This is a genomic window from Methylobacter sp. sgz302048, assembly GCF_052162025.1.
GTDB lineage: Bacteria > Pseudomonadota > Gammaproteobacteria > Methylococcales > Methylomonadaceae > Methylobacter.
Genome location: NZ_CP197401.1, coordinates 4459685 through 4572671, shown reverse-complemented (window position 1 = coordinate 4572671; position 112987 = coordinate 4459685). Strand labels below are relative to the sequence as shown.

113 protein-coding genes and 1 pseudogene (1 of these 114 only partly in view) are annotated in these 112987 nt (G+C 54.0%); 62 read left to right on the top strand and 52 right to left on the bottom strand.

The annotated features are described in order from the left end of the window. Positions 1–466, top strand: partial view of a BatD family protein gene (locus ACTNE6_RS20520; protein ID WP_442498136.1) — the 3' portion only. It extends 1244 nt beyond the left edge of the window; only the last 466 of its 1710 coding nucleotides appear in the window; the start codon falls outside the window, past its left edge; the stop codon is at positions 464–466. A 1-nt stretch (position 467) separates the two neighbouring features. Here ACTNE6_RS20520 and nudE read toward each other — a convergent pair whose 3' ends face one another. Further along, positions 468–1016, bottom strand: coding sequence for an ADP compounds hydrolase NudE (gene nudE / locus ACTNE6_RS20515; protein WP_194968962.1), 549 nt, complete (start codon positions 1014–1016; stop codon positions 468–470). Between the two features lie 45 nt (positions 1017–1061). Between nudE and yrfG the strand changes: the two genes are divergently transcribed. Continuing rightward, positions 1062–1718: a GMP/IMP nucleotidase gene (gene yrfG, locus ACTNE6_RS20510; protein WP_442498135.1), complete on the top strand. Its 657-nt coding sequence runs from the start codon at positions 1062–1064 to the stop codon at positions 1716–1718. Here the strand turns inward: yrfG and rhlB are convergent. Next, the gene (gene rhlB / locus ACTNE6_RS20505) at positions 1681–2964 is read right to left on the bottom strand and encodes an ATP-dependent RNA helicase RhlB (protein ID WP_194968964.1); all 1284 of its coding nucleotides are present in this window, start codon (positions 2962–2964) and stop codon (positions 1681–1683) included. The two genes, yrfG and rhlB, sit on opposite strands and share 38 nt — an antisense overlap. A 100-nt stretch (positions 2965–3064) precedes the next feature. Here rhlB and trxA point away from each other — a divergent pair, with 100 nt between their 5' ends. Continuing rightward, positions 3065–3391 (top strand): thioredoxin TrxA, encoded by a 327-nt coding sequence (trxA, locus tag ACTNE6_RS20500; protein WP_194968965.1) that lies wholly within the window; start codon positions 3065–3067, stop codon positions 3389–3391. 176 nt (positions 3392–3567) lie between these two features. After that, positions 3568–4824 carry a transcription termination factor Rho gene (rho, locus tag ACTNE6_RS20495; protein WP_442498134.1) on the top strand — a complete coding sequence of 419 codons (1257 nt, stop codon included), beginning with the start codon at positions 3568–3570 and terminating at the stop codon, positions 4822–4824. Positions 4825–4888: 64 nt separating this feature from the next. On the opposite strand, the gene ACTNE6_RS20490 is transcribed toward rho, so the two are convergent. Genes ACTNE6_RS20490 through ACTNE6_RS20480 form a run of 3 tightly spaced genes read right to left on the bottom strand, consistent with a single transcriptional unit; the run spans position 4889 to position 8319 of the window. Further along, positions 4889–5161 carry an oxidative damage protection protein gene (locus ACTNE6_RS20490; protein WP_442498133.1) on the bottom strand — a complete coding sequence of 91 codons (273 nt, stop codon included), beginning with the start codon at positions 5159–5161 and terminating at the stop codon, positions 4889–4891. Continuing rightward, positions 5154–6209: an A/G-specific adenine glycosylase gene (mutY, locus tag ACTNE6_RS20485; protein WP_442498132.1), complete on the bottom strand. Its 1056-nt coding sequence runs from the start codon at positions 6207–6209 to the stop codon at positions 5154–5156. Before mutY ends, ACTNE6_RS20490 begins: the two co-directional genes overlap by 8 nt. A 1-nt stretch (position 6210) precedes the next feature. Further along, on the bottom strand, positions 6211–8319 hold the full coding sequence (locus tag ACTNE6_RS20480) for an AsmA family protein (RefSeq protein ID WP_442498131.1): 2109 nt from the start codon (positions 8317–8319) through the stop codon (positions 6211–6213). Positions 8320–8457: 138 nt separating this feature from the next. Between ACTNE6_RS20480 and ACTNE6_RS20475 the strand changes: the two genes are divergently transcribed. Further along, complete coding sequence (locus ACTNE6_RS20475; protein ID WP_194968970.1) at positions 8458–8748, top strand: hypothetical protein; 291 nt, start codon at positions 8458–8460, stop codon at positions 8746–8748. 62 nt (positions 8749–8810) lie between these two features. Here ACTNE6_RS20475 and ACTNE6_RS20470 read toward each other — a convergent pair whose 3' ends face one another. Beyond that, positions 8811–9413, bottom strand: coding sequence for a peroxiredoxin (locus ACTNE6_RS20470; protein WP_442498130.1), 603 nt, complete (start codon positions 9411–9413; stop codon positions 8811–8813). A gap of 271 nt (positions 9414–9684) precedes the next feature. Here ACTNE6_RS20470 and ACTNE6_RS20465 point away from each other — a divergent pair, with 271 nt between their 5' ends. From ACTNE6_RS20465 to trmB, 4 genes are all read left to right on the top strand, one after another. After that, positions 9685–10197, top strand: a complete 513-nt coding sequence (locus tag ACTNE6_RS20465; protein WP_194968972.1) for a hypothetical protein — start codon at positions 9685–9687, stop codon at positions 10195–10197. Positions 10198–10640: 443 nt separating this feature from the next. Next, on the top strand, positions 10641–11711 hold the full coding sequence (aroG, locus tag ACTNE6_RS20460; RefSeq protein WP_442498129.1) for a 3-deoxy-7-phosphoheptulonate synthase AroG: 1071 nt from the start codon (positions 10641–10643) through the stop codon (positions 11709–11711). A 14-nt stretch (positions 11712–11725) separates the two neighbouring features. Beyond that, the gene (gene thiS, locus ACTNE6_RS20455; protein ID WP_194968974.1) at positions 11726–12703 is read left to right on the top strand and encodes a sulfur carrier protein ThiS; all 978 of its coding nucleotides are present in this window, start codon (positions 11726–11728) and stop codon (positions 12701–12703) included. Positions 12704–12755: 52 nt separating this feature from the next. Then, positions 12756–13448, top strand: coding sequence for a tRNA (guanosine(46)-N7)-methyltransferase TrmB (gene trmB / locus ACTNE6_RS20450; protein ID WP_442498128.1), 693 nt, complete (start codon positions 12756–12758; stop codon positions 13446–13448). 69 nt (positions 13449–13517) lie between these two features. Here the strand turns inward: trmB and ACTNE6_RS20445 are convergent, their stop codons facing one another. From ACTNE6_RS20445 to hemW, 3 genes are all read right to left on the bottom strand, one after another. After that, positions 13518–15461, bottom strand: a complete 1944-nt coding sequence (locus ACTNE6_RS20445) for a dynamin family protein (protein WP_442498127.1) — start codon at positions 15459–15461, stop codon at positions 13518–13520. Between the two features lie 135 nt (positions 15462–15596). Further along, entirely contained in the window at positions 15597–16235 is a 639-nt protein-coding gene (pyrE, locus tag ACTNE6_RS20440; RefSeq protein ID WP_442498126.1) for an orotate phosphoribosyltransferase, read from the bottom strand. Positions 16236–16489: 254 nt separating this feature from the next. Continuing rightward, positions 16490–17632, bottom strand: coding sequence for a radical SAM family heme chaperone HemW (gene hemW, locus ACTNE6_RS20435; RefSeq protein ID WP_442498125.1), 1143 nt, complete (start codon positions 17630–17632; stop codon positions 16490–16492). 355 nt (positions 17633–17987) lie between these two features. Between hemW and ACTNE6_RS20430 the strand changes: the two genes are divergently transcribed. Further along, on the top strand, positions 17988–18653 hold the full coding sequence (locus ACTNE6_RS20430) for a response regulator (protein ID WP_194968979.1): 666 nt from the start codon (positions 17988–17990) through the stop codon (positions 18651–18653). Further along, entirely contained in the window at positions 18653–20095 is a 1443-nt protein-coding gene (locus ACTNE6_RS20425; protein WP_194968980.1) for an ATP-binding protein, read from the top strand. Before ACTNE6_RS20430 ends, ACTNE6_RS20425 begins: the two co-directional genes overlap by 1 nt. 34 nt (positions 20096–20129) lie before the next feature. Here the strand turns inward: ACTNE6_RS20425 and ACTNE6_RS20420 are convergent, their stop codons facing one another. After that, the gene (locus ACTNE6_RS20420; protein ID WP_442498124.1) at positions 20130–21002 is read right to left on the bottom strand and encodes a fumarylacetoacetate hydrolase family protein; all 873 of its coding nucleotides are present in this window, start codon (positions 21000–21002) and stop codon (positions 20130–20132) included. Between the two features lie 148 nt (positions 21003–21150). Here ACTNE6_RS20420 and ACTNE6_RS20415 point away from each other — a divergent pair, with 148 nt between their 5' ends. From ACTNE6_RS20415 to ACTNE6_RS20340, 16 genes are all read left to right on the top strand, one after another. After that, positions 21151–21813 (top strand): phosphoglycolate phosphatase, encoded by a 663-nt coding sequence (locus ACTNE6_RS20415; protein ID WP_228778928.1) that lies wholly within the window; start codon positions 21151–21153, stop codon positions 21811–21813. 33 nt (positions 21814–21846) lie between these two features. Next, entirely contained in the window at positions 21847–23334 is a 1488-nt protein-coding gene (gene trpE, locus ACTNE6_RS20410; protein ID WP_442498123.1) for an anthranilate synthase component I, read from the top strand. Then, positions 23331–23921, top strand: coding sequence for an anthranilate synthase component II (locus ACTNE6_RS20405; protein ID WP_442498122.1), 591 nt, complete (start codon positions 23331–23333; stop codon positions 23919–23921). The genes trpE and ACTNE6_RS20405 overlap by 4 nt, the downstream gene beginning before the upstream one ends. 89 nt (positions 23922–24010) lie before the next feature. After that, positions 24011–24250, top strand: a complete 240-nt coding sequence (locus tag ACTNE6_RS20400) for a DUF4160 domain-containing protein (RefSeq protein WP_434483493.1) — start codon at positions 24011–24013, stop codon at positions 24248–24250. A gap of 31 nt (positions 24251–24281) precedes the next feature. Further along, positions 24282–24512, top strand: coding sequence for a DUF2442 domain-containing protein (locus ACTNE6_RS20395; protein ID WP_434483492.1), 231 nt, complete (start codon positions 24282–24284; stop codon positions 24510–24512). Then, positions 24475–25497 (top strand): anthranilate phosphoribosyltransferase, encoded by a 1023-nt coding sequence (gene trpD / locus ACTNE6_RS20390; protein WP_442498121.1) that lies wholly within the window; start codon positions 24475–24477, stop codon positions 25495–25497. Before ACTNE6_RS20395 ends, trpD begins: the two co-directional genes overlap by 38 nt. A gap of 5 nt (positions 25498–25502) precedes the next feature. Further along, a complete protein-coding gene (gene trpC, locus ACTNE6_RS20385; protein WP_442498120.1) occupies positions 25503–26303 on the top strand; it encodes an indole-3-glycerol phosphate synthase TrpC in 801 nt (266 codons plus the stop codon). A gap of 111 nt (positions 26304–26414) precedes the next feature. Next, positions 26415–27146: a beta-ketoacyl synthase chain length factor gene (locus tag ACTNE6_RS20380; RefSeq protein ID WP_442498119.1), complete on the top strand. Its 732-nt coding sequence runs from the start codon at positions 26415–26417 to the stop codon at positions 27144–27146. After that, a complete protein-coding gene (locus tag ACTNE6_RS20375; RefSeq protein WP_442498118.1) occupies positions 27143–27925 on the top strand; it encodes a lysophospholipid acyltransferase family protein in 783 nt (260 codons plus the stop codon). The genes ACTNE6_RS20380 and ACTNE6_RS20375 overlap by 4 nt, the downstream gene beginning before the upstream one ends. Further along, complete coding sequence (locus ACTNE6_RS20370) at positions 27915–28163, top strand: phosphopantetheine-binding protein (protein WP_228778930.1); 249 nt, start codon at positions 27915–27917, stop codon at positions 28161–28163. Before ACTNE6_RS20375 ends, ACTNE6_RS20370 begins: the two co-directional genes overlap by 11 nt. Positions 28164–28170: 7 nt before the next feature. Next, positions 28171–28419 carry an acyl carrier protein gene (locus tag ACTNE6_RS20365; protein ID WP_434483487.1) on the top strand — a complete coding sequence of 83 codons (249 nt, stop codon included), beginning with the start codon at positions 28171–28173 and terminating at the stop codon, positions 28417–28419. Then, on the top strand, positions 28419–28967 hold the full coding sequence (locus tag ACTNE6_RS20360) for a hypothetical protein (RefSeq protein WP_442498117.1): 549 nt from the start codon (positions 28419–28421) through the stop codon (positions 28965–28967). The genes ACTNE6_RS20365 and ACTNE6_RS20360 overlap by 1 nt, the downstream gene beginning before the upstream one ends. Then, positions 28957–30654, top strand: a complete 1698-nt coding sequence (locus tag ACTNE6_RS20355; RefSeq protein ID WP_442498116.1) for an AMP-binding protein — start codon at positions 28957–28959, stop codon at positions 30652–30654. The genes ACTNE6_RS20360 and ACTNE6_RS20355 overlap by 11 nt, the downstream gene beginning before the upstream one ends. Further along, positions 30651–31385: a glycosyltransferase family 2 protein gene (locus ACTNE6_RS20350; RefSeq protein WP_442498115.1), complete on the top strand. Its 735-nt coding sequence runs from the start codon at positions 30651–30653 to the stop codon at positions 31383–31385. Before ACTNE6_RS20355 ends, ACTNE6_RS20350 begins: the two co-directional genes overlap by 4 nt. Further along, positions 31382–32293 (top strand): LpxL/LpxP family acyltransferase, encoded by a 912-nt coding sequence (locus ACTNE6_RS20345; RefSeq protein WP_442498114.1) that lies wholly within the window; start codon positions 31382–31384, stop codon positions 32291–32293. Before ACTNE6_RS20350 ends, ACTNE6_RS20345 begins: the two co-directional genes overlap by 4 nt. A gap of 79 nt (positions 32294–32372) precedes the next feature. Continuing rightward, the gene (locus ACTNE6_RS20340) at positions 32373–33917 is read left to right on the top strand and encodes an HAL/PAL/TAL family ammonia-lyase (protein ID WP_442498113.1); all 1545 of its coding nucleotides are present in this window, start codon (positions 32373–32375) and stop codon (positions 33915–33917) included. Between the two features lie 96 nt (positions 33918–34013). On the opposite strand, the gene ilvE is transcribed toward ACTNE6_RS20340, so the two are convergent. Then, positions 34014–34883: a branched-chain-amino-acid transaminase gene (gene ilvE / locus ACTNE6_RS20335; protein WP_442498112.1), complete on the bottom strand. Its 870-nt coding sequence runs from the start codon at positions 34881–34883 to the stop codon at positions 34014–34016. Between the two features lie 201 nt (positions 34884–35084). On the opposite strand from ilvE, the gene ACTNE6_RS20330 reads away from it, so the two are divergent. Then, on the top strand, positions 35085–36491 hold the full coding sequence (locus ACTNE6_RS20330; RefSeq protein ID WP_442498111.1) for an aminotransferase-like domain-containing protein: 1407 nt from the start codon (positions 35085–35087) through the stop codon (positions 36489–36491). Positions 36492–36504: 13 nt separating this feature from the next. Here the strand turns inward: ACTNE6_RS20330 and ACTNE6_RS20325 are convergent, their stop codons facing one another. From ACTNE6_RS20325 to ACTNE6_RS20315, 3 genes are all read right to left on the bottom strand, one after another. Then, positions 36505–37041 (bottom strand): hypothetical protein, encoded by a 537-nt coding sequence (locus ACTNE6_RS20325; RefSeq protein ID WP_442498110.1) that lies wholly within the window; start codon positions 37039–37041, stop codon positions 36505–36507. Positions 37042–37232: 191 nt separating this feature from the next. Beyond that, a complete protein-coding gene (locus ACTNE6_RS20320) occupies positions 37233–37988 on the bottom strand; it encodes a hypothetical protein (protein ID WP_442498109.1) in 756 nt (251 codons plus the stop codon). Positions 37989–38302: 314 nt separating this feature from the next. Then, the gene (locus ACTNE6_RS20315; RefSeq protein ID WP_442498108.1) at positions 38303–40822 is read right to left on the bottom strand and encodes a PAS domain S-box protein; all 2520 of its coding nucleotides are present in this window, start codon (positions 40820–40822) and stop codon (positions 38303–38305) included. A gap of 560 nt (positions 40823–41382) precedes the next feature. Between ACTNE6_RS20315 and ACTNE6_RS20310 the strand changes: the two genes are divergently transcribed. The 5 genes from ACTNE6_RS20310 to haoB all read left to right on the top strand — a co-directional run bounded on the left by ACTNE6_RS20310 (position 41383) and on the right by haoB (position 47234). Continuing rightward, a complete protein-coding gene (locus ACTNE6_RS20310) occupies positions 41383–42939 on the top strand; it encodes an MBOAT family O-acyltransferase (RefSeq protein WP_442498107.1) in 1557 nt (518 codons plus the stop codon). A gap of 3 nt (positions 42940–42942) precedes the next feature. After that, on the top strand, positions 42943–43947 hold the full coding sequence (locus tag ACTNE6_RS20305) for a hypothetical protein (protein WP_442498106.1): 1005 nt from the start codon (positions 42943–42945) through the stop codon (positions 43945–43947). Between the two features lie 71 nt (positions 43948–44018). Next, positions 44019–44297 carry a hypothetical protein gene (locus tag ACTNE6_RS20300; RefSeq protein WP_194969004.1) on the top strand — a complete coding sequence of 93 codons (279 nt, stop codon included), beginning with the start codon at positions 44019–44021 and terminating at the stop codon, positions 44295–44297. 238 nt (positions 44298–44535) lie between these two features. Beyond that, entirely contained in the window at positions 44536–46230 is a 1695-nt protein-coding gene (locus ACTNE6_RS20295) for a multiheme c-type cytochrome (protein ID WP_442498105.1), read from the top strand. A gap of 29 nt (positions 46231–46259) precedes the next feature. After that, a complete protein-coding gene (gene haoB, locus ACTNE6_RS20290; protein ID WP_442498104.1) occupies positions 46260–47234 on the top strand; it encodes a hydroxylamine oxidation protein HaoB in 975 nt (324 codons plus the stop codon). Positions 47235–47590: 356 nt separating this feature from the next. Here the strand turns inward: haoB and ACTNE6_RS20285 are convergent, their stop codons facing one another. Continuing rightward, the gene (locus ACTNE6_RS20285; protein WP_442498103.1) at positions 47591–47878 is read right to left on the bottom strand and encodes a hypothetical protein; all 288 of its coding nucleotides are present in this window, start codon (positions 47876–47878) and stop codon (positions 47591–47593) included. Between the two features lie 534 nt (positions 47879–48412). Here ACTNE6_RS20285 and ACTNE6_RS20280 point away from each other — a divergent pair. From ACTNE6_RS20280 to ACTNE6_RS20260, 5 genes are all read left to right on the top strand, one after another. Then, positions 48413–50014, top strand: coding sequence for a hypothetical protein (locus ACTNE6_RS20280; protein ID WP_442498102.1), 1602 nt, complete (start codon positions 48413–48415; stop codon positions 50012–50014). A gap of 284 nt (positions 50015–50298) precedes the next feature. Beyond that, complete coding sequence (locus tag ACTNE6_RS20275; RefSeq protein WP_442498101.1) at positions 50299–50967, top strand: hypothetical protein; 669 nt, start codon at positions 50299–50301, stop codon at positions 50965–50967. A gap of 759 nt (positions 50968–51726) precedes the next feature. Beyond that, positions 51727–52305 (top strand): hypothetical protein, encoded by a 579-nt coding sequence (locus ACTNE6_RS20270; protein WP_442498100.1) that lies wholly within the window; start codon positions 51727–51729, stop codon positions 52303–52305. Next, positions 52298–53785 carry a M64 family metallopeptidase gene (locus ACTNE6_RS20265; RefSeq protein WP_442498099.1) on the top strand — a complete coding sequence of 496 codons (1488 nt, stop codon included), beginning with the start codon at positions 52298–52300 and terminating at the stop codon, positions 53783–53785. Before ACTNE6_RS20270 ends, ACTNE6_RS20265 begins: the two co-directional genes overlap by 8 nt. Positions 53786–54253: 468 nt before the next feature. Beyond that, entirely contained in the window at positions 54254–54811 is a 558-nt protein-coding gene (locus ACTNE6_RS20260) for a DUF1353 domain-containing protein (RefSeq protein ID WP_194969012.1), read from the top strand. A gap of 54 nt (positions 54812–54865) precedes the next feature. On the opposite strand, the gene ACTNE6_RS20255 is transcribed toward ACTNE6_RS20260, so the two are convergent. From ACTNE6_RS20255 to ACTNE6_RS20235, 5 genes are all read right to left on the bottom strand, one after another. After that, a protein-coding gene (locus tag ACTNE6_RS20255; protein ID WP_442498098.1) for an IS1 family transposase occupies positions 54866–55518 on the bottom strand; the annotation gives its coding sequence in 2 pieces (ribosomal slippage) (positions 54866–55194 and positions 55194–55518; 654 coding nt in all). A gap of 390 nt (positions 55519–55908) precedes the next feature. Further along, positions 55909–56214, bottom strand: coding sequence for a zinc ribbon domain-containing protein (locus ACTNE6_RS20250; protein WP_194972049.1), 306 nt, complete (start codon positions 56212–56214; stop codon positions 55909–55911). Positions 56215–56220: 6 nt separating this feature from the next. Then, positions 56221–57297: a hypothetical protein gene (locus tag ACTNE6_RS20245; protein WP_442498097.1), complete on the bottom strand. Its 1077-nt coding sequence runs from the start codon at positions 57295–57297 to the stop codon at positions 56221–56223. Between the two features lie 388 nt (positions 57298–57685). Then, entirely contained in the window at positions 57686–57985 is a 300-nt protein-coding gene (locus ACTNE6_RS20240) for a hypothetical protein (protein ID WP_442498096.1), read from the bottom strand. Positions 57986–58085: 100 nt separating this feature from the next. Next, a complete protein-coding gene (locus ACTNE6_RS20235) occupies positions 58086–58511 on the bottom strand; it encodes a zinc-ribbon domain-containing protein (protein WP_442498095.1) in 426 nt (141 codons plus the stop codon). On the opposite strand from ACTNE6_RS20235, the gene ACTNE6_RS20230 reads away from it, so the two are divergent. Beyond that, complete coding sequence (locus ACTNE6_RS20230; protein WP_442499729.1) at positions 58510–58833, top strand: hypothetical protein; 324 nt, start codon at positions 58510–58512, stop codon at positions 58831–58833. The genes ACTNE6_RS20235 and ACTNE6_RS20230 overlap by 2 nt on opposite strands. Positions 58834–59049: 216 nt before the next feature. Here ACTNE6_RS20230 and ACTNE6_RS20225 read toward each other — a convergent pair. The 8 genes and pseudogenes from ACTNE6_RS20225 to ACTNE6_RS20190 form a co-directional block, all read right to left on the bottom strand. Further along, positions 59050–59331, bottom strand: a pseudogene (locus ACTNE6_RS20225) (zinc-ribbon domain-containing protein); the annotation flags it as partial. A gap of 11 nt (positions 59332–59342) precedes the next feature. Next, on the bottom strand, positions 59343–60065 hold the full coding sequence (locus tag ACTNE6_RS20220) for a DUF4339 domain-containing protein (RefSeq protein WP_442498094.1): 723 nt from the start codon (positions 60063–60065) through the stop codon (positions 59343–59345). Positions 60066–60073: 8 nt separating this feature from the next. After that, entirely contained in the window at positions 60074–64678 is a 4605-nt protein-coding gene (locus ACTNE6_RS20215; RefSeq protein ID WP_442498093.1) for a hypothetical protein, read from the bottom strand. Between the two features lie 3 nt (positions 64679–64681). Beyond that, positions 64682–65761, bottom strand: coding sequence for a hypothetical protein (locus tag ACTNE6_RS20210; protein WP_442498092.1), 1080 nt, complete (start codon positions 65759–65761; stop codon positions 64682–64684). Then, complete coding sequence (locus tag ACTNE6_RS20205; protein ID WP_442498091.1) at positions 65758–65886, bottom strand: hypothetical protein; 129 nt, start codon at positions 65884–65886, stop codon at positions 65758–65760. Before ACTNE6_RS20205 ends, ACTNE6_RS20210 begins: the two co-directional genes overlap by 4 nt. Before the next feature lie 621 nt (positions 65887–66507). After that, on the bottom strand, positions 66508–67137 hold the full coding sequence (locus ACTNE6_RS20200) for a carotenoid biosynthesis protein (protein ID WP_442498090.1): 630 nt from the start codon (positions 67135–67137) through the stop codon (positions 66508–66510). A gap of 179 nt (positions 67138–67316) precedes the next feature. Next, entirely contained in the window at positions 67317–67457 is a 141-nt protein-coding gene (locus ACTNE6_RS20195) for a hypothetical protein (protein WP_442498089.1), read from the bottom strand. 177 nt (positions 67458–67634) lie between these two features. Then, positions 67635–68396, bottom strand: a complete 762-nt coding sequence (locus ACTNE6_RS20190) for a class I SAM-dependent methyltransferase (RefSeq protein WP_442498088.1) — start codon at positions 68394–68396, stop codon at positions 67635–67637. A gap of 557 nt (positions 68397–68953) precedes the next feature. Between ACTNE6_RS20190 and ACTNE6_RS20185 the strand changes: the two genes are divergently transcribed. After that, positions 68954–69760 carry a LamG domain-containing protein gene (locus ACTNE6_RS20185; protein WP_442498087.1) on the top strand — a complete coding sequence of 269 codons (807 nt, stop codon included), beginning with the start codon at positions 68954–68956 and terminating at the stop codon, positions 69758–69760. Between the two features lie 869 nt (positions 69761–70629). On the opposite strand, the gene ACTNE6_RS20180 is transcribed toward ACTNE6_RS20185, so the two are convergent. The 9 genes from ACTNE6_RS20180 to ACTNE6_RS20140 form a co-directional block, all read right to left on the bottom strand. Further along, a complete protein-coding gene (locus ACTNE6_RS20180; protein ID WP_442498086.1) occupies positions 70630–71448 on the bottom strand; it encodes a class I SAM-dependent methyltransferase in 819 nt (272 codons plus the stop codon). A gap of 100 nt (positions 71449–71548) precedes the next feature. Beyond that, the gene (locus ACTNE6_RS20175; protein ID WP_442498085.1) at positions 71549–72718 is read right to left on the bottom strand and encodes an acyl-CoA dehydrogenase family protein; all 1170 of its coding nucleotides are present in this window, start codon (positions 72716–72718) and stop codon (positions 71549–71551) included. 392 nt (positions 72719–73110) lie between these two features. Further along, positions 73111–73473 carry a hypothetical protein gene (locus tag ACTNE6_RS20170; protein WP_331815675.1) on the bottom strand — a complete coding sequence of 121 codons (363 nt, stop codon included), beginning with the start codon at positions 73471–73473 and terminating at the stop codon, positions 73111–73113. 14 nt (positions 73474–73487) lie between these two features. After that, entirely contained in the window at positions 73488–74711 is a 1224-nt protein-coding gene (locus tag ACTNE6_RS20165) for a beta-ketoacyl-ACP synthase (protein WP_442498084.1), read from the bottom strand. Next, the gene (gene fabG, locus ACTNE6_RS20160; RefSeq protein WP_194971038.1) at positions 74711–75436 is read right to left on the bottom strand and encodes a 3-oxoacyl-ACP reductase FabG; all 726 of its coding nucleotides are present in this window, start codon (positions 75434–75436) and stop codon (positions 74711–74713) included. Before fabG ends, ACTNE6_RS20165 begins: the two co-directional genes overlap by 1 nt. Then, the gene (locus ACTNE6_RS20155) at positions 75433–75864 is read right to left on the bottom strand and encodes an ApeP family dehydratase (RefSeq protein ID WP_194971039.1); all 432 of its coding nucleotides are present in this window, start codon (positions 75862–75864) and stop codon (positions 75433–75435) included. Before ACTNE6_RS20155 ends, fabG begins: the two co-directional genes overlap by 4 nt. A 157-nt stretch (positions 75865–76021) precedes the next feature. After that, a complete protein-coding gene (locus tag ACTNE6_RS20150) occupies positions 76022–77200 on the bottom strand; it encodes a beta-ketoacyl-[acyl-carrier-protein] synthase family protein (protein ID WP_442498083.1) in 1179 nt (392 codons plus the stop codon). After that, entirely contained in the window at positions 77181–77783 is a 603-nt protein-coding gene (locus ACTNE6_RS20145; protein WP_442498082.1) for a DUF3261 domain-containing protein, read from the bottom strand. Before ACTNE6_RS20145 ends, ACTNE6_RS20150 begins: the two co-directional genes overlap by 20 nt. Next, positions 77780–79060: a tryptophan 7-halogenase gene (locus ACTNE6_RS20140; RefSeq protein WP_442498081.1), complete on the bottom strand. Its 1281-nt coding sequence runs from the start codon at positions 79058–79060 to the stop codon at positions 77780–77782. Before ACTNE6_RS20140 ends, ACTNE6_RS20145 begins: the two co-directional genes overlap by 4 nt. 288 nt (positions 79061–79348) lie before the next feature. Between ACTNE6_RS20140 and ACTNE6_RS20135 the strand changes: the two genes are divergently transcribed. Beyond that, on the top strand, positions 79349–80140 hold the full coding sequence (locus ACTNE6_RS20135) for a sulfite exporter TauE/SafE family protein (protein ID WP_194971043.1): 792 nt from the start codon (positions 79349–79351) through the stop codon (positions 80138–80140). 77 nt (positions 80141–80217) lie between these two features. Here the strand turns inward: ACTNE6_RS20135 and ACTNE6_RS20130 are convergent, their stop codons facing one another. The 4 genes from ACTNE6_RS20130 to ACTNE6_RS20115 all read right to left on the bottom strand — a co-directional run bounded on the left by ACTNE6_RS20130 (position 80218) and on the right by ACTNE6_RS20115 (position 86286). Beyond that, entirely contained in the window at positions 80218–82911 is a 2694-nt protein-coding gene (locus ACTNE6_RS20130) for a cation-translocating P-type ATPase (RefSeq protein ID WP_442498080.1), read from the bottom strand. A gap of 78 nt (positions 82912–82989) precedes the next feature. After that, positions 82990–85302, bottom strand: coding sequence for an MMPL family transporter (locus tag ACTNE6_RS20125; RefSeq protein WP_442498079.1), 2313 nt, complete (start codon positions 85300–85302; stop codon positions 82990–82992). Then, entirely contained in the window at positions 85283–85867 is a 585-nt protein-coding gene (locus ACTNE6_RS20120) for an outer membrane lipoprotein carrier protein LolA (RefSeq protein ID WP_442498078.1), read from the bottom strand. The genes ACTNE6_RS20125 and ACTNE6_RS20120 overlap by 20 nt, the downstream gene beginning before the upstream one ends. Next, entirely contained in the window at positions 85864–86286 is a 423-nt protein-coding gene (locus tag ACTNE6_RS20115; RefSeq protein ID WP_442498077.1) for an acyl-CoA thioesterase, read from the bottom strand. Before ACTNE6_RS20115 ends, ACTNE6_RS20120 begins: the two co-directional genes overlap by 4 nt. Positions 86287–86491: 205 nt before the next feature. On the opposite strand from ACTNE6_RS20115, the gene ACTNE6_RS20110 reads away from it, so the two are divergent. After that, on the top strand, positions 86492–86803 hold the full coding sequence (locus ACTNE6_RS20110; RefSeq protein ID WP_442498076.1) for a hypothetical protein: 312 nt from the start codon (positions 86492–86494) through the stop codon (positions 86801–86803). Beyond that, positions 86787–87341, top strand: a complete 555-nt coding sequence (locus ACTNE6_RS20105) for a hypothetical protein (RefSeq protein ID WP_442498075.1) — start codon at positions 86787–86789, stop codon at positions 87339–87341. Before ACTNE6_RS20110 ends, ACTNE6_RS20105 begins: the two co-directional genes overlap by 17 nt. Positions 87342–87396: 55 nt before the next feature. Here the strand turns inward: ACTNE6_RS20105 and ACTNE6_RS20100 are convergent, their stop codons facing one another. Continuing rightward, entirely contained in the window at positions 87397–87993 is a 597-nt protein-coding gene (locus tag ACTNE6_RS20100) for a hypothetical protein (RefSeq protein ID WP_442498074.1), read from the bottom strand. Positions 87994–88656: 663 nt separating this feature from the next. On the opposite strand from ACTNE6_RS20100, the gene ACTNE6_RS20095 reads away from it, so the two are divergent. Both ACTNE6_RS20095 and ACTNE6_RS20090 read left to right on the top strand, forming a co-directional pair. Beyond that, a complete protein-coding gene (locus ACTNE6_RS20095; RefSeq protein ID WP_442498073.1) occupies positions 88657–89472 on the top strand; it encodes a class I SAM-dependent methyltransferase in 816 nt (271 codons plus the stop codon). A 21-nt stretch (positions 89473–89493) separates the two neighbouring features. Then, a complete protein-coding gene (locus ACTNE6_RS20090; RefSeq protein ID WP_442498072.1) occupies positions 89494–89766 on the top strand; it encodes a hypothetical protein in 273 nt (90 codons plus the stop codon). Here the strand turns inward: ACTNE6_RS20090 and ACTNE6_RS20085 are convergent. Together ACTNE6_RS20085 and ACTNE6_RS20080 are read right to left on the bottom strand one after the other, a co-directional pair. Further along, entirely contained in the window at positions 89745–90440 is a 696-nt protein-coding gene (locus tag ACTNE6_RS20085) for an IS630 family transposase (protein WP_442496985.1), read from the bottom strand. The genes ACTNE6_RS20090 and ACTNE6_RS20085 overlap by 22 nt on opposite strands. Next, positions 90437–90880 carry a helix-turn-helix domain-containing protein gene (locus tag ACTNE6_RS20080; protein ID WP_442498071.1) on the bottom strand — a complete coding sequence of 148 codons (444 nt, stop codon included), beginning with the start codon at positions 90878–90880 and terminating at the stop codon, positions 90437–90439. Before ACTNE6_RS20080 ends, ACTNE6_RS20085 begins: the two co-directional genes overlap by 4 nt. A gap of 83 nt (positions 90881–90963) precedes the next feature. On the opposite strand from ACTNE6_RS20080, the gene ACTNE6_RS20075 reads away from it, so the two are divergent. The 3 genes from ACTNE6_RS20075 (at position 90964) to ACTNE6_RS20065 (ending at position 93254) form a co-directional block, all read left to right on the top strand. Further along, positions 90964–91182: a hypothetical protein gene (locus ACTNE6_RS20075; RefSeq protein ID WP_442498070.1), complete on the top strand. Its 219-nt coding sequence runs from the start codon at positions 90964–90966 to the stop codon at positions 91180–91182. Between the two features lie 269 nt (positions 91183–91451). Further along, positions 91452–91865 (top strand): nucleoside diphosphate kinase regulator, encoded by a 414-nt coding sequence (rnk, locus tag ACTNE6_RS20070; RefSeq protein ID WP_442498069.1) that lies wholly within the window; start codon positions 91452–91454, stop codon positions 91863–91865. Between the two features lie 345 nt (positions 91866–92210). Next, positions 92211–93254, top strand: coding sequence for an SDR family oxidoreductase (locus ACTNE6_RS20065; protein WP_194971054.1), 1044 nt, complete (start codon positions 92211–92213; stop codon positions 93252–93254). A 139-nt stretch (positions 93255–93393) separates the two neighbouring features. Here ACTNE6_RS20065 and ACTNE6_RS20060 read toward each other — a convergent pair whose 3' ends face one another. Beyond that, on the bottom strand, positions 93394–93864 hold the full coding sequence (locus ACTNE6_RS20060) for a GNAT family N-acetyltransferase (protein ID WP_442498068.1): 471 nt from the start codon (positions 93862–93864) through the stop codon (positions 93394–93396). Between the two features lie 231 nt (positions 93865–94095). Beyond that, complete coding sequence (locus ACTNE6_RS20055; protein WP_442498067.1) at positions 94096–94788, bottom strand: VPLPA-CTERM sorting domain-containing protein; 693 nt, start codon at positions 94786–94788, stop codon at positions 94096–94098. A 349-nt stretch (positions 94789–95137) separates the two neighbouring features. On the opposite strand from ACTNE6_RS20055, the gene atpD reads away from it, so the two are divergent. The 10 genes from atpD (at position 95138) to ACTNE6_RS20005 (ending at position 102760) form a co-directional block, all read left to right on the top strand. After that, complete coding sequence (atpD, locus tag ACTNE6_RS20050) at positions 95138–96532, top strand: F0F1 ATP synthase subunit beta (RefSeq protein ID WP_442498066.1); 1395 nt, start codon at positions 95138–95140, stop codon at positions 96530–96532. Beyond that, positions 96529–96930: a F0F1 ATP synthase subunit epsilon gene (locus ACTNE6_RS20045; protein ID WP_442498065.1), complete on the top strand. Its 402-nt coding sequence runs from the start codon at positions 96529–96531 to the stop codon at positions 96928–96930. Before atpD ends, ACTNE6_RS20045 begins: the two co-directional genes overlap by 4 nt. Beyond that, complete coding sequence (locus ACTNE6_RS20040) at positions 96927–97199, top strand: AtpZ/AtpI family protein (protein ID WP_194971059.1); 273 nt, start codon at positions 96927–96929, stop codon at positions 97197–97199. The genes ACTNE6_RS20045 and ACTNE6_RS20040 overlap by 4 nt, the downstream gene beginning before the upstream one ends. Before the next feature lie 34 nt (positions 97200–97233). Next, positions 97234–97905 (top strand): F0F1 ATP synthase subunit A, encoded by a 672-nt coding sequence (locus ACTNE6_RS20035; protein ID WP_194971060.1) that lies wholly within the window; start codon positions 97234–97236, stop codon positions 97903–97905. Beyond that, positions 97902–98168, top strand: coding sequence for an ATP synthase F0 subunit C (gene atpE, locus ACTNE6_RS20030; RefSeq protein ID WP_194971061.1), 267 nt, complete (start codon positions 97902–97904; stop codon positions 98166–98168). The genes ACTNE6_RS20035 and atpE overlap by 4 nt, the downstream gene beginning before the upstream one ends. Before the next feature lie 15 nt (positions 98169–98183). Beyond that, positions 98184–98933, top strand: coding sequence for a F0F1 ATP synthase subunit delta (locus tag ACTNE6_RS20025; protein ID WP_442498064.1), 750 nt, complete (start codon positions 98184–98186; stop codon positions 98931–98933). Beyond that, positions 98920–100413, top strand: coding sequence for a F0F1 ATP synthase subunit alpha (locus tag ACTNE6_RS20020; RefSeq protein ID WP_442498063.1), 1494 nt, complete (start codon positions 98920–98922; stop codon positions 100411–100413). The genes ACTNE6_RS20025 and ACTNE6_RS20020 overlap by 14 nt, the downstream gene beginning before the upstream one ends. Beyond that, positions 100410–101231 (top strand): F0F1 ATP synthase subunit gamma, encoded by an 822-nt coding sequence (locus ACTNE6_RS20015; protein WP_442498062.1) that lies wholly within the window; start codon positions 100410–100412, stop codon positions 101229–101231. The genes ACTNE6_RS20020 and ACTNE6_RS20015 overlap by 4 nt, the downstream gene beginning before the upstream one ends. A gap of 279 nt (positions 101232–101510) precedes the next feature. After that, positions 101511–102041 carry a GNAT family N-acetyltransferase gene (locus ACTNE6_RS20010; RefSeq protein ID WP_442498061.1) on the top strand — a complete coding sequence of 177 codons (531 nt, stop codon included), beginning with the start codon at positions 101511–101513 and terminating at the stop codon, positions 102039–102041. Further along, positions 102038–102760: a reverse transcriptase-like protein gene (locus ACTNE6_RS20005; RefSeq protein ID WP_442498060.1), complete on the top strand. Its 723-nt coding sequence runs from the start codon at positions 102038–102040 to the stop codon at positions 102758–102760. Before ACTNE6_RS20010 ends, ACTNE6_RS20005 begins: the two co-directional genes overlap by 4 nt. Before the next feature lie 13 nt (positions 102761–102773). On the opposite strand, the gene ACTNE6_RS20000 is transcribed toward ACTNE6_RS20005, so the two are convergent. Together ACTNE6_RS20000 and ACTNE6_RS19995 are read right to left on the bottom strand one after the other, a co-directional pair. Continuing rightward, on the bottom strand, positions 102774–103931 hold the full coding sequence (locus tag ACTNE6_RS20000; RefSeq protein ID WP_442498059.1) for a carboxylate-amine ligase: 1158 nt from the start codon (positions 103929–103931) through the stop codon (positions 102774–102776). Next, entirely contained in the window at positions 103912–105090 is a 1179-nt protein-coding gene (locus ACTNE6_RS19995; protein WP_442498058.1) for a M20 metallopeptidase family protein, read from the bottom strand. Before ACTNE6_RS19995 ends, ACTNE6_RS20000 begins: the two co-directional genes overlap by 20 nt. Positions 105091–105355: 265 nt before the next feature. On the opposite strand from ACTNE6_RS19995, the gene ACTNE6_RS19990 reads away from it, so the two are divergent. Continuing rightward, positions 105356–105703 carry a DUF2956 domain-containing protein gene (locus tag ACTNE6_RS19990; protein WP_442498057.1) on the top strand — a complete coding sequence of 116 codons (348 nt, stop codon included), beginning with the start codon at positions 105356–105358 and terminating at the stop codon, positions 105701–105703. A gap of 7 nt (positions 105704–105710) precedes the next feature. Here ACTNE6_RS19990 and ACTNE6_RS19985 read toward each other — a convergent pair whose 3' ends face one another. Then, positions 105711–107477 carry a DUF3592 domain-containing protein gene (locus ACTNE6_RS19985; RefSeq protein WP_442498056.1) on the bottom strand — a complete coding sequence of 589 codons (1767 nt, stop codon included), beginning with the start codon at positions 107475–107477 and terminating at the stop codon, positions 105711–105713. A gap of 526 nt (positions 107478–108003) precedes the next feature. Between ACTNE6_RS19985 and ACTNE6_RS19980 the strand changes: the two genes are divergently transcribed. Further along, complete coding sequence (locus ACTNE6_RS19980; RefSeq protein WP_442498055.1) at positions 108004–108465, top strand: YsnF/AvaK domain-containing protein; 462 nt, start codon at positions 108004–108006, stop codon at positions 108463–108465. A 48-nt stretch (positions 108466–108513) separates the two neighbouring features. Next, entirely contained in the window at positions 108514–109341 is an 828-nt protein-coding gene (locus ACTNE6_RS19975) for a YsnF/AvaK domain-containing protein (RefSeq protein WP_442498054.1), read from the top strand. 254 nt (positions 109342–109595) lie between these two features. Here ACTNE6_RS19975 and ACTNE6_RS19970 read toward each other — a convergent pair whose 3' ends face one another. From ACTNE6_RS19970 to ACTNE6_RS19960, 3 genes are all read right to left on the bottom strand, one after another. Then, the gene (locus ACTNE6_RS19970) at positions 109596–109997 is read right to left on the bottom strand and encodes a lysozyme inhibitor LprI family protein (RefSeq protein ID WP_442498053.1); all 402 of its coding nucleotides are present in this window, start codon (positions 109995–109997) and stop codon (positions 109596–109598) included. A 530-nt stretch (positions 109998–110527) separates the two neighbouring features. Beyond that, on the bottom strand, positions 110528–111892 hold the full coding sequence (locus ACTNE6_RS19965; protein WP_442498052.1) for a TrkH family potassium uptake protein: 1365 nt from the start codon (positions 111890–111892) through the stop codon (positions 110528–110530). A 4-nt stretch (positions 111893–111896) separates the two neighbouring features. Then, entirely contained in the window at positions 111897–112550 is a 654-nt protein-coding gene (locus tag ACTNE6_RS19960; protein WP_442498051.1) for a potassium channel family protein, read from the bottom strand. 203 nt (positions 112551–112753) lie between these two features. On the opposite strand from ACTNE6_RS19960, the gene ACTNE6_RS19955 reads away from it, so the two are divergent. Then, complete coding sequence (locus ACTNE6_RS19955; protein ID WP_194970639.1) at positions 112754–112933, top strand: YezD family protein; 180 nt, start codon at positions 112754–112756, stop codon at positions 112931–112933. Positions 112934–112987: the final 54 nt, after the last annotated feature.

The window sequence follows — 112987 nt, the reverse complement described above, 5'->3', positions numbered from 1 at the left end:
GCCTGAATCGATTGTGCCGGCGCCGGTCGGCCAGGCCCAGCAAAGCAATATATGGCTGGGGGTTTCAGGATTTCTGGCTGTGGGTTGGCTGGCGACGCTGGTTTATTTTCTTGCCCGGCGGCCTGCAGAAAAGCCCGTGCCGCAAGCGGCTGCTACTGAAGTGAACTTGAATGACAGCATTAAAAAATTAAAGCAGGCCTGCAGCGATAACGATGCCGTGGCTGCCAAGGATGCTCTGCTGGATTGGGGGCGGCAAAAATTTGACGCCACGAATCTCGGCGCCGTCGCATCCTGTTGCGATGCGCGGTTAAGGGATGAAATCCTGTTGTTGAATCAGACGCTGTATGGCAAAGATGCGGGCCAGTGGCAGGGGAAAAGACTGTTTCAGGCGTTCAGCGAGAACAAAGCCCGGGAGAGAATTTCGCAAGCGGCGGATTCCGGTCTGGAACCGCTTTACCGCCTGTGATTTATTGGGCTTTGAAATATTCCAGCGCCATGAACAAGGCGGCAATCGAGCGGGCCTCCGTGCATTCGCCCGTGGCTAACAGGGCATTGATATCGCTCAATTTCCAGGGAATGACTTCCAGTTCTTCGGGTTCGTCGCCGGGCAGTTTTTCGGCGTACAGGTCCTGGGCGATGATGATTTCGGTCATATGTTCCAGGTAAGACGGGGCGACGGAAAAAGAGCTTAAATGGTGCAGGCTTCTGGCGCCGAAGCCGACTTCCTCTTTAAGTTCCCGGTTGGCGGCCTCAAGAAACGATTCGCCGGCATCGGTTTTGCCTTTCGGCAAGCCCAGTTCATAGCGGTCGACTCCGGCCAGGTATTCCCGGATTAATAAGACAGTGTCGGCATCAAGCATGGGCACGATAAGCACGGCGCCGCCGGATTTGCCCCGGGCCAGGCGTTCGTAATTGCGCTGAACGCCGTTGCTGAATTGAAGATCAAGGGATTCAATGCGGAATAAACGGCTTTTCGCGATTGTAGTCTTATTGAGGATGGTGGGTTTTTTAGCCATTTTGCAATTTAACTGAAATATTTTTTGTAAATATAACGCACTCTCATGATCGATTGGAACAAAATTGACACGGTATTGCTGGACATGGACGGTACGCTGCTGGATTTGAATTTCGATAATCATTTCTGGCAGGAATTCGTGCCGCTGAAATTTGCCGAGAAGCAGGGTATAGCGATTGCGGAAGCCAAGCAACTGCTGGCGCCGCGCTTCAAAAGCATGGAAGGCAAACTGGAGTGGTATTGCCTCGATTACTGGAGCGAGACGCTGGAGCTCAATATCGCCGGATTGAAAGCTGAAATAGCAGAGCTGATCGCGGTATTGCCGCATGTCGTCGAATTTCTGGAAAAGGTCCATCAGTCTCGGCACAAGGTTTTACTGGTCACGAATGCGCATCAGGACAGTCTGGGGTTGAAAATGGAGAAAACCTGCCTGCACCGGTTTTTCGATGACATTATCAGTTCCCATACGCTGGGTTTTCCTAAGGAACATGCCGAATTCTGGCACCGGCTGCAGCGGCAGCAGCCGTTTGAAAAACACAACACGCTGCTGATCGATGACAGCTTGGCGGTTTTGAACGCCGCCAGGCAGTTCGGGATAGAACACCTGATTTCGGTCAGCAGGCCCGATACGCGGCTGCCCAAAAAGGAGATAATCGATTTTCCCGCTATAGAGGATTTTCGGGAGCTGATGGCCGGGCTTTAGGACGGCGCGGGCGCGGCCTTTTTGGGGCGGGGCGCTTTTCCTGTGCCGGCGGCTTGCTTTTCCGCTCAGGTTTAACGACTTCGGCGGCTAACAGATCGGCAGTAATCGGCTTGATCGGCACTTTCTGGCCAATATAAGCTTCGATATCGGGCATGGAATAGGCGTATTCCTCGCAGATAAAGCTGACCGCTTCGCCGCTGGCGCCAAAGCGCGCGGTCCGGCCGATCCGGTGCACATAATCCTCGACATCCTGCGGCAGGTCGTAATTGAAAACATGCGAGACGTCGGGAATATGCAGGCCGCGAGCGGCGACATCGGTCGCAATCAGCAGCGTGATCCGGTTTTCCTGAAAGTCATTGAGCAGGCGCTGGCGTTTTTCCTGCGGCACATCGCCGCTCAGGGCCGCGGTCTTGTAGCCGTTGGCATTGAGGTAATCATCCAGTTGCTCGGCGCAACGTTTGGTATTGACGAAAATAATGCTGCGCTGCGGTTGGTATTTGTTCAAAATGCCCAGCAACAGCGGGATTTTTTGCTCATTGGACGGACAAAATGCGCTTTGCTGTATGGCCTTGGACGTGACTTCTTCGGTCTCTATGCGTATCAGGACCGGATTGTTCATGTGTTCGTAAGCCAGTTCGGTCACTTTATAGGATAACGTCGCCGAGAACAGCATGTTCAGACGCTTCTCGGGCGGCGGCATGCGGCGCAGCAAATAGCGTATGTCCTTGATAAAGCCCAGATCGAACATGCGGTCGGCCTCGTCCATGACGGAAACCTGCACATTGTCCAGCGTAAAGGCATTCTGTCTGTAAAAATCGATGATGCGGCCGGGCGTGCCGATAATGATATCGACATTCGACTTCAGGCTGTCGAGCTGTTTCTGATAATCGGTGCCGCCATAGATGAGCCCGATCTTCAGGTTGAGGTGTTTGCTCAGCAGCCGCGCATCTTTATGGATCTGAATGGCCAGTTCGCGTGTCGGCGCCAGAATGATGGCTCTGGGATTTTTTATCTTTTCACTGGGATCATTGATCAGGCGCTGAAAAGTGGCTAGCAGAAATGTGGCGGTTTTGCCGGTTCCGGTTTGCGCCTGACCTGCCACATCTTTATCTCGCAGGAGTAGAGGCAGAGCTTTATCCTGTATCGGCGTGCAGTGATCAAAGCCGGCCTCTTTCAGACCTTGCAGGATAGAGTCGGACAATTCCAGGTTGCTGAAGCGGGTATTTGTTAAATGTGTCTTATTCATAGGCCTATAGCATAACGTAAAAAGCCTGTCAGCTGAAATTGATTGACAAATTAACGCCATCCCTCCTATAGTCTTAGCTTTTAAATTTTGGAGAAATAGTGTGAGCGACTTAGTCCTTCATGTAAATGATGGTGATTTTAACGAAACTGTTATTAAAGCGGACGGTCCCGTGCTAGTTGATTATTGGGCTGAATGGTGCGGACCCTGCAAAATGATTGCACCGGTTCTGGATGAAATTGCCAAAGATTACCAAGGTAAATTAAAAGTTGTTAAACTGAACATCGACGAGAACCAGAAAACGCCGGCAGACTATGGCGTACGCGGCATTCCGACATTGATGCTGTTTAAGAACGGCGAAGTGGAAGCCACTAAAGTCGGTGCATTGACAAAATCACAACTTGCTGCCTTCATTGATAGCAATATATAAATGAACCTTGACCCGGACCCGTCGCAAAAAACCTTGAACGGGTCCGGGTATTTTAGTTATACTTATCGGGTGCCGCGTCAGGCGCTCTCAAATATCGCCCGATAAACTACATCCCTAACATCTAATCCTATCTTGCTTAGTTACGGTCCATACCGTATACCCTTGAGTCATCTTTTATGAATCTAACCGAGTTAAAACTAAAACAAATCAGTGAAGTTATTGAAATAGCCGAGTCATTGGGCATTGAAAACGTTGCCAGAACCCGAAAACAGGACTTGATCTTTGCTATTCTGAAGAAGCAGGCAAAAGGCGGCGAAGATATCTACGGCGATGGCGTTCTGGAAATTCTGCAGGATGGTTTTGGTTTTTTACGCACTCCGGGATGTTCTTATTTAGCGGGCCCCGACGATATTTATGTCTCGCCCAGTCAAATCAGACGATTTGCTTTAAAGACCGGCGATACCATCAGCGGCAAGATCAGGCCGCCTAAAGACAACGAGCGTTATTTTGCGATGCTCAAAGTCGAACAGATCAATTTTGAATCCCCCGAAAACACCAAAAACAAAATTCACTTCTCCAACCTGACTCCTCTATTTGCCAATCAGCGTTTTGTTCTGGAAAAAGGCAACGGCACCAGTGAAGATTTAACCGGGCGCATCATTGATCTCATCGCACCTATCGGCAAAGGCCAACGCGGTTTGATCGTATCGCCGCCAAAAGCCGGTAAGACCATGATCCTGCAAAGCTTGGCGCAATCCATCGCCGAAAAGAATCCCGAGTGTTACCTGATCGTATTGTTGATCGACGAACGTCCTGAAGAGGTTACAGAAATGGAGCGCTGCGTGCGCGGTGAAGTCATTTCGAGCACCTTCGATGAACCGGCAACCCGTCACGTACAGGTCGCGGAGATGGTGATCGAGAAGGCGCGTCGTCTGGTTGAGCATAAATACGATGTAGTCATCTTGTTAGACTCGATTACGCGCTTGGCCAGAGCCTATAACACGGTGGTTCCGTCTTCAGGCAAGATATTGACCGGCGGTGTCGATGCGAACGCATTGGAAAAGCCAAAACGCTTTTTCGGCGCGGCGCGCAATATCGAGGAAGGCGGCAGCTTGACGATTATCGCTACGGCGCTGGTCGATACCGGATCCCGAATGGACGAGGTGATCTATGAGGAGTTCAAAGGCACCGGCAACATGGAACTGCACCTGGATCGCAAGATTGCGGAAAAACGCATTTATCCGGCCATCAATATCAACCGTTCCGGCACGCGCCGGGAAGAATACCTGGTCGACCCTGATTCATTGCAGAAAACCTGGATACTGCGCAAAATCCTGCAGCCAATGGATGAAACGGCCGCTTCCGAATTCCTGATCGGCAAGCTGAAGGATTTCAAGACCAATTCTGAATTTTTTGACTCGATGAAGCGCTGATTCCAGCGAGAGCAGATAGATCAAATGTGCAACATTGCTCGTGTTACACATTTGACAGGCTTGATCAGGACTTGGGCGGCACGTAGCCTTCAGGCATGTCGGTGTTGCCCTCAAACAGAAACTTCCTTCTTTCCTCTTCTAAAAAGGCTCTGGCTTTCGGATCGAAGCTGGCCAGCTTGTATTCATTGATCAGCATGGTCTGTTTGCTTAACCATTGCTGCCAGGCCTGTTTCGATATTTTTTCAAATATTTCCTGACCTTTAGGCCCTGGAAAGGGCGGTGCATCTAAACCTTCGGCTTCTATTCCCAATTTAACGCACTTAACCATTCTAGTCATCGTTGTCCTCGATAGTGGATTGTTGCAATAGCAGCTTGATCGGCGCCGCTATCCCTAAGTTGTGAGTTTGTCCGGCTTTATACCAGACAGTTTGACTGGCTTCCATCACAATATTAGTAGGGTTATCGGTTTCAATAATTAGCGTCGTAAAATCCAGATGGTAATGGGAAAAGGTATGGCGCCGCGCGGCCATTGGTTTCTGGTTAATGATGGGCATGTTTCTCTCTGAACACCAGTCGACAGCCGTCTCGATACTGTCGAATTCAGGCAGGCTCCACAATCCGCCCCAGATGCCGGCCGGCGGCCTTTTTTCCAGCAGTATCCGGTTAAGGCTATCGCGCAGCAATAAAAATACCCGGTGTTTGACCGGCAGGGATTTCGCGGGCTTTGGCGCCGGGAAGGCGGCGATATTATCGGTGAGTCGGGCCAGGCAATTATCCTTGAGCGGACAGGCATGGCAGGCAGGCCTGCTGCGCGTACAAAGGGTGGCTCCCAGATCCATCATGGCCTGGGTGTAATCGGCGACCCGGTCCTGGGGCGTATAATGGGCGCTGAGCAGCCACAGTTCCTTACTGACGCTGCTGTTGCCTGGCCAGCCGGGTACGGCTTTGAATCGTGCCAGTACCCTTTTTACGTTACCGTCCAGGATAGGATGGCTTTTCTTGAAAGCGATGCTCAGTATGGCGCCGGCTGTCGATAGCCCTATGCCCGGCAATGCGACAAGCTCATCCAGCGTGTCGGGAAAACGGCCTTTCTCGACAACCAGCTGCGCCGTTTTATGTAGATTGCGGGCGCGGGCGTAGTAGCCCAATCCCGACCAGAGATGCAGCACGTCGTCGACAGGCGTCTGCGCCAGACTTTCTATATCAGGGAATCTTTCGGTAAAGGCGTTGAAATAGCCGATAACGGTCGCAACCTGGGTCTGTTGCAGCATCGTTTCGGAAAGCCAGACGCGATAAGGCGTAATGTCTTTCTGCCAGGGCAGGTCTTTGCGTCCGTGCCGGTCAAACCAGTCGAGGATGTTTTGTTGGAAAACGGATGGGTTCATATCAGAAAATGCGTTTTAACAGATCGCTGGCGCCGGGGCCTAATTTCTTGTCGAGTTTGTCCAGCAGCTTCTGCTTTTTCTCTTCGATTTTGGCCTTATTTTCTTCCGTCAGTAAGGAGGAAGGGTCCACGGTGTAAGAGGGCTTGCTGAACGTGCCGCCAAAATTGATGGCGACTGTCATTTTTTCGGCTTGCTGGCCATTGGCATCGGGCGATTTCAGCAACGTAGCCTTGATTTTATAATCCAGCGCCTCGGTATTGAGATTGACGTTGCCCTTGCCATTGACGCGCAATTTCGAGGAGTGGGCGACAAGATCATTGTTGCTGAGCATGCCGTTGTTGATGGTTGCCGTGCCGGTCATTTCCGAAAACAGCGTCTGGTCATTCTTGTTGTCAGCCGGCAAAGGTGCGCCCTTGATCAAGGCTTTACTGTTGTCGATTATCTTCTGCAAATTAAAACCCAGGATGACGCTGTCTTTGAACAGAAAGCTCAATTGACCATTAAGCGAGGATTTAATTTCATCCTTGTTATTGCCTTGCGCCTGCAGTTGGGCCGATGCATTGACGACGCCGCTCATTTTGGCTTCGCCTTTGTAGGCTTTTAACAGGGGCTCAACTTGAACGTGGCTGATTTTTTCATTGACTGCCAGCACGGGGAGCTTATTGCGGACATCCAGGTTCAGATTGCCGGAATAATTGCCTTGATAAAACTGATTGACGCTCTGCTCTGTAGCTAAAATGCCGTTTTTGGCGCTGAGTTTCAGATGGATGTCCTGCATGTTCAGATTGTTGATTTTCATTTCATGCAATGCCAATTCGCCGTTGGCGCTCAGTTTCCGCAAGGTTTCGACAGGCAATAACGAAGCGGCCGCCGCCGTGGTGACTGCGGGGCTGGCTATGGGTTTTGATTTTTTATCGGCTTCTTTTTCTGGCGCCAGATAGCGGTCGACGTCGAGCGTATCGGCAGTCAGATTGAAAGCGATCGCCGGTTGACTGAAGTTATTGACTGAGGCCGAGCCGTTTATAGTCGTATCGTCCAGTTTAATGAGCAGATTTTGAAGGTTGGCCGAGTCATCGGTGGCCTGCAGGTTGAAATTCATGGCCAGGCGGGTCAGGGCATTGGCATCGCGCATGATTGGCGGTGTTATCGCCAGTTGTTTCATGACCAGCATCGGATTAAATGGTTCGACAGCGACAGGTCCCTGGAAGGAAGGCTGGTCTTTGATCCGGCTGCCGGTGATATCGGCGGCGACTTTTAAATCGCCCGAATCAAGCCGTAATGTCGAAATTTTAAGGTCCTGCTTAGCCATGTTTAGCGACACATCGGCTGCCCTCAAGGCCGCCGTCAGGGATTTGCCCGGCACTTTTTCGCCAGCTGTTGTGCTTTGCAGATTGACGCCAGTTAATCGGAAGTTATCGAGTTTTTCGTTAACGGTTAAATCAGTGGTCAGCTTGATCGATTCAGACAGTTTAGCCTGGGCATTTACAACGGTCAGAGCCAGATCTACAGCAAAAGATTCATCAAAAACAATCTTGTCCGTATTGAGATTGATGTCTTTTATTTCCAGGTGTTTTCCGCTTTTCTCGTTGTCCCAATCAATGAAGGCATTTTCTAGGGTAATGCCGCCGATGGACAATAAAGTCTGCGCTTCTTCCGCTGGTTGGGTTTCTTGTGTGCCGCTGCCAGGGGCAGCGGGCTCAGGTTTCGTATCGATCAGATCATGCCAGTTGTTGACGCCCTGTTTGTTCTTGGCCAAGTTGACGGTCAGGCCTTTTAAAACGATGCGGTCGACTTCGATTTCTTTTGATAACAGCGGCAGCAGTTTGACGTTGATATCGCTTTCCTGAATTTCGGCAAAGGGTCTGGCCCGAAAGCCTTCGGCATTACTCAGCGTCATTTTGCCCGTTGAGATGCCCAGCCACGGGAAAATCGACAGGTTTAAATCGCCTTCCAGCGTCAGTTCTCGGCCGATCCTGTCTTTGACGGCTGCTTGTATTTCGGGTTTGAAATCATTGGGATCGATAAAAATGAATAAGGCGCTGATGATGACAATGATCAGTAAAATCAGAGCCGCAAGTATCGAAAGGATGATTTTAAGCGATTTTCCCACGATTCTCTCCTACTAAAAAAAGATATAATGATGATCTATTACAGAATATGATTGTCAGATTGGGTGCGGCAATGGGCTAAATTTTAGCCGCATCAGGTATGGTCATATTAGTCATAATAACTAAATTGAGGTTGGAAGATGTTACTATTAGCTAAATTATCCGGAATCGCGATACTTATTTGGTTTTTTTTAACGGCAAGAGAGCATGGCGAGCAGCCTGTCAAATGGGCCGTCATAGGGGTGATGGGGTATTGGATTACCTGGTGGGCCGTCAAATTATCCGTCGTTAACCTGCTGTCAGGGCTGGTTGCCAAAAGCGCGACAGGTACGTTCCTGCTGACGCAGATACCGGCCATCGTAGGCATCTTTGCTGCGTTTCTGATCAGAAAGAAACTATTGGCTGATGCTGCAGCGGCACAAAAAAATTAACAGGCACAAAAAAGGCGCATTGTATCAATACAATGCGCCGTTATAAGACGAATTAACCGTTCTTACAGTTTTTCAGCATTTTTATCCAGATATTCCGCAACACCGGTTGGGCTTGCATTCATGCCCGTGTCGCCTTTGTTCCAGCCTGCCGGGCAAACTTCACCGTGCTCTTCATGGAATTGCAGGGCATCAACCATACGCAGCAGTTCGTCCATGTTACGGCCTAAAGGCAGATCGTTGACAACCTGATGGCGAACGACACCATTGCGATCGATCAGGAAAGTGCCACGGTAGGCGACAGCGCCGTTGGCTTCCACGTCATAGTCTTTGACGATGCCATGAGACAGGTCGGCTGCCATTGTGTAACGGACAGGGCCGATACCGCCTTTGTTAACCGGCGTATTACGCCATGCGTTGTGAGTAAAATGAGAATCAATAGAGACGGCGATCACTTCTACATTGCGGCTTTTAAACTCATCGATGCGATGGTCTAAAGCGATCAGTTCACTTGGACAAACAAATGTAAAATCCAATGGGTAGAAAACCAAGACAGCATATTTGCCTTTAGTGGCCTCTGAAAAGCTGAATGCATCAACGATTTGACCGTCACCTAACACAGCGGGAACTGTAAAATCGGGTGCTTGTTTACCTACTAGTACGCTCATCGATTATCTCCAAAAAACAATGAAAAACATAAGGTTATTAACTCATCTTGAACCACTGAAAAAGTGGGATGAAATCATTCTACACTAAGTTACTCGGGAATTGTCTATATTGTTATGATTTTTACTTGCTTTTATTTGAACTTTAGCGATAATTTGTAATCATCAGCTTACAAAAATATAAGAAAAGCTTGATATTTCAAAGAGACAAAAAATTGGCGGCCTAACTTGGCTGTTAAATTTAATTAATAATTCGTTTGACGAGTTTAAATCCATGGCAAAACATAAACATATTACTGAGCCAGATGTGTTTGGTTTTCAGGTACGTATCGTAAGACGCGGCAAAGAGAGCAGCCGTTATTTTTCACATAAACTATGGGGGAATAAAGGTAAATCTCTAAAGGCCGCCATTACCTGGCGAGACCAAATGCTGGTGGTATTAAAGGGCAGCAAGACCCGCTTTCTTAAGCCGCCTAAAAATAAAACCACAACCGGTGTCACCGGCGTATCCAGAACCATCAAGTACGATCATAGAAAAGACAAAAGCTATTTGTGCTATACCGTCTTTTGGGTCAGCAACGGCAAGTCCAGAAACAAGACGTTTCAGGTCGGCAACATAGAAAAAGTAACGGCCGATGATGAGTTGCATGCCTTTCGGACAGCGCGGCTGTTTAGAAGCTGCTACGAATATGCCATCGATAACGATCTGACTTTTTATGACAGCAAATTCAATGGCTGGAAAAAAACACGTCTGTATGATGACGAGAATCTGAATGCAGTTCTGTAAGTTATCTTGAGCGATTGGTTTGCGGTTAACGCGAGCGGCTGATTTTCAACCCGCTCGCGTGCCTTGAAGCTTTTGCAAATAAGCAATGTTAAGCCTGAGGCTTTCTGTTTGAAAGAAAATCTCGACCCTGTTTTTTAATTGGATAAGGCAAGTTGCAGCAACGGTGCACTGTTTCTGTCGGAACTCCGTCTACCATCTTTCTAATTCCCATTCATTAACAGCATCAAGCGCTGATTCATTTTTGTCCATATTGTCTGATGTTATCTGAGCTGCTGACCGGCACTCGCTTGAAGAATATTATCTGTAACCGTGCTTTTCTTTGCAGCGGCGCTGATCCAGCGTATCTTTTATGTGATAGCAAAAACTAACAAAAAGATAATAAAAACAGTTAAAATGAAAAGTTCAAAATTTGATCCAGTTATAAAGCCCTGGTTACCGCTCCCATGCAAACGAAATACAATACTGACGACTTGAGAATTTGTGCCACTAAAGAAGTCATTGCGCCTGTTCAAGTGCATGATGAAATGCCTATTACCGAAGCAGCGGCACAAACTACTCTGCGAGCAAGGGAAGATATTCACAAGATACTGGCCGGTCAGGATGACAGATTGCTGGTGGTGGTGGGTCCTTGCTCGATCCATGACACAGATGCCGCCAAGGAATATGCACGACGGTTGAAAGCGGTCAAGGATGAATTAAAAGACGATCTGGTGATCGTCATGCGGGTTTATTTTGAAAAACCCCGCACGACCGTAGGCTGGAAAGGCCTGATCAACGATCCGGATCTTGATTCCAGCTTTAACATCAATAAAGGTTTGCGGGTTGCCAGGCAATTATTGCTCGATTTGAATAGCGCAGGCATCCCGGCGGCGACCGAGTACCTGGATTTGATTACGCCGCAATATGTCTCGGACCTGATTGCCTGGGGCGCCATCGGCGCACGAACCACTGAAAGTCAGGTGCACCGCGAGCTGGCTTCGGGCCTGTCCTGCCCGGTCGGGTTCAAGAACGCGACGGACGGCACGGTCAAGATCGCCATCGATGCGATAGGTGCGGCCATGAGCCCGCATCATTTCCTGTCGCTGACCAAGGCCGGGCATTCGGCTATCTTTTCAACCACCGGCAATGAGGATGTGCATATCATTCTCAGAGGCGGCAATGATGGCCCCAATTACGATGCCGTCAGTGTCGAGAAAGTGGCGGACGCCTTGAAAAAAGCCAATCTCAGACCGAATATCATGATCGATTTCAGCCATGCCAACAGCTTGAGACAATGCCAGCGCCAACTCATCGTGGGCGAGGATGTGGCCGGACAGGTTGCGAACGGCGATCGCCGGATCATGGGCGTTATGATCGAAAGCCATCTCAAGTCGGGCCGGCAGGATGTGGTTGAAGGGCAGCCGCTCGCGTATGGGCAAAGCATTACCGACGCCTGCCTGGGCTGGGAAGATACGGTGCAACTGCTGGAAGATCTTGCCTTTGCGGTGCAGAAACGCAGAACTATAGAGAATTAAGCCGGAGTTTATACATGATTGTTTATGTAAATGGCGAAACCCGTGAAATTGCTGAAAACTCGCATGTAGCCGATGTAATCGCCGACATGGGGTTGACGGGTAAACGGATCGCCGTTGAATTGAATAAAGAAATTTTGCCGTTTGATCAACACGGCGCGCAGGTGTTGCAGGCTGACGACCGCCTGGAAATCGTCCATGCCATTGGCGGCGGCCAGGACGATTCATTTGTTATCGCAGGCAAGGCCTATCATTCACGACTGCTGGTCGGCACCGGTAAGTACAAGGACCTTGAAGAAACCCGTCTGGCCATTGAAGCCAGTGGCGCGGAAATCGTTACGGTCGCCATTCGCCGCACCAATATCGGCCAGAATCCCGGCGAGCCGAATTTGCTGGATGTTATCTCACCGGACAAATACACGATTTTACCCAATACAGCCGGTTGTTATACGGCCGAAGACGCGGTAAGAACCTGCCGCCTGGGCCGGGAATTGCTGGGTGGACACAAGCTGGTTAAGCTGGAAGTTCTGGCCGACCAGAAAACCCTGTTTCCCGATGTGGCCGAAACCTATATTGCCGCTGAATTACTGGTTAAGGACGGCTTTGATGTCATGGTTTACACCAATGACGATCCGATTGCGGCCAAACGGCTCGAAGAAATCGGCTGCGTGGCGGTCATGCCGCTGGCGGCTCCCATTGGTTCAGGTTTGGGCATACGCAACCCTTACAATATTCTGACCATTGTCGAAAACGCCAATGTGCCCATTCTGGTCGACGCCGGCGTCGGCACGGCCTCTGACGCGGCTATCGCTATGGAGCTGGGCTGCGACGGCGTCTTGATGAATACGGCCATTGCCGCGGCGAAAAATCCGGTACTGATGGCTTCGGCCATGAGGAAAGGCATCGAAGCCGGCCGTGAAGCTTTCCTGGCAGGCCGTATGCCCAGAAAGCGCTTTGCTTCCGCCTCATCGCCGATAGACGGCTTGTTTTTCTGATTCAACGGGGCGGCAAAGTCCGCCCCGTGCAGTAATCCCGCATTATGCTTATATGATTTCTCCTGAACAAAATTTCCCGCAGCGCATTCGCAGCTTTATCCGCCGGCAAGGCCGCATCACGCCGGGCCAGCAGCTTGCGCTGGACAATTACTGGGCCGTTTACGGGCTGGACCCGCGAGCCGATTATGACTTTGCCGAAGTTTTCGGACGCGATGCGCCTCTCTGTGTCGAGATTGGTTTTGGCAATGGCGAAAGTCTGGCCAAGATGGCCGCCGCCAATCCCGAGATCAACTACATTGGCATCGAGGTTCACCGGCCCGGTGTCGGGCATCTGATGATGCAGCTTGCAGAGCAGGGCATCAGCAACGTCAGGATCTATTGCCATGACGCCATAGAGGTTATGGAGCATAAGATGGCTGATCATAGTCTGGCCGGCGTGCATTTGTTTTTTCCCGATCCCTGGCCGAAAAAAAAGCACCATAAAAGACGCATTGTAAGGCCCAGCTTTGTCGATTTGCTGGTCAAGAAATTAAGGTCCGGCGGCTATTTTCATGCAGCGACGGATTGGCAGAATTATGCCGAGCATATGCTGGAAGTACTATCGGCGGAGAGCCGGCTGATAAACACTGCCGATAGCGGGATGGCGTATTGCGAGCGCCCCGATTATCGGCCGTTGACCAAATTCGAGCAGCGCGGTCTGCGCTTGGGTCACGGAGTCTGGGATCTGATTTTTAAGCGCGCTTAAAGTGCGATTTGCTTGAACCCGCTGCCACTTCCAGTGGCAGCGGGTTCAAGATTTAAGGGAATTCACTGATCAGCTTCTGCTGAATGAGTGGGCATCCAGCTGCATGGCCCTGATAATGGTAGCCAGTTCATCGCGTTGCCGTTTCAAGGGCGCCAGTTCTGCTTCAAGGCTTTCTATGCTTTCAACGATGTCGCCTTTGGACTCGTTAATTTTTCTGAGCATTTGCAGACGGCTTTCAATCTGCCTTTTATGATCTTTGATCTGATGCATCAATGGGGTCAAGACACTGTTGCTCCAGACCGACGCGTCGGTATGCGCCTGGCTCAGAATGTTTCTGGCCTTGGCAATGAGCGTGTTGTAAAGCTTATTGATGACAATGCTCTGTTCGGTCATGGTCGTTTTGGTGCTGGTGCGGAACGCTTCGCCCTCTTCAAAGATCTGTTCCAGTTCAAACTGATATTGCTTGATGGAGAACAGCTGCGGCTCGATCTCCTGAAAGCCGTATTCATCCTTGAATTTTTTATGGATGGCTTTCACTAGACGACGCGTTTCATTGGTAATGTCCACGGAATCCTGCAACAGATCACGCAATTCATCGAACAGTTTCCGGATGTTTTGCTTCATGCCGTAGGTTGTCAAGCTCTTGGACATGTCGTTCTTGGTTCTTTTAATGATGGCGTCGATTTTTTCCTTGCCGAACGAATCGACCAGCATCTTGGCCTGCACGCTGAAAACCCGGCGGCTGGCCTGAAAGTTCTCGATATTGGCCAGATAGACGTTTTGCCTGTCCCGCGTTTCGGCCATCAGCTTGGCCGTCATATCCTGGTTTTGAAAGTCAATTTTCTTGAATTCCTCAAGCTGGCTGACGGCGTTGTTATAGGCGGAGTTCGTCAGATTGGACGATTCGCTGATCAAAAAGCCCATGTCCCGGACAATCGTATCCATCAGGATGCTTTGCCGCTGCCTCAGGATATCGTTGGCAAGATAATTTTCCAATACGGTCAAACGGCTTTTCTCGAGCAATGCCTGATCATTCTTGACTTTAGCCAGCAGGGCTTGCTTGGCCGATACCGGGAAAATGGCCGCTTCATTTATTTTTAAAATAAATGCCGAGTTTTTTACTTGGGACTGAATGGATGCTTCATAGCCATTGTCGCCGGACAGATCATCCCACATGGCATCGATTTTATTCATGACCACGGCCAAGCCTTGTTTGCTGGAACCGCGCGTGTTGCTGCAAACATGGCTGCGCCACATTTCCATATCGCTTTTTGTGACGCCGGTATCGGCGGCCAGCACGAAAACAATGGCTTGCGCACTGGGTAGCATGCTCAGGGTTAATTCGGGCTCTGTTCCCAAGGCATTCAGACCCGGCGTATCGAGAATCGCCAGCCCTTCTTTCAACAAGGGATGGGGAAAGCTGATCAAGGCATGGCGCCAGCAAGGTATTTCGACTTTTTCGGGGTTGATGATGCCTTGCTCCGCGGCTTCGCGCTCGTTCCATAGCCCCAGTTTGTCTGCAAGCTCGCGGTCCACCAGTTTAGTGGCGACCAGTTCTTTAAAGGCTTCCTGCATCTGGGTCGGCGAGTTGCAGTCCAGATCGATATGATGCCAGCGTTCGGGCTTCTTTTTAAATTCGGCCAGAGAAATGTCTTCAAGCCGGCTTTCAATATTCAACAAGCGAATATAACTGCCGCCTTTTTCATCGTAAAACAGTTCCGTTGGCGACATAGTGGTGCGGCCAGGCGAGGACGGCAATAATCTGAGCCCGGTCTCGGCAAAGAACAGCGAGTTGATCAATTCCGTTTTGCCGCGCGAAAATTCAGCAACAAAGGCCAGGGTAATGCGGTCAGACTCCAGCCCCGTCAGGATATTCAAAATAATATCCGTGCTATGGGCATCGTTCATGCCATAGCGATTGCGCCACTGATGGTACATTTCTATAGCCTGTATCAGTTTTGCACGCCATTGCGAATATTCGTGCATTTGCTCTTTAAATTCCAGATTACTCATGGCAAGCCTTTTTGCTAACGCGATTCTTCTTGTTATTGAAACATCAGATTAAAAATTAGTTTTGACTAAGTGTAGTCGATATCTCGGGAACTGTTAGTCTTGGATGTCTTTTTTCTTTGGCAAATGCTTCAGGAGTTAAATGCCGTAAAGCCGCTGATATTCTTTTATGGCATCGATCTGCTCGTAAGCGGCATTGTCAGTTAAATATTCAATAATATGTTCCAGGGTGATGATCGATATAACAGGCATATTGAATTGCTCGCTGACTTCCTGGATAGCTGAAATCTCGTTTTGGCCTTTTTCCTGTCTGTCCAGCGCGATCAATACGCCGGCCGGCGTTGCCCGGACCTGCCTGATAATGTCCACGGATTCCCTGACCGAAGTGCCGGCCGTAATGACATCGTCAAGAATGAGGACCCGGCCTTGCAGCGGCGCGCCGACGAGCATGCCGCCTTCGCCGTGATCCTTTGCTTCCTTGCGGTTGAAAGCGAAAGGGATATCACCGCCGGTCAAGGCGGCATAGGCGATAGAGGCTGCGCTGACCAAAGGGATGCCTTTATAAGCGGGGCCATAAAGAATATCCGGTTTAAGGCCGGATTGAAGCAAGGCCTGCGCGTAAAAATGGCCCAGCTTGCCCAGCTGGGCGCCGGTATTAAACAAGCCGGTATTGAAAAAGTAAGGGCTGATACGGCCTGATTTCAATTGGAATTCACCGAATCTGAGCACGCCGCAGTCCAGCGCATAGGAAATAAAGTCTTTTTGATAATCAAGCATATACTTTTACGGATTGAAGAGTTTGCGGTTTATTATTAAGCTCAGTTAAGGAACATATAATGTTGAGCCGTTACAGTGACTAAGTACGAAGTTAGACCATTAATTGTTTCCTGTTGCGGAACAGTGAGTGGTTTTATTATGGATTATAGAACAAAATTAATGTTGATTGCCTCTATCAGCCGTTAAAGAAAAGATGATCGTGCCCGCGGCATGGACCTGGATGCACCGGCTGAACGAGACGAGCCGCTGAATTATCAATGCGGCAGTGAACAGAACTTTTCCAAAACACTGTCCAGAAAATTCCAGCCTTTCTCCGAACAATAGTAATGACCGTCACGGCTGATAAGCAAATGCTGCTTCAGGCAGGCCGACAAGGCGGGCTCAAGCGTATCAATGGCAAGACCGGTCGTTGCTTCGTAGCTCGCGACAGAAAATCCTTGTTTAAGGCGCAAATGGTTCATGATGAATTCCAGAGGCAGATCCGCTCTGGCAATCCTGTCGGCGCCGCCGTTTTTATGGGTATCGCGCAGGTATTGCTCCGGGCTTTTCGGTTTGAACGTGCGCACGATCCGGTCCGGCAAAGCCAGCGATAGCTTGCCGTGGGCGCCGGCGCCTATGCCCAGATAATCGCCGAATTGCCAATAATTCAAATTATGCCGGCATTGAAAGCCCGGCCGACTGTAGGCAGAAATTTCATATTGCCGATAGCCATGATCGGCCAGGAGCGCTTGACAGACTTGTTGCGTGCTGAAGATAACGTCATTATCGGGCAGTCTGGGCGGAAACTTATGAAAGTAAGTATTTGGTTCCAGTGTCAACTGGTAGAAGGAGATATGCGTAGGATTCAGGCTTATGGCCGTTTCAATATCGGCTTTGCTGCTGTCGGTGCCGGCGTCCGGCAAGCCGAACATCAAATCCAGATTAAAGTTATCGAATCCGGCCTGATGGGCGCATTCTGCCGCACGCATGGCTTCCTTACCCGAATGAACTCGCCCCAGTTTTTGCAGTAGCGTATCGTTAAAGCTCTGTATGCCGATCGACAGGCGATTGATGCCCAGCGACCGGAATTCGGCGAATTTATTGATTTCAAACGTGCCGGGGTTGGCTTCCAGGGTGATTTCAAGGTTATCGGCCAACGCAATTTGTTGTTTTATGCCTATCAATAAACGATAGAAAGACTCCGGCGAGAAAAGGCTCGGTGTGCCGCCCCCGATAAAAATGCTGCCGACAGGCCGGCTGATGCCGTATAACTGCAGATCCAGGGCCAGATCGCTCAGCAGCGCATCGATATAGGCGGCTTCAGGCGTATCGGCTTTAACCGCATGTGAATTAAAATCGCAATAGGGGCATTTCTTGATGCACCAGGGAATGTGAATGTATAAGCTGAGCGGTGGCAAGGCAATCGTTGAATTTGTTTAAAAAACAATTAGTTTAACATAATATGATTGCCGATGAGCGAGCCGGGATGTTATGACAGGAAAACTGGCTATTTATCCATCCGCGACGCCGAAATAATGCACGTTTCTATCAAAATACAGGGAACTTTTATGATTTTTCACGGACCTACATGCTTCATACTCGGCAGCATGTTATTAATCGGACAGTTTAATTTTTAAATGCTGGAGTGATTGTTGTGGTTGTGGGTCCAATTCTTGGATTTCCTACTAAACTTGTACGCTTTGGCCATAATCTCGGTGGATTTTCTGTTCGAGCATTATTGGCAGATGTTTAACTACCTGAAACATAGAGTATATGCGACTTTTATTGGTTGAAGACGACGAAATATTGGGCGATGGCCTGACAGCCGGTTTAAAAATGGAAGGCTATGCCGTTGATTGGCTGACCAACGGCAAACATGCCGATGAGGCTCTGAAAGTCAACACGTATGAACTGATCGTGCTGGACCTGAATTTGCCTGATATGGATGGCCTGGAGATTTTGCGGGCTTTGAGAAGCCGTAAAGACGAAACACCGGTGCTGGTTCTGACGGCTAAAGACACGATCCCTGACAGAATATTGGGCCTCGACAGCGGCGCCGATGATTTTGTGATCAAACCGTTCGATCTCAATGAAGTCTGCGCCCGCCTGAGAGCCCTTGCCAGACGCAATGAAGGCCGGGGCGCGCCCAAGATCGAGCATCGGGGCATTGTGCTGGACCCGGCATCGCATCTGGTTACTTATAATGACGAAAAGGTGGATCTATCGCAAAAGGAATTCGAGATACTGAGCTTCCTGATGGGCAATATAGGCAAGGTGGTATCCCGCTCCAGACTCGAAGAAAGTCTGTATTCCTGGGATTCCGATATAGAGAGCAACACCGTCGAGGTTCACATTCACTACCTGAGAAAAAAACTGGGATCGTCGATTATCCGTACTGTCAGAGGAGTCGGCTACATTATTGACGTTGATGAAGATTAATGAGTTATTCGCTTCGAAAACTGCTGCTGTTCACGCTGCTTTCCACATTATTGCTGATTTGGGGCATTGCCGCCTATAAAGGCTATAAGGAAATCCGCAATGAAGTGGCAGAACTTTTTGATGCGGATCTGGCGCAATCCGCGCGCGCCTTAAATTCATTCGTCGGGCATCTGTTGTATGCCGGTTCGCTGTATGAGTTGTGGGATCTGGACAAGTCGGAAATGTTCGAGCCGACCAAAGTGTTCAATCACCGTTATGAACGGAAACTGGCCTTTCAGCTTATTTATAAGGACGAGGGTTTGATTCTTCGCTCCGAAAGCGCGCCGCCCCTGCCGTTATCGATCTCGCAGAATGGCTATAGCAAAACGCTCATTAATAATCACTTATGGCATGTTTTCAGTATTTCCGAGGAAAAAAGCGAATACATCATTCATGTCGGGCAGCGTGATGACATTCGCACGGAGCTGATGGATGACATTTCCAGACATCTGATCAAGCCGTTTCTGATCGGCCTGCCTTTTTTGGGGCTGGCTATCTGGCTTATCGTCGGACGAGCCTTGAAGCCGTTTGGCCAATTGACGCAACAGCTGGCCAGACGCGAAGCCAGCTATTTAAAGCCTTTGTCGGTCAAGAAGCTGCCTATCGAAATCGTGCCCGTAGTTAACGAGCTGAATAATCTGTTCATGCAGCTTGAACGCGCTTTTGAGCATGAACGCCGCTTTACGGCCGATGCCTCCCATGAATTGAGAACGCCTTTGGCCGGCTTGTTGACCCAGGCGCAGGTGGCTCTGAAAACCGACGATGAGCTGACGCGCCGCCAGGCGCTAGGGCGCATAGAGCAGGGCGTGCACCGCATGACCGATATGGTGCAGCAGCTGCTGATATTCTCGCGCATTGAATCCGGCACCGAGTTTCTGTCCAAGGAAACGACCGTGCTTGGCTATGAAGTCGTGCAGACTGTCGCGGCTCTGGAGCCGGAAGCGCATAAAAAACGCATCCGAATGGAGTTTATCGAGGATAACGCCGTGCCGATCATCGGCAATCGACAGCTGATCAATATTCTGGTCAAGAACCTGATCGACAATGCCATAAAATATACGCCCGCAAACGGCTTGGTCAGAATCAGCGTATCGGGGCAGGAAAGGCATCTGCTGTTGAGCGTCGAGGATTCCGGGCCCGGGATTGCGCCTGATCAGTATGAAGTCGCGCTAAAACGGTTTCACCGTTGCATTGAAACGGCCAAGAGCGCCAAAGGCAGCGGTCTCGGCTTTTCCATTGCCCAGCGCATCGCCGTGATACATGGCGCTGAGCTGAGCCTGGGAGAATCCCAATTTGGCGGACTCAAGGTTACTGTGCTGTTTCCTTTGCCGCCAAAACCGGTTGAACGAAGAAAGCGAGCCAGGAAGTTGGGTTTTTTCAATAACAGAAAAAGCCTGGGTTAAGGCATTGGGCGATTGATCGCCCAATGCCTTAATTTTAATAGGCGGCCAGATTGTCCGGTTCTTCGATGATCGGATTGATCAGCGTGCCGATGCCTTCGATTTCGATTCTGGCGGTCTGCCCCGGCTTCATGTAACCGCGCGGCTTCATCTTCACGCCGACGCCGCTGGGCGTGCCCGTGGCAATGATATCGCCGGGCTCCAGGGTCATGGCCTGGGACAGGTAAGCGACCATTTCGTAGCAGTTGAAAATCATATGCCGGGTATTGGAATCCTGCCGCAGCTCATCGTCGATCCAGGTTTTCAGGTTCAGATTATGGGGATCGGCGATTTCATCGGCAGTGACGATCCACGGTCCCAGAGGGCCGGCCGTATCGAACGATTTGCCCAGCGTCCAGGTCGGCGAGCGGATTTGCCAATCGCGCACTGAGACGTCATTGGCGATCGTGAAGCCGGCGATGACCTGATGGGCCTTGTCGACGGGCACATGACGGCAGCGCTTGCCGATGACCAAAGCCAGCTCGCCTTCATAATCGAGTTTGTCGGAGACCTTGGGACGGTAGATAGGCTCATCATGCGCAATCACGCAACTGCTTTGCTTGGTGAAAAACGTCGGATATTCCGGTTTCTCGAAGCCGGTTTCTTCGATATGATCGGCATAATTCAGGCTGATCGCCAGATATTTGCCGGGCCGCGGTACCGGCGCCCGCAGCTTGACTTCACTCAGGGGAATCCGGTGATCGCCGCTGGCTATCAGCTGCTGCATGGCCGCCAGAGCGGTTGCGCCTGCCGCCAGAAATTCAATCATGGTTTTGGGTATGGCGTTGTCGCCGTGGCTGTCAACGACGGCCTGATCAATGACCGCGCCTACCCGCGTTACATTATTGTGAGTGAAAGTCGCCAGTTTCATCGGTATAGCTTTCCTGTATGATTTTGAGGGCCGCTATTGTATAACGAAGAGTTGGCGGCAAAAAAAAGATATAATCAAACATTTTAATGCACTGTTTCAAGAACATGACCCAAAACGGATTGGCCGGACCGGCCAAACAAGATTGCCAATGACACAGATTCGACTGATAGCGCTGGACCTGGATGGCACGCTGATTGATTCTGCGCCTGACTTGTCCGATGCGATCAACAGAATGCTGGCTGAACTGGGCATACGCCCGCACTCGGAGGCTGCCGTCGCGCAGTGGGTCGGCAATGGCGTGGTCATGCTGATAAAGAGAGCCCTGACCGGACAGCTGCAACCCTCGGCCGATCCCGAAAATCTGCCCGAGGCTCTAGCTTTATTCGGCGATTTTTATGAGGCCCATGTTTATGAGCGCAGCGTCATTTATCCGGGCGTCATGGAAGGCCTGCAGCAATTGAAAGAAAAAGGTTTCAAACTGGCCTGCATTACTAATAAAATTAAACGTTTCACGCAGCCGTTGATGGTGAAAACCGGCATGGCTGAGTATTTTGATTTCGTTACTTGCGGCGATTCGTTCGCAAGAATGAAACCGGACCCGCTGCCGTTGCTGAAGACAGCGGAACACTTTGGCATTGAGCCGGAGAAGGCCCTTATGGTCGGCGATTCGATCAACGACATGCGGGCAGCGCGGTCGGCGGGCTTCAAGACCGCCGCAGTGTCATACGGTTATGCCGGAAAATACAGTATCGAGGATTTGAACGCCGATTATCAGATCCAGACCATTGTCGAGCTTGTCGACTTGTTTTAAAGCGAACGCGCAGGGCGCAGTTGAAGACCAAAAATGACTCCAGAACAATTTAAACACTACACGCAGCAGGGCTACAACCGTATCCCCGTTAGCCGGGAGGTTCTGGCTGACTTGGATACACCCTTGAGTGCCTATCTGAAATTAGCCGATGGCCCTTATTCCTATCTATTCGAATCTGTGCACGGCGGCGAACAATGGGGTCGTTATTCGATCATAGGACTGCCTTGCAAAACCATCGTCAAAGTCACCGGCAACCGGATCACCCTGGAGAACAACGGCGAGCTGCTGGAAACGCTGACGCACGAAAACCCGCTGGTCTGGATAGAGCAGTTCAAGGCGCGCTATAAAGTGCCCGATCTGGCTGAGCTGCCGCGCTTCAACGGCGGACTGGTCGGCTATTTCGGCTACGAAACCATCGGCTATATTGAGCCGCGCCTGCGCAGATCAGCCAAAAGCGACCCGCTGGGCAATCCCGATATTTTGCTGATGGTATCGGAAGAAATGCTCGTGTTCGACAACCTGTCCGGCAAAATGCTGCTGCTGACGCATGCCAATCCCGAAGAGCCCGGTGCCTACGACCGCGCCGTGACTCGCCTGAACGATCTGGCCGTCAAGCTGCGCGAACTGAAAGCCAAGCCGGAAAACCATAAAGCGCCCAGAAAAGTCGATGAGGCGGATTTTATCTCCGGCTTCACGCAGCAGGGCTTTGAAGACGCCGTAGTGAAAGCCAAGGAATACATCACCGACGGCGACATCATGCAGGTCGTGCTGTCGCAGCGTCTGTCCATACCTTACACGGCCTCGCCGCTGAATCTGTACCGGGCCCTGCGCTGCCTGAATCCTTCACCTTACATGTATTACCTGAATCTGGACGATTTTCATATCGTCGGCTCATCGCCGGAAATTCTGGTGCGGCTCGAAGACGACACCGTGACCGTGCGCCCGATCGCCGGCACACGCCGGCGCGGCGCGACACCGGAACAGGATCTGATGCTGGAACAGGATCTGCTGGCCGATCCGAAGGAACTGGCCGAGCATTTGATGCTGATCGATCTGGGCCGCAACGACACCGGCCGCATCGCCGAAATCGGCAGCGTCAAACTGACCGACAAGATGATCGTCGAGCGCTACTCGCACGTCATGCATATCGTCTCCAACGTAACCGGGCAACTGCAAGACGGCAAAAACGCCTTCGATGTGCTGGCGGCGACCTTCCCGGCCGGAACCGTCAGTGGCGCGCCGAAAATCCGCGCCATGGAAATCATTGATGAGCTGGAGCCAGTCAAGCGTGGCATCTATTCGGGCGCAGTCGGCTATATCGCCTGGTCCGGCAATCTCGACACCGCTATTGCAATCAGAACCGCTGTGATAAAAGATCAAACCTTACACATACAAGCCGGCGCCGGCATTGTTTACGACTCCATACCCCGCAACGAGTGGGATGAAACCATGAATAAAGGCCGCGCCATCTTCCGCGCCGTCAGCATGGCCGAAGCCGGCCTGGAAGGAGAGCAGTCATGAGCGTCGTAAAAGTGGTCATGGTCGATAACTACGACTCGTTCACCTACAATCTGGTGCAGTATTTCGGCGAACTCGGCGCCGATGTCACGGTCGTGCGCAACGACCAGGTGACCGTGGCCGACATTGAAAAACTGGCGCCCGACAAGATTGTGATTTCGCCGGGACCCTGTACGCCCAAAGAAGCCGGCGTCTCGGTCGAGGCCATCTTGAAGCTGGCCGGCAAATACCCGATCCTAGGCGTCTGTCTCGGCCATCAAAGCATCGGCTACGCGTTCGGCGGCAACATCATTCACGCCAAGAGCATCATGCACGGCAAGACCTCGCAGATCTATCACAAAGATGCCGGCGTCTTCAAAGGGCTCAGCAATCCCTTCACGGCGACGCGCTATCACTCGCTGGTGATCGAGCAGGCAACCTTGCCCGACTGCCTCGAAGTCACGGCCTGGACCCGGGATGAAGCCGGCAACATCGATGAAATCATGGGCGTGCGGCACAAGCAATTCGATATCGAAGGCGTGCAGTTCCATCCCGAGTCGATCCTGACTGAGCACGGGCATGATATGCTGAGGAATTTTCTGGAGCGGTGATTGTTTGTTTCCATGTGCCGGTGTGAGAGCGTCATAAATAGCTCCAATCGCAGTTTAAGGAAATTGAAGAAACCAGATTACTTTTATCGATGAGTCCAACCCTATTCAAAGAGGCAGGTTACCGATTCTTTTTCTTTTCCAGAGAAGAACCGAGAAAGCATGTCCATATTGTTTCAGGCGATGGAGAGGCTAAATTTTGGTTGGAGCCGGAAATTGAATTGGCAAAGAACTATCATTATTCAAGGCAGCAGTTGAAAGAAATCGAATCGCTTGTCGAAGGTCACTACAATGAACTCATTAACGCATGGCAACAACATTTCGGCAGTTGAAATTACCCATATTTCCAGCAACGGCATATGGATGCTCACGCATCATGAAGAATTATTCTTGCCTTATGATGATTTTCCCTGGTTTAAGGATCAAAACCTTAAGGCCATCCTCAATGTTGAGGAGCCCAGGCCCGGTCATTTTTACTGGCCGGATATCGATGTCGATTTAGATCTGGAAATCATCCGACATCCGGAACGTTTTCCTTTGCAATCAAAAAAACATAATGCAAATCCAGAAAGCCCTGCAGATACTGCTCGATAAACAAGACCTGAGCGCCGATCAGATGCGCGCCGTCATGCGCCTGATCATGAGCGGCGGCGCGACCGACGCGCAGATCGGCGGCTTCCTGATCGCCTTGCGCTGCAAAGGCGAAAGCGTCGATGAGATCGCGGCCGCGGCCGAAGTCATGCGCGAGCTGGCCGGCAAAGTGCATGTCAAAGGCGAATACCTGATCGACACCTGCGGCACGGGCGGCGATGGCGCCAACACCTTCAACATTTCCACGACCTGCGCGTTCGTGGTCGCCGCGGCCGGCGGGCGCGTGGCCAAGCACGGCAATCGCTCCGTTTCGAGCAGCTGCGGCAGCGCCGACGTGCTGGAAGCGGCCGGCGTCAATCTCGATCTGACGGCCGAACAGGTTGCCGATTGCGTCAACGAAATCGGCGTCGGCTTTCTGTTCGCGCCCAAGCATCACGGCGCCATGAAATACGCGATCGGCCCGCGCAGGGAAATGGGCGTCAGGACGCTGTTCAACCTGCTGGGTCCGCTGTCGAATCCGGCCGGCGCACCAAACCAGCTCATCGGCGTCTTCGGCAAGGACTGGCTGGAGCCTTTGGCGCAGGTCCTGAAAAAGCTCGGCAGCCGGCATGTGCTGGTCGTCAATGCCGATGACGGGCTCGATGAAATCAGCATCGCCTCCGCTACCCGCGTTGCCGAACTGAAAGACGGCCAGGTCACGACCTACACTGTCGCACCAGAACAATTCGGTTTGCAGCGCGCCGATATCGCCGAGCTGGCTGTCGACGGCACGGCCTCCAGTCTGGCAATGGTCAAATCGGTGCTGGACAATAAGCCCGGCCCTGCCCGCGATATCGTGGTGCTGAATGCCGGCGCGGCTATTTATGCGGCCGATCTCGCCGATTCGCTGGCAGCCGGCGTGGAAAAAGCCCAGCAGGTCATTGCCAGCGGCGCGGCGCGCGCGAAATGGGATGCCCTGATTGCCTATTCAAAAACTTTAACTCACTGAAAACCATGACCGATACACCCGATATTCTGAAAAAAATCCTCGACAAAAAACAGGAAGAAGTCGCGCATCGCAAGCTGCGCATGTCCGTTGCCGACCTCGAAGATATCGGCGCCGGCATGGAGAGACCGCGCGGATTCTATAATGCTCTGCAGAGCAGGGTGCTGGCCAAAAAGCCGGCCATTATCGCCGAGATCAAGAAAGCCTCGCCCAGCAAGGGCGTGATCCGCGAGGATTTCCAGCCGGTCGCGATCGGCCAGGATTACGCCATGAACGGCGCGGCTTGCCTGTCGGTGCTGACCGACAAGGAATTCTTTCAGGGCTCGGAAGTGTACCTGCAGATGGTCAGGGAGCGCTGCCCGCTGCCGGTGCTCAGAAAGGATTTCATGATCGACCCGTATCAGGTCTATGAAGCGCGCGCGTTGGGCGCGGACTGCATTCTGCTGATCGTGGCGGCGCTGACCGACAGCCAGATGCAGGAATTGTCCGACACGGCCACGAAACTGGGCATGGACGTGCTGGTCGAAGTGCATGATGCGGCCGAAATGGCGCGCGCGTTGCAACTCGATACCAAGCTGATCGGCATCAACAACCGCAACCTGCGCACGTTCGAGACCACGCTGCAAACGACCCTGGACTTGAAAGCCCTGGTGCCGGCGGACCGCATGATCATTACCGAGAGCGGCATCCATACGCCGGACGATGTGCGCCTGATGCTCGATAACGAGGTTTATACTTTCCTGGTCGGCGAGGCGTTTATGCGCGCCGAAAGCCCCGGCCAGAAAATGCGCGAATTGTTTTCTTTATAATCCTGAAGCCGCGCTCCGGCGCCGGATCTTATGGTTTATGTCATTTACAACATGGAACGGCCTGGCGCTGCTTCATGCTGTCTCGGTTGAATAATTGCATGCAGGTATAAGTTGATCGTTTCCGATTTTGTTTTGCGCGACTGGGGCGCTTGGGCGCCGGGGTTGAGCAGTTCCGATGACTGGCAGGCATGGAGTGCGGGACAGAAATCGATGACGGCGGAGCCGCCCGGGGCGCCGGCTTCGGTGCCGAAAATGCTGCAGCGCCGGCTGAACCTGCTGGCGAAAGCCGTGTTTCATGCCGCCGACCACTGCATCAAGGCCGGTGAGCAGGTGCCGACGGTATTTAGTTCCACGCACGGCGAAATCGGCAAATCGTTCCAGATGCTCAAGACCATAGACGCGGGCGAGGAACTGTCGCCGACAGCCTTCAGCCTGTCCGTCCATAACGCCATTTCGGGGCTGTTTTCGATTGTTTACGACAATCAGCAGGAAAGCACGGTTATTGCGCCGGGCATGGAAGGCATTGCCGCGGCTTTTATCGAGGCAGCCGGCATGCTGAGCGAGGGCAGGGACGAGGTTTTGCTGGTTTTGTACGATGAGCCGCTGCCCGATTTTTTCCCGTTTGAACCGTTCAAGCTGAACATCGATATGCCTTGCGCGCTGGCCTTGAAAATCGCGGCGGCAGGGCCTGGCCTGGCGATGCGGTTCTGTCGGTCGCCCGAATTGCGCGACGATGGCGAACAGCCGGTGCAGTTGCTGGCGTTTGCGAAGTTTCTGGCTTCCGGTCAGAAGTCGCTGACCCTGGGAAACCAAAAACATAGTTGGAGCTGGCATAAGCGATGACGGCAAAAATCCGGTACGGCTGGCGTCTGTTCGCCACGGGCTTCAGTTTTTTCAGTTTCGGTCTGGGCGGCTTGCTGTTATGGCTGCTGGTGTTTCCGCTGCTGTCGGTGCTGCCGGGCGCGCGCCGGCAGAAAATCAGCCGCGGGCAGCGCGTGGTGCATTACAGCTTTTACGCCTTCATTGGGCTGATGCATCGCTTGGGGATCATGACCTACGACATCGTCGGCCTGGAGAAACTGAACCGGCCGGGACAGCTGATCATCGCCAATCATCCGACCCTGGTCGATATCGTATTCCTGATCAGCCGGATCAAAGAGGCCAGCTGCATCGTCAAAGGTTCGTTATGGCGCAACCCGTTCATGCGCGGGCCTATCGTCAATGCCGGCTATATCAGCAACAGCGAGCCTGAAAGCATGATCGCCGAATGCGTCGACTGGCTGAAGGCGGGCGGATCGATGATCATTTTCCCGGAAGGCACGCGCTCGGTGCCGGGCAAACCCTATCGGTTCCAGCGCGGCGCGGCCGCTATCGCGATACAGGCCGGAAAGATCGTCACGCCGGTAACGATTTCGTGTTATCCCAGCACGCTGACCAAGGCCGAGCCTTGGTACCGGATTCCCTACCGGCGCTTTCATCTGGCCATGCATGTCGGCGACGATATCGCGCTGGACGAATTTACCGGCGCGAGTTCGAAATCAATCGCCGTACGCCGGTTGAATCACTATTTGCAAGACTATTTTACGCAACAGAGAGAAGTCTATAAGTACTATGGAAAATGAACTAAAACAGTTGATCATCGATGCGCTGGATCTGGAAGATATCGGCATCGACGACATCGACAGTCATGAACCGCTGTTTAACGACGGCTTGGGTCTGGATTCAATCGACGCCCTGGAATTGGGCCTGGCGATCCGCAAGAAGTATGATGTAAAAATCGATGCCGAAAAAGACGATGTCGCGAAGATTTTTTCTTCGGTTTCGGCGCTAGCAGACTATATTGAATCGGTGCGCCGTTGAGGGTGTTATGAATTCACAAGAAGAAATTTTATCGGCTATCAAATCCATCATGGTCGAGCTGTTTGAAATTGACGAAGGCAGCATCACCCTGGAAGCCCGGTTATATGAAGACCTTGATTTCGACAGCATCGATGCCGTCGACATGATCGTCAAGCTGAAAGAAATGACCGGCAAATCCGTCAAGCCGGAAGACTTCAAATCGGCGCGCACGATCGGCGACGTGGTCGAGGCCGTCCATAGACTGGTGCAGGATTGATGCGGATTGCGCTAAACAGCCTGATCGGCTTGCTGACGCTCGCCTATCCGTTCGCTGTTTATTTCGGCATGCACTATGTCGAACCGAGGATCATCGCCGGCTTTTTGCTGGCTCTGCTGGTCCTGCGCCTGGCCGGCAGCGCCGGCGGACAATGGTTGCGGCCGCTACTGATAGCCGGCATGCTCTATTGCGGCTTCGCGATCTGGGCCAACAATCTCATTGCCCTGCGCTTTTATCCGGCGCTGGTCAGTGCCGGCATGCTGTTGATTTTTGCCTGGAGCCTGTGGTCGCCGCAGCCCCTGATCGAACGCCTGGCGCGGCTGCAGCATCCTGATCTGCCGCCCGAAGGCGTCGTTTATACGCGCCGGGTCACGCAAGTCTGGTGCGTGTTTTTTCTCATGAACGGCCTGATCGCACTGGCGACAGCCTTGTGGGGCAGTTTCGAGCAGTGGAGCCTATACAACGGCCTGATCTCCTATCTGCTGATGGGCACTTTATTCGGCGGCGAGTATATCGTCAGGCTGCGGACTCAAAAACATGTCCGATAGATTTATCACGCTGTCCGAGTGCCTGACGGCAAAAAGGCCGGCCGATACGCCGGTTGCCTGGCATGGCGGGTGTTATTACCACGTCCGCGAGTTTCAGGCGGCTGTCTGCCGATGGACGGACAAACTGCGGGCGCAGCCGGAACGGCGCTATGCTTTATACACCGAGGACGCCTATCCTTTCGCCGTGCTGTTGTTCGCGCTGCTGTATGCCGATAAGGAAGTCTGGATACCCGGCAATAACCGTCCAGGCTCGGCAGGGCAGCTGCAGGAGCAGGGCTGCCGGTTAATCGGCGACTGGCATGAAGAGGCGGTTACGGACTATTGGCTGAATGCCGCGCCATGCCCGGACCGGCGATTGGCGCCGCTCGATCCCTCGAGCGCGCAACTGGTCATGTTCACCTCGGGCTCCACGGGCGAGGCCAAGCCGGTCCCTAAGCGATTGATACAACTCCAGCGCGAAGCCGAAACGCTGGAAAAACAGTGGGGCAGGCAGCTGGCCGATGCAGTAGCTCTTGCGACGGTCAGCCATCAGCATATTTACGGTTTATTGTTCCGCGTTCTGTGGCCTTTGTCGGCAGGCCGCTGTTTCCACAGCCGCATCTATTTCAATGCCGAAGCCATAGCTCACTATGGCAAGAGCCGGCCCGTTTACTGGATTGCCAGCCCGGCGCACCTGAAACGCCTGGACCAGCCGCTGATGGCGGATTTCGCGGCTATCTTCAGCTCCGGCGGTCCGCTGTCGCATGAGGCGGCCATGCAGGTCTCCGCCTGCTGCGGGCAGTCCGCGATTGAAATCTTCGGCAGCACGGAAAGCGGCGGCATCGCCTGGCGCCGGCAGGGCCTTGAGCCGATGACGCCCTGGACGCTGTTCGAAGGCATGGCGTTGAGCCATGAGCAGGAGCGCTGGCGGCTGCAATCGCCTTATTTATTGGACGGCGAACGGCTGGAGCTGGCCGACCGGATCGAGCTCCTCGATGACGGCCGCTTCCTGCTGGCAGGCCGCCTGGACCGCATCGTCAAGGTTGAGGAAAAACGCCTGTCCCTGAGTGAAATGGAGCAGCGCCTGGCAGAGCTGCCCTGGATAGCTGAAGCGGTCACATTGATGATCGCGAAAAGCCGCGACACTATCGGCGCAGGCATCGTGCTGAACCGGGACGGCAGGCAACTGCTGGCAGAGCAGGGCAGATCAGGCCTGATCCGGCAGCTGCGCGAGGCGCTGCATCACTGGTTCGATGCCGTCGTTCTGCCGAGGAAATGGCTGGTTCTGGACTGCATTCCGTTGACAATCCAGGGCAAAATCGACACGCGCCTGCTGAATGAACTGCTGGCGTCAAGCAGCCGTAAACTGCCTCAAGTGCTGGGCCTGAACCTGGCGCCTGAGCATGTCGAACTGAAACTGCTGATTCCGCCCGAGCTGGTTTATTTTAAAGATCACTTCCGGAATTTCCCGATCCTGCCGGGCGTCGTGCAGATCGCCTGGGCCGAGCATTACGGCAAGCTGTTTTTCGATATCGGCCGGCCGTTCTCGCATATGGACGTCATCAAATTCGTCAGGCTCATCGAGCCCGGCAATACGCTGACCTTGTCGCTGGAATGGAACGCCCAGGCCGGCAAACTGTATTTCACGATGAGCTCGAAGCAAGGGCCGCACAGCTCGGGGCGCCTGGTCTATGGGAAAACGGCATGAAAACCTGCGTCATCGTGCCGGTTTATAATCATGAACAAGCCATCTCAGAGGTCGTGGCGAGACTGAAGGCGCAGGACCTGTTCTGCCTGCTGGTCAACGACGGCAGCTCGGAAGCCTGCTCAAACGTATTGGCCGCGATTGCCGAACGGGAAGCCGGCTGGCTGGCTCTGATCGACCGGCCTGAAAACGGCGGCAAGGGCGCGGCCGTGATCGACGGTTTCAACGAAGCCATCAGGCTGGGCTTTAGCCATGCGCTGCAGATCGATGCCGACGGGCAGCACGACATCGACGATATTCCCGGATTCCTGGCGGCGAGCCGGCGCAAACCGGATGCCATGATTCTGGGCCGGCCCGTGTTCGACGATTCTGCGCCCAAAAGCCGGCGTTACGGCCGGCAATTCACGAACCTGTGGATAGCGACCAACACGCTGTCTCTGGCGATCGCCGACGGCATGTGCGGCTTCCGCCTGTATCCCCTGGCGGCCGTGGCGCGGTTGCTCGAGAGCACGCGTATCGGCCGGCGCATGGATTTTGACATCGACATCGTCGTGCGCCTGTACTGGCAGGGCACGGACGCCGTCAATGTACCCACGCGCGTGCGCTATCCTTACGACGGCGTCTCGCACTTCAAGTTATGGCGCGACAATGCCATGATCTCGATGATTCATGCCCGGCTGTTTTTAGGCATGCTGGTGCGTTTTCCGCAATTACTGATCAGGCATTGGCGATGAAGCAGACCAGGCATTGGGCCGAGATGCAGGAAAGCGGCATTGTCTGGGGCATGCGCCTGCTGCTGAAAATCTACCTGCTGTGCGGCCGCCGTATTCTTCAGGTGTTCCTGTATCCGGTCGTGAGCTATTACTGGCTGGTCAACAAGCGGGGGCGGCAAGCCAGCCAGGATTACTTGGCGCGTGTGGCTGGCTTTTCGCCGTCATTGAAGCCGGGCGGCAGTTACCGGCATTTCATCTGTTTCGCCAATGCCTTGATCGACAAACTGGCGGCCTGGTCCGGCTCTGTGTCACGCGCCGATGTCGAGTACCATGGCCGCGATGCCATGATGGCCCAGATCGCCAGCGGGCGCGGCGCAGTGCTGCTGGGATCGCATCTGGGCAACCTGGACGTATGCCGCGTGCTCGCCCATCTGGACAAGGACATCCGCATCAACGTGCTCGTGCACACCAAGCATGCCGAGAAATTCAACCGGCTGCTCAGCCGGTACAACGAAGCCAGCAGCATGAATCTGATACAGGTCACCGAAATCACGGCGGCCACGTCGGTACTGCTGAACGACAAGATCGACAATGGCGAACTGGTCATCATCACCGCCGACAGAACGCCGGTCAGCGAGCAGCCGCGTGTCCTGAAAGCCAAGTTTCTGGGCGAAGAGGCGCCGTTCCCACAGGGCCCTTTCATCCTGGCAGCGTTGCTCAAGTGTCCTGTCTATACGCTGTTCTGCCTGAAGCAGCGGGGCAGGCACGTAATTTATTTCGACCATTTCAGCGACGGGCTTAAGTTTCCGCGCAAAACGCGCGAGCAGGCCATGCAGGTCGAGATCCAGCGCTATGCCGGGCGTCTGCAGGATTATTGCCTGAAAGAGCCTCTGCAATGGTTCAATTTCTTCGATTTTTGGCACGGATGATTGCTCGAATATTTGACCTGACTATGAATAAAAACAGAATTGATGTAGGTGCGAATTCGTTCGCACTCAACGATGCCCCATGAATAATCAATCACCGCTAAAAGATAAAGTCATCTTCGACGGCCAGCCGCTGACTATCGAAGACGTGTACCGGCTGGCGCATCGGCAGGCCGCTTGTGAATTAAGCAACAACGCCCATTTCATAGCGCGCATCGACAAAGGCGCACAGTTCATCGATACCTTGTTAAAGGAAGAGGGCTTTGTTTACGGCGTCACGACCGGCTACGGCGATTCCTGCACAGTAGCCGTGCCGCTGCATCTGGTCGAAGCATTGCCCAAGCATCTCTACACCTTCCACGGCTGCGGCCTGGGCAGCCATTTCGATGCCGAGCAGACGCGGGCCATCCTGGCCGCGCGCCTGAACAGTCTCGCGCAGGGCTTCTCGGGCGTGCGCTACCGGTTGCTGCAGCAGCTGGCCGCGCTGCTGAAGCACGATATCCTGCCGTTGATTCCGCAGGAAGGCTCGGTCGGCGCCAGCGGCGACCTGACGCCGCTGTCCTATGTCGCGGCCGTGCTGGCAGGCGAGCGGGACGTCCTGTATCAGGGCCAGTGTCAGTCCGCGCAGACTGTCCTGGCGAGGCTCGATATCGAACCTTTGACCCTGAAGCCGAAGGAAGGCCTCGCGATCATGAATGGCACGGCCGCCATGACCGGGCTCGCCTGCCTGGCGTATCAACGCGCCGAATACCTGTCGCAGCTGGCTACGCGCATCACCAGCCTGGCTTCAGTCGCCCTGAAGGGCAATGCTTACCACTTCGACGAACAGCTGTTTTCGGTCAAGCCGCATCCGGGCCAGAACCGCGTCGCCGGGCGCCTGCGCGCCGATCTGCAACTGTCGACCGGTGCGCCCCGGCACGACACGCGCCTGCAGGATCGCTATTCCTTGCGCTGCGCGCCGCATGTGATCGGCGTGCTGGAAGATTCACTGCCCTGGCTGCGGCAGTTCATCGAAAATGAATTGAACAGCGCTAACGACAACCCGATCATCGATGCCGAAGGCGAGCGCGTGCTGCACGGCGGCCATTTCTACGGCGGCCATATCGCCTTTGCCATGGATTCGCTGAAGACGGCCGTGGCCAATCTGGCCGACCTGATGGATCGGCAGATGGCGCAGCTGATGGACCCCAAATTCAATCACGGCCTGCCGGCCAACCTGTCCGGTGCCGGGGCCGATCAGGCCATGATCAATCACGGTTTCAAGGCCGTGCAGATAGGCGTTTCGGCCTGGACCGCCGAGGCGCTGAAGCTGACCATGCCGGCCAGCGTGTTCTCGCGCTCGACCGAATGCCACAACCAGGACAAGGTCAGCATGGGCACGATCGCGGCCCGCGACTGCCTGCGCGTGCTGGAACTCACCGAGCAGGTCGCAGCGGCCATGCTCCTGGCCGCCGTCCAGGGCGTGGAACTGCGCGGCAACCGGGAGGCGTTAAGCCCGGCGCTGCAAAACACCTGCGCGCAGGTGCGCGGACAGGCGGCGTTTTTAAGTGAGGACCGGGCCATGGAGCAGGAGCTGCGGCTTTGTATCGGGCTGATTCGCGAGCGGCATTGGATGCTTTACGAGTAACCTCATCATCGTTTCCACGCTCCAGAGTACGAATGCTGCCAGTGACGCAGGAGCGTTGCAGGATGCGTTCCACGTTGGAGCGTGAGAACGATAAATTTACTTGGATTCTGTCTCGATGCGCTCGAAAAACAGCCGGTTCAGCTGTTTGAAAACCGGCCCCGGGCATTTCGTCAATCCTCGTCCGTCAATATCCTTGACCGGAATCATTTCCGCGCCGGTGCCGGTCAGAAAACATTCATCCGCCGTATAAAGATCATAAGGCGCCAGCGGCGCAATCTGCACAGAAATGCCGGCCTCGGCGGCCAGTTCCAGGATCAGTTCGCGGGTGATGCCTTCCAGCGCGCCCTCCGTGCACGGCGGCGTGACCAGTGTTTCATTCTTCACGATAAAGATATTGTCGGCCGTGCCTTCGGCCACCCGCCCCTGACCGTTCAATAAAACGGCTTCATCAACGCCGGCATGATTGGCTTCGATCTTTGCCAGGATATGGTTCAGATAGTTGAGGCTTTTGATCCTCGGGTCCAGGCCGTCGAACGGCAGCCGGCGCGTGGCCGCGATGATCAGGCGGGCGCCCTGTTCGCGGCTCTGGCTGTGCACGAGGCTTATCTGATCGGCAATGATGATCACGTTGGGCCGATGGCAGCCCACAGGATTCAAGCCTAGCGGACCGGGACCTCGCGTCACCATCAGCCGGATATAGCCCGACTCGTGGCTGAAAACCTCGACGGTTTCTTCGACGGCCGCCGTCAGCTCGGCAAGGCTGTAAGGCATATCGAGCGCGATCGCCCTGGCCGACAATGCCAGACGTTCAAGATGCTGTTGCAGGCGGAACGCGCGTTTATGGTAGATGCGGATGCCTTCGAAAACGCCGTCGCCGTACAGCAAACCGTGATCGTTGACCGGAACGGACGCATCCGCCAGTGGTAACAGCTGACCGTTCAGCCAGCAGAGAGCTTGTTCAGACATATCAATCCTCGCTAATGTTTGTGGATCACCGCCATGATGTAGAAAGACTTGGGCATGGCGAATTCCTTTTATTGACGCCGTTATCGTAGCCCACTATGCTGGTGCCGATACAGAAGCAAAAACAGTTAATTAAACCGGTACAGATGGCGTCGATCGGCCACTGTACCGCTGTCCTGACGCCTTATCTGTAACGGTAAAACCATGGCATTACTCTATGAAGTCATCGCGGATCATTTACTGACAGCCATCGACCAGGGTGTTTACCGCCAGGGCGACCGCCTGCCCAGCGTCCGCAAGCTGCGCGAGCAGCATAACATCAGCGCGGCCACGGCGGTTGCGGCGCTGCACCAGTTGGAAGACCAGGGCTGCATCGAAGCCCGCGAGCGTTCCGGCTATTACGTGCGCTTCCGGCCCGGCGCCAGATTTCAGGAGCCGGCCGTGTCCAGACCGTCCAGCCGGCCGACGCCCGTGACCGGCCAGGACATGGTGCTGCGGCTGGCCCAGGCGACTAATGATCCGTCTATGGTGCAGCTGGGCGCGGCGGTGCCGGCGCCTTCGTTTCTGCCTACGCAGCGCGTGGAACGGACCCTGGCCGGCTGTTCGCTCCGCTACCGCAACCGCGTCGCCGGCTACGAATTCCCGCCCGGCAGCCCGGAGCTGAGGCGGCAGATCGCCCGGCGTATGTCCGAGGCCGGCTGTCAGGTCAGCCCCGACGACATCGTCATCACCAACGGCTGCCAAGAAGCGATCACGCTGGCCTTGCGCGCGGTCACCCAACCCGGCGACATTGTCGCGATCGAATCGCCGACCTTTTATGGCATGCTGCAGGTCATCGAATCGCTGGCCCTGAAAGCCATCGAGATTCCGACGCACCCGCGCGACGGCATGGCGCTGGACGCTCTGCAATTGGCCTGCGAACAGTGGCCGATCAAGGCCTGTATCGTCGTGCCCAATTACAGCAATCCGCTGGGCTATTGCATGAGCGACGAGCGCAAGCGCGATCTGGTCAACCTGATGAATCGTTACCGCATCGCGCTGATCGAAGATGATGTCTACGGCGATCTGGGCTTCGGCCTGCAGCGGCCCTCGGTCGCGAAAGCCTGGGATACCGAAGGCCGGGTCCTGCATTGCTCGTCGTTTTCCAAATCCTTGTCGTCCGGGTTGCGCGTCGGCTGGATCGTGCCGGGCCAATACTTTGAAAAAGTGGAATACCTGAAATACGTGACCAACCTGGCCGCTCCGACCCTTGCTCAGCTGACTGTAGCGCAAATGCTGGAAGGCGGCAGTCACGACCGCTACCTGCGTCAGGCCAGAAATCAATACGCCCGCGCCATCGGACGCATGACGGAAGCCATCAGCCTGCATTTTCCCAAGGAAACCCGCGTGACCCAGCCGGCGGGCGGCTTCGTGCTGTGGGTGGAACTGCCCGGCGGCATCAATGCCGTCGAACTGGCGCAGCAGGCGCTGAGGGCAGGCATCAGCATCGCGCCCGGGCCGATTTTTTCAGCGACGCAGAAGTACCGGAATTTCATCCGCCTGAACTGCGCCTGCGAATGGGATGAACGGGTCGATCGGGCTCTGGCGACCTTGGGCCGGCTTATCGGTTAGCAGCTTATCGTTCTCACGCTCCCGCGTGGGAACGATGAAGCATATGTGTGATCATCTGATGCACAGCTGCTCCCGCCAGTAAGCCTGCGCTGTCGCTTTTAAAGAATTGATACAGCGCCGCGAGCTCTGACGGCCTATAACTTAACAGTTGATCAAACGCATCCATCTCGGTTGCTTCCATTAACACGCGGTAATTAGCCTCGGTCGCCGGCAGATCGATCGTGGCTAAAAGGTTCTGAAAAGATTGCTGGCGACACTGCAGCCATTGTTCATCAGACCAGCCTTGTTGCTGCGCATAGTAAACCAACAGCAGAAACAGCAATGGGTACTGTTGCCAAAGCGTTTGCTGATAATAACGGGTCAGCCAGTGCTCGCTGAAGGCAAACGTGCTGTCTTCACTATGGATTTCCGGAGGGCTCATGGTCAGCCCTTGCAATGCGTCTGATGAAAGAGTGTGGCATTGGGTGAGGCTCGGGTCTACCGGAGCGGCGATAAAGGCCTTGGTCATAAAAAGCTCCTCTTTGACACTTTGCACTCGAAAATCAAACATAAAAAATCCGAAAAAAGAAGAATTTGAAAAAAAGATAAATTTAGATGCGGGAGAGATTTAGAAAGTGATTACAATGACCCGGGCAACCCATGAGCCGCTGCCGGGGTAGCGTTTTGGGGTAAAGAGCTGGATGCGAGAAAGGGGAGAATGTTTGATCTCCCCGAATGTCTAGTTCAACCCGCTTACGCTATTTAATTCAGTGGACAACTGTCTTCAGCGCGCTCGCCGGTGAAGTTCACGTCCGGATGCGCTTTGCTCAGCAAGTCGCCTATGGCGTTGAAGGTATTGCCTCCATAGTATTGCGGGGATTGCAACACTTGCCATAGCGTCGGGTTCGTAGTGGCGCCGGCCTTCAGGCCCTGATTGCTCAGCTGCGGGTAGTAGCCCAGTTTGCTCTGGAAATTGTCTTCAGGCTTGATACCGGTTGCTTCCCAGGAATCCAGGTGCTGTTCCTGCCGCCAGTAGCCGGGCGAGCACCATTCGCTGACTTCAGTCACCTCCTTGTTCCAGCAGAAAGTCACATGGCTGATTTCCTTATTTTGGTAGGCATAAAGGCCGGCGTCGCCTTTAACCTGCGGATTGTAGGTATAGACGTTATAGCCCTGGCCAGCCTTGACCAGCACGGCGCTTATGCCGTTCGGGGAGGAACTCCAGTTGAAGGTGGAGCCATTGCTGTTTGAGATGGTGATGGTATTGCTGTGTTCCGGAAAGCTGGCAGTCTCACTGCCATCCGGCGCGCCTTCACCTGCTCCCGCATTCCACTTATACGCATACGTAAATGTTGTTCCAAGCAGGCCACCGAGTTGCGAGCATTCGGAAGCGGCGTTGCCGACTTTGATTTGATCGGTTGTATAAGTGACAGGACCCGCAGCCATTGCAGCGCCGCTGACGCCCAATGTCAGCAATGACGCCATTGATAATAGGATTGCAAAATGTATTGTTTTCATTTTAGTTTCCTGAATTTAGAGATGATTGGCGATCCGGAGATGATTCTCTGGATTTCTATCGGTAATAGAGCAACTCCTATGCCAGCTTGAGAAAACATTAAAAACAATTGATATATCAAAAGGATATGCGGGTATAAAGAAGGTCTGATAGCGACTTCGTCAGACTGATGAGACAGTCCGAGTGTCTCAAGGCTGTCTCATGAGACAGTTTTGAGACAGTGTCCGGGAAAAACTGGAGGTTATGAAATTTGCGAGACGGACATGGGCGGCTATTGATTTGAAAAAAGCGCCCGGCCCAGCCAATGACCAACTTATCAATTAGGGGAAATATTCAGTTCGGCCAGGCGTCGATAAAAAGTGGCACGACTGATGCCGAGCATTTTGGCCGCCTGCAGACGGTTGCCTCGGGTTTTTTTCAAAGCGGCCAGAATGCGGCCCCGCTCGTCTTCCACGGCGGTTATGGGTTCGGGTTCTACGGCGGCAGACGCTGCGCCCCGGCTGAATTCGGGCGGCAGGTCCTGGGAATTGATGCGCTCGCCTTTGCTGTGGATGACTGCATAGTCCACGCAGGCTTTCAGCTCGCGCACATTGCCCGGCCAGTCGTAATTCACCAGGCTTTGCATGGCTTCGGCGCCGAACCGGGGCTGGGCCCGGCTGGAAAAGTGATAGCTCTGGCTAAGGAAGGCCTCGACCAGCAACGGGATGTCCGCCTTGCGTTCGCGCAGAGCCGGCACATAAAGCCGCGCCACGCGCAGCCGATAGAGCAGGTCCTCGCGAAAGCGGCCCTCGTTGACCTCGTTGGCCAGATCCTTGTGTGTCGCGGCCAGGATACGCACATCGACCTTGCGTATCCGGGTTTCCCCTAGGCGGGTGATCTCCTTTTCCTGCAGCACGCGCAGCAGACTGGCCTGCATGCTCAAGGGCAGATCGCCAATCTCGTCCAGAAACAGGGTACCGCCGTGAGCGGCTTCAAAAAAGCCTTCCTGGTCTGAGACCGCGCCGGTAAATGCGCCCTTGCGATGGCCGAAGAGCTGGCTGGCCAGCAGCGACTCGCTCAGTCCTGCCGAGTTGACGGCGATGAAAGGCTCATCCTTGCGAGGGCTGGCAGCATGGATGCTATGGGCGACCAGTTCCTTGCCGACGCCGGTTTCGCCCTCGATCAATACGGTCCAGTCGCCGCGCGCCACATCTTCGATGAGCCGGTACAGTTCCTGCATGGCCTCACAATTGCCGAGCATCCGGCCGTAGCGGCTTTCATCGATGGTTTGCCGCAGTTGATGGATTTCGGTGACGTCGTAGAGCAGCAGAATGTGGCGGCTGGTGGCTTGCGGATCGTCGCGCACGTCGCATTCCACCCAGCAGGCTTTCCGGTCCGGACACTGCCAATGCAGGGTGATGCGGTAGCGTTCGGCGGGCGGAAGATCCAGTAGCCGCTGCAATTGTATTTTCGATTGCATTTCGAAAGGCAGCACCTGATTCCAGGGACGGCCCACGGCAGTGTCGCGGTCGATGCCGGCAAACTGCTCGCAGGATTCGCTGACGAATTCCACGCGGTGATCGGCGTCCAGCATCAGGGTGCCTACGCGGAATTGATTGAGCAGGACCAGCAGGTTTTCCTGACTTCTTTTGAGTTCGGCCAGGGTTTTAGAGGCCAGCGCCTCGGCTGACTTGCGCTCGGAAATGTCGCGCACGATGCCCTTGAACGTGACTCCCTGGGGGAGCTTCACCTCGGTCACGGTGAGATCGATAGGGAATAGGGTTCCGTCTTTCCGCTGCGCCAAGACTTCCCGGGTGGCCCCGATCATTTTGGCCCAGCCGGTTTTCAGGTAGTTTTCTATGTAGCAGGAATGCTGGCTGCGATGCGGTTCCGGCATCAGCAATCTGACGTTATGGCCCAGCAGTTCTTCCGGGCGGTAGCCGAAGATGCGCTCCGTGGCGGGGTTGACGGATTGGATGATGCCGGATGCGTCGATGGTGATGATGGCATCGACGGAGCTGTTCAGCAAGGCGCGATGGCGGGCTTCCTCTTCCTTCAGCTGGTTTTCCTTTTCTCTGATCTCGGAGATGTCGGCGAAAATCGCAACCGCGTCGGTGACATTTCCCTGCTGGTTATGTATCGGCGAGGCGCTGACGTGGAGCGGGACAACCCGGCCGTCGCGCCGGATCTCTATGTCGCTCACGGCCACTGTTTCTCCTGCCAGCGCCCGCGTGATCGGCAGGTCTTCAAGCGGATAAGGCTTATCGGTGCCGGCCATGGTCGCCTGGAAATAGTCCACCGAATTCTCAATTATGGTGCCCGGCTCGAGTGTTTTTCCCGTAATGGCGCTGGCCGCTTTGTTGGCAAAGAAGATCCGGCTTTGCACATCCAGAACCACTATGCCGGAAGGGATGGCTTCGAGGAATTTGTGGAATTGCCGGGCTTGCCTTTGTACTTCGGCCTGGGCTTCCCTTTGCGCCGTGACATCGGTTTGAATGCCTATAAAATGGGTGATCTGGCCTTGATCATCAAAAACCGGCGCCAGACGCAGTTCATTCCAGAATAATGTCCCGTCCTTGCGGTAATTCCTGAGAACAACCGTCGTTTCCCGGCCCTCGTCCAGCGCTCTGCGCAGGACATCCAGCTCGGGCTGGTCATGATCCTCGCCCCGCAGGAATCGGCAGTTGCGTTCCAGGATTTCGGCTCTCGAGTAGCCCGTCATGGCTTCAAATGCCCGGTTCACATAGATGAGAGGCGTATCGTCCTGTCTTGCGTCGGCCACGGTGATGCCGCAACTGGCCGAATCCAGGGCTTTGATGATCCAGTCCGGTACGTTTTGGGGATTAGTCAGGGGCACAATGATTCTCTTTTTTCATTTGTTCAGGTTGGCAAAAAGATACTATACGTCTGGCCTTTGTTTGACACGCCTAGTTCCCGGAAAGCTTTGAAAAATAAACGCGGACTCTACTATCCGCTTATCGTTCTCACGCTCCGGAGCCAATGCCGTTAAGTTAAACCGTTCGTGGCGAGCCCTTCGGCTGCGCTCAGGACAGGCTTGTCGAACCATGAATGGCTTAACGGCTTGTTCCGCTCACCCTTCGACAAAGCCTTTAGTCCTGAGCGTAATCGAAGGAGCAGGGCGAACGGAACACGTCTTAACTGAATGGCATTGACGCTCCGGAGCGGGAATGTCGCCTCGGGCGTTCGAAGTCGCCCCCACAGGTTTTGAAGCGCGCCTTATTCTTTGTTTTAACGAGCCTCGTCGCCATCTTTTCCCGGTTGACGGAAAGGCAAAATGCGCAGGCGCTGGATGGAAGCCATGATCGATTCGTGGATCTAACCTACCCCAAGGCTCGACATGAGATAAAATAGAATGCTTATGAGCGCATGCTTACCCCTATAATTGAAGCTTCATTCATGCTATTTAACTCATACATTTTTATTTTCCTATTCCTTCCGGTTACCGTTCTCGGCTTTTATTACATCGGCAAACGCAGCCATCCTCTGGCCCTGTTATGGCTTGCCGTTGCGTCGCTGTTTTTTTACAGCTGGTGGGATGTGCGTTTTCTCGGGCTGTTATCGGGTTCGATTGTTTTCAATTACAGCGTGGGCTATTTGATCAGGGATAGGCATTCTCTGTATCCCGGCCAGGCAAAATCGATATTAACCGGCGGCATCATGGCCAATTTAATGTTGTTGGGCTATTTCAAGTACGCCAACTTTTTCATAGAAAACATAAACAGCCTAATCAACACTTCATTCTCGACCGGCGATATTTTATTGCCGCTGGGTATTTCGTTCTTTACATTCACGCAGATCGCTTTTTTGGCGGATGCTTATCAGGGTAAGGCGAAAGAATATAATTTCATTCGCTACACATTGTTCGTGACTTATTTCCCGCATTTGATCGCCGGTCCCGTGCTGCACCACAAGGAAATGATGCCGCAGTTCGCCAGGCATGATATCTGCCGGATCAACTGGGAAAATATCGCCACGGGCCTGACTATTTTTGTGCTCGGGCTCGCGAAAAAGATATTCATAGCCGACTCGCTGGCCGATTTCGCCACACCCGTTTTTACAGCCGTCCAACAAGGAGGGCAGCCGTTATTCTTCGAAGCGTGGATAGGCGCCTTATCGTACTCGCTGCAATTGTATTTCGACTTTTCAGCGTATTCGGACATGGCGATCGGTTTGTCGCTGCTGTTCAACGTGCGCCTGCCGATCAATTTCAATTCTCCCTATAAGGCTGCCAGTATCATCGAATTCTGGCGCCGCTGGCATATCACGCTGTCGCGCTTTTTACGCGATTACCTGTATATTCCCTTGGGCGGCAACCGCCGTGGGCCTGCGCAGCGTTATCTGAACTTGATGATTACCATGCTGCTCGGCGGGCTGTGGCACGGGGCGGGCTGGACGTTTGTCATCTGGGGCGGGCTGCACGGTTTGTACCTGCTGATCAACCATGCCTGGCGCGAGCTGAAAGCCTTAGCAGGCTGGCAGGACGGCGGCAGGAATGCGCACCTGTTATCCGGAATCGGCACTTTTCTGGCCGTCGTCGTCGGCTGGGTATTTTTCCGGGCCGACAGCGTCGATACGGCCATGCGGATGCTCAACGGCATGATGGGATTAAACGGCTGTTCGGTGTCCAATAAACTGGGCCGGTTCGAATTCAGCCAGGCGCTGGAAAATTTCGGCTTCCAGTTCAATGGCGTCATGACCTTGACCAGGCTGAAAACGGAGAAAATTATTCAGATATTGGTTGTCGCGATGATCATCGTCTTCAAACTGCCCAATATTGCGCAAATCATGGCCAATCATCAGGTGGCTTTAACGGCGCCGAATCCGGAAATCAGAAAACCGGGCTTCATTCACTGGCAGCCGTCGTTATGGCATGCCTTGTCGATTTTGATCCTGGGCTTTTTTGCGTTGATTAACTTATCGAAGCAGTCGCCTTTTTTGTATTTCCAGTTTTAAGCCATGAATTCTCTCGCGCATACTTTTAATTTCAGAAAATACAGCCTGACACTGATCGTACCTCTCACCATTGCCATATTGACGTTGTGGGGCGTGGAATGGTATTTCGAGCCGCTCGATGGCGATCTGACCAGAGTAGGGCATCTGCCGGAAAAGGATTTTGGCTGGAATCGGTCTCAACCGCTTATTGCTCAAGACCAGCTAAAGAGTGATGCGTTGACTGACTCAGACGTGTTTGTAATTGGCGATTCCTTTTCCGAACAGCTGCTTTGGCAAACCCGGCTGCTGCCAAAGCATTTAAAACACAGCTTCATCCATTGGGACCAATTCAAGCCCTGCGAGAATATCGGCGACGCCTTGCGCCAGGCCGGGTTCAAAGGCCGCTATGTCGTGCTCGAAAGCCTTGAGCGTTATTTTCAGCAGCGTATGAATGCTATTTGCAAAAACAATGGCGACATTAAAGTCAAAGTCCACAGCAAGCCTTCACCGCTCATGACGCGCACGCACTCGCTGATGACATCGATAAAAAGCCCAACGGGCGGTGAATGGACGCTCAAAGCTCTGATCAACAAGATCAAGTTCACTTATCTGGAGAGGCCTGGCGATTTTATCGTTTTCAATAACGCACGGCTCGTCGCTATGGATGGCTGCGGCTTGTTTTCCCACCAATTATGCAACTATGGTTTGTTTTTCAATGGCGACTTCGATAAACCCGCGTTTGACTCAATAAACAATGTCCTGGCTATCAATAACAACCTGCTTAAAGCGGGTATTCAGCCTGTCTGGCTTGTTGTGCCGGATAAATCCACGGTTTATTTGAATAGACGCGCATCAACCCCTATCTGGGATGCCTTGGCCCGGTATCCGGCATTATCAGCCCCGAACTTAGCCGATCTGTTTATACAGCAGAGTAAGCTGATCAAGGATTTCTATAAGCCCAACGACACGCATTTGAGCGTCAACGGTTATCTGTATCTCGGCGATCTCGTGGCGGACCGGCTGCAGTAGCAAGGCTTGAGCGTAAGAAGGCAATTTGGTACTGTGGCGCTATCATCAACGTCAACTTATGGAATTTCATTATGGCAGGCACAGTTACCGCTTTACTCATCACTTACTGGTTTTACAGGAGCGCCGAAGCGACCGGCAAAAATCCCTTATCCTCGGCCGGACTGGGCTTCCTGTCCTTCCTGATTCCCTGCGTTGTCTGGACCTTCGCCGTAACGCCGGGACTGCGCGATGCAGTCGAACACAACCCGGGCACCCTCTCAGGCCTGTTTGTCAATTACGCCTATATCGTCGTAGGCGCGGCTTGCGCCGCTTGGGTCAAGCACATGCATTTTAAGCAGGCCGAGTCGTAAAGTCCCGCTATAAACTGAATAACATATCATTCCCACGTTCCGGCGTGGGAACCCCAAATTGGAAGCCGCTCGCCGTTTACGATTAACAGACCAATCATTGCGGCGCTAAACAATTAATCCGTTGAAGCATCTGGCAGCGCTAGAGCCACTCATAATATTTGTTTGATTATGCCCCGTATTGCGTTAGACTTTAGTTTCGAATCGATACAATAATTAAAGCCGGTCTTAGAGGTGCATTATGAAACGCAAGCTACTGGATTTGCTGAGTATGTTGTTATTCAGCTTAATAGGACTCAGCTGGATCGGGGTCGCCAGCGCGAACCAACCCGATTTTGAACAGCTCAAGAAGAATTACTATGACGCTCACCCGGGCAAAGGATCACATGCCGACTATTGGGAGCCGATTCCCATCCAGAAATACTGGAACGCCAAGGACTTTTACAAGCCGCCCAAAACCGTGCAAGGCGAGTTCGGCCGCGATGACTGCGTAAGCTGCCATCAAGCCACCAGCCCAGGCGCCTTCCATGCCTGGAAAAACAGCGTCCACAGCGACCTGGCCGCGATCCGCAATTTGCCGGACAGCGACGTGCGCGCCTACAAGAAGCAAAAACTGGTCGAAGTGGAAGCCAATCTGGTGAAACAGGGCCTCCTCGAAGAAGGCCAGCAACTCGATCAGGTCGGTTGTATCGATTGTCATGGCGGCGTCGGCAAGGAAACCGTCAACCACGCCGAGAATCTGGTGATGCCGGACCGCGCCGCCTGCGGCTCGTGCCACCTGGATGAATTCGCCGAAGCGGAGTCGGAAAAAGACCAGGAATGGCCGCAAAAACAGTGGGGCAAGGGCCATCCTTCCCACGCGGTTGACTGGGAGGCCAACGTCGAAAACACCATCTGGGCGGCCATGCCTCAGCGGGAAGTGGCGCAAGGCTGCGATATGTGCCATTACCAGCAGAACAAATGCGACGGCTGTCATACCCGACACACCTTCTCCGTCGCCGAGGCCCGGCAGCCGGAAGCCTGCGCCACCTGCCACAACGGCGTAGACCACAACGAGTTTGAGAACTTCATGATGTCCAAGCACGGCACCCAGTACCAAACACAGGGTAAAGCCAAATGGGATTTTGAAGCTCCGCTGAAAGACGCCATTGCCAAGGGCGGCTATACGGCGCCGACGTGCCAGCTTTGTCACTTTGAATACAAAGGCGAATATTCCCACAATCTGGTGCGTAAAGTGCGCTGGGCATTCAACCCGACGCCGGCCATCGCCGACAATCTCGGTCATCCCTGGTTCGAGGAGCGCAAGCAGGCCTGGGTCGACACCTGCAGCCTGTGTCATTCGGCCAGTTTTGCCAAGGCCTATCTGGATGCGGCCGACAAAGGCACCCTTCAGGCCCTGGCTGTGGAGCAGGAAGCCAAGAAAGTCGTCACCAAACTTTACGAAGACGGCCTGCTGGTCGGCCAGAAAACCAACCGGCCTGCGCCCCCTGCGCCGGAAAAAGACGCACCAGGCGGATTCTTCCAGTTGTTCTGGGCGAAAGGCAACAACCCCAGCCGCGTGGAACGCATCCATGCCGATATGTGGGAACATAACCTGATCAAGCACTATAAAGGCATTTTCCACGCCAATCCCGGCGGCTTCACCTACACCGAAGGCTGGTCGGAACTCATGAAGGACTATACCAATATCATGGATGAAGACACGCGCTTGCGTGCAGCGGCTGGTAAGACAGCGCCTGCTCCGGCTTCTGCTTCGGCATCGTCTTCAGCCGATGAAAAAAGCGGCGATAACAGTCTGCTCATCAGCGGCCTGTTGCTGATCGTGCTCGGATTGGCTGTGGCTTATATGGTCTTGAGGCCAGCCCGGCCCCAAAAGCTCGAGAATGTGGAAGACCAGCCGGAAGATGTGAGCGAACAGGACAGAGAGCAAGAGTGATGTCCCGGAAAATAAGAGAAGGACTGCTTATGCTGATCAGTATCGCACTGCTGACGACAGGCGGCGCGATACTGTACCGGCAACTGCTGCCTTCGTCCTCCGCCAAGGCGGATGGCGCGACAAGCGGCGATCAGCTCAATGTCCGCCATGCGCCGGAACCGCAAGCCGATGTGCAGGGTCGTTTCCCTGCGCAGTCGGTCGAGCGCTATGCCTTCAGCCAGGACAGCAAGGATCTGTTCAGCCTGCTGGTGGCCCAGTATCAGGACAGCGCCGGCCTGCCGCAGGGCGCGGTCCTGTTTCCGAAGGATGCGCAGGAGATTGCTTCCAGCCCGACCGGCCTGCGCCATGCCGTCTGGCAATCGGCGGCCGACGTCATTGCCCGCAAGGCGCCGCAGGACGCGCTGTTCCTGAGCTGGTGGGACGACGGCCAGCGCATTCATTATCTGAGCGGCAAGGAAGCCTGGCTGCGCAAGCCGTCCGATAAAACCTTCGCCAATCCGGTCTGGAAGGGGCTGAAGGACGGCTTGCCGGCGGCATCGGATGAGGAGCGCGCGCGCCTGGCCCAAATGGCCCGCTGGCTGACCATGGACAGCGAAAAAGCCCTGGCCGAAATCGCCGCGCATTTTGGTCCGTCGCAGCCCGTCTATCTGCTGGTCAACAATGATCTGCTATTGCATCTGGCCGAGCTTACCGCCTACGGCGGCGCGCCTTTATCGCTCGATTCGAAAAATATCCCGGCGGGCAATGATCTGCATGGGGATATTGCCCTGGTCAAGCGTTGGGCTAATGAGACAGGCGACGGCAATTATCTGGCGCAAAAAGAGGATAGTTATTACCGTGTCTGGTCAACGCCTGATGCGAAAACCAAAAACGCCCTGTTGGTGAGATTGCTGCCTTTTGTGGATTCGCTGAAAAAGTTGCCTGAAGGTGTCAGTCTGGTCTATCAGAGCCATTGGGGCGGATTCTTGTCCGTTTACAAAATTGAGCATCAGCCAATCCATTAAAAAGTGTAAAAGCTTTGGATCTGATGTTATAGCTGCAAATATCAATTTGACGGGATTTACGCAAGTCTGTGGCGGCGGCTTCACCTAAAGCGCCTACTGTTGATAGCCGCCCCACAGGTTTTAAAACTGCTCGTTTCGGCGGGTGAGCAGGCAAACTGCGTAAGTCCTGTTTTTGAATCAAACGGGCTGGTAGGATTCGATCTTAAGCGAATGATGGAATATTTTAAAAACGAGTGAGATGGTGTCAAAACTTTATTGCAATGATTTATTGGATAACGGGGAAGCCTAGCCTTTCGCATCCAAAGAATCTGGGGTCCAATAAAGGCTTGCAGATGGGCTCGAGTTAAATAACTGAACTACGGCGAGGGCGAGCATTCTGCATTATATTCTTCCTCGAGTACGCTGAGTTGCTCCCGATCCATCTCCAGTTCATCCTCCAATGCCTGTATTCCATTCTTGATCTCCTCGATTTGATTAGCATCTTGACTCGGCTGTTTCTGCAGCTCACCGAGATGATCCCTCTGACTATTAATTTCGCGCTCCTTCATTTCGATTTCTTGCTTCAATGATTTGATGGCTTCCGCCGTCCTCTCGCAGAAAGTTCCGGTTGCATAATCATTATCCTCGGGCGGTTGAGTAAACATGAGTGGCCCTCCATTCTGTTGATGGTGATAAGCATTACTATCTGCCCCGACATGCCGCATAACCGGCTGCCGACAACGCATCATGCGTGGCGGGCAGGCCGGATTGATGCGATGGTTAGTCATTTATAGTGAACCGAGATGGATTTCCGTTGCTTTCATAGCTATTGTTCATGTTTTCAGCTGAATTTCCATTCGCAACATTACTGTCTGGCTCAACAGGCGTTGAATCATTCATTCAGACTTTATAGGAAGAAATTGACTGTCTGCTTTTGAATGATGGCCGATCGTTTTATTAATCGGCAGTTATCGATGACTGCATGGATGGAAAATGATCCTTCCATTTCCCTGCATTGGCTCCTAAGACAAATCTGATTTACAGATAAATTAATCGAAAATTACCATTTTCAAGAACTGCAAGGTTTTTGCTTTAATGCTGAAAGGACGGTTTTTGCTCTTGGAATGCAGCCCTTTCCTGGCAATCCACCATTTAAATAATTTCGCATGAAACCAAAATCAGGGAATAAAGCAATGAAATTGCAATTTAATCGAAGCCTGCGCCTGGCTGCGTTGAGCTTTCTGTTGGCAGGCCCAGCCCACGCGATCAGTTACGAGGTATGGGTCAGTGATCAAACCAATAGCCAAGGGATTTCCAGGGAGAATCCTAATGGCACCCATGGCGGTTTTTTGCGGGTATTTGATGGTGAGGATCTTGATAGCGATGATAAACCAAGACACAGAGCATTGGATACCGCATGGCTGTGGCCCACTGCACTGGCCAATACAGGTTCTCATGTGGTGCGCATTCATGGCATGACGCCTTCACCCAATCACAACTACTTAGCAGTCAGTTTTGTCGCCAGTGGGCATTTGGGTCTGGTAGATGCGCGGAAACGTAGAGCGGTGGCGTTATTTCGCACCACAGCAACCAAAAACGGCGACTTGGACGGCGCCGGCAATGCCATTGATGGCTCGACCAAGAGTGGCCAGCAAAACCATTTGACACTTTGGAGTCCGGACGGCAAGTACCTGTTAATTTCCAACCAAAACGGCAAATTGCTGGAGCGGGTCAACCTCAGCTGGGACAAAGAAGGCAACATCACCAAGGCGGTGTTCGATGCCGCCGCCAGTCTTGATCTCGTCGGAGGCAACGGCCGCATCGTGACCCAGCCGGTTAGCGACAGATCTTTCAGGATAGGTTCGGTTTCGGGAACAGTGGCTGATGGCCAGTCTCCGCTAACGCCAGCAGGTGAACATAAACAAAACGCTCAAACCCGTCCTAATAACGCCGCTGTGTGCAGCGGCATTGCGGGCGACAATCACACCGCATTGATCACGCTGGCAGGGGGCGGCTTGTTTGTCGTCGATTACACCAGCACACCAATGCAAATTGTTGCCGAATACGACAAAAACACCATCAGCGCAGCGGGCTGTGGCGCTACGGAATCCGGTGGGTTCACCTGGCTGAATGCGGGGGTGTTTAAAGCCAATGTTGCTTCGTTCGCACTCTATCGCTTGCCCACCGAATGGCCCTCGGCGCCAGAGTTCAACCCGCCTAATTCACCTGCCCCTGAAGTTGTCTACCAAGATCAAGACCACGCGCAAACCATCCCGCCCAGTAACGTCATCCAAGGCAACAACCGCGATGCCCATGGTTTTGGGTTTACGCTCAACCGCACTTATCTGCATCAGTTTGACCGGGTAAAAAACAATGTCGAGGTCTTTCATGTCGGTACCGGCGAACGCAATACCTACTACCTGACCACTATCGATGGCCAGGAGCCAAACGGCCAAAACGAAAGCAATGCCTGCACCACCACGCCTGGCGCCAGCTATGATCCCACCGATCCGAGCAAACGCAACCCGAGCGGTATTGCCGTGTACAACGATCCATCACCCGATTTGTTTGATCTTTCCCCGCATGGCAACCGTTTTTACGTCGCGCTACGCGGTCCCAATCCTTTATCGATTACTCATGCCGCCGCGGGCAGCTGCCCAGGTTTGGGTATTGTCGAACTGGACGCGACTGGCGGAGGCAAACATGGCGTACTGACGCGCGTCATTCCTTTGGAATGGTTCGATTACAGCGGCGCAACCAATATCAGCGACCCGCATGCAGCAGTCGTCCGTATCAAGTAAAGCTTATTGCGCGTCATAGTCAAATTGCCCACAGGGATGTGGGTGCACACACAATGCCATTCAGTCAAGATGTGTTCCGTTCGCCCTGCTCCTTCGACTACGCTCAGGACTAGAGGCTTTGTCGAAGGGTGAGCGGAACAAGTCGTTAAGCCATTCATGGTTCGACAAGCCTGTCCTGAGCGCAGCCGAAGGGCTCACCACGAACGGTTTAACTTAACGGCATTGGGTACACACAGGGTCTATAGCCGCCGTTAAAAAACAATCCCAATAGTTAGCCCGCTTAAATGCAGATACTTACCCAACAAATAAACTTCAGTTTCAACATGGGGCCATTGTGCTTAATCAACTTGATTCGCCTGGTTGCTTGCATGGCCCTTTTGAATAGCCCAATGGCAATGGCGCATGGTGAGAATAGTACCGTTTACCGTCTGGAAGTGTCGGATGCGCTTACCGCTATTGCCGGCCCTTTTTACGCGGAAGACGCAACTAGTTTCGTAATCGACTTCGACATCGCCAATCAATCACAAATACCCTGGAAACAGCTCAAACTAACGATGGAACGCTGGGATGTGGCGACTGAAAAATACCTGCCGGCGGTCCACGGTGATTTACTGGATCAAACCAAAGCGGCGTTAGTAAATAAAATTGCAATCAATGGACAAACAAAGAGCGCCTGGCGTGAGGTACGCGCCGATAACCTTGATCAAGTAACCGTCATTTTTGATAACTTCAGCGTTGAGCCTGGCGATGAATTCAGTGTGGAAGCGCTGGATATTCATAATTTGGAGACCAGTAACTGGCGCTTAAAGATAGAAGCTGTGGGTGTTTCACCCTCGTCTTCCTCTGATAATCTGACATTTATTTTCTCGGTGGGCGTCACTGCGCTTTTGCTGCTAAGCGGCAGGTTCTGGCTGCGCAGGCAAAAATGGAGGACCTGGACTCGACGTGCTTAACGGCAGCCCGGACTCTAATCCTGTATGAATGGTGAAGCGAACGTCGCTTGTCGCATATAAAAAGCGTCGGTGAACAAGCCGAGGCAGAGATGAAAATTTTTAGGGAGTAATAACAACCCTACCTGACCACGCAAAGCGGGACGCGCCTTTATCGGCGTTCCCGCGTCACGTGAAATCGTTGCCACTGTCCAAAGAAGAGGCCAAAGAGCCTTTTTTCGCCCAGGCAAGTCGTTCGCGATGAATTGATCTGCTTAACCTTGCGCCAGATCCGCACTATGCTTGATGACATACATGAACCGGACCAGCGTCCCGCGCTCGGCGTGGTCCTTGAACCAGCCGTTCTCGGCCATGCGTATATGATCGGGCAGCAGGATCGTGTCGGGATCGCTGTCCTTATTTCTGGCGTTATCTGGAATTTTTTAATCCAGCGTTCATCAAACCCAAAGCTTCCAGATAGATTGCCCGGAAGTTTAAGCATCAATGTTATCCCATTTGGAAAACGAGGACCTAGTGCCCAGTCAATCCTGAGTTGACGAATAAAAGTAAATCCGTTCGTCCTGCCCCTTCGACTACGCTCAGGACTAAAGGCTTTGTCGAAGGATGAGCGGATTTACGCCCAGCCTATTGATCCGACCTATCAATACTGACTGAGTACTGGATAATAACTTATCAGGCTCGTCCTGAATGAGAGGAGGTGATGTTCGATATGCCTTGCATGAAGTCTAACATTGCATTGCCTTTTTATTAAGGAGATGAGCCATGAAAAAAATATGTCATTTGAGGAATGCCGGCGTTTCGGCTGGATGCCTTGCATATCTGTCAGTGCTGGCGCGCTTTTTACAGACGATGATAGTTTCATTTCTAGTGTTGTCAATCGGTCTTGCCGAAGCGGGAGAAACCGAGATGACCCGTGTGATTGAACTCCACTTAAGTTCGACTTCCCCTTCTGTCGCCAAAGATAGTCTTTCAACAGCCCCTCCAGCTGAAAATACAGTAACAATATTATCCCAGAAGCGTACTCAAGGCGCGCTGCCCACACAACGCAACCCGGAGCTTTCCCGGCAGCATCTCGTCGTTGTGGGACTGAATGCAAAGGGTCAAGAGACATCGCGGACTGTCATGCTCGATCCCAGGATAATTCGCGCAGAGACGACTGACTCATCCGGAAAACTCATCTCTCCAGGACTTCTTTATCGGAACGATGTCACTTTTTCGGTCACAGTACCTGATGAGCCTGGCATCATCGGGTTAAAGGTTTATCAGCCACGCTGGACAGGAGCAGAATACGCCTTGGACCTCATAGGCGAAGCCAAGCTTCCGGGAGGGGCCCATGATTAAGCCCATCAGCATGAAACTTTGCTTCAGCCGAATTATCCAGCAATCAGCGATTTTCGGCTTGATAATAGGGTCTCTAGGATTCTCGCCATGGGTACTTGGCGAGCCTGTAACCACCATTCGCAATAACGGCAGTTCTGCAAACAGAGTAGATTTGGTAATTTTGGGTGATGGATATACAAGTGCGGAGTTGGGGAAATACGCCACGGATGCAGAACAGGCTGTGCAGGGCTTTTTTGCACAAGAACCCTTCAAGGAATATCAAAAATATTTCAATGTGCACCGGGTGAACGTGACGAGCGCGGAATCAGGAGCGGATCATCCTGAAAACGCTCCTCCGATCAGCAAAAACACCGCTTTTGACGCGACTTATAACTGTTCGGGTATTGAGCGGCTGATTTGTGTCAATATCTCAAAAGTTCAGACAGTACTCGGCAATAGCGTAGGAGCTAATCAACGGGATATGGTTCTCGTTTTGGTTAACGACACAAAATACGGAGGGTCCGGAGGAAGCATCTCGGTGGCTTCTCTGAATGCTGCGGTTATCGAGCTTGTCTTACACGAGGTTGGCCATAGCTTTGGACTGCTGGCGGATGAGTATGTGACCCAGCCGCCCCCTTGCAACAACACAGTAGAACCATCTGAGGCAAACGCTACCCGGCAAACGAATAGAAATCAGATAAAATGGAACGTCGGGAGTGGTCCTCCCAACGGATGGATAGATCCTGCCACGCCGATTCCTACGACCTCGACCAACCCGGGAGTACCCGGACTCTACCAAGGAGCTAAGTATTGTCCTGCCGGGTTATATCGACCTACCTATAACTCTAAGATGCGATCGCTTGACACTCCATTTGAGCAAATCAATGAGGAGCAGCTCGTTAAACGGGTCTACAACTGGGTTTCTCCACTGGATTCCAGCACCCCGCAGCCTTCCGGCATAACTCTCAATCTTGGAGACAATCAGGCTTTCAAGGTCACCGTACCGACGCCTAATACGCACGCTTTATCAGTTACGTGGTACGTAGATAGATCGCAAGTAGCGACAGGCCTGACATTTACCTTTAATTCCGCAAGATTTGGGGCCGGCCCTCATACCCTCCAAGTCGTTGTGGACGATCCGACGCCTAAGGTAAGGAACGACCCCGCGGATGTGCTAAGGGAGGCGAGGACATGGAACATTACTGTCAATGCATCAGCGTTGAACTGCTTTGGAGTGCGTGCAACTATCGTTGGCACTAATGCCAATAACATCCTGCAAGGGACTCCCGGAAATGATATCATCGCCGGATTGGGCGGCAACGATGTTATTAACGGCAGAGGCGGTAACGATCGTATCTGCGGCGGCGCGGGCAATGATGTGCTCATAGGCCTGGATGGCAACGACTTCCTTGACGGAGGACCCGGAATCGATGTGCTTAACGGCGGCCCAGGCACTGACGTCTGCAATAATGGTGAAGCAATCGCCGCTTGCAGCCCATAAAAAGCGCGGATGAACGAACCGGAAATGGGGTGGGAATCTCTTGGAAATAACAACCATACCTGATCATGTGAAGTGGGATGCGCCTTGATTGGCGCATCCGGCTAACCACGTCGCATAAAATGTAAAGGCTGAATGCGAGCCCTTTTAGCTAAAAAGGCTGATTATTCACCACGAACACAATCCATGTCACACGGTTCGTAAAACAGCTGGCTTTTGCATTCACCGTAATAATAATATTCCGGCTCCTGCATCAAAAATTGGCAAAATCTCAACGCCTATTTGTAGATTGATCGCATTTTTTGATTTTTCTTTCGATTTACTATTGTTGACCTGCTGGTAGGCCTATAATGAAGCCGAGATACACAGCCTCCCCGACTGGCACTCTGGTGTTCGATAAGTACACGGAAAAAATGTTAATCGTGATAGTTTGAGTATTAGAAAGAGAAAAGCAAGAAGAGGAGAATAAAAATGAAGCACGGCAAATTTTCAGGTAATCCAAAAACAGAGTGGCTTACCGATGATAATGGTACTGATAGAGATATGCGCTTGCTGGAGGATTTCTCTTACGCGGATCCTGATGGCAAACTTTGGTTAGCGCCCGAAGGATCGGTAGTAAATGGTGCGAGCATTCCTAGGCCGCTGTGGTCGTCTGTCGGAAGCCCATACACAGATGACTATCGTAGAGCATCTGTAATTCATGATGTTGCATGTGGCACGCCAGGCGTTTCAAGGAAAGAAGCGGACGTTATGTTCTTTCATGCTTGTCAGGCTGGAGGCTGCTCGGAGGCTCAAGCACGGATTTTGTATGCAGGCGTACGTATCGGAGCATGGGCTTCAAGAAGTTTGCCAGATTGGACGATTTCGAGCGAGACGCTTCTATTTAACATGCCTCTCGATGTTCCCACTCTTGAAGAAAAATTTATGCAGGGCAAACTTTCAGATATCGCGGTAGAGATGAAGGAACTTCCTGAAGGAGCATCTGTTGAGCAGCTTGATGAGGCTATTGAGCGTCATCTTCAAATCTAAATATGGACTAAAAAATAAGGCATTGTTAATTAATTATAGTATCCAATTCACCGTTCATTTAAGCATCAAAAGCATGACGGAATATTTCAGCATATCCTTGCTTTTGCTATAGCATTTTGATTTTCGGCGCAGCCGGGCAAGAAAATGCCTGAATAAACTGTTATAACCTTCCACGGTATAGGTTTCAGCTTTTGATTGCGTATGCAGTTCCTTCGGGATACATTGTGCATAAGGACGCCAATAATCAGTCATGACCTGGGTTATTGGCGGGTCTTCAATGGCCGCCCATAGCTTTCGGCCTGTTTCTGTGCCGCGGGAACCCACTTCGCAGTGGAGGAATCGTTTGCCATTTCGATCAACAGCCATCCAGATCCAGCCATAGTTTTTTTGGAGCCAATATAGGTCTGCATTTCATCCATTTCGACGACCTCAACGCCGGCGGTAGAGCGAATGGATTCAATGGACTCGCCGTAGGCCTTGATCCAGTTATAGACCGCCACATGACTGCAGTTCAGGATTCGACCAATAGCACGAAAACCCAAGCCTTCAAGGTAAAGCTGGAGCGCTTGCCGCTTAATGGCTGGATGGAGGCCTCGGTAACTGACGGTATGTCTATAATCACAAACCTTACAGCGGTAACGCTGCCTGCCTTTCGCCATCCCATCTTTAGTACAGCCTTCTGAGCTACATTTGGGGCATCTAACCATGATCACTGACTCGGTAAAAATGGATTAGCTTAACCCATGCCATACTAACTTAACAATACCGGGTCGAGAACTGGCGCACGCACTTTAGGTTCCGGTGGCTTATCCATGACTGAACCCATGGGCGGTGAAGATGAGGAAAGGAGAAATGAACAGAATTTTACGGGTTGGAGTGAATCCGCGAGGTCGAAACCGTAAGTTTCTGTTCAAATGCCCCCGCTGGTCCATTTATTAACGTTATAAGATTTTTTGGGTTAGGGCTTAGACCTCATTACACCTAAATTTGGCAATTATCGCCCAGCCTGACAGAATTTGCGACAGAACCAGTTCCATCTGGCGACTCGACCAACTCCTTGATGGGGTATGGTTCATCGGGAGAAAAAGCAATACTCCTCACCAAGAAAAAATCGTGATAAAAAAGCCGATGGCTAGAATCCCAAAATAGATTAATAGTGCCACCGCTATTAACGTCCAAATCGCGTTGGTAATCTTCTCTCTCGCAGGCTGTGGCGAGGCCGTTGGCAAGGCCTGCCCGCATTCGCCGCAGAAACGTTCGTCCGATTGGCATTTGGCGCCGCAGTTCGGGCAGACTCCCCTATTTGCAGGCAAAGGTGGTGCAGCAATCGCCCGGGGGTGCCCGCAGCTGCCACAAAACTGATCCGCGGGCCCCAGCTCAGCATGACAATTGGCACATTTCATAAGACTTTATCTCCTCGGCGGCCACTTTGGCAGCCTCCATAGGCGCACCGTTTTGTCGCTGCTCCCGGAGAGGGCATATCGGCCATCCGGGGAAAAGGCCACGCTGTTGACGTTCCCGGAATGGCTCTCGAAGCGATGGATTTCATGCCCGCTTTCCGTATCCCACAGGCGTATCGTGTTATCAATGCCCAAATCTCTTAGGAGATCGGCGTCGTAGGCGTCGGTGCCGCTGCCGGAGAGAAAGCTCCGGCCGTCTGGTGAAAAAGCGACGCAAAAAACATTACCCGCATGCCCTTCATAACGACGCAGTTCGTAGCCGCTCTCCACTTGCCAGAGGTAAACGTTGCAATCCAAGGTGCCTGCGAGGGCGCGGCGGCCATCCGGTGAGAACGATACACTTACAACCAGCATCATGAGCCGCTCAGGGCGTTGAAGTTCACTGCCCCTCTCCAAGTCCCACAAGATAACGGCATGGTTACTATAATCGGAATCACAGGCGCCAGATAGGGCATAGCGTCCATCAAGGGAGACTGCGAGACATTCCGCCGGACTCCTGTGGCCCTCGAAACGGCGCAATTCGCGCCCGGTCTCGAGATCCCAGAGACGAATGGAAGTGTCCCCGCTGCCCAACAGGGCATGGCGGCCATCAGGCATGAAGGCCATGCTGGTGACGAGCCCTTGCGCCTCGAGGCCAGTGACGAAGTGGCGGATTTCCCGTCCACTCTCCAGGTCCCACAGATGCATGGTGTAGTCGTAAGAGAGGGCGCGGCGGCCATCGGGCGAGAAGTCTACGGCGGTAATGGCCTCCCCTCCCAGAATGTGGCGGAGGGCGTGCCCACTTTCTATGTCCCAGACGTGAATAACCCCATCCCTGCCGGCAGAGAGCGCACGGTGGCCGTCGGACGAGAAGGCCACCTTGATGACCTCTTCCCGGTGCCCCTCGAACCGGCAGATTTCGCCGATGGAATCAGCGGATTGCAGCCTCGGTGTCGCGGTGGTGGCAGCAGCCCCCTGCTCAAATCCGCATTCACCACAGAAACGATCGCCGGCATCTACTTCAGCAAGACAGTTTTTGCATTTCATTAAGCCACCTCAGAATCCACGTAATTGCCCATAGGACCATCGCCTGCAACGAATCTGCAAGCGTCATTTTCACCCTTGTCTCTCTTTCCCCCCGCCTACCACTTCTTGCGCGAATTAATCGTTCCAGACGGGTTATAGATCACACATATGCAGGTGGACAGCTTGAGAGCGCCGGACATATACCGCCAACCGATCACCTGGGGTAGGTGGCAAACGCGGCGGATCTCGCCGCTTGTTATCTTGCGGCCAATGATGACTTCGCAACCCTCGTGGCTCTCCGAGGGCATAACGGCCTTGAGGTTCTTTTTCGGTGTCAGATGGACAAACATCACCATCGCCGTCCTTCGGCTAACAGCATAAACCTTGTGGCGACGGGATAATACCCAAGTCAATCATCTTCATGCGGCCCCAATGGGTAGGTGTGGAAGATAAAGCAAGACCCTTCCCGTTCAGCCTTCCGGTAACACGCCAACCCCTCTTCCGAATCCGCGTAATCTTCCTCGTATATAGCATGATCTTCCTCCTTGGCTTCCACCGTCCAGCCAAAACCATCGATACCCTGGCGGGCGATCTCTTCAGCCTCTTCGTGTTTTTCGCTGTTGATCCAACAGTTGACATAGGCACCGCCGTATTGATCGTAAGAATCGTTCCCCGGTTTTGGCTGCGATAGAAATGTGAAAAAGTACATTAGAAATCTCTTGTATTCAGCCGGCGCCGCGTGTGTATGATTAACATGTAAAATCCATGCCTTATCTTTATATAGTGGCTAAGTAATTATGCGTAGGTGCTTACCAATAATAGGGGCCAAATAGCTCCTCCATGAAGCCGATCATTATGATCACTAGCCCGACTAGAAATGCCGTGCCTACGACCAGCAGGACGAAAAGCTCCCCTGGGGAACGCTCTTCCGGCTTCTGCCCCCGGAAAAATTGGTGCCCTACGAAGCCTAACCCCACTAGAAACGCAATGCCCACGATCAGTATTTCGAAAAAAACTCCAAATAAGCCTAACATCCGAAGGAGCCATAACCATCCAAAAACGGCGACGCCTATGAGGGCTTTCAATGCGTAGGGCCAGCGACGGCGCTGCGCCGCCGCTTCCGGGGTTGGGACGGGTGTTTGAGACTGCGATGGGACAGTTGGCAGGGCCTGCCCACACTCGCCGCAAAAGCGTTCGCCAGCGTCTATCTCGGCGTTACACTTCGGACATTTCATGAGATTCTCCTTAATTCTAAAGATGCCAAGTCGTCAGGAGGAAAACAAAAAAGCACAAAATGGTTTATCCATTACAAGGTCCTACGTTTGCCCCGGCTCACTCAAAAAATCCAAAGATCTTGACAGTGACATTGAGATTTCAGGTAATCAACTGACCACATCCCGTACAAAACTTCTTGCCGGCCGCGACGGGTTGATTACAGTTGGGGCAACGCCGTGCCGGCTGGAACAACGTATTACTCTTCACCGGACCCTCTTCCTGCTTCCGAGGTATCGTTTCACTCGTTTTAATGAGGCGCATCAACAGCGCTCCGAGTTGTGAGCCTGACAACGACTTGAATAGACCGGTTCTGCTGGTGAAGTCCGTAGCGACATTGCTGGGAATCGAAAAGGTGTGAATTGCTCCACGCAGTGGAGGAGGTGGCGGCGCCACCAATCCGGAAGGCCAGGGTGGCGGCTGCCACATTTCGGTCACTTGCTCTATAGGAGCGATTGTTTCGGATCTCGGAGGGGGCAGCGATGTCGACGGAACGGTGGCGGCCCCACACGAGGAGCAGAATCGCGCATGCTTTCTTAAAGAGGCGCCACACTGACGGCAGCTTGTCTCCGAGTAAACCGGCTGCGGGGATGGAGGTGATACCGGCGCCCCACAGTTAACACAGAACTTCCGGCCCTCTTTCAATGCGGTCCCGCACTGCGGGCAAGTCCCTTCAGACTGAACAATTGAAGGCGAGGAAAACGAGACCCGCGTCCCGCATTTCCCGCAGAATTTCTTGTTCGCTCGGAGTTGTGCACCACACTTTTCACAAATCAGTGACATCCTGGCTCCCCTCAAACATCCATTGGATGCTCACGATAAGGCTGGCCGCATGCCGAGCATAATCGATCGCCGCGTTTCCCAAGTTGACCGCATCGACCGCAAACCGGCTCTTCGGCAAGCGGCGGCGGAGCGTCTTTAGGATTCGCACCGGGAAGCGGAGGCGGCATGCCGGGGCCGGCGAGCTCAACGAGTTCGGTTTCCGATGCTGGCTTCCAGTCCGTCTGCGGCCGATGCCACACCAGAGTGGTCCAAGGCAGTACGCCTTGTTCCAATAACTTCAGCAACTGGCTCTGCATTATCGGGCCCTGGCTCTGATTTCCTCGGGCATAGAACCACTGCGGTTCTGCTGCCGCCTGGCGCTGAGGCTCAAACAGCTCTTCCGCAACAGTCTCAATGGAGTGAATGATCTCGCCCGTGGTCAGGACTTGGTCATGAGGCCCTTCCCCCTTATCTGACGACGCCTGCTCGTCGGCCAGTTGCTCTTCATTCGTTGCCGGTATGCGAGTAGCCGACGTGCTGCCCAGAAGAGATTGTTCCAGATCGATCCACTCGCGCTCGGAGGCGGCAGCAAGCTCCGCAACAGTGGGCATTGCGGACGGAGGGATTTCGCTGGAGGAGGCTGCTTGCACCTCGGCGTTGATGGCCTGCATCTCGGCTTGCAGCCGGTCCCATTCCGCTTGGAGGGGGCCGAGCTCGTCTTGCCAGTTGATTGAGGATGACGGGTTGATTGGCATTGGATCTCTCATTGTAGAAAATCCTCCGACGAACTGAGTTTGAAGCTTTCTTCAGTCGCGGGCAGGAAAAGCGAGGCGTGGATAGCAGCTTGCAGCATCACCACGTCACGCGGATAGGCGGTGGTGTAGCAGTAGTAGCCGAACAAGCTCGGTATCAGCCGGCCCACGGCGGCCACAGCCGAACCGAGCGATGCGGCTGTTAGCCACGCTCCCGCCGCGATCGCCAGGCCCATGCCGGTCCACCAGGTGAAAACCGCAACCAGCAGGGCAACGAAGCGGAAAACCCAGCTGAAACCGAAGCCGATCCAATCAGCCAGCGTATCCCAGTCCACCGAGGTCCATTTCGGTTTCTGCCGCAACTGGCGAAAAGACTCGGTGAAGCGGGCGTCCTTCTCCTTGGGCGAGGCATCCTCGAACGACTTGAGAAACTGGGCGATGTGATTCTCCAGCCTGTCGACACTTTCGCCGGCAATTTTCAGCGAGTTGTTGGGCATCAAATCCACGGGCGGGGCCTTGAGGGTTTCGATCGAGAGCAGCGCCTTGCAGAGCCGGTGGTAGCAGTCGCGAGCCTCGCCCAATGCGCGCGGGTAGTAGTCTTCGTAGCCGGCGCGTAGAGTTTGGTCCATATACTGTTCCTCCCAGCGCAAATGATCGACGTCACCCTTGCCGCACGCCTTCCATCGATCGAAGAGCTGAAACTCCAGGTAGGGAAACGTGAAGAGTTGTGAGCCGGATGCGGCGTCGGGATTGGCCGAGCCGGTCTTGCTCAAGCACGTGCTGCCCGCAACGTAGGCTTCCGGGCGCAAATAGGTAATGGTGCTGTAGTTGGAGCGCGCAAAATCCACCATAGCCAGGATGGCTTCGAACATCTTCGCACCCAGCAGCGCGACCAAGCGCAGCACGAGGTTGACAGCATACATCAACAGCCAGAACACGAAGCGAATCAAGTCGGGTAGCCGGCTGAGCTGCCTGCAGGCCCATGCCCAGGCGCCCTTGAACATGCTGGCGAACCAGTCCACCACGTCGAGACATCTGTTGATCGCCCAGTCGAGCCAGCCTGCATCCACGCCTTCGGGTTTTTGGGCGGGAGCTCCATCTTCGCCGCTACTGGCCTGAGTTTCATCGAGGAATTGGAAGAAATGCTCCTGGCCTGACTTGACGCCATCGGAAAGGTTCTCGGCCATGAGGTCTTGCTGAGCTTTCCAAACTGTGGTGAGGCCTTCCACGCGGCGTTGTGAATCGAGGCGCACGAAATTGGCGGCATCGTGAAAGTTCTTCATCGCCTGAGTGCTTTTTTGCTGAAGGCGCGAAACTTTCTGAAGCTCGCGTGAAAAATCCACCGCGGGACCGGTTGGAAGGCGCGTGGCCGGAGGTGTGCGGGAAACCCATGTGTCACTGTCACCGAGGGCGCCCAGTTGCCTTAATCCATCGGCCTCAGCGGCTACGGTCTGCAAACCTTGCGATGCTCTCTGGCAACCCGTGGTGTAATCGGCCACCAGCGCCCCGGCCTCGCTGTGGAGCGCTTGCAGTTTCGTCGCGGCCTCACTGGTTATAGCTTCAGGCTGGGGAGCTTTCAGTGCCGTGAAGGCGGATTCCATCTCTCCCTTCACCTTCTCGAGCTTGGCGCCCTTGATGACCTCGCCGACCTCGCTGGTCGTGGAGGCTTCTGGCCGGAGCGTGAGGTTTTCGGCCTGCTTCATCGAGGCAGCAGCTTTCTTGACATGTTGGTACTGGGCCTTGATCGCAGAGACTTCCAGCTCCGCAGTGGTCTTCCTGGCCTGGAGGAGCATCTTCTGCCTCAGCAACGTTTGCAGACTCTCGGGAGAACTAGCCTCGCTGCTGAGGTGCTTGTCGACCAGCAAGCCAGCCCTTGACCACTCCTGCTTGGTGTCGGCCGCCTGACGCATCAATTGGTGAGCCCGCTCTTTGAAGCTCTCTGAAACGGCGCGTTGCTGTTCAGGAGCCAGAGCCCGGAACTCATCAAGCAGGTCGCGGCCTTGGTTGCTTAACGCGACGAGATTGTTGCTGTGCTGCTGGAAATCGCTTACCGCCTGCGAGAACTCTGTTTCGGCGCTGACGATTTTGGATTCGAGGCTGGCGAGGTCGCGCTTGTGCTTGTCCAGAGCACTTGTGAGATCCTTCCACTTGGTTTCGAAAACAGACAAATAATCATTGAGGATGCGCATGAAAACGCCCAGCATCGAGCGCAGCACCGTTGTCTGGATGCTCTCGTGCAGCAGCTTGATTTTTCGAACCTGGCTGAGGTCTATGCCGGTCTTGTCCTTGATCTTGGTGAGGACGCCACCGAAGCGGTGGTTAATGCCTTCCGCCACCTCGTCACAGTAAACAAAGTCGTAGAGAAAGTTGATCGAGTTGTCTATGGTGCGCTTGTAGGCGAGACGGTGGAGTTGGACGGCATCGCCCAGGACTTTCCAGGAGCGGCGCATGGTCGGCAGGTATCCCGCAGCAGCCATTAACGTCAGGAAGGTCGGCCGGCACTGCGCCACCAAGTCGGCTTGGGCACGCGCAGCGAAGAGTTCCACTGCCCGCCGGCGAAACTCCGTTCCCAGCTTGGTAAATTCGGTTAGTGGACCGGGGATGCGCGTGCCCGTGGGAAGCGCGGTAGAGTTGAGGAGCTCGTCATCCATCGTCCCAGTGATGGTGGTAATGTCATTGAGCAGCTTGGCAACGTCACGATGCAGCGGCGTTCTGAGCTTTAACGTCAGCTCGACTGGCTTCGCGTTGAGCTTCATCGCGCGCGGCGAAACAGGGACTTCGATCTTGCGCGGGCGGATAGGCTCCGAGGTGTCCGTGGCGCCGCTGTCAGGGCTAACCGGTTCCATGCGCACGATCTCGGGCGACTGCTGAGAACCGTCCGAGCTTTCACTGCCAACGATGAGCCGGAAATCCTTCAGCTCTTTCTCTTCACTATCCGCCTGGTTTTCGCCGATCGGCACGACAGGCGCAATGATCACGGTGCCGCCGGTCTGAAACAGTTGCTGGTAGGAAGTCTTCTGCGTCTCGTTGAGGACGAGGGGGATAGCCTTGACGTGCTCCGCGTCCGGGACGGCCTCGGGATTGAGGCTGGTTTCGGCAGTAAAGTAAGGAAGTTTGAAGACTTGCAGGTCGAACTTTGGCGCCCATTCGAGTACGAAGCTGGGCGCCTGCTTGTCCTTCGGAGTATCCGCTGAGGGGATTTTGCCCTGATCATCCGGAGCGGCACCTGGCACGGTTCTCGGAGCGCCGGGCCTGGCTTCGATGAGGTCAAACTCGCCGTAATAATACTGGTCATTCTTTGCCGCCAGAAACAGCGAGTTTTCCTGCTTCGGACAGAACAGGAAGGTGATGCGGCCCCGGTCGTCGGTCTGCCACGTGCCGTGCGGCTGATCCTTGTTGTCGCCGCTGCGGACATCTCCGCTGAATTTGGGCTCGCCCGTATCGCTGATAGTCTCGCCTGCCGGCCGCAGACGCCACTCGACTTCCTGATTCCTCATCACGCGGACTTGGCCCGGGCTGGAATCGTCAAAGATCTCCACTTCTACCTCAAATCCTTCTTCCCACGGCCGTTGGCACTCAAGCAATACGGGCAGTTCCTTGGGGTCGGGCCGCAGGACGCGCGCCTTCCATTTTCTCACTCCGAGCATGAGTGGGATTTCGCGCGTGGCCAGTTGCGCGGCGTCGGCAGGGTTGGTGAGCGGCTTCTCATCCCTGCGATGGCGCACGATGCTGTGTTCGGGCCAGGCGAGGACGCGGATCGTCGTCTCGATGGGCAGTTCCTTCACTAGGCTGTCATTCCCTTCGCGGTTCTGGGTCCACCAGATGGTGGTGATTTGCTGTTGGTTTTCCGAGGGACCCAGCTCCCATGGGATCTTTTCCGGCGCGAGCACACCGAACGTCACCCGGGGTTCTTCCGGCGCCAGGTAGTAGGTGAAGTCTGATTCGGCCCGCAGGTAGCCGCTCTCCTGCCGCTTTTCGAGCCACAGTTCGAGCTCGAAGCCCTGGCTGTTCGTTCCGTCCACCGGAACTTCGATGGGAGTGTTTTCCTCCGCTGCCCCTTTCTCTATGTTGCCATGCTTGTCGCGGACAAGCGGAGTCCACTGCCAGCGAATGCTGTTGAGGTTAATGGTGACGATACCGCGGCGTTTGAACAGTTGCTTGGGATGGGGCTCGGCTTTTGCCGTCAGCAGAATCGGATGTTCCTGTTCTGCTTCCGCCGTCAGCAGGATCGGATGCTCCTGCTTCGCAGCAAACTCCACGGAGCCCCAAAACGCGAGGATGCGCTCGATATCGAGCTCCATGCGGAATTCAATCTTACCATCACGATACGCTTCTGTTCCCGGACGGATGTGGACAACGCAAGGCTCCATGCCCGCCGCCTTTGCAGGGTCGCTCGCCCACAAAGTGGATAAAGTGCTCGGCGCGTGGTCGGCCAGAAGCTTTCCCGACTCATCTTCGGGAGCGCTCACATCCAACTTCAGCGTATCACGCTTGATATTGCGGTTTGTGATCTCTACTCGAATGAGACGGCTATCCAGTGCCTCGGAGCGGTGGGCTGCTTCCTTGCGCTCCGCGTCAAAGTTTAGTTCAATCCGGATGGGGGGAAGTTTGGCCATAGGTCACCCTAGAATCGAAACCTTCAATTGCGGCTCATCTTCGAGCCGGATCGTCACAGGTCCGCTGATTCGCTTCGTCTCAATAACTGCTGAAACCGTTACTTTCGCTTCACCCTCGGCGAGTTGGGCGTCTTCCGACGGCGGCCAGGCGCGAACCGGCACGGCCTTGAATCCGTTGGTGCTCTGCGGCGCACCCAGGAGCAACCACTTGGAATCGGTGCCTTCGGCGGTAAAGGCCAGGCCCGAGGTCAGGGCCTCGGTGTTGACTTCCGGCTTGTTGCATCGAACCTGCGCGTAAACCCACAGAAGATCCTCGCCATCAGTAGTGAGGCTTGTCCTGTCATCCTGCGTGCGGATGTCCAATTCGTATTCCTTCGGTTCCTCCTCCCGTTTTTTACGACCCTTTCGGGCCAGCTTGTACAGGACCCATCCGATGCCCGGTATCAGTATCCATGGCACCCACGAGCCTCCGGCTGATGGGTCCCGCACGTGGACGATGGGACCGCCCTCGCGGTTGAGCCGTACTTGGTGGTTTAACTGACCTGATGCGAGCGTGCCTCCCCACTGTCGCTGTATGCCGGTAAGAATGTTGGGATTGTCCTTGTCCCAAGTCAGCTCCCAGGAATAATTTTCTGGAGTACAACCCGGCACCGAACAAAGCTTGAAGGACAAGCTGAGCTTTAAGGTGGTGCCGTCGAAGCTTGCCGCTTGAATAGGTATTGTGCCATCACTGTTTATGTTGGCGTCGGGAGCATCATCCGGTTTCGGTCTCAACCAGCTAGAGAACGCCCCGTAAAAGTGGCCTGTAACTTCCCCTTGCGCTTCGTTGAGCGTCAGCCTGGATCCTCCCGGTGCCGGTCCACTGCACTGCGACTCACTTACTTCGGTCCAACACTTTCCCGCGTATTCGATTGTCCAGACACCAGTCAAATCGGCGGCGCTGTTTGTTGAGAAGAGGGCGAAGAACAAACCAAAGATAGCAAGAACGACTTTGGTTCTAATGCCTGATTTGCTGACGAAGTGAACGAAGGCACCGAGATTGACAGGAACCTGCGTTTGACGTGCAGACTCCAGGTCTATCATAGCCATGCGCCTTTTTCGATCAGGTGATCTTGCTGCGCTGAATCGACGGAGACAACGGCCGAAACTTCTATCATGGAAAGCGCTGTGAACGCTGACAAGAGAAAAAGCTTTTCAATGATTTTCATTTCAGTTCTCCTGGGCATGATATTGCGCAGGAAGGATATCATTGGCAAAATTAACCGCAGCAATCAAGCTTAACAATTATTACTGTGCTCATAATTTCTCCCTCAACTCTTAATTAGTACTTGAGCTGAAGACATAAACATAACCTGCCATCTCGGAGACTGTCGGATTTAACTTTTCAATAATCACTATTGATTAATGAACAAATTTAAATCCATTTTACGTAAAACTAATAAAAAATTAGATTTTGTATATTGAGGAAGTTCCCGAATTTTTAGGTTCTGTTGCAGCATGATGAATCGCCATGCTGGTAAGCTAGGCGTCCAATGAATTGCATAGTAAGCCCGCATGATTAGCTTCAAAGGTCATCGCATCGAAAAAGGCTCCACAATCCCATCCGCCATGACTTTCCTCCACCGTTTTAAAGAGTGGAAGATTATCGCTTAGAGTGGGAACGATTTTAATGCGTAACCCCTAGGATCTACCCCCGTACAAAATGACATCTTTTGGAAATTGGGTGCCGCTAAAACTGATCATCGTTTAATTCAGAAATTGCAAAATATTACCCCAGACCGATAAACTTTGCGACACAACCCATTTTCGTCATGTTGGACTTTAAACCCCTATTCCCAACCAAAAACAGCAATTAAATGATTGAGAAAGATCGATAATATTGCACTGCTTACAATGAGTGGAACAATGGCTGCAATTGAGCCAATGATTTTTTTGACAAAACCCCATTGCTGTCGTCGTATGACGATAATCCAGGCTAAGGAAGATAAAAACATCAAAACAAACCAACCGACGAAATTAAGTAAAGGAATGTCATAATAAATTGTTCCTTTAACGAACCAAATCCAGTATCTGGCTGCCACTGCGATCGGGTCGATAAAAAGATCCATCACCACGGCAACTACCCCAGTCAATAGAGGGGCCTGCCATAAAAGATTCTTTTGCGTAATGAGATCAAGTTCTCGGCGGGCTAATATCCCTTCTGACAGGAAAAGACAGCTACCACACATGCTGGTCCAGCCAAACAAAATAAAGGTAAAAACCCAAAGGCGGGATTGGCCCGGATATTCATAGTTATGTATCGCAAAAGCGGAAATATAATCCATGATTGCTGGAAAACCGCCGGAAATGATGAAAAAAGAGATCGCAGCGGCTCCGTCAAAACGCCACCCAATATAACTTACAACGATAACTGCGAAGACGATTGTGGTTATTAAAAGAAGTATAAAATCAGGGAGCATTAGGTCCCTCTCCGGTCCGGACTACATAGAGAGCCAGAACCAGTAATGGCAGCAACACTAACGGGAGTAAATCCCATTTGTTTGCGACTATGCCAATACTAAGCCATGTGATAATGTTGGCGGAATAAAATCCGACGGGAGCCCATCGGCCCAGCCGGGATAGACGTTTCGTTGAATGACTATTTTTCATGACTGACACCTTTTTCAGCCTGAATAGGATTTATGATTTTCAGCACCGTCAGTGGACGGATTTTTGAATTGTGATAACCATGATAGACAGAAAGCTCCTGATAACGCTCTTTTGCTTCTTCGCCTGTCATATCTACAAAGTCTGGTTAGCTGGACTTGCACCGATATAGTAGCGCAGGATACAGATCAGCACTAATCGGCCTATGTCGCTTTTATAGCTTTCGCGCTAGCCATATTGATGAAAAATTAGATATTAATTTGACCACGACCTTTTTATTCATGAAATAGTCGTGAGTGGAAGATCCAGATTATTTCCGCGGGCGAATCTGGAGGAAATCTTGATCACAAGAGAAACGAAATCCTCCGGCTGGGTAAGTGAAGTAGCTTCGTACATAAGCCTCAAGATCATTGCGGGTAGGCGGATTGGGCATCGGAAGCAAATTGAGCATGAACTCAGCAACCGCATAGGCGGAGTCAAAGTCCGACGTGGTAACATGCGCGGGCAAAGTTTCAATCGCTACTTCGTACCGATCTTTGTTCTCATTTTGAAAAGTCTGAGCCAGTTCAGTTAAGTCGAAGCTCTGATCAAAGAAATGCTGCAACATCTGCATACATTCTGAGTTATGGTGCTGGAGAATCACCACCAAAACCCCATCTGGTGATAAAAACGAAGCCAATCGTTCCAGATAAAGCATCCACTCTACACTATCGATGTAATAGAGCACGTGTGAGCAAAGCACAAAGTCTCCAGAGCTCATTATTTTCGCATCCAAAATCCCTTCAGGAAACACTTCAACCTGAGGGCAATGCTGCTTCAGTTCCGTGCGTAGTGACTCATTAGGCTCAAGCGCAATTGTTTGATCGAACGCATCGGTGAACCAAGCAGTTACTTTGCCATTACCCGCACCAGCATCTATGAAAACACGCCGTGACGGCAGCGTTTGCACGAGTTGGTTGAGCCACTGTTGGGCCTGCAACTTCTGGTCAGTGTGATCGAGAAAGATCTGGAATGCGTGGTGGTATTCTTTGGTTTGCGAGTCAAATACATTTATCCGTTGTGGCATGCTCATCTTAGTCCTCTATAAAGCTAGTCTAAATCTAGCTCTCAGGCTACGAATAAATTACCGCATCCTGATAACCATTTTTAATGGCTGCGGCAAAATGCGATATAGCCCTATTTCCCCAACCTTAGATCAACAGTATATGAACAGTATATGTTGAGAGCTTAATACACAATATGTATGAATACCCATAAGCACTGAATCGAAAAATTAGCGGTTTTGTTATTCCAAATCCCATTCACGCTATTTAAACATGTAAACAAATACATAAAGATCACTGATCTCTCACTGACCGGTTTTGGCACATAGTGGTTATTGACTAAGCAATGGAACCTTCCCGGACATCGGCTCGTCGAATGATGAACGATCACCAGTTACCCAATCACTTATCAGACATCCGGGTTTTGCTTGAGCACTGAGCGAAAGGTCAGCGGCGCCCGAAAGCTAAGTGCGAAATAGACATTATTTGCGCCCGCATTTTGATATTAACTTGTCACTATGAAGATCTTTGTCACTCGACACAAAGGATGCGTGACAGGGGGCACCAGATAGAAGGAGTCCGCGCAATGCTTCTCAGAACTGCATTCACGTTAACGATCGGCGCATTGGCCCAGTTGGCGCTGGCATCACCAGCCGACGATGCGGTCCTGCAAGACAGGCCCATTGCTTACTTCACGATGGGTTCCCCCTTTCGGGTGCTTTGGGAGCCGGATCAGACTCGCTCCGGGTTTCGCGCCGTCCGCCACCCACGCGGCGGATTGCCGTGGACTGCGATGCCCAACGGCGACAGGGCGAGCGTCCTCAACGGCACGAACCAGTACCTCGAGGTCGCCTCACATCCACGCCTGTCCGTACCAACAACCGGAGCCCTCACGATCGAGGCCTGGATACGCCCCGATACCCTGCAGTTTCCTTCTCAGGAAGGCACCGGCTACGTGCACTGGGCGGGCAAGGGCGAACCGAACATGCAGGAATATGTGCTACGCATGTACTCGCTCTCGAACGACGAGTCGCGTCCGAACCGGCTCTCCGCTTACGCCTTCAATCTCTCGGGCGGATTCGGATCGGGGTCTTACTTCCAAGATTCGGTCGTGCAGGGCGAGTGGATCCACGTCGCCGCGGTGATCAACACTAAAGCCATCTCGCCCACCTACCCGACCGGCTATGTGCGCATCTACAAGAACGGAGTCTTGCGTGATACGACGGGACTTGATCAGTTCGGCGTGGTACCGGGCGCCGGACCTGCGCCGCTTCGCATCGGAACACGTGACAAGCGCAGCTACTTCAAAGGAGCGATCGGCAAGTTCGCGATCTACGATTACGAGGTGCCGCCCTCACGGCTGCAAGCGCACGTGCGAGAGGTTGTTCAGTAAGTGGCCTCTGTCGATGAAGCTGATGGTAGAGATAGTTGTTGTTCGCCGATCAAACTAACCGGGTAATTGGCAATAACAATACTTCAGCTCGCTTGAGCTTTTTCTTGATGACTTTGTTATCCGCCTCAAGGCTGTACATGTGAAAAATGTCTTTGGCATTGCTTCAAAGGTGTTCATAGAAAGCACAAAAAATCATGTTGGCTTCATGCGATAGACCGCATCAACACCAAATTTCTGAAGGGGATATTGCGTATTGTTTTTTAAAAACTCAGATGAATTAAACTTTAAAAAATTATGCCAAGACTTACGCAAGCCTGTGGGGGCGACTGCACCTAAAGCACCTACTGTTGATAGTCCGCCTATATCTGGGCGACTAAAGTCGCCCCCACATTATTTTTAAAAAACAGCTTTTTTTCATTTTTAGATAGCCCAATCCCACCTTCAACCAATGGCACAAGAGCAAAATGCGTAAGTCCTGTCAAAATAGAAGCCTCTGTTCATATGGTATCTGAGTGAATGAAAGACTTCTGGAATTTCGGAAATGACTTAAGAAAAAAATTAGCTTTAGCGTCATGTCCATCAATGGACCTCTACGGGTGGTAGCGCTCAGTGAAATTTTGGCTAACCAGCGGTTCAGACCGACGTTTACGCTTCCGCGCAACTGCGGGTTAACCTAAATGTTGAGAGAGCAATTTGTAACCTAAAGCAGCCGCTCGAAAATTTACATTGACCGGCAAGAAATGGCACATAGCTGACCTTCTCCTGAGCAGCGCGAGATATATCTCGCGCCAGATGATTCGACTGAATTAGAAGTTCAATCAAACGTTTGAGGCGGGTTGAATAACCCGCCTCGCTGAGAATCAATCCGCTCAACTCTGCGCCAGATCCGCATTATGGTCGATGACATACATGAACCGGACCAGCGTCTCGCGCTCGGCGTGGTCCTTGAACCAGCCGTTCTCGGCCATACGGGCCTCGCACAGGAAGGCGTTGCCTTCGGCGGCGAAGTCAGGCTGGAGCGTTCGTGAAAATTCGTAGTTCTTGATCCAGTGGTTGCGGATGTTTGGCGTGAAGTCGTGCTGAATGTAGCGGAACGACAGCGTCTGCAAAGCCTCGTCCATGCGCGTATGGCCGGGCAGCAGGATCGTGTCGGGATCGCTGTCCTCTTTGGCCTGAAACGCCGCGATGATCATGCGGCCGCCGGGCCGCAGCTTGGCGTTGAGCTTGGCCAGCGTCTTGTTGTAATCGCCCATGAAATAAATGGAATCGATGGCCAGGATGACATCGTAATCGCCGCCGGGCAGCTCGTCCTGAATCAAATCCGCACATCGGAAATCCAGCGTGGCGGCCTTGTCCCGGGTTCTGGCCTGCGCCTGGGCAATGGCGATATCCGCATAATCGAGGCCCAGAATGTTGCAGCCAGCTTTTTCGTGGAGATGCTCTGTGATGTGGCCGTTGGAGCAGCCGATTTCCAGCACTTTCTCGCCGGTCTTGAGCAGCGAGGCCAGAAAATCCATCTCCTCGACATCCATCATGCCGTGCTGGCACAGGTCCCTGCCATAAACGGCCTCGCAGAAGCGCGAGTGCGCCTGACTTTCGGCTGCGCGCCGGAAATATTCGTTGTACCAGGCCTTCGAAAACATTTCCGCCTGGCCCATGTCGGCCGTGTGGTTCATCAGTTCGTTCATACTCTGTTCCATACTCGCCTTTTACCCCCCATTGGTTAATAAATCATTACTTTCTAATATACCATCTGGACCGCTTTCTGAATAGGTCCGTATTTCAAGCTTAGAATTGGAAAAACGGCCACTCGGGATCGAGCCCGAGCAGGATCTGCCCGACCGACTCCAGCTTGCTGGCATTCAAAAAGCCGTGCTGCGTGATGACGTGAATGTCGCGGAAGTGTCGCTCAAAGGCATACTCCTCGCGGATGCCCGAAGCGCCGGCGATCTCGTGAATGAGGCTCACGGCCTTCGCGCATTCGAGCGTGGCATGCGTCATGGCCAGTTGCATGCGGCCTTTCAGCGCTACTGTGATGGGCCTGCCGGCGACAGCGGTCTGCCAGGCTTCTTCAAAGGTGCCGAAAAAAAAGGCGCGGCTGGCGCCAAGCTTGGCTTCGGCCTGCGCGAGCTGCGATTGCACGACGCCATAATCCTTGAGCGTTTTTGAGCCATAGGCCGGCGTTTTGTTGATGATGAGTTCTATGGCTTCATCGATGGCCGCACGTGTGATGCCGAGCGCTGGCGCGACGAGCGCCGCGATCGCCGGCCAGACCGTCAGCCGGTAAAGCGGGCCTTGATAGGCGCTGCCCGGCTTCTCCAGCGGCCCCCACGGCGCGGCCCAGTGCTCGGGGATGAATGCGTCCCGCATCTCGACGTCATGACTGCCGCTGCCGCGCATGCCCATCGTGTTCCAGTTGTCGACGATTTCGGCTTCGGCTGCGGGAACTGCAATCAACCGCATCTCGGGCACGCCATTGGCATCCAGGCGCAACTTGTCGCCGTCATAAATATTGGCGAAGCCGATAAATGCCGTGGCATGGTGCGCGCCGCTCACGAACGACGTGCGTCCTGAGATGCGATAGCCGCCCGCAACCGGAACGGCTTTGCGCGCGGGATTGAAAGCGCCGACCGGAATCGCGTCGACATTGAAAATCTCCTGCGCAGCCTGGTCACTGAACCAGGGCGCGAACATATCGTGTGCGACGGCGATTTGCAGGTTCCAGCCCGCCGCGCTGTCGATGCGTGAAACGTCCTCGATAATGCGTAAACCGGAAACTGGATCAAGCTCAAAGCCGCCGAACGCCTTCGGCCGCCACAGCCGGTAAAGTCCTGCCTGGTGCATTGCCTTGGCTACGGGCGCGGCCAGCTTCCGGTTGCGCTCGGCCTCAGGCGCGTGCTCCCGGATGATCGGCTCGATTTCTCGCACGGTTCTTAAAAGGGTATCGGTTGTGGACATAAAGTCTCCTGTGTTTGCATCGCTATCGAATTCAGGCGTCAGGCGCGAAACTCATCGCCTGCCGAAATCGGATTATAACGCACAAAAACCATAATTTAATTATGGAAATATCGTAAACTTCATGGCGCAAGACTTCTGGCGTTCTTGGTCAAAAGGCAGTCGTTTGGCTTCAGATGATTGTCTATATAAAACTTCGGGATCTGGTTTCTCAATGCGGACATGTGGCGGCAATGCTTGCTGAAATGCGCTCTCGATGATCTGGACACTTTGTTGCCCGATATCAACGCATTGGAGTGTTCGGCTTCGGTATATCCGAAAACCGCGAAGAGACGTTGTTGAATCTGAGGAGAGTAAAAGGGCTTCAGCCGCGGCTAAAGCCCTTGCCCGGCCGGTTATTCCTGCTTGTCGTTAACCAAGTCGTAAGTAATATCCGGATTGAAGCCCATCGGCCAGTAGATGAGGGCCGCCGGTGGCCAGAAGATGGAAACGGTGCGGAATTTGGCTCTCAATTTGCCTTCCTTGACGGTCTGGCCGTTCTGCTCCAGACGGTAGGGGATGCCGCCGCCGGGCGGCATGCCCGCCGCAGTCCAGAAGAAAGGTTTGGTCGTGACTTCGCCGTTGGCCTTGATATCTACCGGCTCCGGCCGTTTATAAACATACAGTTGCGATCCTTCCGGCACCTTGAAATGGCCCGTTGTCGTACAGCCCGTTACGGCTGCCGCTAACGCTAGAACCCCACAAATTTTTCTTATCATTTTTATTTCTTCCTCTATGCTACGCGTTTGAAAATCAGAGACGTATTTATACCACCAAAAGCGAAATTATTGCTCATGATGTGTTCGCATTCCAGAATCCGGACATCGCCTGTTATGTAATCAAGCTCCGCGCATTTGGAATCGATGTGGTCCAGATTGGCGGTGGGATGGAACCAGCCCTCGTTCATCATCCGGATGGCCGCCCAGGCTTCCAGCGCACCGCAGGCGCCCAGCGTATGGCCCGTGTAACTTTTCATGGCGCTGATTGGCGTGCGCGAGCCGAACACGGCCGCCGTGGCATGGCTTTCGGCGACGTCGCCGTGATCGGTTGCCGTGCCGTGCGCGCTGATGTAGCCGATGTCGGCCGCTTCAAGCCCCGCATCCTGCAGCGCCAGACGCATGGCGGTCTGCATGCTCTCGCTGTTGGGCTGGGTGACGTGCAGGCCGTCCGAGTTGGTGCCGAAACCGGCCACCTCGGCATAAATGCGGGCACCGCGTGCCAGGGCATGCTCGCGCTCTTCCAGAATCAGCGTGCCGGCGCCCTCGCCGATGACCAGCCCGTCGCGGTCGCGGTCGAAAGGCCGGGGCCTTCTATGCGGTTCGTCGTTGCGGATGCAGGTCGCGAACAGCGTGTCGAACACGGCCGCTTCGGAGGCCGAAAGCTCCTCGGCGCCGCCGGCCACCATCACGGTCTGGTAGCCGTGCCTGATCGCCTCATAGGCATAGCCTATGCCCTGGCTGCCCGAGGTGCAGGCGCTGGAAGTCGTATAAACGCGGCCGTTGATGCCGAAAAACAGGCCGATATTGACCGGCGCCGTATGCCCCATCATGCGGATATAGGAGGTGGCGTTGAGGCCGTCGACGGCATGATTGATCAGCATATTGCCGAATTCGGCCACTGCCTCGAGGCTGCCGGCCGAACTGCCATAGGCAATGCCCGTCTGTCCGCTGCTCAGGCAAGGATCGCCTAAAAGTCCGGCATCGGCCAGCGCCAGTTCGGTCGCGTAAACGGCCAGCAGGGCGATGCGGCCCATGCTGCGCGTCTGCTTTCGCGTATAATGCGCCGGCTTCGTGAACTCGGCCGGCGCGCCGAGCCGCGTATTCAAGCCCCGGTATTTTTCCCAGTCGGCCATATAGCGGATGCCCGTGGACCGGGTTTTCAGCCGTGCCGCGACCTGCGGCCAATCGTTGCCTATCGGCGAAATGCCGGCCATGCCGGTCACAACGACTCGCCTCATCAGCACAGGCCTCCGTTCACGGAAATGACCTGGCGCGTGATGTAGCCGGCATCGTCCGACATCAGGAAGGCCACGGCCGCGGCGACTTCGCGCGGATTGCCGACGCGCCGCGCCGGCACTATTTTTTTGATCTCGTCGAGCGGCAGTTCGCTGACCATCTCGGTATCGATCAGGCCCGGCGCCACGCAGTTGACGGTAATGTCGCGCTTGGCCAGTTCCAGCGCCAGCGCTTTCGTGGCGCCGATGATGCCGGCCTTGGCCGCGCTGTAGTTGACCTGCCCGCGATTGCCGATCAGCCCCGACACTGATGACAGCGTCACGATGCGGCCCGGCTTGCGGCGCCTGACCATGGGCATGATCACGGGATGCAGGACGTTGTAGAAGCCGTCCAGATTGGTATGCACGACATTGTCCCACTGCATGCCGGTCAGCGACGGAAAGGCGTTGTCGGCCGTGATGCCGGCGTTGCAGACCACACCGAAGTAAGCGCCGAAGGCCTCGATATCGGCGTTGATTTGCTCGGCGCATTGCGCCCGGTCGGCGATGTCGAATTGCAGAATGCGGACAGTCCGGCCCAGCCGCTCGATGTCGCCTGCTACGGCCTCGGCCTCGGCGCGCCGGCTGCGGCAGTGCAGCACCAGATCGAAGCCGCGCTCGGCCAGATACAAGGCAATGGCCTTGCCGATGCCGCGGCTGGAGCCCGTTACTAAAATCGTTTTATTCATAACTCTGTGTCATTAAGCGGAGGTTGGTAAACATTCAGATTGGCGCTGATCTCGATGTCATCGCCCAGAATCCGGCATTCGAAGGCGCCCAGCCTGTCGTCCTGCATGATTTTCTCGACATGCACCGTCAAAGTAGTGCCGACCTTGAATTCGGCTGCGTTGCCGCTGTAACGCCGCGTGCCCAGCAGGAAGCCGAGCCTGATCGGCTCCCCGGCGAGCCTGGCTTTCATGCCGGCATAGGCGCCGATGGTCTGCGCCATGTATTCGATGCCGACCCAGGCCGGTACGGTTTTATCGTCGCCGAACAGGCCGCTACGTACGACCAGTTCGGCCGACAGGCTGTTATCGTCAAAGGCAATCACGCGGTCCAGCAGTATCATCGGGCCGGTATGCGGGATCAGTTCGGCAATAGCGGGAAAATCGTTCATAAGGCTATGAAAGTTGTAGGGTACGCAACGCGTACCATCCCGGATTCATGATGGACCGGCAGATGTTGAAAAAGGTATGCAATGCATACCCTACAAAGCTTCGTGTCCTTTGTGGCAAATCTATTTATGCCATGTTCTTTAATTCTTCCATCGCCGATCATGCTCTACCTACCACTATCGATAGATTGTTGCCGCCGAACGCGAACGAATTGCTCTGGCAGGTGTCGATGCGCCGCCCCAGGCGCTCACCTTTTCTTACCAGATGCAGCGGCGCCAGTTCGAGATCGGGCTCATCGCCGCTGACATTGGGGATCAGGGCGTCTTCGCTGCTGCCGGTCAGCAGCAGCCAGCAGAAACCCAGCTCCAGCGCGGCCGCCGCGCCCAGGGTATGGCCGGTCATGCCCTTGCTGGAACTGACCGCCAGAGCCGGCCCGAACACGGCGTTGACGGCCGCGCTTTCCATGGCATCGTTTAATACCGTGGCAGTGCCGTGCAGGTTCAGGTAATCGATTTGATCGGGCGTCTTGCCAGCATCGGCCAGGGCCAGCTGCATGGCTTTGATCACGGCCTTGCCGGCCGGGTCCGGCGCCGAAAAGTGGTAGGCGTCGCTGGTCGCGCCGATGCCCAGCAAGGCGACGGGGCCGGGCTGCCGGCTCAGCACGAACAGGCTGGCCGCCTCGCCGATGTTGATGCCGTCGCGGCGCCGCCCGAACGGCTTGCAGTGGCCGGCGCTGATCGATTCAAGCGCGGCAAAGCCGTTGATGGTCAGGCCGCACAGGCTGTCGGCGCCGCCGACGATGACCGCATCGCAAAGGTCCAGATTGAGCAGTCGGCGCGCCGAAGCAAACGCCTTGCCGCTGGACGAGCAGGCTGTGGAGATCGTGTAGGCAGGCCCGGCCAGGTTCAGATAAGCAGTCAGAAAGTCGGCGCCGGCGCCCATTTGCTGCTGCTTGTAGTGGAACCGGTCGGGCAGGGCGCCGGCTTGCGTCACCGAAGCCAGTGCCTGTTCGGTGCTTAGTACGCCCGACGTACTGGTGCCGATGACGACGCCGATGCGGTCGCGCCCGAACGATGCGGTCATCGCATCGACGGTCGGCCTGATTTGTTCCAGAGCGGCCAGCAGCAATTGATTGTTGCGGCACTGGTAAACGCTGTATTCAGTCGGGATCTCGGGCAATTCGCTGTCAATGCGGCCCACGATGGTCTCGCGCCCGGGACTGAACCGATCGGTCATCACCAGCCCCGAGCGGTCGCCTGCCACGAGCCGCCTGCCGACCTCGGCTTTGGAACCGCCGAGCGCGCACAAGAGGCCTAAATCATTCAGGTAAAACGTCATAACTGAGAGTCTTGATGTCCAAGCGATAATGGTATTGATGATTGGTCAGCTCGACGTCCCGGGGCCATGCGGCATCGGGCGACAAATAGCGGACTTCAGCCTTCTTATCATCCTGATGATATAAAATCCGGCCGTTCGGGTCGGCCTCCAGCCGCCAGCCGGCCGGCAGTATTTTTTCCAGGCCGGCGACGGGCCAGTAGACCAGCTGCAGATCGGCGATTATGAATTCCGGCGCCACGGCATCGGGCAGCAGCGGGCTCTTGTCGGACGTCAGGGTATGGCCGTCGTAGCTTAAGTTGAACAGGCTCAGCCCTTCGTTCGTCAGACCGGCCATGGCGATATGCCGGTCATCCAGTTCCAGCACGCAAACCAGGGTTTCCTGCCTGTCCGTCCAGGTGGCCGTCAATTGCTGCACGACATGCCGCGCCGGCCCTGTCGGCGGCGCAATCGGCAGCGCGACAGGTTCTCCTGCAATTTCTTTGTGTTGCAGCGCCGAGCAGCCCGTCAACAAGGCCAGCATCATGAAAAAAACAGCCATAAAAACGGGCGGCCTGCCGGTCGCTGCGTCAATTAATCCGGTCATTCCTTGTCGCTGCGGCAAAATGCCGCCAGCGTATCGAGCCTTGAACGGGCATTTTTGACGTAAGGGTTGTTTTCGTCCCAGGCATAGCCGGCCAGTATCGAACTGATCATCGCCTTGACTTCGGGCCGCTGTTTGTCGTGGAAGATCACATCCTGAAACCGGCCGTCGTACCAGGCGTCGACGAACACGCGGAAGGTGTCGACGCCGCGCTGCAAGGGGCTCGCGTAATCGGACTGCCAGTCGACCGCTTCACCGTTGAACTGGCGGTCCAAAGCTGCGGCGGCCAAGCTGGCCGATTTCATGGCGATCGTGACGCCGGACGAAAACACCGGGTCCAGGAATTCGCCGGCATTGCCCAGCAGGGCATAGCCCTTGCCGTACAGGCTTTTGACATTGGCCGAATAGCCGGTAATGGTGTTCACGGCGCTGTCGAATTCGGCCTTGCCCAGCAGTGCCGTCAAGCTCGGGTCCTGGCCCACGACCTGCCGCAATGCCGCCTTGTTGTCAGCGGGCAGCGCATCAAAAAATTCCTGCCGGGCTACGACGCCCAGGCTGCTGCGGCCGTTGCTGAACGGTATCAGCCAGAACCAGACGTCTTCATGGTCGGGATGCACGGTAATGCGGATCTTGTTCCGGTCGAAGCGCGCATCGGCGTCGATGCGATCCTCGATATGCGTGAACAACGCCTGCCGGACCGGAAAGCCCGAAGGCGATTCCAGATCCAGCAGTCTTGGCAATATGCGGCCGAAACCGCTGGCGTCGAGCACGAAATCGGCTTCACAGGTCGACAATTCGCCCGACGCATCGCGCACGGTCAGCTTCGGCTTGTCGGCCGAGAAATCGGCCTCCAAGACCTCCTGCTGCCAACGGATTTCGACGCCCATGCGCTCGGCTTCCTGCGCCAGCAGCATGTCGAATGCCCCGCGCTGTACCTGGAAGGTCGTGCCGATGCCGGCAGTAAACTTGTCTTCGAAGGAAAAATCGGTGTATTTGCAGCCGCGCACGAACGAGGCGCCGTCCTTGTATTGAAATCCGGCGTTGACGACGGCTTCCAGCATGCCGGCTTCCTTGATGAATTCCATGCATTGCGGCAACAGGCTTTCACCGATGCTGAAGCGCGGGAACAGATTGCGCTCCAGAATCGTGACGCGATAGCCCTTGTTTGTCAGCAAGGCTCCGGCGATGCTGCCCGAAGGCCCGGCGCCGATAATGATGACGTGGTGAGGATGGCTGTTTTGAATATTGCCGCCTTGTTGCTGACTTGCTGCTGATGACATGGTTAAATGCCTACGACCTGATAAAAAATGCTAATTATATCAGAATAGGTCCGGCGAAATCAGGGTCATCGATTGCTTGTCCGGCCTGAATGGCTTCGTCTCTTTTTCTCTCAGCATTCAATCATTGGCGCGGCGCGGGCCGCAGCTCCCATCGATAAAAACCGATTTTCCGCAATCGTCACATGAAAAAAACGGCCGCCGTTTAAAATCCACTTTATGACGTTGACCGGCCATTGATTATATAATGGCGGGTTACCGTTATTATTTTAAAAATTAAGGCTCTTTAATATGGACTTAGCGTATATCGTTTCGGGCTTGCTGGTCGGAACTTTAGTGGGTTTGACCGGCGTGGGGGGCGGCTCGTTGATGACGCCGCTGCTGGTTTTCCTGTTTGATTTTGCCCCGAAAACGGCGATCGGCACGGATTTGTTGTTCGCGGCCATTACCAAAACCGGCGGCGTGCTGGTTCATCACAACAAGCATCAGTCGGTCGAATGGAAAATCGTCGGGCTTCTGGCATTGGGCAGTCTGCCGGCCTCGCTGACGGTTGTTTATTTGCTGACCTATGTGATGGAAAAGAATGACGGCGTCACGCAACTGATGACCACGACATTGGGAGTGACGCTGATTTTAACGGCCATGTCACTGATTTTCCGCAGCGTTTTTACCCGCAAAAGCCATGAAATTGCATTGCAGCGCAAGACGCACCATGAGCGCTTCGGACGCTGGCAGAGCCCTCTCACAGTCCTGACCGGCATCGTTCTGGGCGCACTGGTCACGCTGACTTCGGTAGGCGCGGGCGCGCTGGGCACGGTGACTTTATTATTCCTGTATCCGCGCCTGGCGACCGTGCGCATCGTCGGCACCGACCTGGCGCACGCGATTCCGCTGACGGCCGTCGCAGGGCTCGGGCATATGCACATGGGTAATGTGGATCTGGTATTGCTGGGCAGCCTGTTGGTCGGCTCCCTGCCCGGCATTTACGTCGGCAGCTATTTCAGCGCCAAGATTCCGGAAAAGGTGCTGAGACCCCTATTGGCGAGCCTTTTGATATTAATTGGCCTAAAATTCGTCTTGTAAGACGAGACGAGCGCGAAGCGAGCGGCACCGCCGCTCTCCGAACAGGCTGCCCGCGCTTTAGGGCATGAGACATCGCCTCAACTTTTTCCGGTCCAGTATTTCCATTTGGCAACCGCGAACTTGCGCACTTCCTCCAGCAACAGCATCGCCAGCGCAAACGGCAGGATGAATAGCCACACATCAGGCGCCAGCGGCAGCGTGCCGAATATCAAATTGCCCCAGGCTGTGTAGTCGATGATGACGACCAGCGCGATTTCCAGGACGATGCCCCCCAGGATGATCCGGTTGTCGAAGGCGGGCGCGCTGAATACACTGCGCTCCGGCGTCTTGCAGAGAAACACGTTGATGATCTGCATGACGATGATGGCGCTGAAGCAGGCGGTCGTGGCCTTAAGGTACAAGGGATCCTGGCTGTCCCGTCCTTCGCCCCACTGCCAGCCGCCGCTGTACAGCACATAGAAATAAGCCGACATGGCGGCAATCGCCTCCATTACTCCTAAAAAAAGATAAGCGCGGGTTAACAGACGCCAGTCCAGCAGTCTTTCCTTGCGCGGGCGCGGCGGCTTGGCCATGTTGCCCGGCTCGGGCTTGGCTGCGCCCAGTCCCAGGGCCGGCAGCATATCCGTTCCGAGATCGACGGCCAGGATCTGGATGATGGTCAAGGGCAAGGGGATTTTGAGCAGCGCAAAGGCCAGATAGGGTGCGACCTCGGGAATGTTGGAAGTCAGGATATAGGTGAGGAATTTGCGGATATTCTCATAAACGGTACGCCCCTCCTCGATGGCTGCGACAATACTGGCGAAATTGTCGTCGAGCAGGACCATATCGGCAGCCTCCTTGGCCACGTCCGTGCCGGCCACGCCCATTGCGATGCCGATGTCCGCGGTTTTCAGAGCTGGCGCATCATTGACGCCGTCACCCGTGACTGCGACGACGTGTTTTTTCTTCTTCAGTGCCGTGACGATGCGCATTTTCTGGTCGGCCCCGACCCGCGCGAAAATGAGGTCCGGCGCATCCAGGACCAGGCGCAGCTGGATGTCGGACAGTCTATGCAACTGTTCGCCGGTAATCACGATCGGGTTGTCAGTCTGAATTTGGCCAATCTGCCGGCCTATCGCCTGCGCCGTATGCGGATGATCACCCGTTATCATGATGACCTTGATGCCGGCGGCCCGGCACTTACTTATAGCGGCCGGCACCTCGGGCCTGGGCGGGTCTTCCAGCCCGACCAGCCCAGCGAGGATCAGGTCCTTCTCCTGCGCCGGCGCATTGTGGCTGTCCTCCAGCATCCGCCATGCGAACGCCAGTACGCGCAGCCCTCTGCCCGCCATATCTTCCTGCGCATTCAGATACGCTTGCCGGGCATCCTGCGTCATCGGTACGGTCCCTGCTGCGGTCTGTATTTGCGTGCACAATGGCAGCAGCGCTTCCAGGGCGCCTTTGCAATACAGCACAATGCCGGCCGGCGTATGATGGATTGTGGACAGGCGCTTGCGATCGGTATCAAATGGTACTTCATTGATCTTGGGATAGCCGCGCACCTCGCCCAGGCAAGTCTTGGCCATACGCACCAGCGCGATTTCCATAGGGTCACCCATTAATTGCCACTTGCCATTGAGCAGCGTTTCCTTCAGGTTATGGCACAGCAGCGCATCTTCGAAGAGCCGGCGGTGCGCATGCGCCAGTTCCGGCTGCCGCTGTACCGCTGTCGGCGTCAACATCTGCCCGTCCAGATAGAGCGCGTTGACTGCCATGCGGTTCTCGGTCAGCGTGCCGGTCTTGTCGGTACAGATCACAGTCGCCGAGCCTAATGCCTCCACGGAAGGCAGGTGCCGGATCAGAGCATTGCGCTTGGCCATGCGCTGCGTGGCCATAGCCAGCGACAGCGTGACCGTCGGCAGCAGGCCCTCCGGCACGTTGGCAACGATAATGCCGATCGCGAAAATGAAGTTGTCCCAGAACGACATGTGCATGCTGTGCCCGATCAGGAAAAACACCAGGCCCAGCGTGACGGCCAGAATCGCGATCAGACGGCTCAGGCGCACGATCTCGCGCTGTAGCGGCGAGCGGGTTTTGCTCGCGGTCTGGGTCAGATGGGCGATTTTGCCGAATTCGGTATGCATGCCGGTCGCAAACACCAGGGCCCGGCCCTCGCCCGAAACGACCGACGTACCGGCCAGCAATGTATTGCGGCTGTGCTCCAGACGTTCTTCGGAAGAAGGCAGGGCATCGCGTGCCTGCGGTCGTGATTCGCCGGTCACGGTGGCGTTATTGACGCGCAGCGAGAACGCTTCCAGCAGGCGGCAATCCGCTGGCACGTTATCGCCTTCCTGCAATAAAATGACGTCGCCCGGCACCAGGTCAGCCGCGAAAATCAATCCGACCTTGCCGTCCCTGATCACCTTGACATGCTGAGGCAGCAGTTTCTGCAGCGCGGCGATGGCGCGTTCAGCGCGGTACTGCTGCCAGAAAGAGAACAAGCCATTGATAACGATAACGCCCAGGATGGCATAGCCCAGTATGGCCATGCCCTCGCCCGGATGTCGGGATTCGGCGAAAAACGCCAGCCCCGCCGCAATCCAGAGAATCAGCGCAAAAAAATGTACAAACTCCCGGATAAAGCTCAGCCACAGCGGCTCGCCCTGCACCTGTTCGACGCGATTGGGGCCGTATTCGCGCAAACGGTTTTCAACTTGTGCAGCCAACAGTCCTTCATGATGACTGTGGAGGCTGGCAAGTGCTTCATCGATACTGAACTGATGTATTTTCATGGCGGTTCCCAAGCACGATGTTCCTATCGAACAGAGGCTTATGAGCGCTGATCAGTTCCCGACGGTTGCGGATCGCCCTTATCGTGTCTGTTTACCCACCAGCGGCGCCAGCAGCAAGGCCGTCAGAATGCCGGCCGCGACGGTAAAGCCGAAGGCGTGGACGATAGCTGTGGAGCTGACGGCCAGCAGACCGAAAGACAGCAGCGTCGTGATGGCCGACAGCGTGACGGCCAGCGAGGTGCTGGAGCGTTCATCTTCGGCCAGAAAGAAGAAGATGCCGTAGTCCACGCCTATGCCCAGCACCAGCAGCAGCGCGAACAGGTTGAACAGGCTGAACAGCTGGTCAAACCAGCCCAGCATGGACAGGGAAACGGCTGTCGCAAAAACAGGCACGGAAATGATCATCAGCGCATTGCGCCAGCCGAATTTGAGCCCCAATCCTATCAGTACAATGCCGTAGGCGGCGATCAGCAGGGTGCTGGCGCTGGTCCGGTAGCGCTCGAACAGCGACGAAAGCTGGGTCGCCTGGTCCACCCAGCGTACGCCCTGCAAGTCATTCAACTGCGACAGGGCCGCCAAGTTCTTGATGCCGGTTAATGATACGGTGCTCACGCAGCGGCCGGCATCGCAGCCCAGCCAGTGCATTTTCCGGGCTTCATCGGCGCTGTCCAGCCATTCGACCAGGCTGATGCGGCTGTTTTCGGCGGCTTTAAACCGCTGCTGTTCTGCGGCAATGGTTTGCTCGTCAAAGCCCAGCTCCGCCATGTAGCGTTTCAGCAGGCCGGCCTCGTAGAACGTCCGTTTCAGCAGATGATAATTGTCGCGCTGCGTGTCCGGGTCAGGCCAGTAGCGGCTGAGTCCGTCGTAAGACTCCATTGCGCCCTGCTGTTTCAGGGTTTCAAGGCGCGCTAGTAACGCCTGCTCGTTCCGATGCCAGTCCTGCGGATCTTTTCCGGACACCAGAAAAAACTGGCTGTCGGCTCTCACAGGCAGCAACTGCCGGATTTTCTGATCGACCGCCAAGCGCTCGGCGGAGGCCGACTGCAACAGGCGTACGTCATCGCGCGGCGTCAGCTGCCAGAGCCCGCCCGCAACTGCCGCAATCGCCACCGGCGCGAGCCAGATCAGGTTCCTCAGCAGCCAGGCCGGCCAGTGCTGTTGCCAATAATTCGTCAGCCGCAGCATGGCCGGCTTGTGCGCAGGCTTGAAGCCCGTCAGCAGCAGCGGGAACAGCAGGACCACGGTGGCCCAGGCGCCGATCAGGCCGATGACCGAGAAAAACGCAATCTCCTGCAGGAGTGGAAACGGCGCGACGCCCAGGCTGGCGTAGCTGACCAGGCTGGTTCCCAGATCCAGCGTGATGCCCAGCAGGATGTACTGCAATCCCTTGGCAGGCGCCCAGTTTTCCGAACTGAAGCTGCTGCAGAAATAATGCAGCGCATAGTCGATGCCGACGCCGATCAGGCTGGCGCCGAACACCAAGGTCAGGAGGTGGATTTTGCCGAAAACCATGATGCTGACAACCAGCGCCGCAAACGTGCTGGCCGCTATCCCTAAACAGGACAGCAGCAGCGGCCGGGCGCTGCGGAAGGTCAGCAGCAACAGCAGGATGCCGAGCGTGGAGCCGATGCTGACGATGGCGATCTCGCGCTGCGCGCTGTGCGAGCCCTCGGCCGTGAACAGCGGCATGCCGGTTGTGAGCAGTTCGCCGCCGGCCGCCTCGATCCGGCCTTGTGCGCCGTTCATGAGTTCACGCAATACATCCAGATTGTCCAGATGCAGCTTGTTGTCGGCCATGTCAGCGATCAGCAGCGCCCAGAAGCGGCCGCCATCCTGCACGAGTACCACGCCTTGTTCCAGCGTGAACCGGCCCGGATTCTGGGCGTTGAAGTAGCGGCTGAACAGCAGCAGCGGGTCGCGTTCGAGATTCGCCGCCTGCAGTTGCCCGAGCGGGCTGTAGAGCATTTCCAGATTGCGGCCGATCAGCGCCTCGGGCTGGGCCAGCAGCATGCCGCGCGTCTGCGCATCAAGCAGTTGGTAACGGTAAGCGAACAGCTGCTGATAACGTTTGGCAAAACTCTGTTGATCCACCTGCAGCCGGATATCCTTGAACAGGCCGCTTTGCTCGAACCGTTCCTTAAGCTGGCCGGCATAGGCGATCGCTTGCGGCGCAGAATCGGCACCGGTCAGGCAGATGACCTTGCCGTTGATAAGTTCGTTATGTTGGCGTACGGCTTGGGCGATTTCAGGCTGCTGTTCGGTGGTCGGCAGCAGCGCCAGAAACCCCGTTTCCAACCAGTCTGACGTCAACAAGCGGCTGCCGGCGAAGCCCAGCGCCAGCAAGCCCAGCAGCCAGACGAATGCGGCTATCCTAGGGCGATAAATGCGCAAAATCGGCTTCTTCTCCGGCGGTTAAGCGTTCGGGATGAATGATGTTTTGAAAGTGCAATATGCTGCTGTTGCCGTTGCTCTCGAAGATTTCCAGCTCGCGCAGTTCATGGTCGCCGGACAATTGCATCCGGCTGATGACTTTCTTCATCATCTCGTCCTTGGGCACAAGGCTGACCTGCCAGGCTATCTTTCTGACCGTTCCGTTGATATCGAACGCCGTAGCCAGTTGCGACAGGTCCGCGCCCAGCATGGCCTGGAACACCTTGCCGAACGCCGCCGGAACGGGTTGCTCACCGTGCTCCGTCCACAGGCGCGTGTCGCTGATCAAGAGCAGCGACGGCACGGGCGACAGCGTTTTCCAGGCGATGCCGCGGCTTTTATGGTAAATGAACGTGCCGTTCGAAATCAGCGGCTTGCGCAATACTTTCAGCTGCTTGGTCTGCTCAAAGGCGCCGCGCGTAATCGTGGCTTTAGTCAGACGGGCATTAATTTGGTCGAGCAGTTCATCGGCCATGCAGACATTGACCGTTAACAGAAACAGCACCAGGGCTTTTAAATAAATCACGAAACCTCCACGCCCAGCTTCTCAAGCAGAATGCCCGGCGATTCAAAACACATTTCATCCTTGGCCAGATTGACGGCCACTTGAATACTGTAGCCTTTGGTCAGCCTGTCGCCGGTTTCCTTGTCGACGATCAGATAATTGATTTTCAGCCGGTTTTCCCATTCGACAATCTCCGCTTTTACGGTGATGACCTGTTCGAAAGCGGCCGGCTTGATATAACGCATGCGCAGATCGATCACGGGCCACGAATAGCCCGAATCGCGCATCTGCCGGTAATTGTAGCCGATCTTGTCCAGCAGGGCGCAGCGCGCGATCTCGAAATACCTGACGTAATGGCCGTGCCAGACGATTTCCATCATGTCGACGTCGTGGAAGGGGATTTTCAGGTCGATAGCGGTTTGGTGGATTGGATCAGTCATGCCGGTCTATCCAGCGGCTCGAGCAAATCCTGAAATTTATGGTTAGTCATTTACTGTTCTTTGTTTTCTGCTTGTTCTGCCAGGCGGGCAATATTTCCAGCTCAGGCTTGGTAGTTTAGTCTGTAAAAATTAAGAAAATTATAAAACTATTTGCCTACTCTACACGGTTTTATAATCGTTAATTTTAATTATTGCGAAAATACACATGGAATTGGAAAAACTGCAAAACGAAGTTCTACGGAAAATCGGCAGGAATGTTATGTTGTTTCAACAAATGGAGCACTGGCTGAAATTTTTATCAATCTATGGAAGTCATTCAGGCTATATCAGTGAATTAGAAACAATTCTGAAAGATCGTGCCGCAGCTATTAATAAAAAGACGATGAGGCAAGTAGCCGACCAATTTCTTGAAAACACTTTTTCGGCATCTGAAAAAAATGCAAATGAGCCCGAAGAATTAAAAGAAATACGGCTTTCTTTTCGTTTTAGGGTTGAAGGTGATGATCATCTTTACTGAAGAACGAAAAAATGCATTGAATGCGATAGTTGCTGAACGAAATGAGTTAATTCACCATTTATTGCCGAAATGGAATATGAATTCCCTTGAAAGCGGTAAAGACATTGAACAGTATCTTGACGAGCAACGAGAGAAAATATTGCCCGAGCTTGAGAATTTGAAAGTGCTGATCAAGACTTTCCAGGAAGCTGTAAAAGAGCATGCAGATTTTTTGGCTTCTGATGAAAGTACAAAATATTTTGAGCTTGTGCCTCTTAGAAATAGCCTGATTGTTGCCGGTCTTTTTGAATTTGCCGAGCAAAAAGCAAGGTCTGATGGCTGGGCTGAACTTCATAAAGCATACCACTTTATCGTTAAACAAATTCCCGAAAACCAGCTAGCGGATGATTTTGCCAGTATAAAAAAGAGGTATGGTTATAAGAAGCTAAGTGAAATTCTATTAGCTTCAGAATATTTTGATCTTGATGAAGATCCTACGGATAAAGGTGGCATTCGCGTTCTATATCGGATAAAGCCTGATTTGACCTTTATAGATTAGTGCTTGGTATTTATCATTCCCACGCCGGAGCGTGGGAATGATGTCACTGCTGCGGCTAAATTTGCATCAATAACGAAGAGACGGCCCGAAAATAGAGCTCGAGCAGTTCCGACACCAGGTAATGAATAGAGGCTTCCAGTGTTTCAGCAGGCTGCTTCATGAGTTGGCCGAGCAGGCTGCCTAAGGTGTAATAACCGCTTACCAATGCCGCTTCAGCCGCTTCGGTCGCCGCAGCAAGGTAAGCCGTGACGGGCTGGATCGCCGCCGCTGCAGCGGCTTCAGGATTTTCCATGAAATTCTGTAGATAAAGCCGTGTTTCACGCCCCGCATCGGCTACATCGACAACAAGCTGTTGGTAAGAGGCCTGTGCTTTCGGCAACAGCTCTTCGTTGATTTGTGCGTGAAGTTCGGCAGCGCGGCCAGCGGCCTGATCATACCAGGCTGCCAGGGTTGGTCCCGGTTGTTCATACAACTGTTTGGCCGATGACGCCAGCAGCGTATGGCTATCGATCAGCGCTGTGCGGATATCCTGATACAGCACCTGCAACTGGGCATTCAACTGTGCATAGAGCTTCGATGTCGGCAAAAACAACTTGTTTTCCAGATCGAGATCTTGAGGGAATTGAAAGTTTTGATTATCGAAAAAAATCATAACACTCCTAATAATTCAACCTTGGATTTAATGTGCCGAAAAAGAATGCGGGCAAAGGGAGCCCGCATTTGAAGGGAAGGATAAAAAAACTTCGGTTCTCGTAAAGAGCGCATACAAGAGTCAGGGAGAGTGTATTCATCCCGGAACTCTTTGAAAATGCGACATGATGACGCGCGACAATATGCCTCTATAGTTGGCATGCAATCTGCACCGTATTAAAGGTTTTGCCTTCGGAAAACCAGTGCCGTAGCGGCTTTGCCTCTGATTGAAGCGTTTAAAATAGGGCATTTGTCGCACTAAAACTGTGTGATTCCACACATTCTTCAAACAAAACATCATCAAATGCATGAGACGGAAGCTGATGCGCCGGATTGATCCGTGCTTGAAAAATGCTTAAAATGATTTCTAACATGGATAATAAGCGGCAATGGCTGCTTCCACATCAGGCATACAAGGAGCTTTCATGCCCGTACTTCTGCAATCTTCATTCGCACCGCTGCTGATCGCGCCGGTTGCCTTTCTGAGCCCGAACTTCTCTCACGCCCTGCACGGACGCTCTAGCGGCCTTAATCGTGATTACTGCCGACGGATGCGCCGTTGACTGTGAATATCTACAACAAAAAACGCGACCAAAACCTTTACCGCTATCCAAAAAAGGACACTATGAAACCGATATCCAATACCGCTTTTTATTGCTGTGGGGTCCGCATGCAGGATGCCGAAACTGCAAACCCGGTCTGCCGAGACACCTACGCCAGGGTTTTTATGGATGAGCGCGGCTTGAACATTTTTTCCGCTTTCAAAGAGGAAACCAATCCCAATGCCGGCAACGTGGCAAGGCATAGGATTATCGACGACTGCATACGGCAGGCGCTGGCCGAGAATCCCGATTTAAAGATCATCCTGATCGGCGCCGGCTTTGACAGCCGCGCCTACCGGCTTGACGGCGGCGTATGGATCGAACTGGATGAGCCGCAAATCATCGCCTATAAAAACGAGCGGCTGCCGGTTGATACATGCAAAAACCGGCTGCAGCGCATCGCGATCGATTTTGAAACCGAGTCGCTGAAAGAGAAACTGCAGGCATTTTCCACCGATGAGCCCGTCATGGTTGTCATAGAAGGCGTTTTTATTTATCTGCAAGAGGATGCCATCAGGCAGACCCTGCAAACCTTGCGCCGGTTGTTTCCGGCGCATAAACTGGTCTGCGACCTCATGACGGAAAAGTTTTTCAACAAATACAGCTACACCCTGCAGCAGAAATTGGGCAAGTTGGGCGCCGATTTCAGGTTTACCTTATCAAATCCTGCCGAATTATTCTGCCGCTGCGGCTATCAGATCGTTCAAAAGCATTCCATCGCCGGCAAAGCCGTGGAATACGGAGCGGTAAAAGCGCCCATGCTGCTGTTTAACGTTTTTATGAGAACACTGGTGCATGGCTATTCGATTTTTGTCTTTGAACGGGCACTTAGGCGATAACCATTTGTAGGAATTGATCTTTTGTTTAACCCAAAGCGCGGGCAGCTCGATACAGGATTATCTGTCAGTGAAAATCAGGGAGCCGGCAGGACCGAATACGGGCTGGAACTGCCGCCCAAAATCTTCAAGGCAATGCAAGGCGAGTTTCTGGAGTATGTTGAAGGCCAATTGCTGACTGTCAGATTCCCGGTCAAGGAGCGTTACAGCAATCCGTTCGGCTGCATGCAGGGCGGCATGATCGTGGCGGCCATGGACAATACACTAGTGCATTGTCACAGCTTAATTTTAGGGTAAATGGATTTCAGTTTCGTTCGTGCATCGTCCACTTTCATCTGCCAATCGACACCGCGTTGTTTGCTATTAACAGAGCTCGACCAGGCGCTAATTTCAGTCCGTAAGGTTTCCATGTCACCGAACCTTCGATGCGCCAGGCACTGTCGGGTCAGGGTACTCAACTCATTTTCAGCGATATTCAACCAACTGCCATGCTTGGGCGTCTGGCAAAACTTGATCCGCCGTACGAGGTTGCGGGCACGTTCGGGTTCGAAGACCTCATAAAAGGCTCCTTTGGTATGGGTGTTGAGATTGTCGCTCACCAGCGTCACCACGGGACACTGGGCATAACGCCCTTCCAGCAAGCGGGCCACTTCTTTGGCCCAATCTGCTTTGGTGCGCTGAGGGCGGGCCGTCACCTCGCGCCATCCGACTAACGGCTCGGTAAACAGGAACAAGCTGGCGGTGCCGGCACGCTCGTATTCGTAATCGACCCGTGGCGGCTGCGTCAGCGTCCCCGGTCGTGGCGTACGGGTCTCTTTGATCAACTGTATCGGTTGTTCGTCCATGCAAAGGACCGGATGCGCGGCCTCATACGGTCGCGCATACACGTCCAGCACCTCTTCCATTGCAGCCACAAATTCGGCGTCCTGCTCGGGCGGAATCACCCAATAGGCAATCGCCCGCTGCGTCATGCCGTTTTTTTAATCAGCTTGCGGACGGTCTCATGGCTGATGGCGTCTACAATCCCCAGTTCCACGACGCGCCCGGCCAACAGCCGCAGGCTCCAGCGCGCATAGCCTGCCGGCGGCGATCCCAAGCGCGTGGCGATAATGCGCGCTTCCTGTGCCCCGTCCAATAACCTCGGGGTCGGCGGATACTCGCGTTTTCGGCCTTCCAACGCCCGTTCAAAGCCCTCTTCGACAAAGCGCTGGCGGATCTTTTCGACCGTGTTGATCCGGCATGCGTAGGCCTCCGCAATCCGCTGGTCTGTCCAACCCGGGCCATTCGCATCGGCCTTGAACAGAATCTGCGCACGCCGGACTTTTTGTGAGCTGCCTTGAAGTTTTTTGATCACCTTTTGAAGATGATGACGTTCCGTATCGCTCAGGCGGACAATGTATTTCTTGGGCATGTCTCGTCTCCGGTTTGGGAAAGAAGCCTATTAGACAGTTTTAGGTAGCCCATATTCTTAGCGTTGGCAGTGCACTAGGTCTATTGAGTCTTCTGCTTTTGCCTCCGAGCATCACGACTTATGTCAATACCAGGTTTATCGAGTCCGTCGAAATGACTTACGAGTTTATCCATGCCACGGATTTTATGGTAAAAATAACGCCCATGCAGGTTGACCTGCGGGCCGAAGTCAAAAGTCCCGGCGGCAAGTTGCTGGCGACTTGCACATCCAGTTCTGCTGTTATGAGGAGATTGAAGGGCTAATGAAGCCGGTTACTCATCACGCATTATCTTCATGAATCAAACCTCAAAAAAGGTATGCGATGCATACCCTACCTGGCTGTCGGGCAAAAGAGGCAATGTCGCATTAGCTTACACCCTGCGCTATTCGTCTGAACTGGCAACAATAAAAGCGATCAATTAAAAAATCATGAAAGACAGACGGTAAATTAAGTTTTTATACGAACATTTGATGTCCTATACATCATGTTAGGCTTATGCATTCGTACTAACAGAAACCTAAGAGACCTGAAATGTATGCGAAACCGAAATTGATAATCTCGTCGCTAGACGCGGAACGGCTCGAGAGCCTTATTGATTCATTACCGGGCAAGTCTTTTCCAGGAAAGGACGAGCTGGAGCATGAGCTGGCGCGTGCGGAAATAGTAGATCCGGAGGATGTCCCGCCCACAGTGGTAACGATGAATTCCACTGTGAGGTTTGAAATCGAATCTTCGTCCGAGGAGTTCTGTCTGACGCTTGTCTATCCCAAGGATATTGACGCTTCGGGCGAGAGGATTTCCATTCTTGCGCCTGTTGGCAGCGCCTTGCTTGGGCTTTCTCAAGGAGATGAAATCGAATGGCCCAAGCCGGGCGGTGGCGTGTTGCGAGTGCGCATCAAGGAAATTACCTATCAACCCGAACGTGCCGGCGTGCATTATCGGTAAATGGCCTGCTGGCCCAAAGCGCAGCAGGCTCTTGCGCTTCCGGTTCGGCTGTTATGAGAAGACTGAAAGATCAAGCCCGCACCCATAACGCCGTCGAGCTAACTGTCAAAACCTGCGGGTACTTTACTGGATGTCGGTTGGATACCGCACGGAAATTTTCTGATAAAGGACTAACCTTGTTTGCCCGTTAGAAATGCCAGCTGTTGCCGCTGAATAAAAAAATTCATGGGCTTGAAGCGAGGCATCGATGCTGTGTGCTGATTCAGTTGGTATTTTCTGATGAGTTAACCTCCCGTCTTGTAACAAGGCGAATGTAAACCGGAGACACAGACACGAGGCAAGCATATGAATTTAAAACCGTTAGCAGAACAAACTCTGGTGATTACGGGCGCCACTTCAGGTATCGGCCTGACGACGGCGCGTCTGGCGGCGAAAGAGGGCGCCAAAGTGGCCCTTGTTGCACGGAATGAGAAAGCGCTGCGCGATTTGACGGATGAAATAATCGCCGCTGGCGGACAGGCCATTTATGCGGTTGCGGACGTGGCCAACAAAAGTGCGCTGCAGGCCGCATCGGATAAAGCCATCGCCGAGTTTGGCGGTTATGACACTTGGGTGAATAATGCGGGCGTCTCCATTTACGGACGAATAATGGACGTGCCGGAGGAAGATTTGCGCCGTTTGTTCGAAACGAATCTGTGGGGCGTGGTCAACGGCTCCAAGATCGCTGTGGAGCATTTGCGCAGCAAAGGCGGAGCGCTCATTAATGTAGGCAGCGAAGCTTCCGATGCTTCCTTGCCGCTGCAAGGCCTTTATGCGGCTTCAAAACACGCCGTCAAAGGGTTCACCAACAGTCTGCGCATAGAACTTGAAGCTGATGGCCTGCCGGTATCCGTGACGCTGATTAAACCGACAGCGATTCACACGCCATTTCCTGAGGATGCAAGAAATTACCTGCCGTATGAGCCGAAGCTGCCGGTGCCGGTGTATGCGCCGGAGCTCGTCGCCGAAGCTATCCTTTACTGCGCTGAACACGCGAAACGGGAATTTTTTGTCGGCGACATGGCGAAGCTTAATTCTGCCATGGCCCTGCACACGCCCCGCCTCTATGAGAAAATGAATGAAGCCATGATCGATTCAAGGCAGAACTCGGGCAAAAAGGCAGAGGCAAACCGGTCTGACGGCCTTTATGCAACCAATTCCAGACTACATGAGCGAGGCGCGGAAGAGCGCTTCGTTCTGGAAAATAGCCTGTATCAACAAACCAAATTTCATCCTCTTCTATGGAGTATGTTAATGGTCGGCGGCGCTTTTCTGGCGGGGTTATATATCAAGGAACGCGGCTCATTTGCTGAGATTAAGCCGAAGAAGCTGGTAGCGGCTGTAAAATAATTACCGACAATCAGCTCATCGGCTTTTGTGAGTATCGGCACAAACGCCTGGCTGGCAGGTTCATCTTGACACGGGGCGGCTTGCCAGGAGCGCAACGGAAGAGAACGCAGCCTTTCAAAGCAATCTCCAGGCTTGTCCATTACAGGCCTGCCTTGAGCTTGCGGCCGCCTGTAATAGTGAATCTTTCTTTCCCGTAGAATTCGAGCGTTCTTTCAAACTGGGGAAGAGGCGGCGTCGTGACTTCGAGCCGGGTCCACTCCTTCGCCGCGGCAAGCTCTCTTGCCCTGCCGATGAGTTTTTTACCGACGCCTTTTGAACGGTATTGAGGGCGTACATAAAGCTCCGCTATTGTTCCAAACGCTCCTTCAGCATAGAGCGCATAGCTTTCATAAAGCGCTATGAATCCCACCGGCTTGCCTGCGTCTTCTGCCACAAACACGAAGTATTTCTGATCCACCAAAAACTGCCGCAGTCTTTCCGCAGTTTGGTTACGATCAAAGTTGAAAGCTTTTACATCGATTCTGCTCATTATTTCTGCCAGCAGCTGTCCCACCATTTCTGCTATGGCAGGGGATTGTTCCGGTGCTGCCGGCTTAATCGCAATAGTCATTTTCGATCTTCCTTAAGGCTATAAGAGGCGCCGACATGTGGAAGCGCATCGGTTGCAATTGATGTATCTCATCCCGGGATACATCCTGTCAAACTAACGATGGCGGCCGGCAATATTCCACAAACGAGAAGAGAAATAAAAACCCGCCGCAGCTTTCGCCGGGCGGGCTTCTTTATCGTGCGGCAATCTTAGGTTTCCGGCTGAACAGGCCGTGCCATTTCGGTTGATATCTTAGGCTGTGCGGCGTTTGCCGAAAACGCCCAATCCGGCCAGTGCCGAACCGAATAACCAGAAGGCGGCAGGAACGGGTACGAGCGAAGGATCATTTACGCCAACGCCAAAGTCGGCCGCATCAATGAAGTTGCCGACAGCCGGGTTACCGCCTGCCGCCGAAATCGAGACATATGAGAAACGAAGGGTATTGCCTAATGCAACGATGGGTGCCAGACCACTGCTGGTGTAAAAGCCCCAAGCCGTGTTGTCATCGCTGTATTGGCTACTGAACAATGTAATATCGTCTCCGCTTCCGAACAGGTTGTCAGCCCCCAGGTCAACGATATCCAATTGCATGGTGTCGACGCCTAGCCTGCCGCGGTGAGCGAAATGAAAGTCAACAATGCTGTTCGTTGCGATGCCGGCAACATCCTGGTAGAGCGCGGAGACCTGATTGGCGTTCAATTCCGCAAACTGGGCGCCATCATAAGCGGCGACTCCTTGAAAGTTATCGCTCCATAACTCAATTTGGTGGTCAGTAGCGGTGGTTTTCCAGCCTATTCCTTCGGTGCTGTCAGAGTAGAGCGTCCAGTCGGCAGTACCCGGCGTAAAACGCGGCGTTTCAAAGCTGCCATTAATAAATGCGGCGTTGGCATTGAGTGACAGCATCGGTCCCAATGCCAATAGCGTTAAGGAATGTTTTTTCTTCATTTTTAAATCCATTTTTAAATCCTGATTTTTATTAAAGTATTTGAATTGAGCGTATGCTTGATCTCTTGCCATCGCAAAAGATGACGGGCATACCTGCCACATAGGCAGGCCGCTAGGCTAGACCATACTTTTGATTTGTGTTGAGAAGCATCTCACAGAATCGGATTAATGGCAGGCGACTTCCGGTTCAGAGATAAAAATGCATGATTCTTCATAGACACAAAACTTGGGCATCTCCCGTTGCCGTGAGGACTGCGTTTTGTAATACTAATAATCAAGGCGCGGAGGAGTTATTCCGGAAGATGAAAGCGTCGGGCGCATCCATCATCAATCAGCGGAGCGAGTACCATTGAATAGTTTGCCGGTTCAACAAGAAGATCGACATCCGATCGGGATCATCGCCGAAATTCATGGCCCTGTGGTCATTATCGACTGCGACCGGCTGCCGCCCTTGCGCCAGGCTTTATGCACCCGTTTCGATCATACCGTCTACATGTTCGAAGTGCATCAGCATCTCGATGAAAGGCATGTCAGGGCGATTACGCTGCACGGCACGGCGGGCCTGAGCCGGGGCTTGACTGTTTACGACACCGGCGCGCCGCTGCAGCTTCCCGTTTCCAGGCAATGTCTGGGGCGGTTATTGAACATCTTCGGCGAGCCGCTGGACGGCGGCAGTCCGCTGCCTCAAACTGAATTCCGCAATATCCATTCGAAACCGCTGGCCTTGTCGGAAGCGACCGGCATCAGCGGCATTCTGCAGACCGGCATCAAGGTCATCGATCTGCTGTGCCCTTTCGTCAAAGGCGGCAAAACCGGGCTGTTCGGCGGCGCCGGTGTCGGCAAAACGGTACTGGTGATGGAATTCATCCATGCGGTTTCGGCGATTCACCAGGGCGTTTCCGTGTTTGCCGGCGTCGGCGAGCGCATTCGCGAAGCCCATGAATTATGGCGGGAAATGGAGCAGGCCAAGGTCATGTCCGACACCCTGATGGTGTTCGGGCAAATGGACGAATCGCCCGGCGTGCGCTTCCGCGTCGGACTGTCGGCTCTGACTTATGCCGAATACCTGCGCGATACCCTGCACAAGGAAGTCCTGTTCGTGATGGACAACGTCTTCCGGTTCGTGCAGGCCGGCAGCGAGGTGTCGAGCCTGCTCGGCCGCATGCCGGCCACGGTGGGTTACCAGCCGACCCTGACCACGGAAGTCGCCGAGCTGCAGGACCGCATTCTGTCCAGCCGTCACGGCTCCATCACATCGGTTCAGGCCGTCTACGTGCCGGCGGACGATATGACCGATCCGGCGGTCAGCGCTATCCTCAGCCATCTGGATACCACCGTCATCCTGTCCCGGGACCAGGCCAGCAAAGGCATTTACCCCGCCGTCGACCCGCTGCGCTCCGGCAGTCACCTGATGGATCGCCATACTCTGGGCGACCGCCATTACAACGTGGCCGAAAGCGTGCGCGAACATCTGGCGCGCTATGAGGAACTGGAAGATATCATCGCCATGCTGGGCATCGAGGAATTGTCCGAACGGGACCGGAAAATCGTCATGCGCGCCCGCAAATTGCAGCGCTATCTGACCCAGCCGTTTGCGGTTCTGGCCCAGCACACTCGGCAAACCGGCGTCTCGGTTCCGCTCGAGCAGACCTTGACCGACTGCGAGGCTTTTCTGGCCGGGGACTATGATGATTTGCCCGAAGCCCAATGTTATATGCGCGGCAGCATGCAGGAACCGGCATGACAGCATTCGCACTGCAATTATACGATGCCACCCAGGAACAGCGCATAACGGGCGTGACGGCCTTCATCGGCGAGGATGCGTCGGGCAACTTCGGCATTCGCGCCAACCATGCCCGGTTCATGACCACGCTCGTCTTCGGTCTGGCGCGCTTTCGGCAAGACGAAGAGGATTGGCAATACCTGGCATTGCCCGGCGCAGTCCTGTATTTCAACAATAACGAGCTGACGCTCAGCACGCGGCGCTTCATGGTAGATACAGATCTCGACCGCATCAGCGCATTACTGGAACAGCAATTCATAGCCGAGGAAGAAGATCTGCGCGCGACCAAGACCAGCCTGCAAAAAATGGAACAGGCCATGCTGGCCCGGCTCAGGGCGCTCAAGTGGGAAATGCTATGACGCACCGGCGGCGATTAAAACAGCAGGTAGACAATCAGGTCAAACGTATGAAAAAGGCGGAGCGGGAACGCCCGAATCTGCTTGCGCAAACGGTCTTTCTCGGAACGCTTGGACTGGTCATGGTACTGCCCATCATAGGCGGCGTCTACCTGGGCCACTGGCTGGACAGCATTATGCCGGGCTCTCCGATATGCTGGACTTTCAGCTTGATGTTTGCCGGCATTGTGGTCGGCATTTTTAACGTTTATTTTCTCATTCAAAATAAATAGAGTTTTTGAATGGCCTCTTTGGTAAGGTTAAATCATGGAAAGTGAATTTGTTTTTGAGCTCGGGCCGCTGGCTGTCAGTTTATCCATCCTGACCACCTGGGGCATCATGCTGTCCGCTGCTGTGCTGTCCTGGCTTGCCACCCGGCATCTGGACATGATGCCGGGCCCACTGCAAACGGTGGTGGAAGGCGTCGTTTCCGCGCTGGAGGAAGCCATTTCCGCGGTCGAGCCGGTGTACGGCCGGCAGATCATGCCTTTTATCGCGACCTTATGGCTGTTTCTGATTGTCGCCAATCTGCTCAGCTTAATACCCGGCCTGCATTCGCCGACACGCGATCTTTCGGTCACTTCGGCGCTGGCCGTGCTGGTGTTTTTTTCGGTGCACTGGTTCGGCATCAAGATCCAAGGGCTTAAAAAATACCTGCATCATTACCTGGCGCCCAGCCCGATTTTGCTGCCTTTTCACATCATCAGCGAATTGACCCGAACGCTGGCGCTGGCGATTCGTCTGTTCGGCAACATGATGAGTCTGGAAATGGCGGCGATGCTCATTTTGCTGGTCGCAGGTTTTCTCGCGCCGGTGCCGATTCTGATGCTGCATATTATCGAAGCGCTGGTGCAGGCTTATATCTTTGGCATGTTAGCACTGATTTATCTGGCCGGTGCGATACAATCCCAACAATTCAATAGACAGGAACAGTTATGACAGACATCGCCTTAATCGTGTTCGGCTCCACCATTGCCGCCATTATCGGCATCGCCATAGGCGTCATGATGCCGGCGCTGGCCATGGGAAAAGCGATCAGCAGCGCGCTGGAGTCACTGGCCCGTCAGCCGGAATCGGAACAGTCGCTCATGCGGACGTTGTTTATCGGACTGGCGATGATCGAATCGCTGGCTATCTACTGTCTGGTGATTATTCTGATCGTCTTGTTCAGAAACCCATTGCTCGAGCTCATCGCCAAGTAATCAATCCAGACAATCATGGAATTCAACTTCACCACCTTTGCGCTTGAAATCGCCAATTTCCTGATTCTGATCTGGATCCTGCAACGGCTTTTCTATAAGCCGGTGCTGGCCGTCATTGCCCGGCGCAAACAGCACATCGACCAGACACTGGCCGATGCCCAGAAATTGCGGCAGGAAGCAGAAGATTTGCGCCAACACTATGAAAACCGGCAAAACGAGTGGGAGCAGGAAAAACAGGCCGCGTTTGGCGTACTGCGGCGGGAAATCGAGGCCGAAAGAAAAACGCAAATGGACCAGCTGCAGGCCGATCTTGAGCAGGAGCGGCAAAAAGCCAAAGTCATCCTGTCCCGGCAGCAGCATGATATTCAGCGTCAAGCTGAAGAAAAAGCGCTGCAGAACGGCGCCCGCTTTGCCAGTCTGGTGCTGCGGCAATCCGCCGGCCCCGAACTGGAAGCGCGCTTGTGCGCCATGCTGCTGGAGCATTTCAATGAATTGCCCGAGGAATGCAAGCGCTGCCTGAAAATGCTAGACGCTGAAAAATCGGTGTCCATCCTCATTACCAGCGCCTATCCCCTTCCGGACGAGTTAAGGCAAAAACTGGAGCAAAAGCTGGGGGCGCTCATCGACAGGCCCGATGTGTTTCATTATGCCCAGGATGCCGAGCTGATCGCCGGCCTGCGCATCGACATCGGCGCCTGGGTCCTGCACGCCAACCTGCAGCATGAGCTGGCCGGTTTTGCCGAGATTGACCATGGATCTGATTGAGTCCGAAGCCGCCGACCTGGTAAACAAGCAAAGCGCCTGGCTGGATCAGTATCAACCGGGGCTTCGGGTCACCGAACAAGGCACAGTCGTAACGGTCGGGGACGGCATTACCTGGATCAAGGGACTGCCTTCGGCAGCCATCGAAGATATCCTGGTTTTCGGCGACGGCAGCCGGGCCATGGTGTTCGACCTCAACCGCGACCTGGTGGGAGCGATCCTGCTGTATGAAACCGAAGCGCTGACGGCCGGCACGCTGGTCCGTTTGTCAAAAAACGCGCCCAGCATACCGGTCGGAGACACTTTCATCGGCCGGGTGGTCGATCCCTTGGGTGCGCCGCTTGACGGCAGCCCCGCTCCGGCCTCCGTCGGGCGGAGCTGTCTGGAAAAAGCATCGCCGCCGATTATCGCCCGGGATTTTGTTCATAAACCGCTGTATACCGGCATTAAAATCATCGACACCCTGATTCCGATCGGCAGAGGCCAGCGGCAATTGCTGATCGGCGACGAAGGCCTGGGCCGCAGTTCGATCGCGATCGACACCGTGATCAATCAAAAAGACAAAAATGTGGTCTGCATTTATGTGCTGATCGGCCAGAAGCGATCGACCGTGGTAAAGACCATTGAAACCTTGAGAAAACAAGGCGCCATGGACTACACCGTCTGCGTCGTGGCCGAAGCCAGCGCCTTGCCCGGCCTGCAATATATTGCGCCGTTCGCCGGCTGCGCGCTGGCCGAATACTGGATGGCGCAGGGCCGCGACACGCTGGTCATCTATGACGACCTGTCGACCCACGCCAGGACCTACCGCGAACTGTCTCTGTTGTTGCGCCGCCCGCCCGGGCGCGAAGCCTATCCCGGCGATATTTTCTTCGTGCATTCCCGGCTGCTGGAACGCTCGACCTGCCTGAATGCCGAAAACGGCGGCGGCAGCATGACGGCCCTGCCCATCGTCGAAACCCAGCAAGGCGAAATTGCCTCCTATATTCCTACTAATCTGATCTCCATTACCGACGGCCAGATCTATCTGGATGCCAATCTGTTCGCATCGGGATTCCGCCCCGCCATCGACATCGCCAAGTCGGTCTCGCGGATAGGCGGCAAGGCCCAGCATCCGAGCATCAGCAGCCAAGCCGGACGCATGAAGCTGGATTATCTGCAGTTTCTGGAGCTGGAAGCCTTTTCCCGTTTCGGCCAGCGCCTGGAGGCCTCGATGGAGGCACGGATTCAACGCGGGCGCGTGCTGCGGGAAATTCTCAAGCAGGACCGGCTGAGTCCGCTCAGCAGTGCTTTTCAACTCGCCTGGCTGATCGCCTTCAACGAACACTTGTTCGACCAGGCCAAGCCGGAGGACATCAAAGATTTTCTGGCACGGCTCCAGCGAGGCGTCAGCGGCACGGCGCTGACGCTGAACAGCAGCCCCGAGCAGTGGCTGCAGGCCATCAGAGACTGGCTGGGCATTAAGCCGGAGCCGCAGCCATGAGCCAGAGCCGGCGGCTGAAGCAGCATATTACCCAGATGGAGGACATCCGGAGTATTTTAAACTCGATGAAAAATCTCGCATTTATAGAAATTCATAAATTGCTCCGCTTTCAAACCATGCAGAACAAGGTCGTCGAAGCCATTGAAGATGCGGCCGCGGATTTCCTTACGTTTTACCCTTATGTACCGGATACCGCTGGCAGCGCGCCCCCTATCGTTATTGTGATCGGGTCCGAGCGAGGCCTTTGCGGTGATTTCAATGACAGTCTGATCAATGAAATGGCGACGACAGCCTACGCGGACGTCATTATTATCGGCAGCAGGCTGGCCAACAGGTGGCCGGATGCTTATCCTGAACCGATAGCTACGATAGAAGGCGCCAATACGGCGGAAGAAGTCCCCGATGTCGTTAACCGTCTGCTCGGCACAGTTACTTCTTTGCAGGAAACGCGCGGTTTCTTTGAATTGAAAGCCATCTATCACGACAGCGCGCTTAACCGGCTCTCTCATCTGACCCTGTTGCCGCCTTTTCAGCACGCCGCTCAGAGCCATCCCCGCTCCGGTTTTCCGCCGTTGCTGAACCTTGATCCGGCCGATTTCTTCGCAGATATGGTGGAGCATTATTTATTCGCCGTCATGCATAAGCTCTGTTACACGTCGCTGATGGCGGAAAATCACCTGCGCTTGCAGCATCTGGACGGCGCGGTGCTGCATCTCGACAATGAAACGGTAAAACTGCGCCGGAAATTTCAGATCCATCGACAGGAAGAAATCACCGAGGAAATTGAAGTCATACTGTTGAATGTGGAAAATCTTTAAGGAAGCGGATGAATTCGGCGCTCCAACTTTATTAAGGATGTCTCGCACTCGGCCAATTTTTAGCCAAACTGATCCAAGTGACTGAGTAATAAGGTTTTTGGGATGAATTCCCTGTTTTTTTAACAGAGTTATCCACAGTTTTTGTGGATAAGCTTGTGTTTCGTGAATGAAGTGAAAAAGCTTGTAAATACGGCAGCCAGACACGCTTTTTATCTGGCATTTTATTTGGCAACCCGCTGCTGATGGTTTGATTTCATTAACTTATCATGAGGATATCCCATGAACATAACTGAGCTTCAAACCTCCCGTACTATCCTCATTCCATTTTCAACGGACCATGCAACGGAAGCATTCACATGGTTCGGTGATCCCGAAGTTATGAAATTCACGCCTTTCGGCCCGGATAAATCGGTTGATGCCACGCTTGACAGGATACGGCATTATCTTGAGCATCAGGCGCAATACGGTTTTGCGAAATGGATTATTCTTGAGCGCGGTTCAGGGAAGCCCATCGGCGACTCAGGTCTTATGTATTGCTCCGAATTAAAGCGTTTTGAGCTGGGATACCGGCTATTGCCGGACTATTGGAACAAAGGGCTGGCTACTGAAGCGGCATCGGCATGGGTGCAGCATGGCGCTCATGCTCTCGGCTTGAAAGATCTGATGGCTTTCACTCATCTCGATAATTTTGCATCAATCCGGGTTCTGGAAAAAGTCGGCTTTAGATTCTCCCATCAGGCGTTTCTTATGGGGATGCCGAGCAAAGTATTTGCTCTCCCGACTAGCGCGGTAGGATGTGGTGAAGCATGAACCGCATCGCTCGCGATGCCGACGACAGAGAGGCCATGGCGGCTGATCATGCCGTTCGGTACAATGCCATAAAAGACATGCATCATTGCCTTATGACACGGCAAACCCAGGCCCAACAACTCAACACCCTTGTCGACAGTGCGCTTTTAGCTCCGACCGACGAGACTCGCAAAAAGCTCAGGCAGCTTGCCGAAGCCAGTGAACCCGGGCCGCTGGCCGAGCGGATCCGCAGGCGCGCCACGCTGTTGGCCAGGCGGCGAAACGCTGACCGTACGCCTCTGTTGCGCTTGCGCGATGAACTGATCCTGGCCGTCTATGCCGCTGAGGTACCGAAGGGGTGGAGCTGCGGTTGGGCAGATGGGGCGAGCTTTGAAGCTAACGGGCGCCAGCAAGCCGGTATCGGCGGCCTGCTGGTGGACAGTGACGGCCTGGTCATTGAACGTATAAGCCGATCGATAGGGGAGAAAGGCGCCTTCGCCGCTGAACTGGCCGCACTGGCAGCCGTCATGCAATGCGCCACGGAAAGACAGCAAAAATGGCTATGGCTTTACACCGACAATCGGGGTTTGGTGCAGTTATGGGACGAACACCGCGGCGATAATCGGCTCAATGAGTTGCGCAGGCAGGCAGCAAGCCTGAAGCGGTTTATCCTTCGCGCTATCCCTCGCCTGCACAACCAGCCAGCCAATGCCCTGGCAAGGGCTGCGGTCCCACGGTAGACGCGGCGGATATTCAGCGGGTTGCCAGCTCCTCCTCCAATTCCCTGACTAGTGTGGCGGCCACGGTTCTTAAGGAGCCGGTTTCCTGAAACAGCCGACGTTGACGGAGATAGCTGGGTTTGTTGACAAGATGATTTTCCAGATGCCGCAGGTAGTCTGTGGTTCCCAGTTCAAGAGCGGTTGGAGCCAGCTTCTGGAAGGTCTCCTCAATCACTGCCTTGATAGGGCTGCTATGGTCTTGGTTATCGACAATATAGTCGGCATTCAGCCCCCAGCAGGAGGCGTTGAAATGATTCATCTTTTCCATCCACCAGTGCTGCGGAGGAAGATGGCCCAATGCTTTTTGTTCGTGGCAATGCAGGAGATAGACGATCAGGGTGTATGTCAACGCCGCCATCATGATGTTCTCGCGGACAGTGGGCAGCGCATCCATCACCCTGACTTCAAGGGTGCCGAAGCCGGGGGAAGGGCGAAGATCCCAGTGGATATCGCGGCAGATCAGGCTCAGCCCGGATTTACGGGTGTGGCTGAAGAATTCGGCAAAATCGCTCCAGGTACCGAAGCTTGGCGGCACGCCGTAATCTCTCATTATCGCCAGAAATCGCTGACGGAATGAGGAACAACCGGTATCCTCTCCTTCCCAAAAAGGCGAGCTGGCCGATAATGCCAATAAGATGGGCAAATAGGGCTTGAGCAGGGTCATGACGGCAAGCGCCACATCGCCGGAAGGCATCCCTACATGGACATGCAGGGCGAAGGTTTTCAGCCGGCGCGACAGATAGCTCATCTTCTCCCCGATGGCGAGATAACGCGGCCGCGGGGTAATGCCGACCGGACGCCGGCAGAAAGGATGGGTGCCGGCGGTACAAAGGGCCATGCCCAGCGCATCGCAACGTTCCTTCAACGTCCTGGCCAGCGACATCACATCCGCTTCCAATTCCCGGATGTTTGCGCATACCTTCGAGTTGATCTCAACGGAACATTGGGTCATTTCCGGCTTGATTGCCGGCGTTTCGGGATAGCTGTCCAACAGCGACGAGATGCCGTCCGTCAAGTCCAGCGTCAGAGGGTCCAGCAGCTGAAACTCGATTTCGATGCCCAGCGTGGCATCGGCGCAAGCTTTGAACTCAATGTCCGGATGAGTTGTATGCTCAGGATTCTTCTTGGGCATAGGCTCTGATCGCTTCCCTGGCGACTTCGTCGAAGAAGGCCGCTCCGACCTTCAAGGCTTCTTCATCAAAATCAAAGGCGGGACTGTGCAAGGGGATATTTTCCCAGCCTTCGCGCCGGGCGCCGAAACGGACGTAACAGCCCGGGATTTGCTTGAGATAATAGGCGAAATCTTCTGCCCCCATGCTCGGATTATCGATAGGGACCAGTCCCTGCTGCCCGACCACCTTAAGCGCCGCGAGTCTGGCGATCTCCGCCTCTTGCTGGGTATTGACCACGGGCGGGTAGCCTTCCGAAATTTCCACATCGACGATCGCGTTATGCAGAGCGCCGGTCGCTTTCGCTATGCGCTTGAGTCCTTCGATGATGTGTCTTCGCACCGGGCGCTCGGTGGTTCGAATCGTGCCCTGTAAAACAGCATGCTCGGCAATGACGTTGGCCGCCGTGCCGGCCTGTACCTGGCCGATAGTCACCACCGAAGGGTGAAACGGGCTGATTTCTCGCGACACCAGGGTCTGCACCGCCATGATCAGCAAACCGGCGACCACTACGGCATCTACGGCCTCATGAGGCCGCGCGCCATGCCCGCCGCGCCCGCGTATCCGGATGGTGAACTTGTCGGACTGGGCGGTAATTGTGCCATGGGCGACCATGATCTCGCCCACCCTGAACTGGCGCATCACATGACCGCCGAAGATCGCCTTCACGCGGTCGAGCGCCCCGGACTGGATCATCACTTTGGCGCCGCCCCCTCGCTCTTCGGCAGGCTGGAAAATCAGCACCACGCGGCCTGGCGGCGGGTTTTCCTTGAGCATGGCCGCCGCTCCCAGGAGCATGGACATATGGCCATCGTGGCCGCACGCATGCATCCTGCCCGGATTGACAGAGGCAAAAGGCAGTCCGGTCGTCTCGTCGCCGGGCAGGCCGTCCATATCCGCCCGCAATGCAATCGTCGGGCCGTCGTCCTGGCCAGTGATCTTGCCGACAATGCCACCGCCCACGCCGCCATATTCAAAAGGAATATCCAGACGCCGCAGTTCCTCCATGATGACCAGAGCGGTTCTCTCCTCCTCAAACGCCAGCTCCGGGTAGCGATGGAAGGTCCTGCGCAGTTCCACCATGCGGGGAAATATCGACTCAATCAATGTCAGCCGGCTCATAATCCTCCCAGTGCTTTTCTGTTTGAAAAACGAAGTTACTGTTATATTTGATTCAATTCGCTGAGTAAGATTCCTCTGACGTTTAAACATTGGCCGATATTGGATAAACATCGCGGATGGGGGAATGCCTCGGCCGGTTTGGGAAAAGTTTGTTATATTTGGCTAATTTTTAAACGCATCGGCTGCAAATGATGGGTTTCCCCATACCAGCCAGCCCTAGCGCTCTGATTATGCGAATTAGAAAAACCCACTATTGATATATCACATGACCAAAAACATTTACCAAAAACCGTCGCCGGAAACCCAGGCGGAAGCGCTGAAAATCGCCAGGGCGACGCAGCGCCCGGGGCAAACCAAGGAACAAACCAAACTGATCGCCCAGGGCATTGAAAAAGGCATTGCGCTTTATAAGAAGCAGCAAAAGGAAAAGACCAGGGAGTTGAGCCGGAAGCTCAAGAAGGCTTCAAGCCAGCAGCACTCTGCCGAGCCGGAGGATCAGGAAATGGAAATTGTGGAACGGATTGTTTACCGGCAGCATTGGCTGCCCTGGCTGCTGCTGGCTTTGAGCTGGTTGGGATGGGGTGTTTATTTTTTCGTTTCCCGAGGCCAGTGAATAGCCATTACCGTAGCCGGGAGTATGCGCCTGATGCCGGCGCTGTCTGTGTATCCCTCAACCCCGTCAATTTCTCAAAATAATCCACTACCAGCTTCGCTTTGCTATGGGAATTCAAACCTTCAGCCAAAACAATAGTCCCCGAGGCGGTTTTGGCGATGATCTGGTAATTGATGTGATGAGTATTGCCGGACTGACTGCTGCCGTTTTGTTTGATTTCGATCGAGCGAATCAGCGGATAGGCGGAGGTTTTGTTGCTGACCGGAACGCCGAGAATGCGCCGAACGGCGGTGAGCGAATGGCCGTCGAACCGGACATGCAGCGAATTGAATAGCTCGTACAAGCCCGCAAGCACGATCAGATTGCCTACAAGGCTGGATATGCCGCTCATGAGGTACAGCGGGAAGCCTTCCTGCACTGCCTGCTTCCAGAGAAACACGCCGACGCCGCTGAAGATGCCGCCGAACAGCATGATGACAAACGCGCTCAACGGCTTGCGCCCCATCGGGTAGTAGAGGTCGACGCGGATGCCGGTACGAGTCAGCGGCAACAGTGCGTCTGCTCTGAGTTGTACATGCCCGGATAGTCGGTGTTGCGTGGAGAGAGTGGTGATGCGGCGGGATTTTTCTTTGCCGGGATAGACGGGGATTTCGAAGTTGCGCTTTAAGTCTACACCGGGCATATCACCGTGGATATTGAGCCGCCACAAATGGTAATTGTCGCTGCGCTCTTCACTTGACGGCAAACCGTCCGGCACTTCAAACCGGTATTGCAGGCGAGTACCGTGCATCGATGGATGGACCTCGGCATATCCCTGGTCCTGCCAGATGACTTTTTCGCTACGCGAACGGTCTTCACCACGGCCTGAAATGTAACTGTTGATGCAGCTAAGGGTCACTTCGAAAGCCGTGGATGGCTGGAAAGGGAGGTTGACGAGTATCTCGCCGCCGACATCGCCGCCGATAGCACCAGGGAAAGGGTCCATGGTCATCGGCGTCGCGCCGAAACGTTTCCATTCCAGTGTGGATTTGATCGCCCAAAACAGCAGGCCCAGACCCACGCAGGGGAATAACAGCACCAGCAGCGCAAGCGCGCCTTTCTCGCGCCAGATGTCCGGTATGAAAAAGGCGGTAGGGGTGCTGATCAGATTCCAGAATACGGCAAAACCCCAGGCGAAGTACATGCCGGTTTTAGCATTGGACTGGATGATGCCGCCTTGCCATTCGGGCCGCTGCAACCAGGGCTTTGTGCCGCCCGCCCGTATCGCCGCGGTTTTTGCGCCGCGCAGGCCGAAATAGATCATCGCAAAACCGGCACCGCCGAAGGCAACGACGAAGATCAATTTGAAACCGAGCAAGCCCCAGCGAATGTCCCTATTCAACACGGCATCTTCCGGATTTGAAGGATCATACCAGACGCTGACCGTTTGATTGTTTATGCGGGCATTTTCCAGGCGACTGCCCAGCGATTGCTGGAAGTCGCCGACATTGTCGTTGCCTGTGTTGATGGCGACACGGTTGCCGCGATAGTCCCGCCCGTCGACGTTATAACGGTATTCGGCTTTTACCCCATAGGTTGTGGAATCGTCGGAATGGCTGGTGACGATCTGGGCCTGCAGCAGGGTTCCCGGCGTTTCCGGCCAGGAAGCCATGCGCGCAGCGTCATACAACGTCGGCACAATGGAAAACAGCAGGAAACCTGCGCCGATACAGAAAAACGGCAGCCCGAACAAGGCAAGCAGCCAACTTTTTTCGGTTTTGACGGTAGAGGGCATGTTTTATTCCAGATAGCCACTGATTGGATGGATGATCGCCTGAATGCGGGGCTTTGGCATCGGCGTTTCTCTGCACAGGCAGGGGCGCTGTGCACAATGTCATTTTAGTAGATATAGCGCAAGGTGGCTGAAAACTCATGCAAAGCAGATGTGCGCGGGCATGGTGAAGGGCCGCCATTGGCTTGAAGCCTAGGCTGACAGGGCAAGATTTTGCAGAGCGAGTCAGGGATTTTTTCCCAGGACGATCCCAGCCTTCAGAGAATTAATTCTTTGCTTTTGTGCCGTGGCGTACATAAGTTTTGTTCTTTTTGTTGTAGTTTACATTCCTTTGCTGGGAGCAAATGGCCTGTGGCTATTCTCCAGGAAGAAGTCCTATCTCTTTTAATTCAAGCACTTGAGGGGAAGATATGACTCAACAGATAGTTAGACACAGATCACGCAGATCTTCTGTGCAAGCCGTGATTTCTTTTCAATCAAATGAAGAGAAATGGACATATTGAAAAGTGTTTACAGTCGGTGAAAAGTCATGGGTCAAAAGGATAATCCTCCAGAAACATTGCATCAGCCAGCGCAGGCTATAGCGAGCGTGGATGTAATACCCGTTATTGAAGAACAGTTACGTATTGATAAAAGGGTCGTGGAGACCGGAAAGATACGAATTTCAAAACGGGTGACAGCACATGAAGAAACGGTCGCCGTGCCGCTGATGCATGAGGAGATACAGGTGGAAAGGGTCGCTATCAACCAGTTTATCGATTCACCGCCGCCCTCAGTCCGATACGAGGGCGACACGATGGTGATTCCGGTAACAATGGAAGTGGCTGTGATTGAAAAGCGCCTGATGCTAGTCGAGGAGTTACATGTAACTAAACGCCAGAATCAAAAGCAGGAACCCCAATCAGTGAATTTAAGCAAGGAGACGGTGAGCGTTGAACGCCTCAACATTGACCGCCCTGATTACTATGGCGCCGAGCAAAACGGATGCTGACAAAACACCTTTGTTTTTAATCGAAAATCAGCTTTATAGGTAAAGATTATGAGTCAGACAGTAGTAGGCATATTTGATGATCCTTCCGATGCCCAAGACGCCGTGCAGCAACTTTTAATTCATGGTTTCTCTCGGGCGGATATTGACATCTCCATACAGAAATCCGAGCAACGCGATGAAAAAAAGCTCAGTAGTTTTTTCACCTCTCTATTTGGGACGGATACGGCAAGATCCTATACCGAAGTGGCCCGGCAAAGCGGCGCCATCGTGACTGTCCATGCCGACTCGCCGAGTCAGGCTGCTCAAGCGGCAAACATTCTTGATGATGCGGGCGCTCTGGACATGGATGAGCAGGCTTACCAATACGGCACTGGCGTTTCCGGACAAGCAGGGCTCTCTGAGCAGCAGGCTGGCGCCGCCGAGCGGGCCGGCATTGCCGAACCGATCGGCACTTGTGGACCAGCCGGGGCCACCGGCAGGGAAAAAACCATTGCCGAGGCGGCCAGCGGGGAAAATGCCATCCCTATTATTGAAGAGCAGTTAAACGTAGGAAAAAGAGAAGTTGAAACGGGCCGGGTCAAGCTGCGCAGCAAAATAATTGAGCAGCCGGTCGAGGAGCATCTGAGGCTTCGCGAAGAGCATGTGCATGTTGAAAGACACGCCGTAAACCGGCCTGCCTCCGAGGCGGATCTGGCAGGTTTTAAGGAAGGCGAAATAGAAATCGTCGAACACGCCGAAGTGCCGGTTGTTAATAAGGAGGCGCGTGTCGTCGAGGAAGTGCAGATCGAAAAGGAAATAGGCGAGCATGAGGAAATCGTCAGGGAGAAATTGAGAAAAACCCAGGTGAATGTAGAGGGCGGAAAAAGGCCGCAGTAATTTTGCAGTCCATAGGATGTGCCGACGACCCCATGGATGGGGAAGGTAGAGCACCAACAGTAGGCGCTTTAGGCGATGCAGGAGCAGTTGCCGAAGCGCATCGCTCGCGATGGATGTATTTCACTGTGTCGCTTAAAGCGCTTGCTCTTGGCCGGCATATCCTATGGCCCTACATTGCCGAACTGATGATGGCGGACTGCTGAAGCGGATCCGCCTGCGGGTTAGGCCTGTGCGTGATTGCAAGACCTGCCCCTTTATTTTTCGCCGATCATTTTACCTTCGAGGTATATCTCATTAAGGAACTTGGTTCTATCGGCAGTCATTTTGCTTTCGCACTTTAAAAGGTCCCAGTCTCGCGATGTGCCGCCGCTAGACAGGGTGTAATAAGCATGGCAATTGGCATCTCGGTATTTTAGCCAAACCCTCTGACTTTGAATAAGGGTTTCTCTTATTTCTTCCTTTGGCACCAAGCCATCTTTGAAATCGTCTGAATCTATTTTTCTTATGATTTGCTGATAGACCTGGTTAAGTTTTACGTCTGTCAGTTCATATTCTTGCTGTGCCTTGCAAAGATGCTCCGGCAAATCGCACTCATCGGATGCTTGAGCAACAAAAGAAGCTGACAGCAAAAATAAAAATATTAATTGATTCTTCACCAAATACTCCACTCTCTGTACATGAGTCTTTATTGTATTTAACGTTGGAATTGAGCAGCGGTTCAGGCGAAGCCTGATACGTCCGCGAATGATTTGTGTATGCCCAGCATGGGCGTGAACTTATGGGTGGAAGTTCCCTGTCAGAGAACCGATATTGATTAACATTCAGCATAGGTTGACGATTATAACGACTAGCCGAAGGCAAGGGCAATATCGTCAGGTGTCGTCTGGCGGAAGCCTGGGAGCTGACGGACAGAAGTTATATAGAAAGCCGAATCCCTAGCCCCAAAAAGGTATGCGGTGCGTAACCGTCTACAAGGTTTTGTAGGCTGGTGAGGAACGAACCGCATCAATCGCGAACGATGCGGTTCCTATCGTCACCCCATCCTGCCGCGCTACGCCTGTTGGACAATTGCCGAGGGCATTCCGGGTCGGATACCCTAAAGGGCTCAAGTGCATTCGCCCCTACAGCGTCTTCGAAGAAGAAGTTGATGGGCTGATCCGCCGGCAAATCGCACAACAGCCGGCCTTCACCCCACCTGAATATCCACACTCGGATAACGGACCCGCCGTTTCTTGGGCGTGGCGATCACATAGGCCGCCGTTAATGGCCCCAAACGCCCGACGAACATCAGCACCATGATCAGGCACTCGCCGGCGGTCGAAAGTTCTGTCGTCAGGGCTCTGCTCAAGCCGACCGTGCTGAGCGCGGATACGACTTCAAACAGGATATCGAGCAGCGGCGCGTTTTCCAGCGCCGACAGGGCCATCGTGCCGACAATCACCAGCATCATCGAGATGACGCTGACCGAGAAGGCCTTCATGACCACGTTACGCTGCACCGACCGGCGCATCATCGTGACGTCGTCGCTTCGGTTGAGAAAAGCATAGGTGGTCATGAACATGACGATAAAGGTGCCCAGCTTGATGCCGCCGGCCGTACTCATCGAGCCGCCGCCGATGAACATTAGCACGATTATCAGCAGTGCTGTCGAGTCGGTCAGGGATTCGATAGGCAGCGTGTTGAAACCGGCCGTGCGTGGCGTGACGGCTTGAAACCAGGCGGCCGTCAATTGCCCGGCCAGCGGCAGGTTCGCAATCGTTCCTCCATTGTGGCGCTCAAACAGCCAGATTAGCAGCCAGGCGCTCAGGTTGATGATCACTGTCGCACCGATTATCAGCTTCGTATACGGCTGCAACCGCTTCCAGCCGCGCGTCTGCCACAGGTCCATCAGTACGCCGAACCCGATGCCGCCGATGATGATCAGGGACGTGATGATCAGATTGACCGGCACATTCCCGACGTAGGCCGATAAATTGTCCGCAGATAGCCCAAACCCGGCATTATTAAAGGCTGAAACCGTATAGAAAAAGGCATGGAAAGCTGCCTGATGCCAATCCATTTCACCGCTCCAGATCAAAGTCAGCAGCACGAAGGCGATGCTTTCGACAGTGAGTGCAAAATAGACCACGGCGCGCGCCACTTCACGGATCTTGTTCAGGCTGGTCTGGTTGAACGCTTCCAGCGCCAGAAGCTGATGCCTGACGCCGATCCTTTTGCCTATGCTCAGGATGGTCAGCACCGAAAAAGTCATGAAGCCCAGGCCGCCGGCCTGAATCAGCAAAGCGATCACGGTTTGCCCGAAGGTGGTAAAGCGCGTACCGGTATCGACCACGCCCAGGCCGGTCACCGTAACGGCCGAGGTAGCCGTGAACAGCGCCTCCAGCCAGGTGACAGGTTGCGTCGTGGATAGTGGCAACTTGAGAATGGATGCGCCGAGAATGATCAGCGTCAGATAGCCGGCCCCCAGAATGGTCGGCGGACTGGCTTTTAAAACCCTGTTTGTCAGCGAGGATTGGCCGCTTTCGAAGCGGTTGACGAGATGCTCTACCATTGCGCTACATGAACCGGTCTGCCAGTTTCAGCAGTGATCTTCTGACCCCGGCCAGGACCACGGTGTCGTCCGGCTCGATCAGGAACGAGTCGGCAGGATTCGGAAACAGTTGCTCGCGCCGTTTCACCAGAATGCCGAATACTTCGCCTTTGACGCTTGACAGCAGTTCGGCCAGCGAAGCGCCGGCCATCTGTTCCGTTACCTTGACCTCGACGATATATTGCTTGTCGCCCAGCGCCATGTACTCGCGAATCATCGGATAAGCCAGAGCCTGGGCCGTGCGCGCGCCCATTTCCTCTTCGGGATGGATGATATGGCTGACGCCCAGCCGGCTTAAAATCAGGTGATGCGCCTGTGTCGTCGCCTTGACCCAGATGTTGTCGATGCCCATGTTTTTCAGATGCACGACGCAAAGCAGGCTCGCCTGCAGGTTTTCGCCGATCGCTATGATCACGGCATCGTATGCCGTCGGGTTCAGCTCTCTCAGCGCATGCTCATCCGTCACATCGGCGACCGCCGTATAAGTCAGCGCATCGGCAAAGGTTTCGATCACGCGCCTGTCGCTGTCGATGCCGACGACATCGTGCCCCATCCTCATCAACTGAAGCGCCAAGGTGGCGCCGAAACGCCCCAGGCCTACCACTGCATACTGAGCCATAAACAACCCTATCAATTAACAAAGTCTGCTTTGTTGCCGAAGGTAGCCTAACGGTCCGGCCTGTCATGCTGATGGTATTCTAAAAAACAGATATGGAAATCTAATTATATCGTTTTTAAGAAACATCAGAGTTCACTACCATTTACTCAGACACACCGTTCAATCATTTATTCAAATTTGGAAGCAACACAAAGGGCACAGACATGGCAGCTAACGTTGAGAATATTAACCTGAAAAAACAGCGCACGGCTGAAATCACCAGCCGGATCGGCCAAATGCTTGAAGACATCCGTTTTGGCTCGATTGAAATTGTCATTCACGACGGCAAGGTGGTGCAGATCGAGCGCCGCGAAAAGCTCAGACCTGAAGTTTTCGGTAATTAAATTAGCAAAATCCACCGGATCACCGGGGATTTGAAACAGATGTGATGCAGCCGG

Excerpts from the sequence above, each read along its gene's own strand:
- ACTNE6_RS20275 (WP_442498101.1), top strand. The coding sequence starts at position 50,299 with ATGCAGATACTTACCCAACAAATAAACTTCAGTTTCAACATGGGGCCA.
- ACTNE6_RS20135 (WP_194971043.1), top strand. The coding sequence starts at position 79,349 with ATGGACTTAGCGTATATCGTTTCGGGCTTGCTGGTCGGAACTTTAGTG.
- ACTNE6_RS20155 (WP_194971039.1), bottom strand. The coding sequence starts at position 75,864 with ATGAACGATTTTCCCGCTATTGCCGAACTGATCCCGCATACCGGCCCG.
- atpE (WP_194971061.1), top strand. The coding sequence starts at position 97,902 with ATGACAGACATCGCCTTAATCGTGTTCGGCTCCACCATTGCCGCCATT.
- ACTNE6_RS20170 (WP_331815675.1), bottom strand. The coding sequence starts at position 73,473 with ATGATAAGAAAAATTTGTGGGGTTCTAGCGTTAGCGGCAGCCGTAACG.
- ACTNE6_RS20360 (WP_442498117.1), top strand. The coding sequence starts at position 28,419 with ATGCGGATTGCGCTAAACAGCCTGATCGGCTTGCTGACGCTCGCCTAT.
- ACTNE6_RS20430 (WP_194968979.1), top strand. The coding sequence starts at position 17,988 with ATGCGACTTTTATTGGTTGAAGACGACGAAATATTGGGCGATGGCCTG.
- ACTNE6_RS20320 (WP_442498109.1), bottom strand. The coding sequence starts at position 37,988 with ATGAAAACAATACATTTTGCAATCCTATTATCAATGGCGTCATTGCTG.
- trpD (WP_442498121.1), top strand. The coding sequence starts at position 24,475 with ATGCAAATCCAGAAAGCCCTGCAGATACTGCTCGATAAACAAGACCTG.
- ACTNE6_RS20205 (WP_442498091.1), bottom strand. The coding sequence starts at position 65,886 with ATGAAAATCATTGAAAAGCTTTTTCTCTTGTCAGCGTTCACAGCGCTT.
- ACTNE6_RS20475 (WP_194968970.1), top strand. The coding sequence starts at position 8,458 with ATGTTACTATTAGCTAAATTATCCGGAATCGCGATACTTATTTGGTTT.
- yrfG (WP_442498135.1), top strand. The coding sequence starts at position 1,062 with ATGATCGATTGGAACAAAATTGACACGGTATTGCTGGACATGGACGGT.
- ACTNE6_RS20375 (WP_442498118.1), top strand. The coding sequence starts at position 27,143 with ATGACGGCAAAAATCCGGTACGGCTGGCGTCTGTTCGCCACGGGCTTC.
- ACTNE6_RS20080 (WP_442498071.1), bottom strand. The coding sequence starts at position 90,880 with ATGCCCAAGAAATACATTGTCCGCCTGAGCGATACGGAACGTCATCAT.
- mutY (WP_442498132.1), bottom strand. The coding sequence starts at position 6,209 with ATGAACCCATCCGTTTTCCAACAAAACATCCTCGACTGGTTTGACCGG.
- ACTNE6_RS20185 (WP_442498087.1), top strand. The coding sequence starts at position 68,954 with ATGCTTCTCAGAACTGCATTCACGTTAACGATCGGCGCATTGGCCCAG.
- ACTNE6_RS20065 (WP_194971054.1), top strand. The coding sequence starts at position 92,211 with ATGAATTTAAAACCGTTAGCAGAACAAACTCTGGTGATTACGGGCGCC.
- ACTNE6_RS20245 (WP_442498097.1), bottom strand. The coding sequence starts at position 57,297 with ATGAAATGCAAAAACTGTCTTGCTGAAGTAGATGCCGGCGATCGTTTC.
- ACTNE6_RS20095 (WP_442498073.1), top strand. The coding sequence starts at position 88,657 with ATGAAACCGATATCCAATACCGCTTTTTATTGCTGTGGGGTCCGCATG.
- aroG (WP_442498129.1), top strand. The coding sequence starts at position 10,641 with ATGCAAACGAAATACAATACTGACGACTTGAGAATTTGTGCCACTAAA.
- ACTNE6_RS20005 (WP_442498060.1), top strand. The coding sequence starts at position 102,038 with ATGAACCGCATCGCTCGCGATGCCGACGACAGAGAGGCCATGGCGGCT.
- ACTNE6_RS20425 (WP_194968980.1), top strand. The coding sequence starts at position 18,653 with ATGAGTTATTCGCTTCGAAAACTGCTGCTGTTCACGCTGCTTTCCACA.
- ACTNE6_RS20250 (WP_194972049.1), bottom strand. The coding sequence starts at position 56,214 with ATGAAATGTGCCAATTGTCATGCTGAGCTGGGGCCCGCGGATCAGTTT.
- trmB (WP_442498128.1), top strand. The coding sequence starts at position 12,756 with ATGATTTCTCCTGAACAAAATTTCCCGCAGCGCATTCGCAGCTTTATC.
- ACTNE6_RS20370 (WP_228778930.1), top strand. The coding sequence starts at position 27,915 with ATGGAAAATGAACTAAAACAGTTGATCATCGATGCGCTGGATCTGGAA.
- ACTNE6_RS20305 (WP_442498106.1), top strand. The coding sequence starts at position 42,943 with ATGAATTCTCTCGCGCATACTTTTAATTTCAGAAAATACAGCCTGACA.
- pyrE (WP_442498126.1), bottom strand. The coding sequence starts at position 16,235 with ATGCTTGATTATCAAAAAGACTTTATTTCCTATGCGCTGGACTGCGGC.
- ACTNE6_RS20330 (WP_442498111.1), top strand. The coding sequence starts at position 35,085 with ATGGCATTACTCTATGAAGTCATCGCGGATCATTTACTGACAGCCATC.
- ACTNE6_RS20165 (WP_442498084.1), bottom strand. The coding sequence starts at position 74,711 with ATGAGGCGAGTCGTTGTGACCGGCATGGCCGGCATTTCGCCGATAGGC.
- ACTNE6_RS20415 (WP_228778928.1), top strand. The coding sequence starts at position 21,151 with ATGACACAGATTCGACTGATAGCGCTGGACCTGGATGGCACGCTGATT.
- rnk (WP_442498069.1), top strand. The coding sequence starts at position 91,452 with ATGTATGCGAAACCGAAATTGATAATCTCGTCGCTAGACGCGGAACGG.
- ACTNE6_RS20015 (WP_442498062.1), top strand. The coding sequence starts at position 100,410 with ATGAGCCAGAGCCGGCGGCTGAAGCAGCATATTACCCAGATGGAGGAC.
- ACTNE6_RS19975 (WP_442498054.1), top strand. The coding sequence starts at position 108,514 with ATGAGTCAGACAGTAGTAGGCATATTTGATGATCCTTCCGATGCCCAA.
- nudE (WP_194968962.1), bottom strand. The coding sequence starts at position 1,016 with ATGGCTAAAAAACCCACCATCCTCAATAAGACTACAATCGCGAAAAGC.
- trpE (WP_442498123.1), top strand. The coding sequence starts at position 21,847 with ATGACTCCAGAACAATTTAAACACTACACGCAGCAGGGCTACAACCGT.
- ACTNE6_RS20035 (WP_194971060.1), top strand. The coding sequence starts at position 97,234 with ATGGAAAGTGAATTTGTTTTTGAGCTCGGGCCGCTGGCTGTCAGTTTA.
- ACTNE6_RS20405 (WP_442498122.1), top strand. The coding sequence starts at position 23,331 with ATGAGCGTCGTAAAAGTGGTCATGGTCGATAACTACGACTCGTTCACC.
- ACTNE6_RS20465 (WP_194968972.1), top strand. The coding sequence starts at position 9,685 with ATGGCAAAACATAAACATATTACTGAGCCAGATGTGTTTGGTTTTCAG.
- ACTNE6_RS19955 (WP_194970639.1), top strand. The coding sequence starts at position 112,754 with ATGGCAGCTAACGTTGAGAATATTAACCTGAAAAAACAGCGCACGGCT.
- ACTNE6_RS19960 (WP_442498051.1), bottom strand. The coding sequence starts at position 112,550 with ATGGCTCAGTATGCAGTGGTAGGCCTGGGGCGTTTCGGCGCCACCTTG.
- ACTNE6_RS20145 (WP_442498082.1), bottom strand. The coding sequence starts at position 77,783 with ATGACCGGATTAATTGACGCAGCGACCGGCAGGCCGCCCGTTTTTATG.
- fabG (WP_194971038.1), bottom strand. The coding sequence starts at position 75,436 with ATGAATAAAACGATTTTAGTAACGGGCTCCAGCCGCGGCATCGGCAAG.
- ACTNE6_RS20210 (WP_442498092.1), bottom strand. The coding sequence starts at position 65,761 with ATGATAGACCTGGAGTCTGCACGTCAAACGCAGGTTCCTGTCAATCTC.
- ACTNE6_RS20140 (WP_442498081.1), bottom strand. The coding sequence starts at position 79,060 with ATGTCATCAGCAGCAAGTCAGCAACAAGGCGGCAATATTCAAAACAGC.
- rhlB (WP_194968964.1), bottom strand. The coding sequence starts at position 2,964 with ATGAATAAGACACATTTAACAAATACCCGCTTCAGCAACCTGGAATTG.
- ACTNE6_RS20130 (WP_442498080.1), bottom strand. The coding sequence starts at position 82,911 with ATGAAAATACATCAGTTCAGTATCGATGAAGCACTTGCCAGCCTCCAC.
- ACTNE6_RS20300 (WP_194969004.1), top strand. The coding sequence starts at position 44,019 with ATGGCAGGCACAGTTACCGCTTTACTCATCACTTACTGGTTTTACAGG.
- ACTNE6_RS20215 (WP_442498093.1), bottom strand. The coding sequence starts at position 64,678 with ATGGCCAAACTTCCCCCCATCCGGATTGAACTAAACTTTGACGCGGAG.
- ACTNE6_RS20220 (WP_442498094.1), bottom strand. The coding sequence starts at position 60,065 with ATGCCAATCAACCCGTCATCCTCAATCAACTGGCAAGACGAGCTCGGC.
- thiS (WP_194968974.1), top strand. The coding sequence starts at position 11,726 with ATGATTGTTTATGTAAATGGCGAAACCCGTGAAATTGCTGAAAACTCG.
- rho (WP_442498134.1), top strand. The coding sequence starts at position 3,568 with ATGAATCTAACCGAGTTAAAACTAAAACAAATCAGTGAAGTTATTGAA.
- ACTNE6_RS20000 (WP_442498059.1), bottom strand. The coding sequence starts at position 103,931 with ATGCCCAAGAAGAATCCTGAGCATACAACTCATCCGGACATTGAGTTC.
- ACTNE6_RS20365 (WP_434483487.1), top strand. The coding sequence starts at position 28,171 with ATGAATTCACAAGAAGAAATTTTATCGGCTATCAAATCCATCATGGTC.
- ACTNE6_RS20105 (WP_442498075.1), top strand. The coding sequence starts at position 86,787 with ATGATCATCTTTACTGAAGAACGAAAAAATGCATTGAATGCGATAGTT.
- ACTNE6_RS20265 (WP_442498099.1), top strand. The coding sequence starts at position 52,298 with ATGATTAAGCCCATCAGCATGAAACTTTGCTTCAGCCGAATTATCCAG.
- ACTNE6_RS20195 (WP_442498089.1), bottom strand. The coding sequence starts at position 67,457 with ATGACAGGCGAAGAAGCAAAAGAGCGTTATCAGGAGCTTTCTGTCTAT.
- ACTNE6_RS20270 (WP_442498100.1), top strand. The coding sequence starts at position 51,727 with ATGAAAAAAATATGTCATTTGAGGAATGCCGGCGTTTCGGCTGGATGC.
- ACTNE6_RS20350 (WP_442498115.1), top strand. The coding sequence starts at position 30,651 with ATGAAAACCTGCGTCATCGTGCCGGTTTATAATCATGAACAAGCCATC.
- ACTNE6_RS20355 (WP_442498116.1), top strand. The coding sequence starts at position 28,957 with ATGTCCGATAGATTTATCACGCTGTCCGAGTGCCTGACGGCAAAAAGG.
- ACTNE6_RS19995 (WP_442498058.1), bottom strand. The coding sequence starts at position 105,090 with ATGAGCCGGCTGACATTGATTGAGTCGATATTTCCCCGCATGGTGGAA.
- ACTNE6_RS20295 (WP_442498105.1), top strand. The coding sequence starts at position 44,536 with ATGAAACGCAAGCTACTGGATTTGCTGAGTATGTTGTTATTCAGCTTA.
- ACTNE6_RS20420 (WP_442498124.1), bottom strand. The coding sequence starts at position 21,002 with ATGAAACTGGCGACTTTCACTCACAATAATGTAACGCGGGTAGGCGCG.
- ACTNE6_RS19980 (WP_442498055.1), top strand. The coding sequence starts at position 108,004 with ATGGGTCAAAAGGATAATCCTCCAGAAACATTGCATCAGCCAGCGCAG.
- ACTNE6_RS19965 (WP_442498052.1), bottom strand. The coding sequence starts at position 111,892 with ATGGTAGAGCATCTCGTCAACCGCTTCGAAAGCGGCCAATCCTCGCTG.
- ACTNE6_RS20025 (WP_442498064.1), top strand. The coding sequence starts at position 98,184 with ATGGAATTCAACTTCACCACCTTTGCGCTTGAAATCGCCAATTTCCTG.
- ACTNE6_RS20470 (WP_442498130.1), bottom strand. The coding sequence starts at position 9,413 with ATGAGCGTACTAGTAGGTAAACAAGCACCCGATTTTACAGTTCCCGCT.
- ACTNE6_RS20055 (WP_442498067.1), bottom strand. The coding sequence starts at position 94,788 with ATGAAGAAAAAACATTCCTTAACGCTATTGGCATTGGGACCGATGCTG.
- ACTNE6_RS20115 (WP_442498077.1), bottom strand. The coding sequence starts at position 86,286 with ATGACTGATCCAATCCACCAAACCGCTATCGACCTGAAAATCCCCTTC.
- ACTNE6_RS20175 (WP_442498085.1), bottom strand. The coding sequence starts at position 72,718 with ATGTCCACAACCGATACCCTTTTAAGAACCGTGCGAGAAATCGAGCCG.
- ACTNE6_RS20190 (WP_442498088.1), bottom strand. The coding sequence starts at position 68,396 with ATGAGCATGCCACAACGGATAAATGTATTTGACTCGCAAACCAAAGAA.
- ACTNE6_RS20150 (WP_442498083.1), bottom strand. The coding sequence starts at position 77,200 with ATGACGTTTTACCTGAATGATTTAGGCCTCTTGTGCGCGCTCGGCGGT.
- ACTNE6_RS19985 (WP_442498056.1), bottom strand. The coding sequence starts at position 107,477 with ATGCCCTCTACCGTCAAAACCGAAAAAAGTTGGCTGCTTGCCTTGTTC.
- ilvE (WP_442498112.1), bottom strand. The coding sequence starts at position 34,883 with ATGTCTGAACAAGCTCTCTGCTGGCTGAACGGTCAGCTGTTACCACTG.
- ACTNE6_RS20240 (WP_442498096.1), bottom strand. The coding sequence starts at position 57,985 with ATGTACTTTTTCACATTTCTATCGCAGCCAAAACCGGGGAACGATTCT.
- ACTNE6_RS20100 (WP_442498074.1), bottom strand. The coding sequence starts at position 87,993 with ATGATTTTTTTCGATAATCAAAACTTTCAATTCCCTCAAGATCTCGAT.
- ACTNE6_RS20020 (WP_442498063.1), top strand. The coding sequence starts at position 98,920 with ATGGATCTGATTGAGTCCGAAGCCGCCGACCTGGTAAACAAGCAAAGC.
- ACTNE6_RS20445 (WP_442498127.1), bottom strand. The coding sequence starts at position 15,461 with ATGAGTAATCTGGAATTTAAAGAGCAAATGCACGAATATTCGCAATGG.
- ACTNE6_RS20345 (WP_442498114.1), top strand. The coding sequence starts at position 31,382 with ATGAAGCAGACCAGGCATTGGGCCGAGATGCAGGAAAGCGGCATTGTC.
- ACTNE6_RS20285 (WP_442498103.1), bottom strand. The coding sequence starts at position 47,878 with ATGTTTACTCAACCGCCCGAGGATAATGATTATGCAACCGGAACTTTC.
- trpC (WP_442498120.1), top strand. The coding sequence starts at position 25,503 with ATGACCGATACACCCGATATTCTGAAAAAAATCCTCGACAAAAAACAG.
- ACTNE6_RS20340 (WP_442498113.1), top strand. The coding sequence starts at position 32,373 with ATGAATAATCAATCACCGCTAAAAGATAAAGTCATCTTCGACGGCCAG.
- ACTNE6_RS20200 (WP_442498090.1), bottom strand. The coding sequence starts at position 67,137 with ATGCTCCCTGATTTTATACTTCTTTTAATAACCACAATCGTCTTCGCA.
- ACTNE6_RS20260 (WP_194969012.1), top strand. The coding sequence starts at position 54,254 with ATGAAGCACGGCAAATTTTCAGGTAATCCAAAAACAGAGTGGCTTACC.
- ACTNE6_RS20110 (WP_442498076.1), top strand. The coding sequence starts at position 86,492 with ATGGAATTGGAAAAACTGCAAAACGAAGTTCTACGGAAAATCGGCAGG.
- ACTNE6_RS20310 (WP_442498107.1), top strand. The coding sequence starts at position 41,383 with ATGCTATTTAACTCATACATTTTTATTTTCCTATTCCTTCCGGTTACC.
- ACTNE6_RS20010 (WP_442498061.1), top strand. The coding sequence starts at position 101,511 with ATGAACATAACTGAGCTTCAAACCTCCCGTACTATCCTCATTCCATTT.
- ACTNE6_RS20060 (WP_442498068.1), bottom strand. The coding sequence starts at position 93,864 with ATGACTATTGCGATTAAGCCGGCAGCACCGGAACAATCCCCTGCCATA.
- haoB (WP_442498104.1), top strand. The coding sequence starts at position 46,260 with ATGCTGATCAGTATCGCACTGCTGACGACAGGCGGCGCGATACTGTAC.
- ACTNE6_RS19990 (WP_442498057.1), top strand. The coding sequence starts at position 105,356 with ATGACCAAAAACATTTACCAAAAACCGTCGCCGGAAACCCAGGCGGAA.
- ACTNE6_RS20045 (WP_442498065.1), top strand. The coding sequence starts at position 96,529 with ATGACAGCATTCGCACTGCAATTATACGATGCCACCCAGGAACAGCGC.
- ACTNE6_RS20085 (WP_442496985.1), bottom strand. The coding sequence starts at position 90,440 with ATGACGCAGCGGGCGATTGCCTATTGGGTGATTCCGCCCGAGCAGGAC.
- ACTNE6_RS20490 (WP_442498133.1), bottom strand. The coding sequence starts at position 5,161 with ATGACTAGAATGGTTAAGTGCGTTAAATTGGGAATAGAAGCCGAAGGT.
- ACTNE6_RS20180 (WP_442498086.1), bottom strand. The coding sequence starts at position 71,448 with ATGAACGAACTGATGAACCACACGGCCGACATGGGCCAGGCGGAAATG.
- ACTNE6_RS20235 (WP_442498095.1), bottom strand. The coding sequence starts at position 58,511 with ATGAAATGTCCGAAGTGTAACGCCGAGATAGACGCTGGCGAACGCTTT.
- ACTNE6_RS20325 (WP_442498110.1), bottom strand. The coding sequence starts at position 37,041 with ATGTTTGATTTTCGAGTGCAAAGTGTCAAAGAGGAGCTTTTTATGACC.
- ACTNE6_RS20040 (WP_194971059.1), top strand. The coding sequence starts at position 96,927 with ATGACGCACCGGCGGCGATTAAAACAGCAGGTAGACAATCAGGTCAAA.
- ACTNE6_RS20395 (WP_434483492.1), top strand. The coding sequence starts at position 24,282 with ATGCTCACGCATCATGAAGAATTATTCTTGCCTTATGATGATTTTCCC.
- ACTNE6_RS20400 (WP_434483493.1), top strand. The coding sequence starts at position 24,011 with ATGAGTCCAACCCTATTCAAAGAGGCAGGTTACCGATTCTTTTTCTTT.
- ACTNE6_RS20230 (WP_442499729.1), top strand. The coding sequence starts at position 58,510 with ATGAGATTCTCCTTAATTCTAAAGATGCCAAGTCGTCAGGAGGAAAAC.